General features: G+C 63.4%; 75 protein-coding genes and 1 pseudogene. 43 read left to right on the top strand and 33 right to left on the bottom strand.

The annotated features are described in order from the left end of the window. From ABMA59_RS29975 to gltX, 3 genes are all read right to left on the bottom strand, one after another. Positions 1-377, bottom strand: a 377-nt coding sequence (locus ABMA59_RS29975; protein ID WP_349009045.1) for an IS110 family transposase, incomplete at its 3' end; no start/stop codon positions are given. A 316-nt stretch (positions 378-693) separates the two neighbouring features. Then, entirely contained in the window at positions 694-1,983 is a 1,290-nt protein-coding gene (gltA, locus tag ABMA59_RS29965) for a citrate synthase (RefSeq protein WP_349009044.1), read from the bottom strand. A gap of 180 nt (positions 1,984-2,163) precedes the next feature. Continuing rightward, positions 2,164-3,588, bottom strand: coding sequence for a glutamate--tRNA ligase (gene gltX / locus ABMA59_RS29960; protein ID WP_349009043.1), 1,425 nt, complete (start codon positions 3,586-3,588; stop codon positions 2,164-2,166). A 158-nt stretch (positions 3,589-3,746) separates the two neighbouring features. Here gltX and ABMA59_RS29955 point away from each other — a divergent pair, with 158 nt between their 5' ends. Further along, the gene (locus ABMA59_RS29955) at positions 3,747-6,308 is read left to right on the top strand and encodes a ComEC/Rec2 family competence protein (protein WP_349009042.1); all 2,562 of its coding nucleotides are present in this window, start codon (positions 3,747-3,749) and stop codon (positions 6,306-6,308) included. Here ABMA59_RS29955 and lexA read toward each other — a convergent pair. The 18 genes from lexA to ABMA59_RS29865 form a co-directional block, all read right to left on the bottom strand. After that, on the bottom strand, positions 6,302-7,018 hold the full coding sequence (gene lexA, locus ABMA59_RS29950) for a transcriptional repressor LexA (RefSeq protein ID WP_349009041.1): 717 nt from the start codon (positions 7,016-7,018) through the stop codon (positions 6,302-6,304). The two genes, ABMA59_RS29955 and lexA, sit on opposite strands and share 7 nt — an antisense overlap. 177 nt (positions 7,019-7,195) lie before the next feature. Continuing rightward, on the bottom strand, positions 7,196-7,984 hold the full coding sequence (locus tag ABMA59_RS29945) for an ABC transporter ATP-binding protein (RefSeq protein ID WP_425476001.1): 789 nt from the start codon (positions 7,982-7,984) through the stop codon (positions 7,196-7,198). Continuing rightward, complete coding sequence (locus ABMA59_RS29940) at positions 7,981-8,817, bottom strand: ABC transporter ATP-binding protein (RefSeq protein WP_349009040.1); 837 nt, start codon at positions 8,815-8,817, stop codon at positions 7,981-7,983. Before ABMA59_RS29940 ends, ABMA59_RS29945 begins: the two co-directional genes overlap by 4 nt. After that, the gene (gene nikC / locus ABMA59_RS29935) at positions 8,814-9,707 is read right to left on the bottom strand and encodes a nickel transporter permease (RefSeq protein ID WP_349009039.1); all 894 of its coding nucleotides are present in this window, start codon (positions 9,705-9,707) and stop codon (positions 8,814-8,816) included. The genes ABMA59_RS29940 and nikC overlap by 4 nt, the downstream gene beginning before the upstream one ends. Continuing rightward, the gene (locus ABMA59_RS29930; RefSeq protein WP_349009038.1) at positions 9,704-10,774 is read right to left on the bottom strand and encodes an ABC transporter permease; all 1,071 of its coding nucleotides are present in this window, start codon (positions 10,772-10,774) and stop codon (positions 9,704-9,706) included. The genes nikC and ABMA59_RS29930 overlap by 4 nt, the downstream gene beginning before the upstream one ends. A gap of 18 nt (positions 10,775-10,792) precedes the next feature. Then, positions 10,793-12,373 (bottom strand): ABC transporter substrate-binding protein, encoded by a 1,581-nt coding sequence (locus ABMA59_RS29925; RefSeq protein ID WP_349009037.1) that lies wholly within the window; start codon positions 12,371-12,373, stop codon positions 10,793-10,795. 33 nt (positions 12,374-12,406) lie between these two features. Then, entirely contained in the window at positions 12,407-13,912 is a 1,506-nt protein-coding gene (locus tag ABMA59_RS29920) for a M81 family metallopeptidase (RefSeq protein ID WP_349009036.1), read from the bottom strand. Positions 13,913-14,067: 155 nt separating this feature from the next. Beyond that, entirely contained in the window at positions 14,068-14,535 is a 468-nt protein-coding gene (locus ABMA59_RS29915; protein ID WP_349009035.1) for a GNAT family N-acetyltransferase, read from the bottom strand. A gap of 49 nt (positions 14,536-14,584) precedes the next feature. Beyond that, positions 14,585-14,992, bottom strand: a complete 408-nt coding sequence (locus ABMA59_RS29910; RefSeq protein WP_349009034.1) for a MaoC/PaaZ C-terminal domain-containing protein — start codon at positions 14,990-14,992, stop codon at positions 14,585-14,587. Then, positions 14,989-15,399, bottom strand: a complete 411-nt coding sequence (locus ABMA59_RS29905; RefSeq protein ID WP_349009033.1) for an FAS1-like dehydratase domain-containing protein — start codon at positions 15,397-15,399, stop codon at positions 14,989-14,991. The genes ABMA59_RS29910 and ABMA59_RS29905 overlap by 4 nt, the downstream gene beginning before the upstream one ends. After that, complete coding sequence (locus ABMA59_RS29900; protein WP_349009032.1) at positions 15,396-16,202, bottom strand: ABC transporter permease; 807 nt, start codon at positions 16,200-16,202, stop codon at positions 15,396-15,398. The genes ABMA59_RS29905 and ABMA59_RS29900 overlap by 4 nt, the downstream gene beginning before the upstream one ends. Beyond that, positions 16,199-17,092 carry an ABC transporter permease gene (locus ABMA59_RS29895; RefSeq protein WP_349009031.1) on the bottom strand — a complete coding sequence of 298 codons (894 nt, stop codon included), beginning with the start codon at positions 17,090-17,092 and terminating at the stop codon, positions 16,199-16,201. Before ABMA59_RS29895 ends, ABMA59_RS29900 begins: the two co-directional genes overlap by 4 nt. A gap of 32 nt (positions 17,093-17,124) precedes the next feature. Next, a complete protein-coding gene (locus ABMA59_RS29890) occupies positions 17,125-18,147 on the bottom strand; it encodes an extracellular solute-binding protein (RefSeq protein ID WP_349009030.1) in 1,023 nt (340 codons plus the stop codon). Positions 18,148-18,218: 71 nt separating this feature from the next. Further along, complete coding sequence (locus ABMA59_RS29885) at positions 18,219-19,280, bottom strand: ABC transporter ATP-binding protein (protein ID WP_349009029.1); 1,062 nt, start codon at positions 19,278-19,280, stop codon at positions 18,219-18,221. A gap of 41 nt (positions 19,281-19,321) precedes the next feature. Further along, positions 19,322-20,752: an amidohydrolase family protein gene (locus tag ABMA59_RS29880; protein ID WP_349009028.1), complete on the bottom strand. Its 1,431-nt coding sequence runs from the start codon at positions 20,750-20,752 to the stop codon at positions 19,322-19,324. Between the two features lie 2 nt (positions 20,753-20,754). Further along, entirely contained in the window at positions 20,755-22,431 is a 1,677-nt protein-coding gene (locus ABMA59_RS29875; RefSeq protein WP_349009027.1) for an AMP-binding protein, read from the bottom strand. After that, positions 22,428-23,273 carry a MaoC/PaaZ C-terminal domain-containing protein gene (locus tag ABMA59_RS29870; RefSeq protein WP_349009026.1) on the bottom strand — a complete coding sequence of 282 codons (846 nt, stop codon included), beginning with the start codon at positions 23,271-23,273 and terminating at the stop codon, positions 22,428-22,430. Before ABMA59_RS29870 ends, ABMA59_RS29875 begins: the two co-directional genes overlap by 4 nt. Beyond that, positions 23,273-24,172 (bottom strand): SDR family NAD(P)-dependent oxidoreductase, encoded by a 900-nt coding sequence (locus ABMA59_RS29865; RefSeq protein WP_349009025.1) that lies wholly within the window; start codon positions 24,170-24,172, stop codon positions 23,273-23,275. The genes ABMA59_RS29870 and ABMA59_RS29865 overlap by 1 nt, the downstream gene beginning before the upstream one ends. Positions 24,173-24,484: 312 nt before the next feature. On the opposite strand from ABMA59_RS29865, the gene ABMA59_RS29860 reads away from it, so the two are divergent. After that, on the top strand, positions 24,485-25,663 hold the full coding sequence (locus ABMA59_RS29860; protein ID WP_349009024.1) for an aminotransferase-like domain-containing protein: 1,179 nt from the start codon (positions 24,485-24,487) through the stop codon (positions 25,661-25,663). A gap of 18 nt (positions 25,664-25,681) precedes the next feature. On the opposite strand, the gene ABMA59_RS29855 is transcribed toward ABMA59_RS29860, so the two are convergent. After that, the gene (locus ABMA59_RS29855) at positions 25,682-26,395 is read right to left on the bottom strand and encodes a TetR/AcrR family transcriptional regulator (RefSeq protein ID WP_349009023.1); all 714 of its coding nucleotides are present in this window, start codon (positions 26,393-26,395) and stop codon (positions 25,682-25,684) included. 297 nt (positions 26,396-26,692) lie between these two features. On the opposite strand from ABMA59_RS29855, the gene ABMA59_RS29850 reads away from it, so the two are divergent. The 6 genes from ABMA59_RS29850 (at position 26,693) to ABMA59_RS29825 (ending at position 32,855) form a co-directional block, all read left to right on the top strand. After that, the gene (locus tag ABMA59_RS29850; RefSeq protein ID WP_349009022.1) at positions 26,693-27,853 is read left to right on the top strand and encodes an acetyl-CoA acetyltransferase; all 1,161 of its coding nucleotides are present in this window, start codon (positions 26,693-26,695) and stop codon (positions 27,851-27,853) included. Further along, positions 27,846-28,247, top strand: coding sequence for a Zn-ribbon domain-containing OB-fold protein (locus tag ABMA59_RS29845; RefSeq protein WP_349009021.1), 402 nt, complete (start codon positions 27,846-27,848; stop codon positions 28,245-28,247). The genes ABMA59_RS29850 and ABMA59_RS29845 overlap by 8 nt, the downstream gene beginning before the upstream one ends. Before the next feature lie 11 nt (positions 28,248-28,258). Beyond that, positions 28,259-29,449 carry an acetylornithine deacetylase gene (gene argE, locus ABMA59_RS29840; protein WP_349009020.1) on the top strand — a complete coding sequence of 397 codons (1,191 nt, stop codon included), beginning with the start codon at positions 28,259-28,261 and terminating at the stop codon, positions 29,447-29,449. Next, positions 29,440-30,639, top strand: coding sequence for an NAD(P)/FAD-dependent oxidoreductase (locus ABMA59_RS29835; RefSeq protein ID WP_349009019.1), 1,200 nt, complete (start codon positions 29,440-29,442; stop codon positions 30,637-30,639). The genes argE and ABMA59_RS29835 overlap by 10 nt, the downstream gene beginning before the upstream one ends. A 38-nt stretch (positions 30,640-30,677) precedes the next feature. Continuing rightward, complete coding sequence (locus ABMA59_RS29830; RefSeq protein ID WP_349009018.1) at positions 30,678-31,343, top strand: RraA family protein; 666 nt, start codon at positions 30,678-30,680, stop codon at positions 31,341-31,343. Positions 31,344-31,709: 366 nt separating this feature from the next. Further along, positions 31,710-32,855, top strand: coding sequence for a porin (locus ABMA59_RS29825; RefSeq protein ID WP_349009017.1), 1,146 nt, complete (start codon positions 31,710-31,712; stop codon positions 32,853-32,855). 153 nt (positions 32,856-33,008) lie between these two features. Here ABMA59_RS29825 and ABMA59_RS29820 read toward each other — a convergent pair whose 3' ends face one another. The 5 genes from ABMA59_RS29820 to ABMA59_RS29800 are packed head-to-tail and all read right to left on the bottom strand — an operon-like array spanning position 33,009 to position 38,441. Next, the gene (locus tag ABMA59_RS29820) at positions 33,009-34,214 is read right to left on the bottom strand and encodes a molybdopterin molybdotransferase MoeA (RefSeq protein ID WP_349009016.1); all 1,206 of its coding nucleotides are present in this window, start codon (positions 34,212-34,214) and stop codon (positions 33,009-33,011) included. A gap of 1 nt (position 34,215) precedes the next feature. Continuing rightward, positions 34,216-34,710: a cyclic pyranopterin monophosphate synthase MoaC gene (gene moaC, locus ABMA59_RS29815; protein WP_349009015.1), complete on the bottom strand. Its 495-nt coding sequence runs from the start codon at positions 34,708-34,710 to the stop codon at positions 34,216-34,218. After that, entirely contained in the window at positions 34,711-35,529 is an 819-nt protein-coding gene (gene trpC, locus ABMA59_RS29810; RefSeq protein ID WP_349009014.1) for an indole-3-glycerol phosphate synthase TrpC, read from the bottom strand. It lies immediately after the preceding gene. Positions 35,530-35,533: 4 nt separating this feature from the next. Next, entirely contained in the window at positions 35,534-36,544 is a 1,011-nt protein-coding gene (trpD, locus tag ABMA59_RS29805) for an anthranilate phosphoribosyltransferase (protein WP_349009013.1), read from the bottom strand. A 7-nt stretch (positions 36,545-36,551) separates the two neighbouring features. Then, positions 36,552-38,441: a peptidylprolyl isomerase gene (locus ABMA59_RS29800; RefSeq protein ID WP_349009012.1), complete on the bottom strand. Its 1,890-nt coding sequence runs from the start codon at positions 38,439-38,441 to the stop codon at positions 36,552-36,554. Between the two features lie 141 nt (positions 38,442-38,582). Here ABMA59_RS29800 and tpiA point away from each other — a divergent pair, with 141 nt between their 5' ends. From tpiA to eno, 13 genes are all read left to right on the top strand, one after another. Continuing rightward, positions 38,583-39,347 carry a triose-phosphate isomerase gene (gene tpiA / locus ABMA59_RS29795; RefSeq protein ID WP_349009011.1) on the top strand — a complete coding sequence of 255 codons (765 nt, stop codon included), beginning with the start codon at positions 38,583-38,585 and terminating at the stop codon, positions 39,345-39,347. Between the two features lie 168 nt (positions 39,348-39,515). Next, positions 39,516-40,073, top strand: a complete 558-nt coding sequence (gene secG / locus ABMA59_RS29790; RefSeq protein WP_349009010.1) for a preprotein translocase subunit SecG — start codon at positions 39,516-39,518, stop codon at positions 40,071-40,073. Positions 40,074-40,277: 204 nt separating this feature from the next. After that, positions 40,278-41,480, top strand: coding sequence for a L,D-transpeptidase family protein (locus tag ABMA59_RS29785; protein ID WP_349009009.1), 1,203 nt, complete (start codon positions 40,278-40,280; stop codon positions 41,478-41,480). Positions 41,481-41,626: 146 nt separating this feature from the next. Next, positions 41,627-43,255, top strand: coding sequence for a CTP synthase (gene pyrG, locus ABMA59_RS29780; protein ID WP_349009008.1), 1,629 nt, complete (start codon positions 41,627-41,629; stop codon positions 43,253-43,255). A 145-nt stretch (positions 43,256-43,400) separates the two neighbouring features. Then, on the top strand, positions 43,401-43,796 hold the full coding sequence (locus ABMA59_RS29775; protein WP_349009007.1) for a hypothetical protein: 396 nt from the start codon (positions 43,401-43,403) through the stop codon (positions 43,794-43,796). 341 nt (positions 43,797-44,137) lie between these two features. Then, entirely contained in the window at positions 44,138-45,043 is a 906-nt protein-coding gene (locus ABMA59_RS29770; RefSeq protein ID WP_349009006.1) for a hypothetical protein, read from the top strand. A gap of 364 nt (positions 45,044-45,407) precedes the next feature. After that, complete coding sequence (locus tag ABMA59_RS29765) at positions 45,408-46,067, top strand: peroxiredoxin (protein WP_349009005.1); 660 nt, start codon at positions 45,408-45,410, stop codon at positions 46,065-46,067. Between the two features lie 60 nt (positions 46,068-46,127). Further along, positions 46,128-47,159, top strand: coding sequence for an MBL fold metallo-hydrolase (locus ABMA59_RS29760; protein WP_349009004.1), 1,032 nt, complete (start codon positions 46,128-46,130; stop codon positions 47,157-47,159). 82 nt (positions 47,160-47,241) lie between these two features. Then, positions 47,242-48,129: a VOC family protein gene (locus ABMA59_RS29755; RefSeq protein WP_349009003.1), complete on the top strand. Its 888-nt coding sequence runs from the start codon at positions 47,242-47,244 to the stop codon at positions 48,127-48,129. Next, complete coding sequence (kdsA, locus tag ABMA59_RS29750; RefSeq protein WP_349009002.1) at positions 48,126-48,959, top strand: 3-deoxy-8-phosphooctulonate synthase; 834 nt, start codon at positions 48,126-48,128, stop codon at positions 48,957-48,959. Before ABMA59_RS29755 ends, kdsA begins: the two co-directional genes overlap by 4 nt. 100 nt (positions 48,960-49,059) lie before the next feature. After that, positions 49,060-49,425, top strand: a complete 366-nt coding sequence (locus ABMA59_RS29745) for a PRC-barrel domain-containing protein (RefSeq protein ID WP_349009001.1) — start codon at positions 49,060-49,062, stop codon at positions 49,423-49,425. A gap of 134 nt (positions 49,426-49,559) precedes the next feature. Next, on the top strand, positions 49,560-50,540 hold the full coding sequence (locus ABMA59_RS29740) for an isopenicillin N synthase family dioxygenase (RefSeq protein WP_349009000.1): 981 nt from the start codon (positions 49,560-49,562) through the stop codon (positions 50,538-50,540). Positions 50,541-50,704: 164 nt separating this feature from the next. Next, positions 50,705-51,979 carry a phosphopyruvate hydratase gene (gene eno, locus ABMA59_RS29735; protein WP_349008999.1) on the top strand — a complete coding sequence of 425 codons (1,275 nt, stop codon included), beginning with the start codon at positions 50,705-50,707 and terminating at the stop codon, positions 51,977-51,979. 57 nt (positions 51,980-52,036) lie between these two features. On the opposite strand, the gene ABMA59_RS29730 is transcribed toward eno, so the two are convergent. Further along, the gene (locus ABMA59_RS29730) at positions 52,037-53,839 is read right to left on the bottom strand and encodes an ABC transporter ATP-binding protein (RefSeq protein ID WP_349008998.1); all 1,803 of its coding nucleotides are present in this window, start codon (positions 53,837-53,839) and stop codon (positions 52,037-52,039) included. 454 nt (positions 53,840-54,293) lie between these two features. On the opposite strand from ABMA59_RS29730, the gene ABMA59_RS29725 reads away from it, so the two are divergent. The 12 genes and pseudogenes from ABMA59_RS29725 to ABMA59_RS29670 all read left to right on the top strand — a co-directional run bounded on the left by ABMA59_RS29725 (position 54,294) and on the right by ABMA59_RS29670 (position 64,363). Continuing rightward, positions 54,294-54,623 carry an FtsB family cell division protein gene (locus tag ABMA59_RS29725; protein ID WP_349008997.1) on the top strand — a complete coding sequence of 110 codons (330 nt, stop codon included), beginning with the start codon at positions 54,294-54,296 and terminating at the stop codon, positions 54,621-54,623. 170 nt (positions 54,624-54,793) lie between these two features. Further along, the gene (gene pdhA / locus ABMA59_RS29720) at positions 54,794-55,837 is read left to right on the top strand and encodes a pyruvate dehydrogenase (acetyl-transferring) E1 component subunit alpha (RefSeq protein WP_349008996.1); all 1,044 of its coding nucleotides are present in this window, start codon (positions 54,794-54,796) and stop codon (positions 55,835-55,837) included. A 13-nt stretch (positions 55,838-55,850) separates the two neighbouring features. Further along, on the top strand, positions 55,851-57,245 hold the full coding sequence (locus ABMA59_RS29715; protein ID WP_349008995.1) for a pyruvate dehydrogenase complex E1 component subunit beta: 1,395 nt from the start codon (positions 55,851-55,853) through the stop codon (positions 57,243-57,245). Positions 57,246-57,325: 80 nt separating this feature from the next. Further along, the gene (locus tag ABMA59_RS29710; protein ID WP_349008994.1) at positions 57,326-57,940 is read left to right on the top strand and encodes a Uma2 family endonuclease; all 615 of its coding nucleotides are present in this window, start codon (positions 57,326-57,328) and stop codon (positions 57,938-57,940) included. 2 nt (positions 57,941-57,942) lie between these two features. Continuing rightward, entirely contained in the window at positions 57,943-59,349 is a 1,407-nt protein-coding gene (locus tag ABMA59_RS29705; protein ID WP_349008993.1) for a pyruvate dehydrogenase complex dihydrolipoamide acetyltransferase, read from the top strand. A 28-nt stretch (positions 59,350-59,377) separates the two neighbouring features. Continuing rightward, positions 59,378-59,920 carry an HdeD family acid-resistance protein gene (locus ABMA59_RS29700; RefSeq protein WP_349008992.1) on the top strand — a complete coding sequence of 181 codons (543 nt, stop codon included), beginning with the start codon at positions 59,378-59,380 and terminating at the stop codon, positions 59,918-59,920. Between the two features lie 12 nt (positions 59,921-59,932). Next, positions 59,933-60,361 carry a hypothetical protein gene (locus tag ABMA59_RS29695; RefSeq protein ID WP_349008991.1) on the top strand — a complete coding sequence of 143 codons (429 nt, stop codon included), beginning with the start codon at positions 59,933-59,935 and terminating at the stop codon, positions 60,359-60,361. Further along, the gene (locus ABMA59_RS29690) at positions 60,358-60,996 is read left to right on the top strand and encodes an SGNH/GDSL hydrolase family protein (RefSeq protein ID WP_349008990.1); all 639 of its coding nucleotides are present in this window, start codon (positions 60,358-60,360) and stop codon (positions 60,994-60,996) included. The genes ABMA59_RS29695 and ABMA59_RS29690 overlap by 4 nt, the downstream gene beginning before the upstream one ends. A gap of 13 nt (positions 60,997-61,009) precedes the next feature. Continuing rightward, positions 61,010-62,452, top strand: a complete 1,443-nt coding sequence (lpdA, locus tag ABMA59_RS29685) for a dihydrolipoyl dehydrogenase (RefSeq protein WP_349008989.1) — start codon at positions 61,010-61,012, stop codon at positions 62,450-62,452. 75 nt (positions 62,453-62,527) lie between these two features. Further along, a pseudogene (locus tag ABMA59_RS29680) lies at positions 62,528-62,783 on the top strand (GlsB/YeaQ/YmgE family stress response membrane protein). A gap of 128 nt (positions 62,784-62,911) precedes the next feature. Next, a complete protein-coding gene (gene lipA, locus ABMA59_RS29675; RefSeq protein ID WP_349008988.1) occupies positions 62,912-63,874 on the top strand; it encodes a lipoyl synthase in 963 nt (320 codons plus the stop codon). A 12-nt stretch (positions 63,875-63,886) separates the two neighbouring features. After that, positions 63,887-64,363 (top strand): type II toxin-antitoxin system RatA family toxin, encoded by a 477-nt coding sequence (locus tag ABMA59_RS29670; RefSeq protein ID WP_349008987.1) that lies wholly within the window; start codon positions 63,887-63,889, stop codon positions 64,361-64,363. Between the two features lie 85 nt (positions 64,364-64,448). On the opposite strand, the gene ABMA59_RS29665 is transcribed toward ABMA59_RS29670, so the two are convergent. The 3 genes from ABMA59_RS29665 to ABMA59_RS29655 all read right to left on the bottom strand — a co-directional run bounded on the left by ABMA59_RS29665 (position 64,449) and on the right by ABMA59_RS29655 (position 68,605). Then, positions 64,449-64,937: a CinA family protein gene (locus ABMA59_RS29665; protein ID WP_349008986.1), complete on the bottom strand. Its 489-nt coding sequence runs from the start codon at positions 64,935-64,937 to the stop codon at positions 64,449-64,451. Beyond that, complete coding sequence (locus ABMA59_RS29660) at positions 64,934-66,142, bottom strand: bifunctional 2-C-methyl-D-erythritol 4-phosphate cytidylyltransferase/2-C-methyl-D-erythritol 2,4-cyclodiphosphate synthase (RefSeq protein WP_349008985.1); 1,209 nt, start codon at positions 66,140-66,142, stop codon at positions 64,934-64,936. The genes ABMA59_RS29665 and ABMA59_RS29660 overlap by 4 nt, the downstream gene beginning before the upstream one ends. Positions 66,143-66,280: 138 nt before the next feature. Further along, a complete protein-coding gene (locus tag ABMA59_RS29655; RefSeq protein ID WP_349008984.1) occupies positions 66,281-68,605 on the bottom strand; it encodes a calcium-binding protein in 2,325 nt (774 codons plus the stop codon). A 324-nt stretch (positions 68,606-68,929) separates the two neighbouring features. On the opposite strand from ABMA59_RS29655, the gene dusB reads away from it, so the two are divergent. From dusB to hflX, 9 genes are all read left to right on the top strand, one after another. Beyond that, positions 68,930-69,955 carry a tRNA dihydrouridine synthase DusB gene (gene dusB, locus ABMA59_RS29650; RefSeq protein ID WP_349008983.1) on the top strand — a complete coding sequence of 342 codons (1,026 nt, stop codon included), beginning with the start codon at positions 68,930-68,932 and terminating at the stop codon, positions 69,953-69,955. Beyond that, a complete protein-coding gene (locus ABMA59_RS29645) occupies positions 69,952-71,070 on the top strand; it encodes a two-component system sensor histidine kinase NtrB (RefSeq protein WP_349008982.1) in 1,119 nt (372 codons plus the stop codon). The genes dusB and ABMA59_RS29645 overlap by 4 nt, the downstream gene beginning before the upstream one ends. An 8-nt stretch (positions 71,071-71,078) precedes the next feature. Then, positions 71,079-72,533, top strand: coding sequence for a nitrogen regulation protein NR(I) (ntrC, locus tag ABMA59_RS29640; RefSeq protein WP_349009047.1), 1,455 nt, complete (start codon positions 71,079-71,081; stop codon positions 72,531-72,533). A gap of 158 nt (positions 72,534-72,691) precedes the next feature. Continuing rightward, positions 72,692-74,986, top strand: a complete 2,295-nt coding sequence (locus ABMA59_RS29635) for a sensor histidine kinase NtrY-like (protein ID WP_349008981.1) — start codon at positions 72,692-72,694, stop codon at positions 74,984-74,986. Further along, positions 74,976-76,337, top strand: coding sequence for a nitrogen assimilation response regulator NtrX (gene ntrX, locus ABMA59_RS29630; RefSeq protein ID WP_349008980.1), 1,362 nt, complete (start codon positions 74,976-74,978; stop codon positions 76,335-76,337). The genes ABMA59_RS29635 and ntrX overlap by 11 nt, the downstream gene beginning before the upstream one ends. A 34-nt stretch (positions 76,338-76,371) precedes the next feature. Next, on the top strand, positions 76,372-77,748 hold the full coding sequence (trkA, locus tag ABMA59_RS29625; protein ID WP_349008979.1) for a Trk system potassium transporter TrkA: 1,377 nt from the start codon (positions 76,372-76,374) through the stop codon (positions 77,746-77,748). A 176-nt stretch (positions 77,749-77,924) separates the two neighbouring features. Beyond that, entirely contained in the window at positions 77,925-78,785 is an 861-nt protein-coding gene (locus ABMA59_RS29620) for a D-amino-acid transaminase (RefSeq protein WP_349008978.1), read from the top strand. Between the two features lie 142 nt (positions 78,786-78,927). Further along, the gene (gene hfq, locus ABMA59_RS29615) at positions 78,928-79,176 is read left to right on the top strand and encodes an RNA chaperone Hfq (RefSeq protein WP_349008977.1); all 249 of its coding nucleotides are present in this window, start codon (positions 78,928-78,930) and stop codon (positions 79,174-79,176) included. A 57-nt stretch (positions 79,177-79,233) separates the two neighbouring features. Then, complete coding sequence (gene hflX, locus ABMA59_RS29610) at positions 79,234-80,562, top strand: GTPase HflX (protein ID WP_349009046.1); 1,329 nt, start codon at positions 79,234-79,236, stop codon at positions 80,560-80,562. Positions 80,563-80,607: 45 nt separating this feature from the next. Here hflX and mazG read toward each other — a convergent pair whose 3' ends face one another. Together mazG and ABMA59_RS29600 are read right to left on the bottom strand one after the other, a co-directional pair. Beyond that, positions 80,608-81,432: a nucleoside triphosphate pyrophosphohydrolase gene (mazG, locus tag ABMA59_RS29605; RefSeq protein ID WP_349008976.1), complete on the bottom strand. Its 825-nt coding sequence runs from the start codon at positions 81,430-81,432 to the stop codon at positions 80,608-80,610. Between the two features lie 571 nt (positions 81,433-82,003). Beyond that, positions 82,004-82,261 carry a DUF1127 domain-containing protein gene (locus ABMA59_RS29600; RefSeq protein WP_349008975.1) on the bottom strand — a complete coding sequence of 86 codons (258 nt, stop codon included), beginning with the start codon at positions 82,259-82,261 and terminating at the stop codon, positions 82,004-82,006. 133 nt (positions 82,262-82,394) lie between these two features. Between ABMA59_RS29600 and ABMA59_RS29595 the strand changes: the two genes are divergently transcribed. Next, complete coding sequence (locus ABMA59_RS29595; protein ID WP_349008974.1) at positions 82,395-83,912, top strand: winged helix-turn-helix domain-containing tetratricopeptide repeat protein; 1,518 nt, start codon at positions 82,395-82,397, stop codon at positions 83,910-83,912. Positions 83,913-84,178: the final 266 nt, after the last annotated feature.

The following is an 84,178-nucleotide window of genomic DNA, read 5'->3' as shown; positions in this document are numbered from 1 at the left end:
CGTGTGCGGTGAAGAACCAGTACCGATGAGCAGGCCTCGCTCTTGATAGCGACAAACCGCATGGAGGGACGTGTCACGGCCTCGCAGATTGCGGCCGCGTCCGCAGCATCCGTCTTCCCGCGCTTCACGTATGGCTTCACATAGGATGGCGGCATCAGGCGGACGTCATGGCCCATCTCCTGAAGCCTGCGCCCCCAGTCGTGAGAACCGGCGCAAGCCTCCATACCGATCAGGCATCGCGGACGCTTATCGAAAAACGCAAGCAACTGGCTGCGGCGAAGCTGCCGGCGCACGAGAACACGACCGTTCTCATCGACACCATGGATCTGGAAGACACTCTTTGCCAGGTCGATGCCAACTGTGGCAAGCTCGGACATGGATGGCTCCTTTGCTGGGGACGACGACATCCCAACTATGGCGCAATGCGACGCCGGGAGCAGGAGCCATCCATACCATCAATCGAGATGGCATTTGCCAAGCTCAAACACTGGCTGCGCAAGGCCGCCGCCCGAACCTACGACGATCTCTGGCGTGCCATCGGCAACGTATGCGACCTCTTCAGCCCCCATGAATGCTGGAACTACCTAAAGAAAACAGGTTACGTTGCATATTAATCGCCCGATGCTCTAGGCACCCCAGCGAGAACGTCGCGGAAGGGAGAGTGGCAACTTCTCTCCCCTGTTCCCGACTCCCCTACCGCTTCGCAATCGGCACGAAATCGCGAACCGTCGGACCGGTGTAGAGCTGGCGCGGACGGCCGATCTTCTGGTGCGGATCCTCGATCATCTCCTTCCATTGCGAAATCCAGCCGACGGTACGCGCGACGGCGAACAGCACGGTGAACATGGTGGTGGGGAAGCCGAGGGCCTTGAGCGTGATGCCCGAATAGAAATCGACGTTCGGGTAGAGCTTCTTCTCGATGAAATACTCATCGGTCAGCGCGATCCGCTCGAGCTCGATCGCGATATCGAGCAGCGGATCGTCCTTGATGCCGAGTTCGCCGAGCACCTCATGCGCGGTCTTCTGCATGATCTTGGCGCGCGGATCGTAGTTCTTGTAGACGCGGTGACCAAAACCCATCAGCCGGAACGGATCGTTCTTGTCCTTTGAGCGGGCGATGTATTCCGGAATGCGGTCGACGGTGCCGATCTCGCCCAGCATGTTCAGCGCCGCCTCGTTGGCGCCGCCATGCGCCGGCCCCCAAAGGCAGGCGATGCCGGCGGCGATGCAGGCGAACGGATTGGCGCCCGACGAGCCGGCGAGACGAACGGTCGAGGTCGAGGCGTTCTGCTCGTGGTCAGCGTGCAGGATGAAGATGCGCTCCATGGCGCGCGCCAGCACGGGGTTCACTTTGTACTCCTCGCACGGCACGGCGAAGCACATGTGCAGGAAGTTGGCGGCGAAGTTCAGCTCGTTCTTCGGATAGATGAAGGGTTGGCCGATATGGTATTTGTAGGCCATCGCCGCGATCGTCGGCATCTTGGCGATCAGCCGGATCGACGCGACCATGCGCTGGTGCGGGTCCGAGATGTCGGTCGAATCGTGATAGAAGGCCGACAGTGCCCCGACCACGCCGCACATCACCGCCATCGGATGCGCGTCGCGGCGAAAGCCGGTGAAGAAGCGCGACATCTGCTCATGCACCATCGTGTGGCGGGTCACCCGATAGTCGAAATCATCCTTCTGCGACTTGGTCGGCAGTTCGCCGTAGAGCAGCAGGTAGCAGACTTCGAGGAAATCGCTGTGCTCGGCCAACTGGTCGATCGGGTAACCGCGATGCAGCAGCACGCCTTCGTCGCCGTCGATGAAGGTAATCTCGGATTCGCAGCTCGCCGTCGAGGTGAAGCCAGGATCGTAAGTGAAGGCGCCCGTATCCTTGTAGAGTGCCGCAATGTCGATCACGTCCGGCCCGACAGTACCCGATCGAACCTGCAGCTCATGCGTTTTGCCGTTGAATTCCAGTCTCGCTGTGGATTCGCTCATACGGATACCCCTTTGCTGTGAACCCGGGACAGCGGCGAAGGAACGCCGCCAAGCGGAAGCGACGCCGGAAGAAGCATGGTCGTGCAGCTCCCGGTTCGGTTCCGCGAAAAGTCTGACGAGGCCGCAATGTTGCACCGCAACAGGACGGTTTCAATGGTTCTTGATGAGACCAGCGACATGCTAATCGATTTGATCTCCAATGCGTGCGAGGCTTTCCTCGCGTCCCAGCACAGCCAGCACATCGAAAACGCCTGGCGAGGTGCTGCGGCCGGTCAGCGCGGCGCGCAAAGGCTGCGCGACGGCGCCGAGTTTGTGGCCATTGGCGGCCGCGAAGTCGCGGATCGCCGCTTCCGTCGTCTGGGCCGTCCAGTCGCCGGCGACGTTCTTGAGCGCCGCCCAAGCACCCGCGAGCACAGTGCGCGGACGCTCGCCGAGCAGCGCCGCGGCCTTTTCGTCGATCGCCAGCGGCCGGGTTGCGAAGAGATAGGCTGCACTGTCGGCCAGTTCGACGAGCGTCTTGGCCCGCTCCTTCAGGCCCGGCATCGCTGCGGCGAGCGTGGCCTTCTGAGCGTCGTCCAGTCCGGCTGCCAGCGGCCCCGACGTCGACAGATGCGGCAGTGTAGCGACAAGGGCATCGGTGAGCTCGCCGTCGTCCATGCGGCGCATGTAGAGGCCGTTCAGCGCCTCCAGTTTCTGGAAGTCGAAGCGTGCTGCGCCGCGGTTGACGTCCTCGATCTCGAACCAGCGGACCATGTCCTCGATCGACATGACCTCATCGTCGCCATGGCTCCATCCCAGCCGAGCAAGATAGTTCAGCAGCGCGGCGGGCAGATACCCCATGGAGCGATAGGCCTCGACGCCAAGGGCGCCATGGCGCTTCGACAGCTTTGCCCCATCGGCGCCGTGAATCAGCGGGATATGAGACATCACAGGCACTTCCCAGCCCATCGCGTTGTAGATGACCTGCTGGCGCGCGGCATTGGTCAGATGGTCGTCGCCGCGGATGATGTGGGTGACGCCCATGTCGTGATCGTCGACGACGACCGCATGCATGTAGGTCGGATTGCCGTCCGAGCGCAGGATGATGAAATCGTCGAGATCCTTGTTGGGGAAGCGTACGTCGCCCTGAACACGATCGCCTACGACTGTCTCGCCTTCATGCGGCGCCTTGATGCGGATGGCGCCCTTGACGCCGGGGGGCGCCTCGGACTGGTCGCGGTCGCGCCAGCTGCCGTCGTAACGCGGCGGGCGGCCCTCTGCGCGTGCCTTCTCGCGCATGGCGTCGAGTTCCGCGGGGGTCTCATACGCATAATAGGCTTTGCCCAGGCGAACGAGTTCCTCGGCGACGTCGCGGTGGCGCGGCGCGCGCTCGAACTGCGAAATCGGCTCGCCGTCCCATTTCAGCCCCAGCCAGGTCAGTCCGTCGAGGATCGCCGCCGTCGCCGCATCGGTGGAACGCTCGCGATCCGTATCCTCGATGCGCAGCAGCATCCGGCCGCCGGTATGTTTGGCGTAGAGCCAGTTGAACAGCGCCGTGCGGGCGCCGCCGATATGGAGGTAGCCGGTGGGCGAGGGGGCAAAACGGGTGACGACCGGGCGGGACATAGAGATTTCCAAAGGAAGAAGACCGCCCCGCGCAATGGCGCTGACGGTGCATGGAAAAAGGTTGGCGTTCATGTAGCATAGAAGGTCGGGGGTGCAAGCACGCAGTCGTGGCCTTGCACGATGCGCCATAAAACTTTGGCGCCAGTCGAGTGAAGGCCATGTCGGAGCTTTCCGCAGGCGGGCTGAACGAACGGTTCCTGTTCCAGAAGATGGACATGGAGACCGCGCCTCGCTCTGTCGCTGTGAGTTCCCGTGAGCTTGTCGTCGTTCCCCAGCGCTGGACATGGCAGGAACAATGGTCGCGGGCGATCAAGCCGTTGCCACCCGTGCCCATGATAGCGGAGCGGGCGGCGGTCGCCTTGCAAAACGCGGCCGCGCTGGAAAGCGAGCGTGGCACGCTGTTCCTGTTTGTGCCAGTCTTTCTCGCGGCCGGCGCCTTCCTGTATTTCGGTCTGCCTTTCGAACCCGGTTTCCCTTTGATTTCGACAGGCCTGATGGTCACCATGGCCGCGGCGGCATTTCTGCCGCGCGGACGCATGGCGCAACTGGCGGCCCTGGCTGCCATGCTGGCTTTCTGTGGCATCCTGCTGGCCAAGGGCGAAACGTGGCGCATGAGCACCAAGATGCTCGGCGGTGACATCTCGACGCGCGTCACCGGGCGCGTCATCAGTATAGAGCCGTTGTCGAACGGTCGCGCGCGGCTGACCTTGGACGTGATTGACACGGAACGGCCGAAACTTCGCTACGCACCCGATCGCGTCCGCGCGACGGCGCGCACGGCGCCGTTGGATGTCGAGGCGGGCTCCATCGTCGAGGGGCTCGTCCGGCTGCGGCCGCCTTCCGGGCCGGTGCGTCCCGACAGCTATGATTTTTCCTTCGAAAGCTATTTCGACGGCATCGGCGCGAGCGGCTATTTCATGAAGGGACCGGAAGTGATCGGGCAATCCGATCCCGGACTCACCGGTCGGATTGGCGCAATCGTCGAAAATATCCGCAACGACATCGCCGAACGCATCCGGCACCGCGTCGGCGGCGCCGAGGGCGAGATCGCCGCGGCGCTCGTCGTGGGAGTGCGTGCAGGCATCCCGAACGACGTCAGCGAGGCTCTGCGCCGTACCGGCCTCTATCACATCATCTCGATCTCCGGCCTGCATATGGCACTGGTCGCCGGCGTGGTGATCGGCGCGCTGCGGGCGGGATTCGCGCTTTTTCCCGGAATCTCGTCCCGCCGTCCGGTCAGGAAATATGCCGCGCTCGCCGGCCTTCTCGCCATTGCCGCCTACCTCGCAATCTCCGGCGGTGAGGTGGCGGCGCAGCGCAGTTTCCTGATGCTTGCCGTCATGCTGATAGCACTGGTTTTCGACCGCGCCGCGCTGACCATGCGCAACCTCGCCATTTCAGCCATCATCGTACTGGCGGTCACCCCGCACGAAGTTATCGGGCCGAGCTTCCAGATGTCCTTCGCGGCAACGGCAGCGCTTGTCGGAGCCTATGCGTTCTGGACGGGACGGCGCGGCGGCACCGGATCGTTTCAGCCCCGGCGCGGCCTGGTTTCGCTTGCCGTGCGGCATGGCGGCGCTGTTGTCGTAGGGCTCCTGCTGACTTCCCTGGTCGCCGGCCTGGCGACGGCAGCCTTCGGCGCCTATCACTTCCAGCGCATCGCACCGCTCAGCCTAGTGGCGAACCTCGCGGCCATGCCGATCGTATCCCTGGTTGTCGTGCCCTTTGCCGTGCTCGCGGCGGTCGCTATGCCGTTTGGCCTCGACGGGCCGTTCCTCGACGTGATGGGCAAGGGGATCACGGCGATGATCGAAGTCGCGAGATGGTTTTCCGCTCGCTCACCGGTCGATGCGGTGGGGCTGATATCGGGAAAATCCGTGGTTCTTCTGACCATCGCCCTGATCGTGGCGACCGTGACGACGACGTGGCTGAGGCTTTTCGCACTGCCTTTCGCGCTCGCCGGATTGTTGATGTTGGGCGCGACGCGCACCCCCGACGTGTTGGTATCCGAGGACGGCCGGCTGGTCGGATTTCTGACCGGCGAGGGCCTGATGGCGGTGAATCGGCCTCGGCCGAATGTCTTCACGGCCGAGAACTGGAAACGAACGCTCCAGGCGGACGGAATTCATAAGCCGGCGAATGATTTCGGCCTGAATCCGCCGATGGCGTCCGCTGAAAGCATCGTCGCAGGTGTCGGAAGCAAAGAAGGCACCAACCATGGACTCAACCGCACCCGCGGCGCATCCGATGGACTTCCTTCTGTACAGAAGGTGGCCTCTACTGAAGTCCACAATGAGGGTGAGTTCATGAATTCTTCACCCGGCCAGCAACCGACGGATGATTCATCCAGCGCCTTCCTCTGCGATGACATAACCTGCGTCGGCTGGCATCCATCCGGCGCCGCGATCATCCATACAACCGATCCCGAGGAGGCACGGATCGCCTGTTCCTTTGCCGGCGTCATAATTCTCGACGATGCGACCATTCCGCTCAAATGCGCCAACCCAGCCGTCGCGGTGGTCACGAAGCGCGCGCTTGCTCGGAATGGCAGCGCCGCGGTGTATCTGCCTTCGGGCAGCGATGGCACCGCCGAGGTGCATTTCGCCATCGCAACGCCGGATCGTCCTTGGCATGGCAACCGCGCATTCTCGCGCGAGTCTCGGGGACTGCCGCCCTACCAGCGCAAGCCGGCGGTCCCGGCGCCCCCGGAAAATCAGTAGCGACGGATCAAGCCGACAAGCTTGCCTTGCACACGGACCCGGTCCGGACCGTAAATGCGCGTCTCGTAGGCGGGATTGGCGGCTTCGAGCGCGATGGAGGCGCCTTTTCGGCGAAAACGCTTCAGCGTCGCCTCCTGGTCGTCAACCAGCGCGACGACGATCTCTCCGGGTGTGGCCGTGTTGGCATTGCGGATGATCACCGTGTCGCCGTCAAGAATGCCGGCCTCGATCATCGAGTCGCCCCTGACCTCCAGCGCGTAATGATCGCCTGCGGACAACATTTCGGGCGGCACCGATATGGAATGCGTCCGGTGCTGGATAGCATCGATCGGCACGCCCGCCGCGATCCGGCCCATGACCGGTATCGCAATTCCCGAACCTGCCTCGTCATTGCTCGCGACTGGCGCACGCGAAGGTTCGGCCGGACGCTTGCCGAGACTGCCTTCGATGACGCTCGGCGAAAATTTCTTTGCCGAGTTGAGGCCGGGAGCAATCGAATCGGGCAGGCGAAGCACTTCCAGCGCCCGCGCCCGGTTCGGCAGCCGGCGAATGAAACCGCGTTCCTCCAGCGCCGTAATCAGCCGGTGGATGCCGGATTTCGACGCCAGATCAAGGGCTTCCTTCATCTCGTCGAAGGACGGCGGAATGCCGGACTCCTTCAGTCTCTCATGAATGAATAGCAGGAGTTCGTGTTGCTTGCGTGTCAGCATCTCGGCCCCGTCAAGAATCGCACCAAAACAAAACCAGAACAAAACACTATCTGTTCCAGTTGTGTTCCGCAACCGTTAAATATCGGGTTAAGAGGCGGGCAACCAAGATATCAAAATCGAGCGCCAGCGCTGACTCTCTCGAGACTTGGCCGGTTGCCTCCGAGAAGACCGTGGATTTCAGGCCTCTTCCCAGAGATCTTGCAGCAGCTCCCGGTCGTAGCCGGAACTGGCCCGGAACAGTTGCCGCGTATAGGCATGGTCGAACCGTCCGGCGGCAAGGTCGGCGCTGGCCAGCGTCTCCAGAATGCGGCCGCGATTCATCACCGCCAGACGACCGCACATGTAGGAAACCACCGCCAGATTGTGGCTGACCATGATGGTGGTGAAGCCGCGCTCGCGCCGCAGGCGACGGAGCAGGTTGAGCACTTCCGCCTGCACCGAGACGTCCAGCGCGGAGGTCGGCTCGTCGAGGAGAAGAACGCGGGGCTCCAGGACAATGGCGCGGGCGATCGCCACGCGCTGGCGCTGGCCGCCGGAGAGCTGGTGCGGGAAGCGGAAGCGATGTTCGGGTTTCAACCCGACATCGGCCAGCGCGCGCTCGACACGTTTCTCCACGTTGGTCAGCCCGTGGATGCGGGCCGGCTCCGACAGTATCTTATCGACGGTATGGCGCGGGTGGAGCGAGCCGTAGGGGTCCTGGAAAACCATCTGGATCAGCCGTCGCTGCGCATGGCTGCGCGAAAGCGAGACAACGGCTCCACCAATGCGGATCGTTCCGGAATAGTCGCCGATAAGGCCGGCGACTGCGTTCAACACGGTCGACTTGCCTGATCCGGACTCGCCAACCAGCCCGAACGCCTCGCCTTCGGCGATGGATAGCGACACATCGCGGACTGCGTTGAGCCGCCGCGCGCCCTTGCCGAAGCTGATGCCTAGTCCGTCGATCTCGATCATCGGCGCGGTCATCTTGCCCAGCTCGCATCGCGTTGCAGGACGGGCAGTTCCGGCCGGTCGTCGCCGAGGCGCGGCGAGGAAGCGAGCAGGCCCTTTGCGTAGGGATGCTGGACCTGATGCAGTTCGCTCGCCTTGACGGTTTCGACCACCTTGCCGGCATACATGATCATCACACGGTCGCAGAAGGCCGAGACCATGCCGAGGTCGTGGCTGATCAGGATCAGGCTCATGCCGCGCTCGCGAACCAGGTCGTCCAGAATTGCCAGAACCTGGAGCTGCACGGTCACGTCAAGCGCCGAGGTCGGCTCGTCGGCGATCAGCAGTTGCGGCTCTGGAATGAGCATCATCGCGATCATCACGCGCTGGCCCATGCCGCCGGAAAGCTGGTGCGGATAAAGGTGATAGACGGCCTCCGGGTCGCGGATTTTGACCGCTTTCAGCGCCTCGATACTTTTCGCGCGGGCAAGCGCGCGATCCCTGGCGACATGCAGCCGAAACGCCTCCTCGATCTGCTGGCCGACCGTCATCACCGGATTGAGCGAAAATTTGGGATCCTGAAGCACCATGGAGATGCGCTTGCCGCGGATCTTCGGCATCTCTTTTTCGGGCACCTTGAGCAGGTCCATGCCCACGAAGGAAAGCCGGTCGGCGCTGACCCGGCCGGGCGACGGCACCAGCCGCATGATCGAGCGGCCGGTCAGCGATTTGCCGGAACCCGATTCGCCGACGATGCCCAGCCGTTCGCGGCCCAGCGAAAAACTGACGCCACGCACCACGTCCACAAAACCCTGATAGGTCGGGAAGGTGACTCGCAAATTCTCGACGTCGAGGATCGGCGCGCTCATGAGCGTTTCGGGTCCAGCACGTCGCGCAGGCCGTCGCCGAGCAGGTTGAAGCCGAGGCTGACGACGAATATGGCGATGCCGGGGATCGTCGCCACCCACCACTGGTCGAGCAGGTAGTCGCGGCCGGTGGAGATCATGGCGCCCCATTCCGGCGTCGGCGGCTGCGCGCCGAGGCCGAGGAAGCCGAGACCGGCGGCGGTCAGGATGATGCCCGCCATGTCGAGCGTCATGCGCACGATCACCGAGGCAGTGCAGAGCGGCACGACATAGTGCCAGATGATGCGGAAGGGGGAAGCGCCTTGCAGGCGCGCTGCCTTGACGAAATCGGCGTTGCGCACGGTGATCGTCTCGGCGCGGGCAATGCGGGCGTAGGGTGGCCAGGACGTCAGCGCGATGGCGATGATGGCGCTTTCCAGCCCCGGCTTGATCGCCGCGACGAAGGCCAGCGCCAGGATCAGCCGCGGGAATGCGAGAAAGATGTCGGTGACGCGCATCAGCACCACATCGACCGCGCCGCCGATGTAGCCGGAGATGGTGCCGATCAAGAGGCCGATGGGCACGACGATTACCACGACCATGATGACGATGGTGAGCGTGATGCGAGCGCCCCAGGCGACGCGCGAGAGGATGTCGCGGCCGAGTTCGTCCGTGCCGAACCAGTGCCCGGCGCCAGGCGGCTGAAGCCGTGTCGACAGCGACTGCAAGGTCGGCGATTGCAGCGGCAGCACCGGCGCAAGCACTGCGATAAGGATCAGCGCAAGCACGATCGCGAAACCCACCATGGCCAGCGGATTGCCGCGGAACGCCAGCCAGTTGCGGTACCAGTGGCCGAACGAGGCCTGGCGGCGCGAACCGGGCGTATCGGTGAGTAGCCAGTCGCGCGCCGTCATGCCCGCGCCCTCGGATCGAGCAGTCGGTAGAGCATGTCGCAGAAGACGTTGAGGCAAACGAAGATCGCACCGATCAGCATGGTGCCGCCGAGTACGGCATTCATGTCGGCGTTGAACAGCGAGCGGGTGATGTAGAGGCCGAGGCCCGGCCAGGCGAACACCGTCTCCGTCAGCACGGCTCCTTCCAGCAGGGAAGCATAACTCAGCGCCACGACGGCGATCAGCGGAACGACAATGTTGCCGAGCGCATGGCGCCAGACGACGCGGCGTTCCGTCATGCCCTTGGCGCGTGCGGTCAGGATGTACTCCTGGTTCAACTGTGCGAGCATGAAGCTGCGGGTCATGCGCGAGACATAGGCGAGCGTGAGATAGCCGAGCAGGCTTGCGGGCAGGATGAGATGGGACAGCGCGTTGAAGAACACGTCCCAATCGCCGGAGATGGCGCTGTCGACGGTGATAAGCCCGGTTATCGGCTCGACCAGCCCGTCATAGGCGATGTCCAAGCGTCCGGGACCGGCGACCAGGTCGAGCCACGAATAGAGGACCAGGAGCCCCACAAGGCCCATCCAGAAGATCGGGATTGAATAGCCGACGAGGCCGATGACGCGGGTCACGTGGTCGATCCAGCGGCCCTGGTTGGTGGCGGCGACGACGCCGAGCGGAATGCCGATGACAACGCCGATCAGCGTCGCGGCGGTGGCGAGTTCGAGTGTGGCAGGAAAAAACTGTCCGAGGTCGTATAGGACCGGCTGCGAGGTCATCGCCGACGTGCCGAAATCGCCGCGTATCACCTTCATCAGGTAGATCCAGAACTGCTGGTAGACCGGCAGGTCGACGCCGAGTTCCTGCCGTACCCGCTCATAGGCCTCGGGCGGGGCGCGGTCACCGAGGACGGCGAGGACCGGATCGATCGGCACCACCCGTCCGATCAGGAAGGTGATGAAGATGAGGCCGATGAGCGTGAGGATCAGGATGCCGAGGAAGCGGAAGACCTCATAGGCGATCTCGGCGCCGCGCGGCTGCCAGGCGGCAGCCGCGCGTCCCGTCGCTGTCGTTTCACCGGCCATCAGGGGTGCGGTCTTCCGCTACTTGGTCACGTCGTAGAGGAATATCAGATCGGCATTCGGCCCCGAAAAAAATCCTTTCACGTTCTTGCGCAGAACCGTCTGCTCGCTCTCCTGGAACATGTTGATGAAGGGGCCGGATTTCTGAAGCTTGGTCTGGAGGTCCAGATACATCTGCTTGCGCTTCTCGACGTCGGCTTCCTGAAGTGCCGCCTTCGTTTCGGCGCTGATCTCCGGGATGTCCCAACTGTTGCGCCAGGCCAGCGGTTTGGACGCCGAATTGTCGCTGTTGTCCGGATTGTTGGCAAAACTGTCGGCGTTGGAGTTCGGATCGAGATAGTCCGGCCCCCAGTACATATAGATCATGTCGTGCTGGCGGGCGCGGTACTTTGTCAGCACCTGCTTCACCTCGGCGGCGTTGATCGTCACCTTCACGCCGCCCTCCGCGAAGGTAGACTGGATCGACTGGGCGATGCCGGTGAAAGGCTGTGTGTTGCCGGTGTCGAGCTGGATTTCGAAGCCGTTGGGGTAACCCGCCTCGGCAAGCAGCGCCTTGGCCTTGGCGGGATCGAACTTGTAGGGATTGTCCTCAAGCGAGGCATAGAAGCCTGCCGGCCAGAATGCCTGGTGCACGATGAACTGGCCCTTCAGGAAGGAGTCGGCCATGCCCTGGTAGTCGATTAGCCAGCGAAGGGCTTCCTGCACCTTGAGGTTCTTCAGCGGCTCGATCTTCTGGCTGAGGCCGAGATAATAGACCGTCGCCTTTGGAAACTGCTCGACGACGAGGTCCGGATTGCCTCCGATGCCCTTGATCTGGTCGGGCGTGAGGTTGCGGGCGATGTCGATGTCGCCCTTCTCGATCAGCAGGCGTTGGGTGGAGCCTTCCGGCACATGCCGGACGATCACACGTTCCAGCTTCGGGGGACCAAGGCGGAAATCCGGGTTGGCTTCCAGGATGACGGACTCGTTGGCTTTCCAGGAGCGCATCTTGTAGGCGCCGGAGCCGGCCGAATTGGTCTTCAGCCAGTCGTGCCCGAGATCACCGTCCTTCTCATGCGCCATCGCTTCCTTCTTGTCGACGACCGAGGAGGTCACGGTGCTCATCAGGTTGAGGATGTAGGTCGGCGCATACTTCTCGGAGACTGTGAACTGCACCGTATGCTCGTCGACCGCCTTGACCATGTCCTTGACGTTTTCGGCGTTCCAGCCGAGCGCCTGGAAAAGGTAGGCGGGGGTCAGGTTGAGCAGGATGACGCGCTGCAGCGAGAAGGCGACGTCCTCGGCCGTCACCGGGTTGCCGGAGTGGAATTTCAGGTTAGGCTTGAGCTTGAAGGTGAAAACCTTGCCGTCGTCGCTGACCGAATAGCTCTCGGCCATTTTCGGCACGAGGTTCTTCATGTCGCCGATCTCGAGGCCCATCAGGCGGTCATAGACATTGACCGCAATCTCGGAATTCGAGAGTTCGTAGATCTCGGCCGGATCCATGGTCACGATGTCGTCGATGGCCTTCGCCATCACCAGCGTGTTGGCCGGCGTGTCGGCGAAAGCCGGCATCGTGAGCATCGATGTGGCTAGAAGCAGTCCAAGAAGCATGCGTTTCATTGTGCCGTCTCCCATTTTGTCATGCAGCTTCGCTTAGTTGGCCGGGCCTCCGGGGCCGAGCCGCACACCGGGGCGAAGGTTCTTGTATGTGACCTTTTCACCCCGGCAGAAATTGGCGCCGGGCGCCTCGACCACGATCGTCTCCTTGGCGATCGGGTCGAAATCGGCCCGGAAATGCACAGTGCTTTTCAGCGCGATGACCGCATGGTCCTTCGGCTCGATGCCGACCTCGCGCAGCAATTGCTGGTCGAGACACTGGTAGCGGACGCTGCAAACGGCGACCTGCACGTCGGATTTTTCGTCGAGGATGCGCAGGCGCGCCATCTTGCCGAGCGACACGGTTACGCCGCCGAGAATGGCGCCGTGGCATGTGAAGGTGCCGGCGGAAAGCGCCTCGACCCGGACCCTGGCCGGGAAGGGTTCAGAGTCGTAGCCGTAGCGGCCGCCGAGCACGAGGTCGATTTCCGCGCCAACGCCGGCTTCATGCGCTTTGTCCGCCGTTGGCGGATCCCAGAGCAGGCCGAGTGCTGCGTCGCGCAAACCTGAGTCCACCATGGCGCGCAGCAGCCCCGTCGTGTCCGACGTGCCGCCCGCGCCGGGATTGTCCTGGGAGTCGGCAATCACGATCGGATCGCCGGGTCGCCCGTGCGCCTTTCCGTAGTTGGCGGCGTCGATTGGACTGAACAGGGGGCCGCTAAATGCCATTTCCGCATCGATCATGCGGCCAAGCATGGTGTCGGCGGCCGCGTCGACGGCGACGGCATCCGTTCCATAGGCGACGATCGCCGGTCCGCACTCGGCGATGTCGGCCGGCGGAAAGCCGATGCCGATATCGACATTCGCCACGCCGTGTCCAGCAAGCGCCGGCAGTCCGCCATAGAGGCTCTTGCATGGCTCGAAATCCGTGCATTGCGTGTAGAGCGGAATGAGGAAGGGCGCCTTGCGCAGCGCCTTGTGAAACGGCCTTCCATGCGCGATGCGCTCCTCGAGCAGTTCGTAGGCGCGCTGTCCGGTCTCGATCATGTCGATATGCGGATAGGTGCGGTAGATCGCCAGCGCGTCGGAGTGCTCGACCATAGAAGCGGTGATGTTCGTGTGCATGTCGAGGCTGACGATGATCGGAAGATCCGGTCCGGTAACCGCGCGGACGCGCCGCAGCAGCTCGCCTTCGCCGTCCTCGTGCGATTCCACCACCATGGCGCCGTGCAGGTCGAGATAGACGGCGTCGAGCGGGCCGGCTTTGGCAATGCCGTCGCAAATGACAGCCGATATGCGGTAGAAGGCATCGTCGGTGACGTAGCTGCATGGCTCGGCCGCCGCCCAGACCAGCGGCACGAAATCGTACTTCTCACGTGCCGCATTGATGAAGCCGCCGATCGGGATGGCGAGGGGAGGGAAGACCTTCAGTATGTCTTCTCCCGTGGTCATTTCAGGCCAGCCGTCGGCACGGACGAAGTCGTCATAGGAGGCGCCGAATGGAGTGAACGTATTGGTTTCATGCTGTAAACCGGCGATGGCAACGCGCGGGCGTGCGGTCATGGGTGACAGACACCTATTGAGGGAGACGGAGGATTGGCCAGCGCCAGAACCGGATTGGACCGCAACATGAATATGAAGTCAATATCATTTTTTTGCCCGATTACGTTTGTATGAACCTCGTTCGACAGGAACCTGCGGACGAAGACTCTGGCCTGTCAGGGCTCGGATACGTTCAGGTCGTAGCGCAGATAGTCCATGCGCTGGGCGACCTTGTCGTAGAGGCGCTGCGCGGTCAAATTATCGGGCTGGGTCATCCAGAATATCTTGAACCAGCCCGCCTCTCGGCCAAGTTTTTCAAGGTGTGAGATCATTGCCCGCGCCGCACCATTGCCCCGGTTCTCGGCGCGCACGTAGATGTCCTGCAAATAGCAGGCGTCGCCCTTGCTCCAGGTAAAGGGGAAGGTGAGAAAAAGCGTAAATCCCTGCGGCACGTCGTCGGCATCGACCGCGACGATGCACTTCAGGCTGCTTGCGGCATCCGCTATCCTGTCCCAGTTGCGCTCGCCCATCTGGTGATTTCCAGGCTCGCCCGGCACCAGCGCGACGAACTCCCGCCACATCTCCAGAAACGCCGCTCGGTCCTTTGGAAGGGCAGGGCGGATGCTCACGGTTGGCATCGTCATCGAAGGCCTTTCATCTTTTCTTTGGATCGTCTTACTCGTCTGCTGCGGATCAAACACCGGAGGGACTGGCGATCATCACCCGCGCGGTTCCCGCAATGACGACGTCGCCATTGCCGCGCACCAGTTCGAGTACGAGGTCGGCTATCGGCCTGCCGCCGTCGGATAGTGTCTCGGCGCCGCGGCAATGCGCGGTCAGCACATCGCCCGGCCATACGGGGCTGCGGAAGCGGATCGAATAGCGGCGCACGCTGCCGGCCCCGAACCATTTGGTCAGGGCGGAGGCGAGCAGTCCCGCCGACAGCATGCCGTGAGCCATCACGTCCGGCAGCCCGGCATTGCTGGCGAATTCGTGATCATGGTGGAGCGGGTTGAAGTCGCCCGAGGCGCCGGCATAACGAACCAGGTCGGTGCGCGTCAGCGGGCCGTAGACCACAGGCTCGGGAAGAGCGAATCTCATGCCGCGCTCTTTTCGATCGATGCCATGGTCTCGCGGCAGACGAGCATTCCATCGGCCATCGAAACGAATTCGACTTCCGTCATCACGATGCGCATCGCGCCGCCGCGCTTTCCCGTCTTCGTCTCGTCGCCGATCAGTTTCGCCCGGCAGCGCAGCATTTCGCCGGCGACGATCGGCCGGAAATATTCATAGGTCTGCTCGCCATGCACGGTGCGCGACCGGTCGAGATCAAGGATCGTCGTTACCAGGCGCTCGACGAAGTCGGCCGAAATCACCACCGGAAATGTCGGCGGCGCGATGGGGCTCCCGTTCGCATGCTCATCCTGCACGGCGCGCGCGAACTCGCGCAGCTTGCCGGCCTCGACCTGAAACTCCCATTCTTCGAGGACGTCGCCGACCCGGATCATGCCATGCCCGCGCCGAACAGTTTCTTGCGGCCGGTCAGCAGCAGAAGCACGCCAAGCGCCAGGAGGTTGAATGCGATCAGCAGCGTCGCCACCGCTGTCACCGTCGGGTTCACCTGCAGCATCAACTCGTTGAACATGCGTTTCGGGATGGTCATGTAGGTTCCGGACACGAACAGGGTGACGACCACTTCGTCGAAACTCATGACGAAGGAGAAGATCCAGGCTGCTGCGGCACTTGGCGCCAGATTGGGCAGCACGATCTTGGTGAGGATCTGCCATTGCGAGGCGCCGAGGGTCGCCGCCACCTGCTCGATGCGGACATCGAAGCCGCGGATCGCCGCCTGCATGATCAGCACGACATAGGGCACCGCCAGGATCGTATGGCCTAGAACCAGCCCGAAGAAAGTGCCGAGCAGGCCGGTTTGGGCGAAGAAGATGTAGAGCGCTACGGCCGTGATGATCGACGGCACGATCATCGGCGCCATGAAATTGGCCTCCAGCGCACGGCGACCGAAGAAGGTGCCGCGCACCAGCACGTAGGACGCGAGTGTGCCAGCGATAAGCGCCGCCGTGCTGGATAGCGTGGCGAGCAGCAGCGAGTTCTTGCCCGCCTCCACCCAGATCGGGTTGCCGAGCAGGTTTTCATACCAGCGCAGTGAAAAGCCGGGCGGCGGGAACTCCAGCGATTTTGCGTCGGAGAACGACATGGGCGCCACGATCAGCACCGGCAGGCACAGGAAGATCAGCACCAGAATGGCGAAAACGCCCAGCCAAAGATCGGAGATCCTGCCGCGGGCGCTCATTGGTATCGCTCTCGCAGCCATTGGTAGACGGCGTAGAGCGATAGCGTGATCGCCATCAGCACCACCGAGACCACGGCGGCGATCTCCCAGCGTGCGAAGCGGTTGATGAGCAGATCCATCATGTTGGCGATCAGCGGCACACGCCCGCCGCCCAGCACCGCCGGCGTGATGTAGAAGCCGAGGCTGAGGATGAACACCAGGATCGCGGAAGCGGCCAGTGTCGGTATCGTCAGGGGAAAAAAGACCTGCCAGAAGATGCGCATGCGGCCGGCACCGAGTGTCTCGGCCACCTGCAGGAGGCGCTGGTCGACCCTGATCATCGCCGCATAGAGCGGCAGCACCAGGAACGGCAGCAGGACGTTGGTCATGCCGATGACGATTCCCAGTTCGTTGTAGAGGAACTCGACCGGCTTGGCTGTGACGCCGAGCCACATCAGCCCGCGGTTGACGAGGCCGGCATTGCCGAGAATGACGATCCAGGCATAGGTCCTGACCAGGATCGAGACCCAGAATGTTATGACGACCAGACCCAGCACGATCATACGCAATCGCGGCCTGAGTTTTGTTGTCCAGTAGGCGAGGGGATAACCGACCACGATGGTCGCGATCGTCACCTCCAGCGCGATCGCCAGCGTGCGCCAGATGATGCGCATGTAGGCGTTGGAATCGTAGAATTCCTGGAAATATTTCGGCGTCAGCGCGCCGGTGTCGGCATCGCTGACGCTCCAATAGGCGGTGGTGAGCAGCGGGATGTCGAAGACGATGAGCGTCAACACCATCAGCGGCGCCAACAGGACAAGCAGGTCCCAGCGCAGCCTCAGGCGAAAACGCTGGGAATTTGGCGCGGCGGTTGGCGCCGCGCCATCGATGGTCATGGAGGCGTCGGACACGGACGGCTTGCCTCCGGTTTTCCCGGCCTCCGTCACTGCAGGAGCTTGAACTCGTTCCAGCGCTTCTCGACTTCCTTGGCGTTGTCATACCACCACTGGCCGTTCATCAGCCATTGCACCTTCTTGTTCTCAGCGGAAGTCGGGAAGGTTTTCAGCACTTCCGGCGTGACCAGCTTTTCCAGTTCCGGGCTCGGGCCGGGATAGGGCAGGAAGTCGAGCAGGCATTTTTGAGCTTCGGCGTTGGTCTGCACTTTCAGCCATTTGTACAGCATGTCGCGCTGCTCGTCGGAGATGCCCTTGGCAACAACCCACCAAGAGATGTCGAGCATGCCCTGGTCGTAGGTCGCCGAGACGCCTTCCTGACCGAGCACGCGTCCCGACCAGGCGATGGCGTATTGCACCTCGTTGTCCTTCAGCAACTGCGCCGGCTGTGCGCCGGACTGCCACCAGATCGTATCCTTCTTGATCTTCTCCAGCGTCTTGAAGGCGAGATCGAGGTCGACGCCCTTTGCGGCGTCCTCCACAGACATGCCGCCACCCATCGCTGCGAAGGGCAGGACGAATTCAGGATAGTCGGGCAGCGCGCGTTTGCCGGGGAATTTCTCGGTATCGAAGAATTCCGCGAAGTTCGCAGGCGCCTTGGCGTCGGCGCGCCAGGCCATGATGGTCGAATAATAGCTCGCGCCAAAACCGTTCGGGTTCTTCGCCTCGTCGAACATCGGCTCCGGGTTCAGCCTTGCCCAGTCGATAGGTTCAGTCAGGCCGTCGGCGACCTGGCGATACATGTCGCCAGTCGGTGCGTCGGTCACGGTGTTGGTGATGACCCCCGACTTGGCCTGCGCCGCCATCTTGGCGTAGCCGCCGGGCGTCTCGGTAATGACCTTGATGTTGTCGCTTTTCAGCAGCGGTCCGTTCACGCATTTGTCCAGCGCGTCTCCATATTCGCCGCCGGAGTTCATGATGTGGAGTTCCTTGACTTCCTGCGCCGACAAAGGCGTCGACAGGGCCAAGGCGACAACGCATGCAAGCGATATGTTCCCCAATTGCTTTTTCATTTGCATCATCCTTGTTGAGTTTTAATCGGCAGAGTTGAATGCCATGCCCGGCCGCCCTGCCTTGGCGGCCTCTAGTGAAGTGACGAACCTCCTGTCTCGTCCGGCAGCAGCCAGACGCGGTCGGGGTCCCATGAAAGCCAGATTGTTGAACCCTCCGGGAAGCGTGTGCGTGCGCCGCCGACATTGGCGATGAGGGTGCGGCCGCTTGCGGATTCGATCGTGTAGCGCGCGATTTCGCCGAGGAAGACGACGTCGCGGACGATGCCGCTGACGAAGCCGCTGTCCTTGTCGGTTCGCATGTCCTCCGGCCTGATCAGGCCGCAGACGCGCGTGCCCGCCGCACGCTCGCCATCGACGCAGGGGTAGCGGCCGTCGTCGCCGCGAATGGCGCCGTCGCGGTCGAGTGTGCCTTCGACGAAATTGGCAAGCCCGAGGAAACCCGCGGCGAACCGCGTCTTCGGCCGATGATAGATCTCGTCCGGTGTGCCGATCTGCTCGACCCTGCCGCCCGAAAGCAGGACGATGCGGTCGGACAACGACAGCGCTTCCTCCTGGTCGTGGGTGACCATGATCGTCGTGATGCCAAGGCTGCGCTGCAAAGCCCGGATCTCGGAGCGCACCTCCTCGCGCAGCTTGCGGTCGAGCGCGGCCAGCGGCTCGTCGAGGAGAAGGATATCGGGCTTGAACACGATGGCACGCGCCAGCGCTACGCGCTGCTGCTGGCCGCCGGAAAGCTGGTGCGGGCGGCGCTTTTCGAACCCGCTGAGGCGAACGAGGCGCAGCGCTTCGGCGACGCGCTCGGAGACCTCAGCCGGCGACAGCTTCCGGACCCTCAGCGGAAAGGCGATGTTGTCGAAGATCGACATATGCGGGAACAGCGCATAGCTCTGGAAGACCAGGCCGATGTTGCGCTGCGCCGCGGGAACGTAGGTGATCTCCTTGTCGCCGAGTTCGATGCTGCCCGACGTCGGCGCCGTGATGCCGGCAATCAGCGACAGCATGGTAGTCTTTCCCGACCCGCTCGGCCCGAGGATCGTCGTGAATTCCCCGGAGTTGACCGCGAGCGACAGATCGCCGATGGCCAGCACCGGTCCGTATGACTTCGAGACATTTGAGAATCGAACGTTGGTCATCAATCCACGTTTCTTCTCGCTGCCACCGTATCCGGTGGCGTTCAGGTCACAAGCGGCCAGGTCGATTTTAGCTTGATGCCGGCGCGTTCGGCAGTTCGTACCGCCGATTGTCGCGCCAGCCGGTAGATTTCCGCTTCGTCGAGTTTCACCAGCCGGCCATGACGCACGACGATCTCGCCGTTGCACAGCACCGTGTCGACCGCCTTGGTACGGCTCACCAGCATGAGCTGTTTCACGACGTTGACGTTGGGCTGGGCGTCCGGCAACTCGTTGGAACGGATGACAATGTCGGCGCGCTTGCCTACTTCGATGCTGCCCACCTGGCTTTCGAAGCCGAGTGCGCGCGCGCCGCCCAGCGTAAACATCTCCAGGATAGACTCCGACGGCAGATAGTCGCCCCATTCGCGGCTTACCAGATAGGCGATAATGCCGAGATCGCCGAACGCCCAGGCCTTGGCGATGTCGGTTCCGAGCCCGATCGAGGTGCCGCGCTTGTGCAAACCGGGGAATGCGCTGCGCCCGGTCTGGGAGATCGCGTAATACATGAAATTGCCCGGGTGCCAGACCAGCGCCATGCCGCTGGCCGACACTGCTTCGACCTCCTCGGGCGACAGGATGTTCATGTGCGTGAACACGCTGTTCGGCCCGATCAGCCCTTGCTCGGCGAAATGGACGAGCGCCGGCTTGCCGAAGCGTTTGGCGTCGTAGCCCGCGTCTGATGTCATCAGGCTTTGGTGCTGGTGGACCACCACGCCCTCGCGGTCGGCGAGCGACTTCGCCGCCCGCATCAACTCGTCGCTCGCACTGCCGCAGCCGTAAATCGCGACATGGCCGCGCGCCAGCGCGTCCTCGTCCTTGTTGCGCTTCAACTGGCCGCCCATCTCCTTCAGCGACCGGTCGAGGCTGCACGGTGCGCGGGGAATGTCCGCCGCCATCGGCTCGCCTTCGCCGAGATGGTCCCACAGCATGCAGTCGGTCACTGAACAGCGTATGCCGACCGCTCCGGCCGCTTCGGCGACCAGGTCTGGTGAAAAGCTGGTCGCTGCATCGACGAATCCGGTGAAACCGTTGCGCACGAGTTCCGCCGACGCCATCAGCGCGCTAGCGTACTCGTCCTCGTCCTCGACGGCGTTGATCCAGCGCGTGAACACGCCCGGTCCGGCGCCGCCCTCGTCCTTGGGTGGATTGGGATTGTCGGTGATCGAGCCGCGGCTGAGATGCAGGCCAGCATGGTAGTGGCCGTCGATGAACCCCGGATGCACTACGCCGCCCTGGGCGTCGATCTTTCGGCTCGCGCGCCAGGCCTGCTCGATCTTGGCGCGCGGCCCGACTGCCACGATCCTCTTGCCCGAAATCGCGATCGCGCCATCCGGATAGACCGTGCGATTCCCGTCCATCGTCAGCACATGGCCGTTGACGATCAGAAGGTCGCAGGTTTCGGGCACACCGATAGTTGGGGACTGCGTTGCCACCGCTATTCTCCGATCTTGCCGGTCTCGCGGTCCCAGGCGCCCTGGCGAAGATCGCTCTTCTCCTTGAGCAGGCTCTGCTTCTGGACGCGCATGGACGGCGTGCGTTCGAAATCGGTGTCGCGGAACTCGATGAAACGCGGGATCTTGAAGGCCGCGAGGTTCTGCCTGCAGAAGGCGATGACCTCCTCCGGCGGGAAAACGTCGCCGGGCCGCAGTTGCAGATAGGCTTTCACTTCCTCGCCGCGCAGCGTGTCGGGGACCGGCACCACCGCCGCTTCGACCACCTTGGGATGCGAACGCAGCACACCCTCGACCTCGGCCGCGGAAATATTCTCGCCCATGCGGCGAATGATCTCCTTCTTGCGGCCGACGAAATAGAGCAGGCCGCGCTCGTCGCGCCGCGCCACGTCGCCGGAATGGTACCAGCCGCCGCGGTTGGCCTCCGCCGTCACTTCCGGTCGGTTGAGGTAGCCGGCGTAGAGGTCCGGACCGCCGATCAGGCATTCGCCGGCATCTCCGGGCGCGACGTCGTTGTCGTTGTCGTCGACCAGCCGGATCGTCACGCCGGGCGGCTCGACGCCCATCGTGCCTGTGCCGATCAGCTCGTCCGCGAGATGGTTGGGCACGCGGCTCATCACGCCGCCTTCCGTGCTTCCGTACTGATTGTGCCAGTGGAAACCGTAGCGCTCCACCATCTCGGCATGCAACTCCTTCGGCAGGCCGGCATGGATGGCGAGACGGATGCGGTGATCCTTTTCCGCCGGTCCCGGCTCGCCCTTCATCAGCAGCGCCGGGATCGAGGCAATCGACAGGATTTCGGTGGCGTCATACGTGGTGACCACGTCCCAGAAGCGCGACACCGAGAAGCGGCGCATCGCCACCATCGTGCCGCGCGAGGCAAGCGAGGTGAGCAACTGGATCGCGGGATCGGCGTAGTAGAACGGCAGACAGCAGAGCTGCCGGTCCTGCCAGCCGCGCCTAAACAGCCTGAGGTCGATGTCGATGACCCGCAGCCACCAGCCGTGGTGCAGCATGCAGCCCTTCGGGGCGCCGGTGGTGCCCGACGTGTAATAGACGGTGATGACGTCCTCGCGCTGGCACTCCGTCTTGCTGAAATCCATCGGCTCGGACGCCTGCTCGTATTTGGCGAGCCCGTCAGGTTCGTCGCCCTCCACCAGCACGATGTGGGCAAGCGCCGGCGAGTTGCCGCGAACCGCCTCCATGATCGGGAGTTGCGGCGCTCCGACGATCGCGACTGTCGGCGCCGCATCGGTGACGATATGGCCGGCATCGTATTGCATGGCGGTCGGAGCGATCGAAACCATCGTAGCGCGGTTGGCGATGATGCCGAACAGCGCGATCATGAATTCCAGCCGGTTGTCGAGCATGACGACGACACGGTCGCCGGGTTTCACCTTGTCCTTCAGATAGCCGGCAAAACGTTGGCAGCGATCGAGGAATTCGCGGCGCGTCATCACCGTGCCGCCCTCTATGATGATTGCCGGCCGCTCCGGGTCTTCCAGGCAACCCTTGCTGACGATCTCGATCACCGATTGCTGGGGCAGAGCGGTCCAGTCGGGCGCGACGTTTTCATGCCGGATCCAACTGTCCGGCCGCTCCGGGACGTTGGTAAGCCCGAGTTCCATGCGCGGGCTGGTCAGAAGCGGGGCGGCGCTCATTTCGACACCTCGGCATAGCCGTTCTTGATGACGATGTTTCCGTCCTTGTCGGACGCTTCGAAACCGATCGGGCCGCCTGGACCGTTCCAATGCTCGACCTTGAGAGTCTGGCCGGGCGTCAGCAGCAGCGGATGGGCGAAACGGCACCCCAACCGCTTCAGCCTCGGCGTCTCGCCGCCGCAATGGTCGTCGACGATGGCCCGCGCGGCAAGCGAAAGCGTCAGCATGCCGTGCACCAGCGGCGCGGCGTAGCCGACCTTGGCGGCGGCGACCGGGTCGATCGTGTAAGCGGAATAGTCGCGGGCCGCGTCGGCATAACGGCGCGTCTGGTCCGGCGTCAGCGCATAGCGCGAAATCACCGCGGCCGCGCCCCTCGCGGATGTCGGCCGTTCCGGCACGGCCTCGCCATACGACTGGGCGGGTGCGCCGCCGCGCACCAGGCAGGTGCTGTATTGCGTCACGACAGGCTTACCGTCATGCGTGCTGGTGTCGGAACGCACGATGAAGGTCGTACCGGGCTTTGTCGCGCCGACGCCGACCAGCGTGGAGACGGTGAACAGCCGCTGCGCCGGCGCGATCGGCGTGTGGAAGATAAAATCATGCTCCCCGTGCAGGGCAAAGCCGCCGGTCACCTGCTCAAGGATCTCGACCATGCTCTGCATGACCGGCACATGCGAGAAGACCGGCGGAGCGAATTCTCCCGCCAGATGATGCGGGTTCTCGTCATCGAACGACTTTGCGAACTGGGCGATGCGGTGGCTGCTTGTCCGGAACTCCTCGGAATCGACCGCAAGTCCGATCGGAAACGTGTCTCCCCGCGCAACAGGGGCGTTCGCATTCATCACGGCAATCCCTCGACAAAATCACCTAGTTGCGGAAGTTTCGGCAGCCGGTGGCTCAATTCCTTATCGATATCTTCGATCCGCCAGCGCCCGTGGGTCGTCAGGTCGACCTCGATCGTGCTGGGTGCGATGACTTCGATGCGGTTGCCATACGCCTGGAAAACCTGGCCCGTGGCGGGGCAATCCGCAAGCGCCAGCCAGCAGATCAGCGGCGAGACGTTGTCGGGCGAAAACACGTCGAACACGCCCTCGGGCGGCGGCTTCAGCGAAGTCTCGATGCGTGTGCGGGCCGAAGGCGAAACGGCGTTGGAGCGCACCCCATACTTCTTGCCCTCCAGGGCCAGCGTCCGCGACAGCCCGACCACGGCGAGCTTCGCCGAGGCATAGTTGGCCTGCCCGAAACTGCCGACCAGGCCGGCCAGCGAACTCGTGTGGACGATGGAGGCCGAAACTTCTTTGCCGGCTTTCGATTCGCCACGCCAATATTCCATGGCATGCCGCGACGGCCCGGCGTGCCCCTTGAGATGGACGCGGATCACCGCGTCCCACTCTTCCTCCGACATGTTGGCGAACAGCTTGTCGCGCAGGATGCCGGCATTGTTGACCAGGATATGCAGGCCGCCAAAGGTCTCGACAGCCATCGCGATCATTTCCCGGGCGTCGTTCCAGTCGGCGACGTCGTGACCGCTGACGAGGGCCTTGCCACCATTGGCGATGATTTCAGTCACGACCGATTGCGCGGGGGAGGGGTCGCGGCCCGCTCCATAGAGGTCGCCGCCAAGATCATTGACCACGACCGCCGCTCCAAGCTCGGCAAGCGCCAGCGCATAGGATCGCCCGAGTCCGCGGCCGGCTCCGGTTACGATGGCGACACGCCCGTCGAGTCGATGCTCAGGCATCAGCACGCGACCTCCGCGCCAGTCTCAGGCCACAATCCGGCCGGGCAATCGGAATGGTTCGGCACGCCCACCTCGCTCTCGATGCACTGAAATGCGGGCGCGCTGAACCCCCAACTGCGCCCTTTCGGCTTCGCGTTTCCGGCCCACCGACATTGACAGCAGACGGCAAAATGAATATGAAGTCAATATCAATTTTATGGGCGAAAACCTCGTTTCATCCCGCTTGCGAAGGGACGAGGCGCCGTGGCAAGGGTCATCGCTATGGCGCTCCGCACTTCCCCATCCGCTGTCCGTCCCGCCTTTTCGCGATGGATGGATCAGACGAACAACATCACCCAGCAGTTCATGGCGATGGGGATCGATCCCGATTTCATCAGCATGGCGGGCGGCTTGCCGGCAGCCGAGTTCTATCCGACGGCGGCGATCGCGGAAGCGAGCGAAAAGGCCTTGGCGCGCTGGGGCGCTGGAGCGCTCGAATACGGTCCGATCGAAGGTTTCGCGCCGCTCCGCCGACACATCGCTGAGCGCATCGGCCGCGAGTCGGGTCGGACCTTCACCATCGACAACGTATTGTTGACGGTCGGCGCCATGCAGGGGCTCGACCTCATCGGAAAAGTGCTGATCGATTCGGGCGACCGCATTGTCGCGCAATTCCCGACCTATGTCGGCGCGCTCGATGCCTGGCGTCCTCGGCTTCCGGCCTACGAGGCGCTGGACTGGTCGCCGGAAGGCAGCACTTCGGTCGAAGCCCTGAAGGCGACAAAATTCATCTACACCGTGCCGAACTATTCCAATCCCACCGGTGCGCTCGTGCCGACCACGGCCCGCCAGGCACTGCTGGAAAAGGCGCTCGAAGCTGGGACCTGGCTTGTCGAGGACGATCCCTATCTGCCGCTGCAATATGACGGGCCGGCCGGTCCAAGCATTCTGGCGCTGCAAGGCCGCATGGAGCCGGAAGGGCCATATCAGGGCCCCGTCATCTATCTCGGGACCTTGTCGAAGAGCATTGTGCCCGGACTGCGCGTGGGCTGGGTTATTGCTGCGCCCGAGATGATCCAGGCGCTGACGCTGGCAAAACAGTCCTCAGACATTGCCAGTTCGATGTTGACCCATGCCGTGGCCCTCGAACTCCTGGAAGCCGGCCGCGAGGAGGCGCATGTGCCGTCGATCGTCGGCCACTATCGGCAACGGCGCGATGCCTTATGCCGCGCCGCCGAGGCCGAGCTCGGCGAATGGTTCGAGTGGGAAACGCCGCCCGGCGGCATGTTCGTCTGGATGCGCAAGCGCCACCCGGCCATCGACACCGACGCGCTCTACCGTTTCGCGCTGGAGGAGAAGATCGCCTTCGTCCCCGGCAGCGTCTTCGACCCCGCCGCGCAACTGCGCTCGGCGATGCGCGTCAATTTCACTCGCAATGCGCCGGCGGTGCTGGAGGAAGGGGCGGCGCGGCTGGCCAAGGCGACCAAGCGATATCTGAAGTCGAACTACTGAGCCCGAAGATCGCCGGGTTCAGCGACCCGGCGGATCCTTGCAATAAACCGCGCGATACCAGAGCGTCGACAGCATCTGCGCGAGGTCGTCGGCATGCGCCGGATCCTCGCCGTCCACCAGCGGGTTGCGGCTGACGATCACGGCATAGAGATAGTGGAAGACCATGACCTCCAGGGCATGCGCCACGGCCTGCGGCGACCCTGGCATACCTTCCTTGTAGTTGCCCCGCCGCGAAATCGAGCGGGCGAGGCTCTCGATCCATTTCCGGTGCCGTGGCCGCCATACCTCTCGGAACTCCGGCAATTGGCTCTGCAATTGCGCGTGGCACTGCATGAGGCCTGGATTGGCGGTGTAGGCTGCGATGAAGAAACGGTTGGTGTTCAGGATCGCTTCATATTCCCCGGTGCCCCGGCCGACCTGCCTCGCGCGCTCGTAAAGGTACTCGACGAACTCCAGCACCACTTCGATGGCGATCTCGTTCTTGTCGCGGTAGTAGACATAGAAAGTGCCGAGCGCGACATCGGCGAAGCCGCAAATGTCCGACACCTTCACGTCGAGGTAGCCGATCTCCTCCAGCGCGCGGGCGGCGGCAATCTTCAGGCGGTATTTGGTCCGGTCGCCCTTGGAGGCGAACGACATGGATCCTAAACCGGCCGCCAGATAGTCGGCGTATTTGCCCTTGTGGCTGTGGTCTTCGGCCGCTGTCGGCTTCAGTTCGGCTTCCGCTGCCATCGGATCATCCTTTTGCTGGCGCATATCGCACCGGCATTGTCGTTAATCAACATCCGACGCCGCTTCGCCGACAATCGTCAGGGCGGAATCGAAAAATTGATATTGACTTCATATTCATGTTGCCGTCTGATTTCAATGTCGCTCGCAAGCTTTGGAAGGCAAGGCGGCTCTCTTTCGGGGGCGTGTCGAGCGAGCTACCAAGAATACGTGCAGGCGGGAGCGCTTCGTGATCGTCGAACCCCAACAGACCTCGCCCGCACGACGCCAATACCTTCCTTTGCTGTACCGGATCATTTCATGCCGCATCCTTTGACAGAGCAGCCCGTCTATATCGTCGGGGCCGCGGAGACGCCGCTCGGCAAGGTGCCTGATCAGAGCGAGTTCTCGATGGTCGGGCTCGCGGCGCAGGAAGCGCTGGCCGAGGCAGGGCTGGGCTTCAGGGATGTCGATGCCCTCTTCACTAACTATATGGGTGAGGAGGGATCGGTGCAGCTCGGCGAATATCTCGGCGTTCGGCCGCGCTACGCCGAATCCTCCGACATGGGCGGCGCCTCCTTCGAGTTCTTCGTGCACCACGCCATGGCTGCCGTCGCCACCGGCCGCTGCGAGGTGGCGCTGATCGGCTATGCGTCGCGGCAGCGCAGCCGCAAGAACCGCAAGAAGGCCGCCGCTGCGCTCGACGGATCGCTTGCCGCGCAGTTCGAGACGCCGTTCGGCATCCACTTTCCGATCGGCCACTATGCGTTGAGCGCCGCGCGCTACATGCACCAATATGGCGCGACCCTAGAACATATGGCCGAAATCGCCGTCGCGGCACGTCAATGGGCAGCCCTCAATCCAAAGGCTTGGGTCCGTGACCCGTTGTCGATCGACGACGTAATGACTTCGCCGATGCTATGTGACCCGCTGCGCAAGCTGGATTGCTGCCTGGTGACCGACGGCGGCGGCGCGATCGTCGTGGCGCGCAAGGACCGGGCGCGCGATGCCGCCAAGAAACCGGTGCGCGTGCTAGGCGCCGGCGAAAGCCATGTGCAATGGCATGTCGCGCAGTGTCCCGACCTGACGGTGACGCCGGGCGCCGCATCGGGGCGCGCGGCTTTCGGCATGGCCGGCGTGACTCCCGCAGACGTCGACGTCTTCGAGCCCTATGACAATTTCACCCACGCCGTGCTGCTCTATCTGGAGGATCTCGGCTTCTGCAAAAAAGGTGAGGCCGGCGCTTTCGTCTCGGAGGGACGGCTGAGGCCGGGCGGCAGTCTGCCCAGCATGACATCCGGTGGCGGCTTGTCCTATTGTCATCCAGGCGCGCTCGGCATCCTGCTGCTCATCGAGGCCGTGCGCCAGCTGCGTGGCGAGGCCGGCGACCGGCAGGTTCCGGGCGCGGAAATCGCGGTCGCCCACGGCACCGGCGGCCTCGCCTTTTCGACCGCTTCCACCGTGGTGCTCGCCCGTGACTGAAAAAATCTGCTATTCCGATTTCGGCGCGGCCGATCCGACAACCGAGCCGTTCTGGCAGGCCTGCGCCGAAGGGCGGCTGACGGTGCAGCACTGCAAGAACTGCGGCACGCATCAATTCTATCCACGGCCGTTCTGCCTGTCCTGCGAATCGACGTCGCTCAAATGGGTCGATGTGACGGGTGCCGGCACGATCTACTCGATAGCCACCATGCGCATGCCGGTTGCGCCCGAACTACCGCCGCCCTATCTGCTGGCCATCGTCGAACTCGACGAAGGTCCGCGCCTGTTGACAAATATCGTCGCCGAATCCGCTTCGATAGGAGAGCGGGTCGGCGTCACGTGGCGCCAGCGCGAAGGCGGCCTGCCGCCATTGCCGGTCTTCAAGCCTGTCTGATGGACAAGGCAATGAGGAGCGCGGCGACCAGGGAAGACTGTATCGCGGCGATCGGTGACCTTATCGGTTTTCCGACGGTCTCGCGTGATCCAAACCGCGAACTCCTTTTCCACGTCGAGGCGTTTCTTGGGCGGCATGGAATCGGCTGCGACATTATCTGGAACCACGACAGGACCAAAGGCAATTTGTGGGCGACGATCGGGCCCGTCGACGTGCCAGGGGTCATCCTGTCCGGTCATAGCGACGTGGTGCCCGTCGATGGGCAGCATTGGACGAGCGACCCGTTCCGGTTGCGCGAGGCCGACGGTCGCGTGTACGGGCGTGGCTCCTGCGACATGAAGGGCTTTATCGGCATCGTGCTTGCCGCAGTGCCGCATCTTGTCCGCCGCGAGCTGAAAGTGCCGATCCACATCGCCATCTCCTACGACGAGGAGGTCGGCTGCACCGGCGTCACCAGCCTGATCGACCGGATCGCGGTCATGCCCGTACGGCCGGCGCTCTGCATCGTCGGTGAGCCGACCAGCATGCAGGTGGTGGTCGGTCACAAGGGCGGCGGCATGTTCCGCGCCGTCGTCTCGGGCAGGAGCACGCATTCCAGCTTGGCACCGAGCGCGGTAAATGCCATCGAATACGCCGCCGAACTGATCGCCTACATCAAGTCTCTGTCGAAGGGGCACGCGCATTCCGGCCCGCATGACCATCTCTACGACGTGTCTCACTCGACTTTGTCGGTGACCACGATTTCCGGAGGCACGGCGCTCAACATCATCCCGAACCATTGCGAAATCGGCTTCGATATAAGATCGCTTCCTGAGGTCGATGCACGCGCCCTGATCGCCGACATTCGTCGCCACGCGCGAACTGAGATCCTGCCGCGCATGCGAGCCGTTGCGCCGGAGGCATCGATCTCCGTCGAGCCTATCGTCGAATTCGTCGGCCTCTCCACCGACATCGAACATCCCGCCGTCACCTTTGTAAAGCAACTCGCCGGCCGCAACGATCACGCCAAGGTCGCTTACGGCACCGAGGCCGGACTGTTCAGCAACCGGGCAGGGGTGGTTTCGGTTGTTTGCGGCCCTGGCTCGATCGAGCAGGCCCACAAGCCCGACGAATATCTCGCGCTCTCCGAGATCGACCGGTGCCGGACATTCATCGGCCGCCTCGCGCGGCAGTTGGAGGGCGCCGGTCTGCCATGGGCGTGAACCGCACCTTCGATGCCGTCGTCGTGGGGGCGGGCATCGCCGGCACGGCCAGCGCCTGGTATTTGCGCAAGGAAGGGTTTTCGGTCGCGCTGCTCGACACGCATCATCCCGGCTGGGGAGCGTCGGGCCGCAATCCCGGCTTCCTGTGGCTGCAAACCAAGGCGCCCGGACTTTCTATGCATTTTTCGCTGACCTGCCGGCGTTTCGCCGAATCGCTGGCGAGCGAACTGCCGGACTTCGGCTTTCGCTCCAGCGGCGGCTTGATCATCTTTCGCGACGAGGCGTATGAGCCGGTGGCGCGGGCTTTCGTCGCGGATCGCGTCGCAGCCGGCTTGCCCGTTGAATTGCTCGACCGCCCCGCTCTGCTGGATAAATGTCCCGATATCGGCCCGGAAGTCTCCGGCGCCGTCTGGAACCCACTGGACGCACATCAGGATACAAGGCTACTGCTGCGCCATCTTGCCGAAGGTTTCGCCCGGTCGGGAGGAACGATTCTTGCACCGGTGCGCGCCGACATGATTCTGGTCGAGAAAGACGCCTGCGGAGGCGTCCGGCTTTCCGACGGAACCGAGATCGAAAGCCGCATCGTTGTCGTCGCTGGCGGACCGTGGTCGAACGAATTGCTGGCGCCGTTCGGACTGGCTATTCCCTATAGACCCACACGCTTCGAGGCTGCGGAAACCGCGCCGGCGCCGTTCCGGATAAAGCCGGTCGTTTCCGGCCAGTCGTTGTTCCGCTTCTTCACCCCGCCCGGCGTCGATGCCTCGCTTCTGCCATGCGAGCCGTCGGAAAAAATTCGGCCCGAACTCGGCTTCACAGAGCAGATCGCCAGCTATCCCGACGGATCGCTGCAATTCGGCTGCGCCTACGAGGTCGGAAGCGACCTCGACCGCGCGACGGTGGCCGGACAGGCTATGGCCTGCTCGATCACCTGCCGCAACTTTCCTGCCGTCGCCGGGCTGCCCGTGATTCGCCAATGGGCAGGCATCGTCGCCCAGACCACAGACGGACTGCCGGTCATCGACGCTTCGGCGGGGCCAGATGGACTTGTCATCAATACTGGTCATTTCTTCGGCAATCTTGCCGGCGCCTTTTCCGGCAGGATGGTCGCCGACATGGCGGCGGGACGCCTGCCAGTCTACCCTGCAGCAGGATTTTCCCGCAGCCGCTTCAGGCCGGCTGCCGCCTGAGCCGCGATACGGCTTTCGAACGTCCGGAGGAGAAGACCATGCCGACAAGAATCTACAATCAGACGTCACGCCGTCTTACGCCGGCTGAACTCGCGGCGTGGCGCGGCATACCGGTGACCGTGCTCTCCGACGTGACCAGCGGCCGTGTCGTGGTCGATCCGCGCATCCGGCCGCTTCGGTCCTTCCCGCTTGGCAAGCGGCTGGCCGGGCAGGCGGTGACGGCGTGGTGCGAACGCTCCGATTTCGGGCCGATGCTGCATGCGATCGACATTGCCGGCGAAGGCGAGGTGGTGACCGTCGATGCCGGAGGCTGCCTTCAGACCGCCTATGTCGGAGAAATCCTATGCGGGCTGGCGCGGCGCAAGAAGATTGCCGGCCTTATCGTCAACGGCGCGGTCCGCGACATCGACACGATCGCGAGCTGGGACGATTTCCCGGTCTACGCACTCGCCAACACGGCACGCGGACCGCTTTCCAAGGAGCGAGGAACGGTCAACGGGCCGATTGTCTTCGGCGGCATAGCCGCGAAGCCGGGAGACATCGTGCTCGGCGACAATGACGGCCTCGCCATCGTCCCGCTGGATGAAGCCGATGCCCTGCTCGCCGTCGCGCAGGAACGAGTTGGGATGGAAGAGCAGTGGATTGCAGAGCTCGCCACCGGCCGGACGCTGGTCGACGTCTTCAGCGTTCCTGAAGCAATCTAGCTGGTCGCGACTCGATTCTCCTCATTCCCCTTGCTGGCCGCTTCCTCCTCTCAGCCGCGAATCCGAACGGCTGCGGGCCGATCAACGTCCGCAGTTGTCTTCCCGGTGGCCCACCGGAGCCCGGTTCGCGTTGCAAGCGTTAACCAAAGCTTTCCAAGGGGTGGCAAATCGTGTCGTTTATGCCACAGGGTCCGAGATAGCGTTCACCCGATGCAGGGCTAAGGCGTATTCGAGGTTGAATGCGCGAATATGACGGGTACAGTCATCACCAAGGGGCAATCGATAGGTTTCTTAAATTGCCGTTGAGGGGGCGGGTGCCTCCAGCATGAAAAGCGCCGATCGCAACTGAACACTGGAGATTACCAAATGAACATCAAGAGCCTTCTTCTTGGCTCCGCTGCGGCCCTGGTCGCAGTTAGCGGCGCGCGCGCGGCCGATGCGGTCGTGGTTGCCGAGCCGGAACCCGTCGAATACGTTCGGGTCTGCGACGTCTATGGTTCGGGCTTCTTCTACCTGCCCGGCACCGAGACCTGCCTGAAGATCGGCGGTTATGTCCGCGTCGACATTCGCGGCGGCGATTATTATGGCTCCGACTACCTCGACGATCCGCACGATGGCGTCCGCAGCGCCGCGGGCGACGAGACCTACAACAACCGCGTCCGCTTCCAGCTGCGCGCCGACGCCCGCAGCGAGACCGAATACGGCACGCTGCGTTCCTATGCCGCCATCAACTTCAACTACCAGGTGTCCGGCAACGACACGAACGACTATGACATGAGCGATGGCATGAGCATCGAGCATGCTTATATCGAGCTCGGCGGCTTCCGCATCGGTAAGACGGACTCCTACTTCTCGACCTTCACCGACTATTCGTCGGGCGTCATGAACGACGGTATCGTCCCCTACGGTCCGTTCGGCACGCTGCAGATCGCCTACACCTACACCGGCGCGAACGGCTTCTCGGCTGGTGTCGCGATCGAGCAGGGCGACCAGAGCGATATCGCCTATCGCTCGGACATCCGGGCTGATGGCCAGGCGCTTGGCGGCATCACCCAGGACTATGCTCCGTTCGTGGTCGGCGGTCTGTCGTTCACGCAGGGCTGGGGCAAGATCGGCCTCGTCGCCGGTTATGACAGCTGGCAGAACGAAGTCGCGGTCAAGGGCCGCTTGGACGTCAACATCACCGACACCGCTTCGGTGTTCGTGATGGGCGCCTGGGACTCGGCCGGGTTCGACAACGAGAACTACTACGCGCAGTGGGCTGGCGACTGGGCCGTCTGGGGCGGCACGGCGATCAAGTTCAACGAGAAGGCGACGTTCAACGCCGAAGTTGGCTATGACGACGGCGAGAACTTCTCGGTTGCCGCCAACGTGGCCTACGATCTGGTTCCGGGCTTCACCATCACGCCGGAAGTCGTCTATTACAGCCCCGACAAGAACAGCAAGGGCGAGACCGAGGAAGACACCGACGATAGCTGGGGCTTCAACCTGCGCTTCCAGCGTACGTTCTGATCGACCCTCAACGGTCAATGCGAAAACCCGGCGGGCAACCGCCGGGTTTTTTTCGTTGCGGAAATGCCGCTTTTCGTTTCGGAAAAAACCACAAGGAAGAAGATGACGGAAGGACGCCGTCAATGCCGGCGCAACGTCGCAACGACCCGCCCGTTATCGCAGCATCAGCACTGCGCAGGGAGCGTCTTTCTCCGCGGCCGGCGCGAATGGTTCCCGGATGATAAGGCCGCCCGAGTCGGCGAGAATACGCAGCATCGAGGAATCCTGGATGCCGAACGGTGTCGCGATCAATCGCCCATTTGAGATGTCGATCCGTGCGCGAACGTAATCTCGCCTCAGATCATTTGCCGGCATCGCCGCTCCCAGTACCGCCGGGCGAATGTCGTTCTCCAGCTTGCGTCCGCCGAGTTGTGCGACAAGCGGCTTCAGAAAGAGGTGGGAACATACAAGGCTGGCCACCGGATTGCCGGGCATGCCGATGAATCGTGTCTGGCTTCGCCGCCCGAACATCAGCGGCTTGCCCGGTCGCATGGCGATCTTCCAGAAATCGAGCTCGACGCCTTGCGCGCCGAGCACCTCGTGGACAAGATCGTGATCGCCGACCGATGCGCCGCCGAGCGTCACCACGATGTCCGCCCCGGCCTTCGTTGCTTCGGCGAGCCGGGCCGCGATGGCAATGCGGTCGTCGCCGACAATGCCGAGGTCGAGCACCCGCGCGCCGGCGGCCGCGGCAATCGCCGCGACGCCATAGGCGTTCGATGCAATGATCTGGTCCGATCCGAGTTCGCTGCCTGGCGGCAGCAACTCGTCGCCCGTCGCGATGATGGCGACCACCGGGCGCCCCACCACATCGAGCATGGAGTGGTTGGCGGATGCGGCCAGGGAAAGCGCCGCCGCATCCAGCACGCGCCCTTCCTCCAGCAGCTTTTCGCCTTCCGAAAAATCCAGCCCGCGCCGCCTGATATGGCGGCCGGCCGCCACCGTTTCGAAAACCTCGATGGCATTCGAACCCGATGGCCGCGTGTTCTCCTGGATCACGATTGTGTCGGCGCCTTCCGGCATCGGCGCACCGGTCAGGATGCGAACGGCCTGTCCTTGCTCGACACGTCCGCGATACCCACGCCCGGCCGCGGACACGCCGACGACATCGAGCCGCACCGGCACATCGGCGACATCGGCGGCACGCACCGCATAGCCATCCATGGCCGAAGCGTCGAAAGGCGGTTGCGTCCTCAGTGCCTTCAGCGGGCCAGCCAGAACCCGGCAGGCAGCCTCATGCAGCGTCACCCGTTCGGATGCCAGCGGCGTTGCACCGTCGAGCAGCAATCGCAGCGCGTCGTCGACCGGCAGAAGCGCCATCTCAGTTTCCCGCCCGGTAGTCGCCCGACTTGCCGCCCGTCTTCTCCACCAGTCGGAGACCGGAGACAACCATGCCGCGATCCACCGCCTTCGCCATGTCGTAGATGGTGAGGCAGGCTACCGACGCAGCCGTCAACGCCTCCATCTCGACGCCGGTCTTGCCGGTAACCCGGGCAAGCGCGGTGACACGCAGGCCGGGCAAGCCGGCATCCTCAACGATGTCGACCGCGATCTTGGTCAACAGCAGCGGATGGCAGAGCGGTATCAATTCGTGGGTGCGTTTTGCGGCAAGTATGCCAGCGATTCGTGCCGCGCCGATGACGTCGCCTTTCCTGGCGTTGCCGGCGACAATCATCGCCAGCGTCTCCGGCTGCATGATGACGCAACCTTCGGCGACAGCCGTCCGCACCGTCTCGTCCTTCTCGCCGACATCGACCATATTCGCCTGGCCGTCGGGGCCGATATGGGTCAGCGCGACTGGCTTCGGCGACGCCATTCAGCCAAGTCCCGCGGAAACGACCGCCTCGCCGTAGAGCAGCGCGCGGGTCGCCTGCGTCACATCCTGCCGGCGCATCAGGCTTTCGCCTACCAGGAATGTCTCGATGCCGGCATGCGCCAGCCTGCGGCAGTCGTCATGCGAGAAAATGCCGCTTTCGCCGACCAGCAGACGGTCGCCGGGCACGAGATTGGCAAGCCGCTCCGAAACAGCGAGGTCGACGTCGAAACTGTGCAGGTCGCGGTTATTGATGCCGATCAGCGGCGAAGCCATCGCCAATGCCCGCTCCATCTCCGCCTCATTGTGCACCTCGATCAGTACATCCATGTCGAGATCGAGCGAAGTGTCCTCGATCGCCCGCGCTTCCTCGTCATCGACAGCGGCGAGCACGATGAGAATTGCATCTGCGCCCCAGGCGCGCGCTTCATGGACCTGATAGGCATCGTACATGAAATCCTTGCGCAGGACGGGCAGGGCGGTCGCCTCGCGTGCCTGCGCCAGATATTCGGGCGCGCCCTGAAATGAGGGCGTGTCTGTCAGCACCGACAGACATGCCGCGCCGCCGGCCTCATAGGCGCGCGCCAGGGCAGGTGGGTCGAAATCGGCGCGGATGAGTCCACGCGACGGGCTCGCCTTCTTGATCTCGGCGATGAGCCCGTAGCTGCCACGTCTGCGTTTGGCGCGCAAAGCCTCGACGAACCCACGCACGGGTGCGGCATCCCGAGCCCTGGCCTTTACTTCGGCGAGCGGAGCCTTGACCTTGGCAGCCGCTATTTCTTCGCGCTTGTATTTTTCGATCTTCTTCAGAATGTCGACCACAGGTCTATCCGTTCGATGCCGCAACCAGGCGCTCAAGGACGACCGCCGCCCGGCCGCCGTCAATGGATTTCGCCGCGAGCCCAATGCCGTCGGCCAGATCAGCTGCCTTGCCGGCCAGTACCAACCCTGCGCCGGCATTCATCAAAACGGTGTCGCGGTAGGCACCAGGCCTGCCCTCCAGCGTCGCCCGCAGAGCGGAAGCGTTGAATGCCGCATCGCCGCCGCGTAGTTCTTCGCGCTTGCGGCGGGCGAGCCCGAAATCCTCCGGCTTGAGCACGAAGCTTCGAACCACGCCATCGACGAGTTCGGATACACTCGTCTCGCCGGTCGTTGTGATCTCGTCCAGCCCGTCGCCATGTGCCACCCAGGCGCGCTCGGCGCCGAGCAGTTTCAGCGTTTCCGCGACAGGTTCGATCCATTCCGGCGAGAACACGCCGACCATCTGGCGGCGCACACCCGCCGGATTGGAGAGCGGACCCAGCAGGTTGAAGATCGTGCGCGTGCCGAGTTCGGCGCGCACCGGTCCGACGTGACGCATCGCCGGATGGTGTGAAGGCGCGAACATGAAGCCGACACCGGCCTCGCGGATGCAGGTTGCGATGGCTTCCGGCCCGAGATCGATCTTCACGCCGAGAGCGGTCAGCACATCAGCCGCGCCGGTCTGAGAGGAAAGCCCACGGTTGCCATGCTTGGCGACGGGCACACCGCCGCCGGCGATCACGAAGGCCGAAGCCGTCGATATGTTGACGCTGTGCGAGTTGTCGCCCCCGGTGCCGACAATATCGATTGCGTCTTCCGGCGCCTCGACGGGCAGCATCTTAGCGCGCATCGTCGCGACAGCGCCGGAAATTTCCGAAACCTGTTCGCCGCGCACGCGCAGCGCCATCAGGAAAGCGCCGATCTGCCCCGGCGTCGCCTCGCCGGACATGATGATGTCGAAAGCGTCCTTCGCTTCCTCGAAGGAGAGGACGGAGCCGCCAGCGACTTTGGCGATGTGTGGTTTGAGTGTGCTCATCGCCGCGTCAGAAGGCCAGCGCCTGGGCGATCGCCGCCTGATCGATGCGCACCCCGTATTCGCCCTGCAGCCGTGCGACCAACTGGTCGAGCAGGTCGTCCGAAAGGCCGGATGCAAAGGTGTTGCGGGCGTTTTCGGCAACGGCATCGGCACCGGAGGCGGCCGGCTCGAACACTTCGGTGACTTTGAACAGGATGCGGGCGTCCCCCCCCGGAGCTGCGAAGCCTCCCGATCCACCTTCGGCGACCGCGAAAACCGCGCCGACGCCATCGCGGCCGAAATCGGCATCGTCCGCCCCGCGCTTGAGGCCGCGCTTCGTCTGCTTTTCCAGCTTCAATTCTCCGGCGATCGCATCGAGGGAAGCCCCGTCCTTCAGCCGCTTTTCAAGTTCCGCGACTTTGTCGGCGAGACGCTTTTCAGTCTCCGCCGCGATCCAGTCGGCCGTGACTTTCGCCTTGACCTCGTCGAGCGGGCGGTCGCGCGCCGGCGTGATGCCCTGAACCTCGAAAAACACATAGCCGTCCGAGCCGATATTGACCGCCGGATTTTCCACACCGACCTCGGTGTCGAAAGTGGCGCGCAGCAAATCGGCCGATGCCGGCAGGTCGGCGATGATGGTCTCGTCGGTTTTTCTGCCCGACTGGTCGACTGCCTCCACCGTCGTCACCTTGAGTTTCAGCTTGTCGGCGGCTTCGGCCAGCGTATCGCCTCCGGCACGCGCATCCTCATAGGAATCATGAACGTCCAGCAGGACACGATGCGCTTCGCCCAACGCGAGGTCCTTTCGGATTTCCGGGGCAACTTCCTTGAAGGATTTCACCACTTCGGGATTGATCGCGGTGACACGCACCAGCACCGGGCCGAAAGTGCCGTCGACCACACCGCTGACTTCATTGTTTGCGAGCGCGAAGGCGGCGTCGGCAACAGCCTTGTCGGGCATCCTGTCCTTGACGAGCGTGCCGATCTGGACGTCGGCAAGCGTCTTGCCTTGCCCTTCGACGATCTTGTCGAAGGTCGTGCCGCTCTGCAGCGAGGCAAGCGCCGCATTCGCGGCATCCTTCGACGGGAAGACCAGTTGCTCGATGGTGCGCGTTTCAGCCGTCGTGTAGCGGGCCTTGTTCTTGTCGTAGTCGGCGCGGACCTGCTCGTCGGTGATGGCGCTTTCGTCGGCAATGTCGGCCGGTTCCAGCTTGACATAGGCGATCTTGCGGTATTCCGGCGCCGAATACTGTTTCTTGCGCTCGTCGAACCAGGCCGAGAGGACATCATCCGTCGGCGCCTGCACCGGGTCGACCAACGAGCGGGGCAGAACGAGATACTCCGCCGTGCGATCCTCGCCATTGTAAAGCGAGACCGCGCGCAAAAATGTATCGGGCGCCTTGATGCCGTCGGCGACCGCTTCGACGATCTGCTGGCGGATCGCCATCTGGGCGCGGTTGGCGAAATAATCCTCGGGCCGCATGCCGATCTGGCTGAGCACGTAATCGAACTGCTGGCGGTTGAACTTGCCGTCCTGCCCATGGAACGCCGGATCGTCGGCGGTGAGCGAGGCGATCCGATCCTTGGACAAGCCAAGGCCCAGCTTGCGGGCCTGCTCGTCCAGCACGGCGCCCGATACCAGTTGCGCCAGCACCATGTTGTCGACTCCGAACGCGGTCGCCTGCTCGCGGGTCAGCCTCTGGCCGAAGCGCTGCGACAGCACGTTGATCTGGCGATCGTAGGCAAGGCGGTACTCGGTGGCGGACACCGAGGTTCCGCCGGCGGTGATCAGCGGATGCGTGCCCAGGCCGTTATGCAACTGCCCGGAGATTCCCCAGATCGCGAAGCTTACGACCAGCAGCAATAGCAGCAGCTTGGAAACCCATGTACCGGCCGCGGTCCGCAATGTGTCGAGCATGGAACAGTCCGTTGAAGGCCCATCGGGATGGGCGAAGTCCGTGAAGGAACGGCAATAACGCCCTTGCGGGCAAGTGTCGATTGCTTTGTGACCCGATTTTGCTACGGAGGTTCGCGTCGCGTGGTTATTAAGGATACAGGAATGACGTCGCCAATTCATCCGCTGGTCGCCGGCAACTGGAAAATGAACGGCGTCGGCGACTCGCTCGCCGAATTGCGGTCGATCGGCCGGGAATTCCTGTCCGGGATCGACGCCGAGACCGAAGCACTGATCTGCGTGCCGGCGACGCTTTTGACCCGCGCGGCCGAGGTTCTCCACAGCACACCGGTCAAGGTTGGCGGGCAGGACTGCCACGCCCTGGCAAGCGGCGCGCATACCGGCGACATTTCCGCCGAGATGCTGAAGGACGCCGGCGCATCCCATGTCATCGTCGGCCACTCCGAGCGCCGCACCGACCATGGCGAGACCGACGCGATCGTCCACGCCAAGGCCGAAGCCGCGTGGCGTGCCGGGCTTATCGCCATCGTCTGCATCGGCGAAACGCGGGCCGAGCGCGAATCGGGCGCGACCATGGCAGTCCTGTCCCGCCAGATCGCCGGCTCGGTGTCGTCGGCCGCGACCCATGCCAACACGATCGTCGCCTACGAACCCGTCTGGGCGATCGGCACCGGCCTGACGCCGACGGCGGCCGACGTCGCGGAGGCCCATGCCCATATCCGCGCCGAGCTTGCCGCCCGGATCGGCGAGGAGGCGAAGCGCACGCGCATCCTCTATGGCGGCTCTGTGAAGCCGTCCAATGCCAAGGAATTGCTGTCGATCGACAATGTCAACGGCGCACTGGTGGGCGGCGCCAGCCTGAAGGCGCGCGACTTCCTCGGCATCGCCGAAGCCTACCTGCAGTTCTGAGGGCTTCCCGGCCGGTCGAATGCGGCTTGCGTGCTGTCGGCGGGTTGTATCGGCCGGCGGGCTCCCCATATTCCCGGCGGGCTTGGAAATGCCACGAAAGCCATGTATTGAGCCGCCACGTTTCGGCAGGGCATCCCTGTCTGCGTTCTGAACTCTGCCGGGGAAGTTATGGAAACTGTCGTCATCGTCATCCATCTGATGATCGTGCTCGCGCTTGTCGGCGTCGTGCTGCTGCAACGGTCGGAAGGCGGCGGACTGGGCATCGGCGGCGGCTCCGGCTTCATGACGGCGAGAGGCGCGGCCAATGCTCTGACCCGCGCCACCGCGATCCTCGCCGCGGCTTTCTTCGCAACCTCCCTGGGGCTGTCGCTCATCGCGCGCTACGGCGACCGTCCGATCGACATTCTCGACCGCATGCCGGTCACCCAGGGCGAGGGCGGCGGCGCGGGCGTGCTCGATCAGCTCGGCGGCGGTTCCGACGTCCCGTCCGCTCCGGCCCCCGCCGCTCCGGCCCCCGCCGCTCCGGCCGATGCGACGCCGCCGGCAGCCAACCCGCCGGCATCGGGCGCAGCCCCCGCCGACGGCGCCGCCGCCACCCCGCCCGCGACCGACGGAACCACGGCCACGCCGCCCGCCGCCGATGGCGCAACCGCGACACCGCCCGCCGCCGCGCCGGCCCCGGCAGCGCCCGCCAACCCGGCCGAGCCGCAGGTTCCGAACCAGTAGCCTCGGTTCTGTGCCCGATTGATCACACTCCGGCTAAATGCTGCTGTGATCACGATGATTCGATCTCGCCGGCACCTCGGGACGCCTTGAGCGTTTGTTCATTATGAGCCTATAGATTGCCCGACGGCCGGCGAGCGGGGCGCAATGCGGATACATTCGTTCCGCTGCATGGCCGGCTCTTTATCGTCTCGGGATCAACAACACATGCTACCTCGAAGCCTCATATTGCTCGGCCTGTGCGCCGTGCTGGGCTTGGCCACGCCTGCCGTCGCGGACGTGGCGAAGCCGCAGAAGCCGACGGCCACGTCGGCAAAGAAGACCACCGCCGATGCCCAGACCTCCAAGGGCAAGAAGAAAGTCGCGGCAAAACCCGACAAGAAGGGCGGCAAAATTGCCGCCAAGGACGCCGACAAGAAGCTGACCGACGCCGAAAAGGCCAAGGCCAAGGCGGAAGCCAAGGCCGCCGCGGCCGAAAAGGCGCGGCAGGCCAAGCTGACCGCCATGCGGGCCAAGGCGAAGGCCGACGCCGAGGCGCGCAGCGCCGCCTTCCGCGCGCCGAGAGAGGTCGTGGCAGAGGAAGAGGCGCCTAAAAAGAACGCCAAGCCCGTCGAGGTCGCCAGTGACGATCCGCCGCGGAGAAACCCTTTCGAGATCTCGTTCGGCAATGCCGAGCCGGTCGTGCGCGAGGCCAAGCCGGTCACCGGCCTCACCGCCGAGCGCATCGCCGCGCAGCAGGCGGCGGCCGTCGGCGCCGACGAGGTCCTGCGCAGCGGCAACAATGGCGAACTGCGCAGCGCGGGCGGCGTCACCACGCGGCCGAGCGGCGGCTTCTTCAACGTCCTGTTCGGGGACGAGCCCGAGACGTCATCGACCTCGCTGGGCATGCTGCCGGAGACCCGTGCCCTCGACTCGGTGCTGGACGGCAAGAAGAAGTTCAGGGTGAAGCCGGAGTACGAGCCGCAATCGGTGGCCTTCTCCGGCTATCCGACCGGCACCATCGTCATCGATACCAACAATCACTTTCTCTACCTCGTAGAGGGTTTGGGAACCGCGCGCCGCTACGGCATCGCCGTCGGCCGCGAGGGCCTGCAGTTCAAGGGCATGGTGGCGGTCGGCGACAAGCAGGAATGGCCGCGCTGGATCCCGACGCTCGACATGCAGAAACGCGAGCCGAAGAAATACGGCCAGTACAAGGACGGCATGCCTGGCGGTGGCCAGAACCCGCTCGGCGCCCGCGCCATCTATCTCTACCAGGGCAAGCAGGACACGCATCTGCGCATCCACGGCACGATTGCCCCGCAGACCATCGGCACCAACTCGTCGAACGGCTGCTTCCGCATGGTCAACGAGCATGTGATGGACCTCTACCGCCGCGTCGGCATCGGCACCAAGGTCGTCATCCTCTGATCGACGGCGCATTGTTCGAAGGGGCCGGCACGCGCCGGCCCTTTTGTTTTGGCCGAACAGTCACCACATAGCCCGCCGGGGATAACCGGACCGGGCCGGATTTTTTTCTGGCGGAATCAAGCCGCCCAAGCTAAGCGATAATTCCCATGGCGCGATATGTATTCATCACCGGCGGCGTGGTCTCCTCGCTTGGAAAAGGCATAGCGGCAGCGGCTCTCGGAGCCTTGCTGCAAGCACGCGGCTACCGCGCGCGCATAAAAAAGCTCGATCCCTATCTCAACGTCGATCCCGGAACCATGTCGCCGTATCAGCACGGCGAGGTGTTCGTGACCGACGACGGCGCCGAGACCGACCTCGATCTCGGCCACTACGAGCGCTTCACCGGCCGCTCCGCCAACCAGAGCGACAACATCACCACCGGCCGCATCTACAAGAACATCATCGAGCGCGAGCGCCGCGGCGACTATCTCGGTGCCACCGTGCAGGTCATCCCGCACGTCACCGACGAGATCAAGAATTTCGTGCTGTCGGGCAACGAGGATTACGACTTCGTGCTCTGCGAGATCGGCGGCACCGTCGGCGACATCGAGGCGATGCCCTTCCTCGAAGCCATCCGCCAGCTCGGCAACGACCTGCCGCGCAACAACGCCGTCTACGTCCATCTGACGCTGATGCCCTACATCCCGACGGCGGGCGAGTTGAAGACCAAGCCGACCCAGCACTCGGTCAAGGAACTGCGCGGCATCGGCATCGCCCCCGACATCCTGCTGGTGCGCGCCGACCGTCCGATCCCCAAGGAGGAGCGCCGGAAACTCTCGCTGTTCTGCAACGTGCGCGAGAGCGCCGTGATCCAGGCGCTCGATGTCGGCCACATCTACGACGTGCCGATGGCCTATCACAAGGAAGGGCTGGATTCGGAAGTGCTCGCCGCTTTCGGCATCGACCCGGCGCCGAAGCCGCGCATGGAGGCCTGGCAGAACGTCTCGAAGCTGATCCACAATCCGGAAGGCGAGGTGACGATCGCCGTCGTCGGCAAATACACCGGCCTCAAGGACGCCTACAAATCGCTGATCGAGGCGCTGTCGCATGGCGGCCTCGCCAATCATGTGAAAGTAAAACTCGACTGGATCGAGTCGGAAATTTTCGAGAAGGAAGACCCGGCGCCGTTCCTCGAAAAGGTGCACGGCATCCTCGTCCCCGGCGGTTTCGGCGAGCGCGGTTCCGAGGGAAAAATTCTCGCGGCGAAATTCGCCCGCGAGCGAAAAGTGCCGTATTTCGGCATCTGCTTCGGCATGCAGATGGCCTGCATCGAGGCCGCCCGTTCGCTGGCCGGCATCGAAGGCGCTTCCTCCACCGAATTCGGCCCGGCAAAGGAGCCGGTGGTCGGCCTGATGACCGAATGGCTGCGCGGCAACATGCTGGAAAAACGCCGCGAAGCGGGCGACCTCGGCGGCACCATGCGGCTCGGCGCCTACGAGGCGCGGCTCGCGCAGAATTCGAAGATCGCCGAGATCTACGGCGACACCCAGATTTCCGAGCGCCACCGCCACCGCTACGAAGTCAACATCGACTACAAGCAGCGGCTGGAGGACTGCGGCCTGGTCTTCGCCGGCATGTCGCCCGACGGCGTGTTGCCCGAGACGGTCGAATATCCTGACCATCCCTGGTTCATCGGCGTGCAATACCATCCCGAGCTGAAAAGCCGCCCGCTCGACCCGCACCCGCTGTTCGCGAGTTTTATCGGAGCTGCCGTGGAGCAGAGCCGGCTGGTTTGATTCTTGGAGGAGATGGCGCCGCCCTGGATAGAGTGCCCACACATCGAGCGATACAGCATCGGCTGGCGCATGGGGTACGGCGAGTGGTATATCGGCCTGTTTTGTGCATGGTTCGGAAGTTGCGCGACGGCATTCCGGGACGGCTATGCAGTTCGCTTTCCGCCCTCCGGCAGGTTGGGAGAATGTTCTGTCGTCGATCTCAAATCGGGGTGACGGTCTGATGCCGCTGCCTTGGGTTTACATGCCCGGCATCGGTCCGCACGATTACATCGACGGATCGTTTCGTAGCCGCGAGCTAGCCAAGATTTTCGACAATGTAGACGGTGATTTTTCCCAGCTTCCACGCAATGCTCCTGTGTTCGGCATGAACAAAGTCTGGGAGGAATTTGTATTCGCCTTCGCAGTCCTCCCGCGCGACGAGCAGGCCGCTTTTGCCCGTGCAAATCCGGAGCCGCCGGAGTGGGAAGGAATCTACAACCTCATTGCGCGCGCCGGGACTTTTCGAGACCTGCCCTTGCCGGGAAACAACGTTGTCAGTTGATTCCGCCGGTCAACGGTTCGTCATCCTAGAGCGCAGCAGGCCGAAGTCCGTCGCGGAGACTCTAGGATCCATGCCGTAACGGTGACGAAACACTCCGGCGCTCGACAAAGACATGCTGAAAACGGGGGATGGATAACGCGCCGCCGACGCAGATTTTCGTGGCCTAGAGTCTGCAAGCCATTGTTCTTGCTCATCCTGCTTTCTCTCGCACTGCGGATCGAGCGCCGCCGGACATGATTTTCATCCCCCTGGGCAAAACCCGCCTCATTCTTGGGGCCGTTTTGTCCCGCCGAAACGCCGATCAAGCGGGGTGTCCGAGGCGGCAAAAGGAGGAGGGCGGAATGGACGGGACAGCGGCAATCCAGCGAAACCTTGAGGCGCTGAAACGCATCCTCGTCATGCTCGTCGCCATGGCCGAGATGGGCGTGGCGAGACCGGGCACTGAGGGCCTTAGCGATGGGGGCGTTGGCGCTGGGAGTACGGGCGCTGGGGGCGTCGGCGCTGGGGGACAGTTTACTTTCTTTCCGCGGAAAGGCGCGGCCGCTTCAAGACTGGCTCGGGTGGAAAAAAGTAAACTGTCCCCGGCACTTACCCTTCCCCGCGCTCTCTACCTCGCCATCCTGCGGCTGCTGCGTCCGGCCGAAACAGCGGCGCGGCGGTTGATCATCGCGGCGGCGCGCGGGATCGTGGTAACCCTGCCGCCGGCGCGCCCGCGCAAGCCAAAGCCCGCGACCTTGCGAGGTCCCCGCGCCTTTCTGCCAAAGGGACCGAAGAAACGTCCCAAGCCAACCCCGCGCACCCTCTCGCTGTCGCTGCTCGATCCGCCGCGGCGACCGTTCCGCGTCCCGCGCCGCGCTGTGCCCGCCCACGCCGCCCCGCGCATCCTGGGCCTCGACTTCAACGCGACGTACCGACCCCTGCCTCCCCCTCCGTCGCCGGACGATCCGATCGACGCCGCCCGTCTCAGCCAGCGCCTTGCCGCCCTCGGCGCCGCGCTCGACGACCTGCCGGGACAGGCAAAGCGCTTCGCCCGCTGGCGCGCCCGGCGCGACGCCGCAATCGCGCGGGACGGCGCCATCTCCCGCCGGCGCCTCTCGCCGCTGCGGCGCGGACGCCCGCCCGGCGGCCGGCTGTCGCACTACGAGCCGGGCGCGACCCATCCGCGAAAAATCCGCGAGGTCGACGAGATTCTTGCCCATGCCCATGCGTTGGCCGTCTACGCCCTGGACAACCACGACACGTCATGACCGGGCCGACCCGGACGCCGATCGCAGGTATCGACGGCCAGCGCGAAAAGTTTCGCGGCCTGGCGTCGATCGGTGCTGTCAGGACCTTGCCCTTCCGTCCGCGAGACCGGCCCGCTCGGCGACGGAGCGACAAAATGCCGGATGCCATGTCTACCCGGCCTGCCAACACCGTGGCGGTGGTGCGTCACTGCGGACGTCGTCACCCGTTGCCTGCGCCCTGGCGGCGGAGTACCGTGCCGGTCTCGGACTGCCGCCGGATGGCGACCGCACCGACGGGATCTTATTCGTACAAGGCACGACGGGCAGGTGGCCTGTACACCCGGTCAAAACCACCCCGCGTGGTATCGAACAAGGAGGGCCAAACATGACTTTGACGATTAACAGCACCGCGCCGGATTTCGAGGCGAACACGACCGAAGGGCGCATCCGTTTCCACGACTGGCTGGGCGATAGCTGGGCGGTGCTTTTCTCGCACCCCAAGGACTTTACCCCGGTCTGCACCACCGAACTCGGCCGCATGGCGGCGCTCAAGCCGGAATTCGACAAGCGCGGCGTGAAACTCATCGGCCTCAGCGTCGACCCGGTGGAAAACCATACGCGCTGGTCGGCCGACATCGCCGAGACGCAGGGCACCGCGCCGAACTATCCGATGATCGGTGACACCGAGCTTAAAATCTCAAAGCTCTACGGCATGCTGCCGGACAGCGCCGGCGAAACCTCCGAGGGCCGCACCGCTGCCGACAACGCCACGGTGCGCACGGTCTTCGTCATCGGGCCGGACAAGAAGATCAAGCTGGTCCTGGTCTATCCGATGAGCACCGGCCGCAACTTCCACGAGATCCTGCGCGTCATCGATTCGATGCAGCTCACCGCGAAGCATAAAGTGGCAACGCCGGTCGACTGGAAGCAGGGCGAGGACGTCATCATCCTCGGCTCGGTCTCCGACGACGATGCCAAGAAGCAATATCCGGAAGGCTGGAAGGCGCCGAAACCCTACATCCGCATCGTGCCGCAGCCGAAATAGCGACTGCACGGCTCAACGCCGGCGCGTTCGTGCCGGCGTTGAACTTCCGGAGATATCATCATGATTTTCCGCCAGCTTTTCGACAGCACGTCGAGCACCTACAGCTACCTCATCGCCAGCCGGCGCGGGGCCGAAGCGCTGATCATCGATCCCGTGCTGGAAAAAGTCGACCGCTACATCCAGCTTCTCAATGAACTCGACCTGCGCCTGGTCAAGGCGGTCGACACGCATCTTCACGCGGACCATGTGACGGGGCTCGCCGCGCTGCGCGACCGCACCCATTGCGTCACCGCCATGGGCGAGCAGACCAAGGCCGACGTGGTGTCGATCCGCCTCGCGGACGGCGATCGGCTCGGCATCGAGGGCATCGGCATGGACGTGATCTACACGCCCGGCCACACCGACGATTCCTATTCCTTCGTCATGGACGACCGGGTCTTCACCGGCGACACGCTTCTCATCCGCGGCACCGGCCGCACCGATTTCCAGAATGGCGACCCGCGCGCCCAGTACGAATCGATCTTCGGACGCCTGCTGAAGCTGCCGGACGAGACGCTGGTGTTTCCCGCCCACGACTACAAGGGCGACACGGTGAGCACCATCGGCGAGGAACGCCGCAGCAATCCGCGCCTCCAGGTTCCCTCGGTCGACGCCTACATAAACCTTATGAACAACCTCAACCTGCCCAATCCGAAGATGATGGATGTCGCCGTGCCGGCCAACATGCATATCGGCATGTCTCAGGCAGCGATCGCCGCGCACGGATGGGCGATCCCGGCGCGTGATGCGCTGCCGCTGCTCGGGCGGCCCGATGTCGCGCTGGTGGACCTGCGCGAGCGCGGCGAACGCGAACGCCACGGCGCCATCCCCGGCGCGCTGCACGTGCCCTACGGGACGCTTGAGGAAAATGTGCGCGCCGGCGGCGTCCTGCATGAACTGGGTTCCGTCAAGCAACTCGTCTTCTTCTGTGCCTTCGGCGAGCGCTCCGCCATGGCCGTCAATGCGGCCCAGGAGGCCGGCATCGGCTCGGCCCGTCATATCGAAGGCGGCATCGACGCCTGGAAAAAGATTCTGGGACCGCTGGAGCACTGATCTCCAGGTCGGCCTGTTCGTTGAACCCGGGATTCTCTGCCGCCCTTGCGGCAGAACCCGGAATGAGGCACATGCCGGCCCCATGACCGCCTCACCGCGCCCGCTCGACCATCTGGTGCTGCCGACCGCTTCGCTGGACACGGCGCGGGCGCGCCTGTTCGCGCTCGGCTTCACCGTCGCGCCGGTCGGCATCCATCCCTTCGGAACAGCGAACGCCTGCGTCTTCTTCGCCGACGGAACCTATCTCGAGCCGCTTGCCGTGGCGGACGAACGGCGGGCAGGCGACGCGGCGCGTTCCGGCAACGTCTTCGTTGCCCGCGACGCCGCCTATCGCCAGCGCCTTGGCGATGAAGGGTTTTCGGCGCTGGTCTTCGGCACCGACGACGCCAGCGCGGATCACGAAGCGTTTGTCGGCAAGGGCGTCTCGGCCGGCGATATCCTCGATTTCTCGCGCGGCTTTACCGATGCGGACGGCAACTCCGGCACAGCCTCATTCCGGCTGGCCTTCGCCGCCGACAGCCATGCGCCCGATGTGTTCTTCTTCACCTGTCAGCGCGTGAACGTCCCCACCATCGATCGCAGTGCCTTGCAAGCGCATACCAATGGCGTGACCGGCATAACCGGCGTCGTGTTTTCCGCGCGCGATCCCGCCAAACTGTCCGCCATCATTCGCACGGCCTCCGGCGCTGTCACCGGCGAACCCGGAAACGACAGGCACGTCCGCATATCGGCCGGCAACACGCTCTTCGACATTTTAGACGATGACGAATTCGTCGCCCGCACCGGGCTCGAGCCGACCAGCGATGCCGCATTGCGCGCCCGCGCCATCCGTTTTTCCGCGAGGGACATCGCCGCGGTCGGATCGTTGCTCCGCGCAGCCGATATCGCCCACGAGACAAGAGAGGGCCGGCTTGTCGTCCCGCCCGCGCCGGGGCAGGGCGCCGCCTTTATCTTCGAGGAGAAATCATGACCGCTCCCAACCCGATCGTCGCCGCCGGCAATGTGACCTTCGACAACGCATCGCCGCTCGCGCTCATCGCCGGGCCGTGCCAGTTGGAGAGCAGGCAGCACGCTTTCGACATGGCGGGCGCGCTTAAGGAGATTTGCGCCGGGCTCGGCATCGGCCTCGTCTACAAGACCAGCTACGACAAGGCCAACCGCACCTCGCTGTCGGGCACGCGCGGCGCCGGGCTGGAAACTGCGATGCCGGTCTTCGACGATTTGCGCAAGGAGTTCGGCCTGCCCATCCTCACGGACGTCCACACTGAAGAGCAGTGCGCCGTGGTTGCGCCGCATGTGGACATCCTGCAGATACCGGCCTTCCTGTCGCGGCAGACCGACCTGCTGATCGCCGCCGCCAACACCGGCAAGGTGGTCAACGTGAAGAAGGGTCAGTTCCTCGCCCCCTGGGACATGAAGAACGTCGTCGCCAAGGTCACCGGTTCGGGCAACGCAAACGTGCTGGTCACGGAGCGCGGCGCCTCCTTCGGTTACAACACGCTGGTCTCCGACATGCGCGCCCTGCCGATCATGGCCGAGATCGGCGCGCCGGTGATCTTCGACGCCACCCATTCGGTGCAGCAGCCGGGCGGGCAGGGCGGTTCCTCAGGCGGCGACCGGCGTTTCGTCGAGACACTTGCCCGCGCCGCCGTTGCGGTAGGCGTCGCCGGCGTGTTCATCGAGACCCACCAGGATCCGGATAACGCCCCGTCGGACGGGCCGAACATGGTGCCGCTGAAAGCCCTTCCGGGATTGATCGAGCGGCTGATCGCTTTCGACCGGGTGGCCAAGGGCCTTTGATCGACATCCCTCAAATTGTCCCTGCGGCGCTGCAAGGCCGGAACCTTCGCCGCCGCCAGCCATTTTCCTCGCAGCAATTCCAGCCACGAGGAGATTTTTCATGACCACCTACACCGGCCATACCGACGCCATTCCCGCTTCGCGCGTCATCGGCACTTCCGTCTACAACACGGCGGGCGAAAGCATCGGCACGATCGAGGACGTGATGCTCGACAAGACGTCGAACGGCATCATGTTCGCCGTCATCGGCTTCGGCGGGTTCCTGGGCATGGGCGAGAAGTATCACGCGGTTCCATGGTCGGTTCTGGACTATGAGCCCAGCCGCGGCGGTTATGTCGTGCCGTTCACCAAGGATCAGTTGAAGGCCGCGCCGGCCGATTCCATCAACGCCCTGACCGGCGCCGACGGAGAGAAGGCGCGCGATGCCGCCTTCGAATATTACAAGGTCGATCCTTACTGGCATTGACCGATCCGGAGGGAGATGCGGCGGACGGCCTCGCGCAAGCGGGGCCGTTTTCTTTCGACCGTCCGACAAATTTCGGCTGGCCTATCCCCGCTGACGCGGCATCAAGTATCCTCGTCTGCAAACCGAGGTAAGACATGTCCGCTCCATTTCCCATTTTCGATCTCTCCCGTTTCGAGGCCGCCGGCCTGGCCGACCGCAAGGCATTGGGCGCGGAGGTCGACGCCATCTGCCGCACCACCGGTTTCCTGGCGATCAGCGGCCACGGCGTATCTCACCCAACCATCGATACCGTCTGGTCGAAGGCGCACGACTTCTTCGACCTTTCCATTGCGGACAAGGAGCAGGTGAGGGCGCCTTTCCCCGGCTACCCCTACGGCTATCTCGGGCCAGGCGCCGAGGCGTTGGCAAAATCGAAGGGCGAGGACACACCGCCCGATCTCAAGGAAAGTTTCAACGGCGGCCCGCTCGCCGTGCCGGAAGGCCTCACCGACCCGCAGGCGCTTGCCTTCTGCTACGCCGACACCATCTGGCCGCGAAAGCCTGACGGCTTCGTCGAAGCTTGGAAAGCCTACTACCGTGCCATGGAGGATCTCGCCGCCCGCATCATGCGCGTCTTCGCGGTGGCTCTCGACCTTCCTGAATCTTTCTTCGACAAGACCATAGACCGTCCGATCAGCGCGTTGCGTGCGTTGAACTATCCCGAGACGACCACGCCGCCAATACCTGGGCAACTGCGCGCCGGCGCCCATACGGATTACGGCAGCCTGACCATCCTTCTGCCTCAGCCCGGTTCGTCGGGCCTGCAGATATTCACCCCGGAAGGGCTATGGCGCGAGGTGCCTCCCGTCGACGGAGCCTTCGTCATCAACATCGGCGACCTCATGGCCCGCTGGACCAACGACCGCTGGGTTTCGACCCTGCATCGCGTCGTCAACGCCGACGGAAGCGCTGCGCGGCGGCAATCGCTCGCCTTCTTCCATCAACCCAACTGGCACCAGGAAATCGCCTGTATCCCGTCCTGCTTGGCTTCGGGTGAAAGGCCGCGCTACGAGCCCGTGCTTTCGGGGCCATATCTCATGTCGAAATTCCAGGCGACGGTGAAGCCGGCGGCGTGAGATGCAGGGGACAGTTTACCTTTTTTCGGCCCGCACACATTCTGAACTGCCGCAGCTTTTCTGCCGAAAGAAAGTAAACTGTCCCCGGTCGTTCCACATTGCCTTTTGCCGTGCTTTGGCTAAGACGGGCTCGAAAATTCGATCGATCCAATCCGGAGCGTTTCATGACCGCCATCGTCGACATCATCGGCCGCGAGATTCTCGACAGCCGCGGCAACCCGACAGTCGAGGTCGACGTCGTGCTGGAAGACGGATCGATGGGCCGCGCCGCCGTGCCATCCGGCGCCTCCACCGGCGCGCATGAGGCGGTCGAACTGCGCGACGGCGGTTCGCGCTATCTCGGCAAGGGCGTCGAGCGCGCCGTCGAGGCCGTCAATGGCGAGATTTTCGAGGCGGTGGGCGGCCTCGATGCCGAGAACCAGATTGCCATCGACAAGATCATGATCGAACTTGATGGTACGCCGAATAAGTCGCGCCTCGGCGCCAACGCGATCCTCGGCGTGTCGCTGGCCGTCGCCAAGGCCGCGGCCGAAAGCTCCGGTCTGCCGGTCTACCGCTACGTCGGCGGACCCAATGCTCATGTGCTGCCCGTTCCGATGATGAACATCATCAACGGCGGCGCGCATGCCGACAATCCGATCGATTTTCAGGAATTCATGATCATGCCGATCGGCGCGCCGACGCTCCGCGACGCCGTGCGCTGGGGCTCGGAAATCTTCCACACGCTGAAGAAGGGCCTGAAGGAAGCCGGCCACAACACCAATGTCGGCGACGAGGGCGGCTTCGCCCCGAATTTGAAGAGTGCGCAGGCCGCGCTCGATTTCGTCATGGGTTCGATCGAGAAGGCCGGCTTCAAGCCGGGCGAGGATGTGGCGCTGGCGCTGGATTGCGCCGCCACCGAATTCTTCAAGGACGGCAACTACGTTTATGAAGGCGAGCGCAAGACGCGCGATCCGAAGACCCAGGCGAAATATCTGGCAAAGCTCGCTGCCGACTATCCGATCATCTCGATCGAGGACGGCCTGGCGGAGGACGACTGGGAAGGCTGGAAGATCCTGACCGACCTGATCGGCAAGAAGACGCAGCTCGTCGGCGACGACCTGTTCGTCACTAACACGGCGCGGCTGCGCGACGGCATCAAGATGGGCGTAGCCAATTCGATCCTGGTCAAGGTCAACCAGATCGGCTCGCTGTCGGAGACGCTCGACGCCGTCGAGACCGCGCACAAGGCGGGCTACACCGCCGTCATGTCGCACCGCTCGGGCGAGACCGAGGATTCGACCATCGCCGACCTCGCGGTCGCGACCAATTGCGGGCAGATCAAGACCGGCTCGCTGGCGCGTTCCGACCGTACGGCGAAATACAACCAGCTCATCCGTATCGAGGAGGAGCTCGGCCAGCAGGCACAGTATGCGGGCAGGTCGATCCTGAAGGTATAGCCCTCAAACGAGCGATAGAACCAAGGGGCCGTGCGCACGCACGGCCCCTTTCGTTTGTCAGATCAAGCCTTTGGTCAATTCCAGCGCCTGCCGTTCGAACAGCCGGCGATAGATGCCGCTGTCGCGGCGGATCAGCGCGTCGTGGCTGCCTTCCTCGGCGATGCGGCCGCTGTCGAAGACAAGCAACCGGTCGAGCGCGCGCACCGTTGACAGGCGGTGGGCGATGACCAGCGTCGTACGCCCGACCATCAGCCGTTCCATCGCCTGCTGGATCAGCACCTCCGATTCCGAATCGAGGCTGGACGTCGCCTCGTCGAGGATCAGGATCGGGGCGTCCGCCAGGAACGCCCGAGCGATGGCGACACGCTGACGCTCGCCGCCCGACAGCTTTACGCCTCGCTCGCCGACCAGCGTCCCGTATCCCTTCGGCAGCCGCATGATGAAGTCGTGCGCACTGGCAAGTTTTGCCGCTTCCTCGATCTCGGCCTGACTGGCACTCGGGCGCGCATAGGCGATGTTCTCCGCCAGCGAGCGGTGGAACAGGATCGGCTCCTGCTGGACGATCGCAATCTGCTGGCGCAGCGACGCCTGCGTCACCGCAGCAATGTCCTGCCCGTCGATCAGGATCGCACCCTGGTTCAGGTCATAGAGCCGCTGGATCAGCTTGACGAAGGTCGTCTTGCCCGACCCAGAATGCCCGACCAGCCCAACGCGCTCGCCGGCAGCGATCTCCACGGAAAAATTTTTGTAGAGCGGGAGCCGGTGGTTGCCGTAATGGAAGGTGACGTTCTCGAATTCGATACGGCCGTTGGTGATGCGGATCGGTTTTGCGCCGGCATGGTCGGCGATGCCGAGCGGCTGGGCCTGGATGTCGACCAGTTCCTCCATGTCGTTGACCGAGCGCTGCACGTTGCGGACATGCATGCCGACGTCGCGCAGATAGCCCTGCAGCACGAAGAACGAGGTGAGCACGAAGGCGATATCGCCGGCGCTCGCTTGCCCGGCCGACCACAGATAGAGCGCGAAGCCGATCACCGCTGCGCGCAGGATGAGCAGCGTCGCGCCCTGCGCCGTGCCGTTCAAGGTTCCGCGCACCCAGGTGCGGCGCGTGCGGTGCCGCCATTTGCCGACGATGTGCGCGAGCCGATGGTCTTCGCGGTCCTCGGCGCCGAAACCCTTGACTACGGCGTTGCAACTCACCGCGTCCGCAAGCGCGCCGCCGAGTTTCGTGTCCCATTTATTGGCGAGGCTGGCTGCCGGGGCAACGTAGCCCAGCGACAAGGCGACTGTCAGCATGATGTAGATGATCGAGCCGACGGCGATGATGGCGCCCATCACCGGCCAGTACCAGCCGAGCAGCAAGGTCGAGCCGACGAGCATCACCAGCGAGGGGAACAGCGCCACCAGGATCGTGTCGTTCAACAGGTCGAGCGCCCACATGCCGCGCGTCACTTTCCGCACCGTCGAGCCGGCGAAGCTATTGGCATGCCAGTCGGTCGAGAAGCGTTGCACGCGGTGGAAAGCGTCGGCGGCGATGTCGCCCATCATCTTCAGCGTCAGGTCGATGATGCCCATGAACGCGACGTAGCGGAACACGATGGCGCCGAGCGCCAGCACCAGCAGCATCGCGAACGCGGCGACGGCCGCGTTCCACGCGACTTCGTTCGCCGCCGCGCCGCTTGCCACGGCATCGACAAGCCGGCCGGTGTAGAGCGGCGTCAACACGTCGGCCAGCGTGGCGAGCAGCACGGCGACCAGGATCGTCGCCAAGCGGAGGGGCTGCCGGAACCAGTGGCCGCCGGTGAAACGGAAGACGCCGCGGAAAGCACCGCCGCGCAGATCGATGCGGTAACGAGTCATGATTTACCCGGACGCAAGTCGCGCCCGATCCCAAAAAAGCTGAAACGGAATGCCACGCGGGACAGACGTCCCTTGAAGCGGTCGAAGTGAATTTGAAGCTGGCCGGAGCCAAGTGGCGGTCGGGCCGCATCCGGTCCGTTTTTCGAGCACCGTTTTCTCCGGAAAGACCGATAGCCTTCCGGGCCGGTGCCGAGGACCTAGGCCTTGCGGCCTCGCATCGCGATGTCAAATTCTGTCATTCGTACCCTCCCAAACGGGATTCGCAGCGGACTGCCTATAGAAGAGGCGCGTCGTTTCGCCAACCCCTTCAGGGCGAAAAAGCGCAGTTGGCCTATGACGGCGTCGCGCGCATTGCGCCAGCCGTCCCCATCCAGTTTCCGGCGTCGGTCGACCCGCGGGCGTAACCGCCCGTTAAGCAAGTTCGGGCGAGATGGAGCGGTCAGGGAATCATACCATGTGGACACGCCAGCATCGCCCACGCAGGACCGGCCGACTGATCGTGCCGGCGCTGTCGGTCGCCGTGCTTTCCTATTTCGGCTATCATGTCTATCACGGCGAATTCGGCATCAATTCCAAGGACCAGTTGCGTGCCCGCGCCACCGTTCTCCAAGCGGCGCTTGATGACGTTCGCGGCCAGCGCATTGCCCTGGAAAGAAAGGTCCGCATGCTGCACGACGGCACAATCGACAAGGACATGCTGGACGAGCAGGCGCGCCGGGCACTGAATCTTTCGCACGCCGACGAAGTAACGATCATGGTCTCGCCCGTCGACAGGATTAACTGAATTCTGATTAACCCTACTTATCCGCAATGATTTTAACCGCTTAGCTGCATGTCAGCCATGCATTTTTTCGCATGGCCGAATGCCGTTCCGCATGCTAGCCTCTCAAACAACGTAGGAGCTGCAAGGGCTCCCGCATGTCCGACAAGAGACAGTATCTAGGGAGCGATTGCATGGCCCAGGCCGCCAGGAAATCGTCCGCCAAATCGAAGGCGGACGGGAAGTCCCAGCCAACTCCGACAACGCCGAAGCCGGCGGATTTCAGCAAAGAGCAGGAGCTCGCGGCCTACCGCGGCATGCTGCTGATCCGGCGTTTTGAGGAAAAGGCCGGGCAGCTTTACGGGATGGGTTTCATCGGCGGCTTCTGCCATCTCTATATCGGCCAGGAGGCCGTCGTCACCGGCCTCAAGCTGGCGATGATCGACGGCGACCAGATGATCACCGCCTATCGCGACCATGGCCATATGCTCGCCATGGAGCTTTCGCCGCGCGGCGTCATGGCCGAACTGACCGGACGGCGGGGCGGCCTGTCCAAGGGCAAGGGCGGCTCCATGCACATGTTCTCCAAAGACAAGAACTTTTATGGCGGCCACGGCATCGTCGGCGCCCAGGTGTCGCTCGGCACCGGGCTTGCCTTCGCCAACCGTTATCGCGGCAACAAGAATGTGTCGCTGACCTTCTTCGGCGACGGCGCCGCCAATCAGGGCCAGGTCTACGAGAGCTTCAACATGGCGTCGCTGTGGAAGCTGCCTGTCATCTATGTCATCGAGAACAACCGCTACGCGATGGGCACCTCGGTGGCGCGTTCTTCCGCCGAGACGGATTTCTCGCAGCGCGGCGCTTCCTTCCGCATTCCCGGCATCCAGGTCGACGGCATGGACGTGCGCGCGGTGAAATCCGCCGGCGAGATGGCGCTGGAGCACTGCCGCTCCGGCAACGGCCCGATCATCCTGGAAATGCTGACCTACCGCTATCGCGGCCACTCCATGTCCGACCCGGCGAAATACCGGACCAAGGAGGAGGTGCAGAAGATGCGCTCCGAGCACGACCCGATCGAGCAGGTCAAGGCGCGCGTCATCGACAAGAAGTGGGCGACGGAGGACGAGCTCAAGGCGGTCGACAAGGAGGTGCGCGACATCGTCGCCGACGCGGCGGATTTTGCCCAGACCGATCCCGAGCCGGATGCGTCCGAGCTCTGGACCGACATCGTACACTGAGGGAGGGTGGATAATGCCGATCGAAATTTTGATGCCCGCCCTGTCGCCGACGATGGAAGAGGGCAACCTGTCCAAATGGTTGAAAAACGAGGGCGACAAGATCGTCGCGGGCGACGTGATCGCCGAGATCGAGACCGACAAGGCGACCATGGAGGTCGAGGCTGTCGATGAGGGTGTTCTTGGAAAAATCCTGATCCCCGCCGGCACCGAGGGTGTAAAGGTCAACACGCCGATCGCCGTGTTGGCTGTCGACGGTGAGGATGTCAGCAAGGCTGGCGAGGCCAAGCCCGAACTCAAGGCGGCGCCGGCAAAGGCTGAAGAAGCACTAGCGAAGAGCGAGCCTGCAAGGACCGAGGCCGCCGCGCCTGTCGCCGCTGCGCCAAAGACCGAAGTCGCCGCCGATCCCGACATTCCGGCCGGCACCGAGATGGTCTCGACTACCGTGCGCGAGGCGCTGCGGGACGCCATGGCGGAAGAGATGCGCCGCGACGAGGACGTCTTCGTCATGGGCGAGGAGGTCGCCGAATACCAGGGCGCCTACAAGATCACGCAGGGGCTGCTGCAGGAGTTCGGTCCGCGCCGCGTGGTCGACACGCCGATCACCGAGCACGGTTTCGCCGGCGTCGGCGTAGGTGCTGCGATGGCCGGGCTGAAGCCGATCGTCGAATTCATGACCTTCAACTTCGCCATGCAGGCGATCGACCAGATCATCAACTCAGCCGCCAAGACGCTCTATATGTCCGGCGGCCAGATGGGCGCGCCGATCGTCTTCCGTGGCCCCAACGGTGCGGCTGCCCGCGTCGCCGCCCAGCACAGCCAGGACTATGCCGCCTGGTACAGTCACGTCCCCGGCCTCAAGGTCGTGATGCCGTATTCGGCGGCCGACGCCAAGGGTCTGCTCAAGGCCGCGATACGCGACCCGAACCCGGTGATCTTCCTCGAAAACGAGATCCTCTACGGCCACTCCTTCGACGTGCCGAAGCTGGACGATTTCGTGCTGCCGATCGGCAAGGCGCGCATCCATAAACAGGGCAAGGACGTCTCCATCGTCTCCTTCGGCATCGGCATGGCCCTTGTGGTCAAGGCCGAGGCGGAGTTGGGCAAGCTCGGCATCGATGCCGAAATCATCGACCTCAGGACCATCCGGCCGATGGACCTCGATACGGTGATCGCTTCGGTCAAGAAGACCAACCGGCTGGTCGTGGTCGAGGAAGGTTTTCCGCAGTCCTCGGTGGGTGACTTCATCGCCAACCAGGTGTCGCAGCGCGCCTTCGACTTCCTCGACGCGCCAGTGATTACGATTGCCGGCAAGGACGTGCCGATGCCATATGCGGCCAATCTTGAGAAGCTCGCCTTGCCCAATGTCGGCGAGGTGGTCGCGGCGGTGAAGGCGGTGACGTATAGGTAGGACGGAGTTGGTGGATGCCTCGTCCGCCGCTACGATCGTTGAAAGGGAATTTGTCTCGCCAACGGAACCATCCGACCGCCATGGCCGAATCCGCGAAGAAGCCCGCGACATATGCTGATCTGGAAGCGGTCCCGCCCCATCTGGTTGCGGAGATCATCGACGGGGTGCTGCGGACGCATCCCCGCCCTTCCATCAGACACGGTTTGACCGCAACGAGCCTCGGCGATGAGTTGGCTGGACCATTCCAGAAGGGCAGGGGCGGTCCGGGCGGGTGGATTTTCGTCATCGAGCCGGAACTCCACCTCCATGACCATGTGCTGGTCCCCGATATCGCCGGTTGGCGGCGCGAACGACTTCCGGTCGTTCCGAATACCGCTTTCACGGATGTTTCGCCTGATTGGGTTTGCGAGATTCTCTCGGGATCGACCGAAACGCGCGACCGCACCGTCAAGATGCGTATCTATGCAGAGGCGCATGTCCCCTATTTCTGGCTGATCGACCCGCGCCTGCAAATCCTTGAAGCATTCGAACTTGATCACGGACGCTGGGCGAAAATCGGAGCCTGGAACTCCGATGACAAAGTGCGGGTCGCGCCCTTCAATGCCATTTCTTTCTCTCTCGCCGACCTTTGGCCGCTCGACCCACCGCTTGGCCTGAATGAAGACCCCACGTCTTATTACGCCGGAGACCGCTGACCATGCCCATCAACATCACCATGCCGGCCCTGTCGCCCACGATGGAGGAGGGCAATCTTTCAAAATGGCTGGTCAAGGAGGGCGACAAGGTTTCGCCCGGTGACGTCATTGCCGAGATCGAGACCGACAAGGCGACGATGGAGGTGGAAGCAGTAGACGAGGGCACGGTCGCGAAGCTGGTCGTGGCGGCGGGCACAGAGGGCGTCAAGGTCAACGCGCTGATCGCCGTGCTGGCGGGCGAGGGCGAGGATACGGCCACGGCTGCGAAGGGTAGCGAGGCGCCGGCAAAGGCTGACCCGCCCAAGGCGGAACCGGCGCCTGCCGCCGAGCCAGCGAAAGCGGCGGCTCCCGCGAAGGCTGAGGAAGCCAAACCGCCTGTGAAGGCGGAAGGTCCGGCAACGGCTGCGCCAGCCACGAACGGCCATGCGAGCGGCGACCGCACCTTTGCCTCACCCCTGGCGCGCCGCATCGCCAAGGACGCCGGTATCGACGTGACATCAGTCCAGGGCTCGGGGCCGCATGGCCGTGTCGTCAAGGCGGATGTGGACGCCGCAATTGCCGGTGGCGCGAAGGCGCCTGCGACGAAGCCGGCAGCAGTGGCCGAAACTGCCGCGCCGGCGGCGAAAGCCGCACCCGCCGCGGCTCCCGCTGCGAAACCGATGTCAGACGAGGCGGTGCTAAAGCTGTTCGAGCAGGGCTCGTATGAACTCGTGCCGCACGACAACATGCGAAAGACCATCGCGCGCCGTCTGGTCGAGGCAAAGAGCACCATCCCGCATTTTTATCTCACGCTGGACTGCGAACTTGACGCGCTGCTGAAGCTACGCGGCGAACTCAATGCCGCGGCACCCGTGAAGAAGACCGACAAGGGCGAGGCGCCGGCCTACAAGCTTTCCGTCAACGACATGGTGATCAAAGCGATGGCGCTGGCGCTGATGGATGTGCCGGACGCCAATGCGTCTTGGACCGATACGGCGATGGTGAAGCACAAGCACGCCGATGTCGGCGTCGCCGTGTCCATCCCCGGCGGCCTGATCACGCCGATTATCCGCAAGGCCGACCAGAAGACACTGTCGGTCATCGCCAACGAGATGAAGGACCTTGCCGCGCGCGCCCGGTCGCGAAAACTAAAGCCGGAGGAGTATCAGGGCGGCACCACGGCTGTTTCCAATCTCGGCATGTTCGGGATCAAGGATTTTTCGGCCGTCATCAACCCGCCTCATGCCACCATCCTGGCCGTCGGAGCCGGCGAACAGCGCCCGGTTGTGAAGAACGGCGAAGTCAAGATCGCGACCGTCATGTCCGTGACCTTGTCGACCGACCACCGCGCCGTCGACGGCGCGCTCGGTGCCGAACTCCTCGGCGCGTTCAAACGCTATATCGAGAATCCGATCGGAATGCTGGTTTAGAATTTGTCGCCAATCGAGGGAGGCTTTCATGGCTACTGGCGAGGACGTTCAAAAACTGAGATCTTCCTGGATTTGGCTGGCGCTGCTTGGCATCATATCGCTGATCGGCGGCATATTGGCGCTCGCCAATCCGTTTGCCGCCACAATGGCCGCCGTTTTTCTTGCCGGCTGGACTTTTCTGCTCTTCGGCGTGCTTCAGATCGTCCACGCCTTCAGCACGAAGGGTTGGACAGGTTTTCTGTGGTCGCTGCTGCTCGGCATCATCACCGCGGCGGTCGGCGTGTCCCTGCTCACCAATCCGACCGCTGGGGCGATATCGCTGACCATGCTGGTGGCGATCCTGTTCCTGGTGCTCGGCGTGGTGAAGCTTATGTACGCTTTTTCGCTGCGGCCGGTTTCCGGATGGATTTTCGCCGCCCTGTCCGGCGTTATCTCGATCGTCCTGGGCCTCATGATCCTGTCCAACTTTCCATATTCGGCGGCTGCCGTGCTCGGAATCCTGCTTGCGATCGAGCTTTTGTCCAACGGTGTCTTCCTGCTGGTCGTGGCGCTCGGGCTGCGCAACGCGTGACCGGCGGGTGCCGTGCGGGCTGTCCTGATCTTGCTGACGGCGTTTTTCCTGTCGCTGCTCGCCGGCGGGATCATTGCCCAATGGCTGGCAGTCGCAACCGGCGCGGGGGAGGAATATATCCTGGTACTCGTCGCCGTGCCGTTGCTGGCAATCATCTTCGCGGTGGTTTTCCTGTCGGCTCAACTGGTCGGCGACAGCATATCGAGCATCGACCGCGCGGGAAGATGGCTGCTGGCGATGCTTGCGGTGCTGACCGCGGCCTTGCTTGCATTCGAGGTTTGGGCGGTGGCTGGCGAGGTGGCGAAACTGAGGGCCGACTTGCCGATCATTGCCGGCCTCGTACTTCCGGGTCTTGCGATGGTGCTGGTCGACTGGTTGTTTCTGCGTTGGCGCGTCGGCACGCGACGTAGTGGATTTGGACGGAACGGAAGGGTTTTATGAAAAACATCCTCTGCTACGGCGATTCGCTGACGTGGGGCTACAATGCCGAGGGGCCGTCGCGGCACCCGGTAGCCGACCGCTGGCCGTCCGTACTTCAGGCCGAACTCGGCCCGTCGGTGCATGTCATCGCCGACGGTCTCAACGGCCGCACGACGGCCTTCGACGATCATCTCGCCGGCGAGGACCGCAACGGCGCGCGCACGCTGCCCGGCGTGCTTGGCACGCATTCGCCACTCGACCTCGTCATCATCATGCTCGGCGCCAACGACATGAAGCCGTGGATCCACGGCAACGCATTCGTTTCCAAGAACGGGATGGCGCGGCTGGCGCAGATCGTGCGCACGCATCCCTACCAATTGGCGGCGCCGCCGCCGAAACTGATCATCGTCTCGCCGCCGCAGGTCAGCCGCACCGACAATGTCGAGTTCACCTCGGCCTTCGCAGGCGGCAACGAGGCGTCGAGACATCTCGCGACCTATTACGAGGCGCTGGCAAAGGAGATCGATTGCGGTTTCTTCGACGCCGGCACGGTCGCGAAAACCACGCCGCTCGACGGTGTCCATCTCGACGCGGAGAACACTCGCGCGATAGGCAAGGCACTGGCGCCGCTCTCAAAAATGACCTTGGGCATCTAGGAAGGATTTTCCCGTGGCTCAATCCTACGACGTAATCATCATCGGCTCCGGACCCGGAGGCTATGTCGCCGCCATCCGCGCGGCGCAACTCGGGCTCAAGACGGCGATCGTCGAGCGTGAGCATCTCGCGGGCATCTGCTCCAATTGGGGCTGTATTCCGACCAAGGCGCTGCTGCGCACGGCCGAGATTTTTCACTATGCCGAACATGCGAAGAGTTACGGCCTGAAACTGGAAGGCAACGTGTCGCCCGATCTGAAGGCGATCGTCGACCGGTCGCGCGGCATCGCTCAGCGCATGAACAACGGCGTCGGTTTCCTGATGAAGAAGAACAAGGTCGACGTGATCTGGGGCGAAGCGAAGCTGACGAAACCCGGCGAGATCGTCGTTTCGAAGACCAGCAAGAAGCCGATGGAGCCGGTCGGCCCGATCCCGAAAAACACGCTGGGCGAGGGGACGTATCAGGCAAAACACATCATCATCGCCACCGGTGCGCGGCCGCGCGCGCTGCCCGGCATCGAGCCGGACGGAAAGCTGATCTGGACCTATTTCGAGGCGATGGTTCCGCCTTCGATGCCGAAATCGCTACTGGTCATGGGTTCCGGCGCCATCGGCATCGAATTCGCGTCCTTCTACCGCACCATGGGCGTCGATGTGACTGTGGTTGAGTTGCTGCCGCAGGTCATGCCGGTCGAGGACGCAGAGATATCGGCGCTTGCGAAAAAACAATTCGACAAGCAGGGCATGAAGATCCTGCTCGACGCCAAGGTGACGAAGGTCGAGAAATCGGCGGATTCGGTGACCGCTCATGTCGAGACCAAGGACGGCAAATCCCAAAAAATCACCGCTGACCGGTTGATCTCGGCGGTCGGCGTTCAGGCGAACATCGAAAACATCGGCCTAGAGGCGCTCGGCGTGAAGACCGAACGCGGCGTCATCGTCATCGACGGTTATGGGCGCACCAACGTTCCCGGCATTTATGCCATCGGCGACGTGGCCGGCCCGCCGATGCTGGCCCACAAGGCCGAGCACGAGGGCGTAGTCTGTGTCGAGAAGATCGCCGGCCTGAACGTCCATCCGATGGACAAGCTAAAAATCCCCGGCTGCACATACTGCAACCCGCAGGTGGCTTCGGTGGGCCTGACGGAAGCCAAGGCCAAGGAGGCCGGATATGACGTGCGCGTCGGGCGCTTTCCATTCGTCGCCAACGGCAAGGCTGTGGCGTTGGGTGAGGATCAGGGCCTGGTCAAGACCGTTTTCGACAAGAAGACCGGCCAGTTGCTCGGCGCCCATATGGTCGGCGCGGAAGTCACGGAACTCATTCAGGGTTTTGTCGTCGCCATGAACCTCGAAACCACCGAGGAGGAGTTGATGCACACGATCTTCCCACATCCGACGCTGTCGGAGATGATGAAGGAGAGCGTGCTCGATGCGTATGGTCGGGCGCTGAACGCGTAACGTTTGCGCAGCCGGAACCGAATGATGCACTGACCGTTATGTCGTCGCTGATTTTCCACGCGAAGGAGGGCAATCATGGATGTCAATGGTGTCGGCTGGATCGCGGCCATCATTATCGGTGGCTTGGCCGGGTGGCTGGCGGAAATGTTCATGAAGAGCAACATGGGCATCTTCATGAACATCATTCTGGGCATCGTCGGCGATCGTGCTCAATGCGATCCTCACGGCTTTAAACATCGGTGTCTTCGGGGTGGGCTGGATTGCCTACCTGATCACCGGTTTTATTGGCGCCTGCCTGCTGATCTTCGTCGGGCGTCTCGTGCGCCGCTGAACCTGTCGAACAGCTATGCTGGGAAGGCCGGTATGGTTTGCGCCGCCCGGCCTTTTTCTTTTGCATGGAAGGGCTTAAATGAAGCGCAGACCCGCCCGTCCAGGCAAGCCGAAGGCTGACGAATCCCGATGGTGACACTTGTCGATACGATAGCCAACCCGCGGCCGCGGCATCCCGAGAAGGCGCATCGGCCCGATCAGGAAGTGGCGCGCAAGCCCGACTGGATCCGGGTAAAGGCTCCGAATTCGAAGGGTTACGCCGAGACCCGCGAAATCGTGCGCTCGCATAATCTGGTTACCGTGTGCGAAGAGGCCGGCTGTCCGAACATCGGCGAGTGCTGGGACAAGAAGCACGCGACCTTCATGATCATGGGCGAGATTTGCACGCGCGCCTGCGCCTTCTGCAACGTCGCGACCGGAAAGCCAGGCCCGCTCGACCCGACCGAACCGGGCAGCGTGGCGCGCGCAGTGCGCAAGATGGGATTGCAGCATGTGGTCATCACTTCCGTCGACCGCGACGACCTGGACGATGGCGGAGCCCGGCATTTCGCCGCGGTGATCCGCAACATTCGCGCGCTGAACCCGGGAACCACCATAGAAATCCTGACGCCTGATTTCCTGCGCAAGGAAGGCGCGCTGGAGATCGTCGTCGCCGCGAGGCCGGACGTCTTCAACCACAACCTGGAAACCGTGCCGTCGAACTATCTGACGGTCAGGCCGGGCGCGCGGTATTTCCATTCGATCCGGCTGCTGCAAAGGGTCAAGGAACTCGATCCGTCGATCTTCACCAAGTCGGGCATCATGGTCGGATTGGGTGAAGAGCGGAATGAAGTTCTGGCGCTAATGGACGACCTGCGTTCTGCCGACGTCGATTTCATGACCATCGGCCAGTATCTGCAGCCTTCGAAGAAGCACCATCCAGTGAAGAAATTCGTCACGCCGGAGGAGTTCAAGTCCTTTGAAACCATCGGGCTTTCCAAGGGTTTCCTTGTGATGGCGTCGAGCCCGCTGACCCGCTCGTCGCACCATGCCGGCGAGGATTTCGCCAGGCTGCGCGCGGCACGCGAAGACGTGTTGAAGAAAGCCGTCTAGAGCCAGGATTTCATGCCGAAATTCGAAACGACAAGGCATGTCCGGCACGCGCCGGAAGCGATGTTCGCGCTAGTGGCCGATGTCGAAAGATACCCGGAATTCCTGCCGCTTTGCGAGGCGCTTTCTGTTCGCTCGCGCAAAGACCGCGACGGCCAGACCATACTGGTCGCAGACATGACCGTCGGCTACAAAGCGATCCGCGAGACCTTCACCAGCCAGGTGCACCTGAAGCCGGCGGAGAACCGGATCGATGTCCAATATATAGACGGGCCGTTCAAATATCTGAGCAATGTCTGGCGCTTCGAGTCGGCCGGGCTAGGTGCGTGTGACATCCATTTTTCCATCGACTACGAATTCAAGAGCCGGTTGCTCGCCATGGTGATGGGCTCGATGTTCGACCGTGCCTTCCGCATGTTCGCCGAAGCTTTCGAGAAGCGTGCCGACATTATCCACGGCTCTCCCGCGGGAGCAGCGCTCCGGCCTGCCTGACGCTTCGGGTTTGCTCTTATTCGCCAAGGCGACCGACGACCTCATAGGGCGATGTGCGCCTTCGCCCTATTGGCTGAATGCTTCCTCACCCCTCCAGCGCGGCGATCCCCATCTCCAGAGCGACCTTTACCGTCTGCCGGCGGATGAAGTCGCGGCCGTTGTTTTCGAAGATGCGCTTTTCGGCGATCGGTTCGTGCCCGGTCATGGCGAGCCCGAACCAAACGAGGCCGACCGGTTTTTCAGCCGACCCGCCGTCCGGGCCGGCGATGCCGGTGACGGCGAGCGCTATGCCGGCGCGGGAATTTTTCAGTGCGCCGGCGGCCATTTCCAGAACTGTCTGGCGCGATACCGCACCGTGCGCGTCGAGCGTCGCTTTCGAGACGCCGAGCATCTCCATCTTGGCTTCGTTGGAATAGGTGATGAAGCCGCGGTCGACCATCGAGGACGAACCGGGGATGTCGGTCAGCGTCGCGATGATAAGGCCGCCGGTGCAGGATTCGGCGGTGGCGGAGAGGACTTTCCTTGCCGCGCAGGCTTGCAGGAAGCGATTGGCAAGGTCTGCGATCTCGGTCATGCGGACACTTCTCCAGGATAGATGACGGTCGCGGTGGCGATGGCCGCAATGCCTTCCTCGCGGCCGATGAAGCCCAGGCGTTCGTTTGTAGTGGCCTTGACCGAGACGCGGCCCGGCCCAATGCTGAGCATTTCTGAGATTGCAGCGGTCATCGCCTCGCGGTGCGGACCGATGCGCGGCGCCTCGCAGATCAAGGTGATATCGGCATTGGCGATGCGCCCGCCGGCTGCGCGCACCAGAGAGGCCGCATGTTCGGCGAAGATGCGGGAGCGCGCGCCCTTCCATTGCGGATCGGAGGGCGGAAAATGCGTACCGATGTCGCCGGCGCCGCACGTGGCGAGCAGGGCATCGGTCAGGGCATGCAGGCCGACATCGGCGTCGGAGTGGCCGGACAGCTTTTTCCCGTGCGGGATTTTGACGCCGCACAGCCAGACATGGTCGCCTGCCTCGAACGAATGCACATCGTAGCCGTTGCCGGTACGCACATCCGGGAAGTGTGCGCCCGACAATCGCTGATCCGCCATCTCGATATCCCGCGCCCAGGTGAGTTTGATGTTGTCCGGCGAGCCCTCGACGAGTCTGACCGGTATTCCGGTCCATTCGGCGATCGCGGCGTCGTCGGTGAAATCGGTTTTTCCGGCATGATGCGCCTTCATGTGCGCTGCGTATATCGGCCAGAAAGGAAATCCTTGCGGCGTCTGCGCGGCGTAGAGGCCGTTGCGCGAGATCGTCTCCGAAACCGTTCCGTCGTTGCCGCCGCGCTTCAGCGTATCGGAGACCGCGAGCGCCGGAAGTGCGGCCTGGCGCTCGCCGATGGCAGCGACGGTGCGGTCGACAAGTGCCGATTCGACGAAGGGACGGGCGGCGTCATGGATAAGCACCTTCGCGGGAGCGGCCTCACGGAGCGCCTGAAGGCCGAGCCGGACCGAATCCTGCCGCGTCGCGCCACCCTCGACGACCCTCACCCTGCCGGCAAGCGTGCCTGCCGCCTGGGCGTAGAGCGCGTGATCATCCGAGTGGATAACCGCGACGATCGGGCCGATGGCCGGATGAGCGGCAAAAGCCTCGATCGAACGGCGGATAACCGTTTTGCCCCCGACTATGCGATATTGCTTCGGGCCGTCGCCCAGCCCCGCGCGTTCTCCACGCCCTGCTGCGACGATGACGACGCCGACCTTGCTGTCCGGTTTTGCTGCGACATCCATGCGAGACGCATAGAGCAAGTCGTGGCCGGATTGAACAGGCCTGTTCGTCAGTTGCCTGCTGGCTTCGCATTGGCACTATGGATGCCCGTTGTTTCCCTGGTCGCGCAAGTCATTTTGCCTTCCGCATCCGTGATGCGATCAGATCACCACAAAATCCGCGGCGGTCAGTTCCGGCCCGCCGGTCAGGACCGCGAATTTGACGTTGCCATAGGCGGAACCGGAACCGTCGGCATCGTAATAAAGAATGCCGGTCGCCGAATTGTAGATGATGCGGTCGTTGGCGTCCTTCGGTCCGTCGGCGATGTCCTTGAACGCGTCCACGGAGACCGCGCCGATGGACAACGCAGTGAACACGGCACGGCCGAGCTGGATCGTGTCATCGCTCGGGGAGAAGTCGGCTAACCTGTCGACGTTGCTCACGCCCAACGCGGTCGAGAAGACGAAGAAGTCGCGTCCCGCGCCGCCGGTGAGCACATCGTTTCCGCCTTTGCCGTCCAGCACATTCGTGCCGGCGCTGCCTTGGATCTCCTGGCCGAATTCGTTGCCGGTAAGATCAATGGCGACGCGATTTCCGACATAGACGTTGGTGATCAGTTCCACCGCCGCTCCGGCATTGAGCGCGTAGTTTGACAATACGATGACTGTGTCGAAGCCGCCGCCTTTGGTCTCGATAATGGTGTCCGAAGAATCGGCGGCGAAATAGACATCGTCGCCCAGCCCGCCGGTCAACGTGTCGGCGCCTCCGCCGCCGATAAGCCGATTGGCGCCGCTGTTGCCGGTGAGCACATTGTGGAGGTCATTGCCCGTGGCGTCGATTGCCGCCGCCCCCGTCAGCGTCAGCTTCTCGACATTGGCGGTGAGGCTGTAGCTGATGCTCGAGAAGACCGTGTCGGTTCCTTCTCCCGGTTTCTCCACCACGACATCGCCGGCATTGTCCACGAAATAGGTGTCGTTGCCTGCTAGCCCAGCCATTCTGTCGGCGTCACCGAGGCCATCCAGCAGATTGTTGCCGGCTGTGCCGGTGAGCGTGTTGGCGAGTGCGTTGCCGATGCCCTTGGCCGCCGAGCCTGCCAGGACAAGCTTTTCGACATTGTCGGAGAGCGTGTAGGAAACCGTGGAACGCACGGTGTCGACGCCCCCTCCGGACTTCTCGGTGACGATGTCCTTGACGTTGTCGACGTAATAGTAGTCGTTGCCGGCACCGCCGATCATCGTGTCGGCGCCTTGCCCGCCAAAGATCCAGTCGTTGCCGGCGCCAGCCGTCACCCAGTCATTGCCGCTGCCAAGATTGAAGCGGTCATCGAAACCTGTTCCGACGAACTGGTCCGCCGCGTCTGTCCCGATGAGGTCGATGGCGGCTTCACGCGGATCGAAAACGCTCGCAAAGATGCCTCCCGACGTTCCGGCCTTGTCGTAACTGACGACGACGCGACCGTCCGCCAGTGTCTCGATGTCGGGCCGGGAAAGCGGATCGGCGCCGGAGGCGACGACGAACACGCCGCCATCCGCTGTTCCGTCGGCTTTCATGACGCTGCCGCGGATTTCGCCGCCTTGCGCCCAGACGATCATCACCCGCCCGTCATCCAGCGCGGTCATGGCGAGATCGGCGGTGCCCACGCCCACGATCGTGTTCGACAATTGCACGGGCGCACCGGCATGGCTGCCGTCCACATCGAAGACCTTCAGAACGATGTGGCCGCCCGAACCGATCGCCATGGCGAGGTTGCCCCCGGCGAGTTCTGTAACGGCGGTCATGCCGACGCCGCTGAAGAGATAGATGTCGCTCGACATCAGGTTGCCCTGGCCGTCGAGAACACGCAGGCGTGCGCTTCCGTAACCGTCGCGCCATGTGACCGCGAAGTTGCCGCCCGAGAGCGCAGTCAGGCCGAGATCGGGTCCGCCTGAGATGGTGTTCCAAGTGCTTACCGTGACGCTTTCGCCGGTGAAGGCGTCGAGCGCCGGGTCAAAGACGCGCGCCTTCACGGAATGCGCGATGTCGTCGTAGTAGACGACCGCGAGATTGCCGTTCGTCAGCGCCGCCACCTGTGGGTGAATGGCATCGCCGCCGGAGTCGACGACGACGGACTTGCCGGCGAAATAGGGCGCGTTGAGCGCTGCCTCGTCATAGAAGCTGAGCCGGATCGAGCCTGGTGTGCCGGGGCTTCCCCGATCGGTGAAGGCTACGACCTGAAAGGCGCCGAGCGTCGCCATGGAGGCGTCGGCCTCCGCCCTGTCATAAGGGCCGCCGGCGCCGCTTCTCGCCAGAATTGCCCCGTTCAGGTCGGCGTTCAGCCGTTCGATGCGTACGTCCGTATCCCAGAAATTGTCCGCCGTTCGGTCCTGCGTCCAGGCGATATCGAACTGTCCATTGGCGAGCGCCAGGATGTGGCTGTCCGTTTCCGGGAATCGGCTGCCTGCGGCGGTGACACGAAAATCGGCGATGGTCTTTTGTGGGGCGGGCATATGAACTCCGGCTGTCCTGAAACGAGACAACACACGCCGTTGCCATGCGACGACGCCGGTTGTCAGCCTCCTCTCGCAAAGCCCGTGCCCCGGAGGATCTATGGGGTAAATTTCAGATGAGAGGCGTGGGCCTCGGGCTCTTTTCGGGGTGCGCTCCGCTCGTCCCGTCGGAAAAATCGCCGCCGTTTGCGTGCCGCATGGTTGCCTCAGTTGCAAAGCAAGGCGTCATGGGCGCCGCGACAATTTCGACCCTGGCGATGGTTGCAGTCCAAGAGGTTTCTGTCTAGGAATTGAGCATGCGAGAAAATTGCTTCGTTTTTGTGCATGACTGACGTCTCAAGATTAATCCAGCCGCTGGCGGTCGGCAATGTGACGATCCGCAACCGGGTCTTCCTGGCGCCGATGTCGGGCATTACCGACCAGGCGTTCCGGTCGCGTGCGCATGCACATGGCGCGGGCCTGGTCGTGTCCGAAATGGTGGCCAGTGAAGAACTGGCGAAAGGCCGTGCCGGTTCGCACCTGCGCATCCGCCATTCGGGGCTCGATGTCCACATGGTGCAGTTGGCGGGCCGGGAGGCCGCCCACATGGCCGAAGGCGCGCGCATCGCGGCCGGCGAGGGCGCCGACATCGTCGACATCAACATGGGCTGTCCGGCCAAGAAGGTGACCGGCGGCTACGCAGGCTCGGCACTTATGCGCGATCTCGACCATGCATTGACCCTGATCGACGCGGTGGTAGGCGCGGTCAGCGTACCGGTGACGGTGAAGATGCGGCTCGGCTGGGACGAGAGCGCGCTGAACGCACCGGTGCTGGCGCGTCGGGCGGAGAACGCGGGCGTGCGCATGGTGACCATCCATGGGCGCACCCGCTGCCAGTTCTACGAGGGCAGGGCTGATTGGCGTGCGATTCGGCGCGTCAAGGAGGCGGTGTCGGTCCCGGTGGTTGCGAATGGCGATATCGGCACGGTTGCAGATGCCGAAGTTGTGCTTGAGCAGTCGCGCGCAGACGCAGTCATGGTTGGTCGGGCGAACTACGGTGCGCCGTGGACCGCCGGCTCCATTGCAGCCGGAGCAGGGGTTTCGGATGGCATTCAGCCGCCGCGGCACGAGGCGCTCGCCGACTATGTAGTGGCTCACTACGAGGACATGCTGTCGCTCTACGGCATCGAAAGCGGCCTGCGCCAGGCAAGAAAACACCTGGGCTGGTATCTCGACCGCCACGCGCCGCACACGGACGCCGATTTGAGGGCGCAGGTGCTGAGGTCAGTTGATCCTGCGAGGGTGATCGAAAGCCTGCGCCGCGTCTTTGCCGCCGTCGAAGAACCATCTGCGATTAGGAGCGCGGCATGAACATTGCCTCACCGCCGCCAGACGCGGCCGCCCAGATCGTTCTCAACACGATCCGCCGCCCAGTGATCATGATCGGTCCGAGCGGTCTGATCGTCTACGCCAATGCGGATGCCGAGGACTTTTTCCGCTCCAGCGCCGCGATGCTGGCGCGCGCCACGTTGGCGAAGTTCGTACCGTTCGGCAGCCCGATCCTGACGCTGGTCGATCAGGTGCGCGAGCGCGCCGCGCCGGTCAACGAATATCGCGTCGACATCTCCTCGCCGCGACTTGGGATCGAGCGGGTGGTCGACCTCTATGTCGCGCCGGTTCCCGAACTGCCGGGCTCGGTGGTCGTCATGTTCCAGGAACGCTCGATGGCGGACAAGATCGACCGGCAGATGACGCATCGCGGCGCCGCGCGTTCGGTGACTGGTCTCGCTGCCATGCTGGCACACGAGATCAAGAACCCGCTGTCAGGTATTCGCGGCGCTGCACAATTGTTGGAGACCGTGGTTTCGGACGACGACCGGGCCCTGACCCGGCTGATCACGGACGAGACGGACCGGATCGTCTCGCTCGTCGACCGTATGGAGGTGTTTTCCGACGAACGGCCGATCGACCGCCATCCGGTCAACATCCACGTGGTGCTCGACCATGTGAAGGCCATCGCCAGGAACGGATTTGGCAGCAAGATCAAGATCTTCGAAGATTATGATCCATCGCTTCCTTCGGTCTATGCAAACCGCGACCAGCTCGTGCAGGTGTTTTTGAACCTGATCAAGAATGCCGCCGAGGCGACCGGCAATACACCGGCTGCCGAGATCACCCTGTCCACGGCGTTTCGCCCTGGCATCCGGGTCACCGTTCCGGGCTCGCAGGATCGGGTGTCGCTGCCGCTGGAATTCTGCGTGCATGACAACGGCCCGGGCGTGCCGGACGATCTGCTGCCGATCCTGTTCGACCCCTTTATCACCACGAAACCCAACGGCTCCGGGCTGGGTCTCGCCCTGGTCGCAAAGATCGTCGGCGAGCATGGCGGCATCATCGAATGCGATTCGACAGTCCGGGGAACGACGTTCCGCATCCTGATGCCCGCCTGGAAGGAAGCGCCTTCCGGAGATGGGAGCGCCCAATGAGAGGTGACATGAAGCCGCGCGGCAACATCCTCGTGGCGGATGACGACGCCGCCATCCGCACCGTTCTCAACCAGGCCCTGTCGCGCGTCGGCCATGAGGTGCGCGTCACCTCCAACGCGGCGACGCTTTGGCGCTGGGTGGCTGCCGGCGAGGGCGACATCGTCATCACCGACGTGGTGATGCCGGACGAAAATGCCTTCGACATGCTGCCGAGAATCAAGAAGGCGCGGCCGGAACTGCCGGTCATCGTGATGAGCGCGCAAAACACGTTCATGACGGCGATCCGCGCCTCCGAGACCGGGGCCTACGAATATCTGCCGAAACCGTTCGACCTCAACGAGCTGCTCAACATCGTCAACCGCGCGCTGTCGGAGCCGAGGAGACCGAAGGGCGAGCCGGCGCATGACGAAACACCCGACTCGATGCCGCTGGTCGGCCGCTCGCCGGCCATGCAGGACATCTACCGGATGCTGGCGCGCATGATGCAGACCGATCTGACGGTGATGATCACCGGCGAGTCGGGCACCGGCAAGGAACTGGTGGCGCGCGCACTGCATGAATATGGGCGCCGCCGCAACGGGCCGTTCGTGGCGATCAACATGGCGGCGATCCCACGCGACCTGATCGAATCGGAACTGTTCGGCCACGAGAAGGGCGCCTTCACCGGCGCGCAGAACCGATCGACCGGACGGTTCGAGCAGGCCGAGGGTGGTACGCTCTTTCTCGACGAGATCGGCGACATGCCGATGGAAGCACAGACGCGATTGCTGCGTGTTCTCCAGCAAGGCGAATACACGACAGTCGGCGGTCGAACCCCGATCAAGACCGATGTGCGTATCGTCGCGGCGACCAACAAGGATCTTCGCACACTCATCAACCAAGGACTTTTCCGCGAGGATTTATTCTATCGAATCAATGTCGTACCGCTTCGCCTTCCGCCACTACGCGAGCGCGCGGAAGATATTCCGGACCTCGTCCGCCACTTCTTCAAGCAGGGCGAGCAGGAGGGTTTGCAGACCAAGCGCATTTCCTCGGGCGGCATCGAACTGATGAAACGCTACCCGTGGCCCGGCAATGTGCGGGAGCTTGAGAACCTTATCCGGCGGCTGGCGGCGCTCTACGCGCAGGACGAGATTTCGGCTGAAATCATCGAGTCGGAGCTGAAGACCGGCGAACAACCGTCGATGCCGGGTGGCCGGTTGCTGCCGGACGATCTGTCGATCGGGCAGGCGGTCGAGCACTATCTGCAACGTTATTTCGCGGCTTTCGGCGGCGACCTCCCGCCGTCGGGACTTTATCAGCGCATTCTGGCGGAGGTCGAGTTCCCATTGGTGCTGGCCTCGATGACGGCGACGCGCGGCAACCAGATCAAGGCGGCGGACTTGCTCGGCCTGAATCGCAATACGCTGCGCAAGAAGATCCGGGAACTCGGCGTCAACGTGTATCGGGCAGCGAAGACCTGACATTGCCGGAGTTGGCCTGGGATCTCACCCGGCCCGCGCTTCCCACCGCTCCGCCTTCCCTGAATATTGGGGAAGGTATTTCCTCCGACCAGGGTTTTGTTGCATAATCGCCACAATGCGTTGCATACATCCGGGAGGTTCCGGATCACGCAGGCAGTATGGCTATCGACGCACCGACCGCACCAGCACCCATTTTCCCGAATGCCAGAGCGTTCGAGGGACGGCGGCTGCTCGCGCTGACCGGCATAGTGGCCGTGGTCGGCGCGTTAATCGCGGCCGCGCTATCCTTTGCAGTGCTGGTCGGTGCAACGCCGTTCGCGCCGGACAGCACGACCACGCTCGCGACCGTCATCGGCGTGAACGCCGTCATGATCATCTTCCTTATCGGTCTGATCGGCCGGGAGGTGCATCGCATCGTCGCGGCACGCAGGAACGAAAAGGCGGCGGCACGCCTGCATGTGCGCATCGTCGCCATGTTTTCCATCGTCGCGGCGATCCCCGCGATCATCGTCGCCATTTTCGCCTCGATCACGCTGGATGTCGGCCTCGACCGCTGGTTCGAGATACGCACCAAGACCATCGTCAATTCGTCGCTGTCGATCGCCGAAGCCTACGTGCGCGAAAACGCCCGCAACCTTCAGGGCACGACCCTGTCGATGGCCTACGACCTTGCCAACGCCAGGACACTGTACAATCTCGACCGAACCGGCTTTCGCGACTTCCTGAGCCAGCAGGCGGTCGGCCGGGCGCTGGCGCACGCCGCGCTGATCCGCCCGGACGGATCGTTCATCATGCAGGCAAAGACTGCGGCCGATTTCACGATGCCGGAGCCGCCCGCCGGTACGCTCGGGGATGCGGCCGGCGGGCAGCCCGTGCTGATCGATCCGGGCACCAAGAACATCGTTGGGGCCGTGGTAAAACTGCGCGAGTTCGACGACACCTATCTATACACCATCCGGCTGGTCGATCCCGACGTTATCAAGGCTCGGCAGATCGTCACCGTCAACACGGCCGACTATCGCGGACTCGAGTCTAACCGCAGGACGACGCAAGTCGCGTTCGCGCTGCTCTATCTCGGCGTTACGCTGGTTATCGTGCTTGCGGCGATCTGGACCGGCATAGCGGTCGCCGACCGACTGGTGCGGCCGATCCGCCAGTTGATCGGCGCGGCCGACGAGGTGGCGACCGGCAATCTGGACGTATCCGTGCCGGTGCGCCAGTCCGATGGCGACCTGGCGTCGCTGAGCGACACGTTCAACAAAATGCTGCTCCAGCTTAAATCGCAGCGCAACGAGATCCTGACCGCCAAGGATCTCGTCGACGAGCGCCGACGATTCTCCGAGGCAGTGCTGGCGGGTGTGACGGCCGGCGTCATCGGTGTCGACTCGACCGGCACGATAACCATCGTCAACCGCTCGGCTGAGACAATGCTGGCGATCTCGGCATCGGCCAGCGTCGGCCAGAACCTGTCGAAGGTGCTGCCGCATGTGGGAAAGGTTTTCGAGATCGGCCGCAGCTCCGGCCGGCCGGTCTATCGCGAGCAGGTGACCTTCTTCCGCGCCGGCACGGAGCGGACGTTCAACGTCCAGGTCACGCTGGAGCGCGGCGACCGCGACGCGGGCGAACAGTCCTTCGTGGTAACGGTCGACGACATCACCGATCTTGTCACCGCGCAACGGACGTCGGCCTGGGCGGACGTGGCCCGGCGCATCGCTCATGAGATCAAGAACCCGCTGACGCCGATCCAATTGTCGGCCGAGCGCATCCGCAGGCGCTTCGGGAAGGTGATTACCGAGGACCGCGAAATCTTTGACCAGTGCACCGACACGATCATACGGCAGGTGGGCGATATCGGCCGCATGGTCGATGAGTTCTCGTCCTTCGCCCGTATGCCCAAGCCGGAGATCCGCGACGTCGACCTGCGCGAACCGTTGCGCGAGGCGTCTTTCCTCATCGAGGTCAGCCGGTCCGACATCGCTTTCGAGCGGGCTTATGGCGGCGAGATGCTGAAGGGCAAATACGACAGCCGCCTGCTGGCGCAGGCATTCGGAAACGTGATCAAAAACGCGACGGAAGCCATCGACGCGGTTGACAGGCAGGACAGCGAGCCTGGCGTCGTCCGGATCGTAGCAAAACAGCAGAGTGGCGTCATCCGCGTCGACGTGATGGACAATGGCAAGGGATTGCCGCGCGAGAACCGGCAGCGGCTGCTCGAGCCCTACATGACGACGCGCGAGAAAGGCACCGGGCTCGGCCTCGCCATCGTCAAGAAGATCATCGAGGACCATGGCGGCAGGCTGGAACTGCATGACGCCCCGGTGGATTTCCACGGCGGCAAGGGAGCGATGGTGAGCATCTTCCTGCCGGCTTCCGCCGAACAAGCGGAGGCGAAGGAGGAGGGGACTCCTTCGCAAACACAAAGAGAAACTGAAAAGGTCGCAAATGGCGTCTGATATCCTTGTCGTCGACGACGAAGAAGACATTCGCGAATTGGTTGCCGGTATTCTGAGCGACGAAGGCCATGAGACCCGCACGGCGCATAACGCCGACAGCGCGCTGGCCTCCATCGCCGACCGCGTGCCGCGCCTGGTGTTCCTCGATATCTGGCTGCAAGGGTCGCGGCTGGATGGGCTGGCCCTGCTTGATGAGATCAAGACACTGCATCCCAACCTGCCGGTAGTGATGATCTCCGGCCACGGCAACATCGAGACCGCTGTTTCGGCGATCCGGCGTGGCGCCTACGATTTCATTGAGAAACCGTTCAAGTCCGACCGCCTCATTCTGGTCGCCGAGCGCGCTTTGGAGACCTCGAAACTCAAGCGCGAGGTGTCGGAACTCAAGAACCGCAGTGGCGACACACACGACCTGATCGGCATGTCGTCAGCCATGACGCAATTGCGCCAGACGATCGAGCGCGTCGCACCGACCAACAGCCGTATCATGATCATGGGACCCTCCGGCGCCGGCAAGGAGCAGGTGGCGCGTGCAATCCACGCAGCTTCGGCGCGCAGGACCGGGCCGTTCGTGTCGTTGAACGCGGCGACGATCACGCCCGAACGCATGGAGATCGAACTGTTCGGCACGGAATCCAACGGTACTGAACGCAAGGTCGGCGCGCTTGAGGAGGCGCATCGCGGCATCCTTTATCTCGACGAGGTTGCCGACATGCCGCGCGAGACGCAGGCCAAGATTCTGCGCGTGCTGGTCGACCAGCAGTTCGAGCGGGTAGGGGGCACCAAGCGGGTCAGGGTGGACGTGCGTATTATATCGTCGACAGCACAGAATCTCGAAGGTCTGATCGCCGAGGGCCGTTTCCGCGAGGATCTTTACCATCGGCTGGCCGTGGTGCCGGTTCTGGTTCCAGGTCTGGCGGAGCGGCGCGAGGACATCCCGTATCTGGTCGATAATTTCATGAAGCAGGTAGCGCGCACCGCCGGCATCAAGCCGCGGCGCATCGCCGACGACGCGATGGCGGTGCTGCAGGCGCACAACTGGCCGGGCAATGTCCGGCAGCTCCGCAACAATATCGAACGGCTGATGATCTTGGTGCGCGGCGACGACGTGGACGCGCCAATCACCTCCGACCTGCTGCCCTCGGAGATCGGCGACGTCATGCCGCGCGCGCCGAGCCAGAACGATCACCACATCATGGCGCTGCCGTTGCGCGAGGCGCGCGAGATGTTCGAGAAGGAATATCTGATCGCCCAGATAAACCGCTTCGGCGGCAATATCTCGCGCACGGCCGAATTCATCGGCATGGAGCGTTCGGCGCTGCACCGCAAGCTGAAGTCGCTAGGAGTCTGAGTTGCGCGCATCCTCCTGTTTTCCCGGCGTCTGAATGCGCGTCATCATATGCGGGGCCGGGCAGGTCGGCTACGGCATCGCCGAGCGGCTGGCGGCCGAAAAGAACGACGTGTCGATCATCGACACCTCCCCGGACCTGATCCAGACGGTGCGCGACGCGCTGGATGTGCGCGGCTTCGTCGGCCATGGCGCGCATCCCGATGTGCTGGAAAAGGCCGGCGCGCAGCAGGCCGACATGATCATCGCGGTCACCCTCTACGACGAGGTCAACATCGTCGCCTGCGAGGTGGCGCATGCGCTGTTCAACGTGCCGATGAAAATCGCCCGCATCCGCGCGCAAGCCTATCTGCAGCCGCACTATCAGGACCTGTTCTCGCGCGAGCATCTGCCGATCGATGTCATCATCTCGCCCGAGATCGAAGTCGGCGAAATGGTGATGCGGCGCATCGCACTGCCCGGCGCGACCGACGTGGTGCGTTTCGCCGACGACAAGATCGCCATGGTCGCGATCGAATGCCTGGAGGACTGCCCGGTCATCAACACGCCGCTGTCACAGCTTTCCCAGTTGTTTCCCGACCTGCCGGCGACGGTGGTGGGCGTCAACCGCGCCGGAAGGCTGTTCATTCCGCGCTCGGCCGACCAGCTTCTGGTCGGCGACCTCACCTATGTCGTGGCGAACCGTGACCAGATCCGCCGCACGCTCGGCCTGTTCGGGCATGAGGAGCAGGAGGCGACCCGGATCGTGATTGCCGGCGGCGGCAATATCGGCCTCTATGTCGCCCGCCAGATCGAGCAGCGGCAGGGCCGCACCAAGATCAAGATCATCGAGAGCAGTCGCGACAGGGCGGTCGCGGCGGCCGATTCTCTGCGCCGCACCGTGGTGCTGCACGGCAGCGCGCTGGACCAGCGCCTGCTGCATGAGGCCGACATCCAGGAAGCCGAACTCATGGTCGCGCTGACCAACAACGACCAGGTCAATATCCTCTCCAGCGTGATGGCCAAGCGGCTGGGCTGCAAGTCGAACCTGGCGCTGATCAACAATCCGAGTTTTCTCGACATCACCAAGACGGTCGGCATCGACGCCACGTTGAACCCGGGCTCGGTGACCATATCGCGCGTGCTCCAGCATGTTCGGCGCGGCCGCATCCGCGGCGTCCACAGCCTCCATCACGGTGCGGCGGAAGTCATCGAGGCGGAAGCCCTGGAAACCTCGCCGCTGGTCGGCGTGGTGATGCGTGACCTCGACCTGCCGGACGGCATGCGCATAGGCGCGGTCTATCGCGACGGGGTGGTGCTGAAACCCAGCGGCTCGCTGCGTATCAAGGCAAAAGACCGGGTGGTGATCTTCGCGCTTGAGAAGGCAGTGAAGCAGGTGGAACAAATGTTTCGGGTGAGTTTGGAGTTCTTCTGAGTCAGCTCGTGATGTGCAGGACGGGAAGGGCACATCCCCCTTTGTAGGATCGCCACCAAATTCTTCGGAAGCTGAACCTCTAACCCATTGTCCCCAGCACAAACTCCGCCTTTTGCCGGCTCGGCTGAATCGGATAAGGGGAGCAGTCGATCGACGTGCCGGAAGGACAGAAAAGCATGCCGCGCATAGCCTATGTGAACGGGCGCTACGTCGCCCATGCCGACGCCAGCGTGCATGTCGAGGATCGCGGCTATCAGTTCGCCGATGGCGTCTACGAAGTGTGCGAAGTGGCGCGCGGTCATATCATGGACATGGCCGGGCATCTCAACCGCCTGGAGCGTTCGCTGCGCGAACTGTCGATCGGCTGGCCCGTGCGCCGCGCGGCGCTGGAGATCATCATAGGCGAGGTGATCCGCCGCAACCGGGTAACCAACGGCCTGGTCTATGTGCAGGTGACGCGCGGCGTCGCCAACCGCGACTTCGTCTTCCCGGCGGACACCAGACCCTCGCTCGTGGTCATCGCCAGGAAGGCGGATCCGGCCATCAACGCCAAGCGCGCCGAGACCGGCATCAAGGTCATCACCGTTCCGGAAAACCGTTGGGAGCGCGTCGACATCAAGACCGTCGGCTTGCTGCCCAACGTTCTTGCCAAGCAGCGCGCCAAGGAGGCCGGCGCGCAAGAGGCGTGGTTCGTGGATACCTCCGGCAACGTCAAGGAGGGCGGGTCGTCGAACGCCTGGATCGTGACGGCCGACGGCAAGCTGGTGACGCGCCCGGCCGACGAGGGCATCCTGCGCGGCATTACCCGCACCACCCTTTTCGACGTCGCCAAGGTGCTGGGCCTGACGGTCGAGGAACGCTATTTCAGCGTCGCAGAAGCCAAGGCGGCACGCGAGGCCTTCATCACTTCCGCGACCACCGTGGTCATGCCGGTCGTCGCGATCGACGGCCAGCCGATTGCGAACGGACATCCGGGATCGATGGCAATTTCGCTGCGCGAGGCTTTTTTTGACGTTGCGGAAAAACGCCCGGCCTGATACCGGGCACATTGATGTATGAATCAAACCTAATTGCACTTGTCTGGTAACAGGGCGAGGGCGGGATTTGTGCGCTTGACACGTGCTCATTAATTTGGCGCACTGGCCTGCAATTCCAGGGGACCGGCGAAAGAACAAAACGATGGCGGAACGATCGCAGAATCTTCAGGACCTCTTCCTGAATTCGGTTCGCAAGAGCAAAAATCCCCTGACGATCTTCCTGATCAATGGCGTGAAATTGACGGGGGTCGTTACTTCCTTCGACAACTTCTGTGTTCTGCTGCGGCGGGATGGTCATTCGCAGCTTGTTTATAAACATGCGATTTCCACCATCATGCCCAGCCAGCCGGTGCAGATGTTCGATGCCGAAGACGGCAACCAAGGCTCCTGATTGACACGTGACATATCCGCGGGCGCCGGGACGCCCGAAAAAGGGAAGCGGGGAGGCATCCCCCAAGAGGCACCAACCGAACGCGCTGTCGTGGTCGTGCCCGTCCTGCCTGCCGCCCGCGACGACGACGACCGCAGTCGGCCGCGCCTGAGCCGCTCGGCCGAAGCCCGCCTCGAAGAGGCCGTAGGGCTGGCTGCGGCTGTCGACCTCGAAATCACCCATTCGGCTACCGTCAACGTCAACGAGCCGCGCCCGGCGACGCTGTTCGGCAGCGGCAAGGTCGAGGAACTGGCGGCGATCGTCAAGGACACGCATGCCGGCCTGCTGATTGTCGACCATCCGCTGACGCCCGTGCAACAGCGGAACCTGGAGAAGGAAACGCAGGCGAAGGTGCTCGACCGCACCGGGCTGATCCTCGAAATCTTCGGCCGCCGTGCCCGCACCAAGGAGGGCACTCTGCAGGTCGATCTGGCGCATCTGACCTATCAGAAAGGGCGGCTGGTCCGTAGCTGGACCCACCTCGAACGGCAGCGCGGCGGCGCGGGTTTCCTGGGAGGCCCCGGCGAAACGCAGATCGAGGCAGACCGGCGCGCGCTGCAGGACAAGATCATCAAGCTGAAAAGGGAACTGGAGCAGGTGCGCCGAACCCGCGACCTGCACCGCGCGAAGCGCCGCAAGGTGCCCTTCCCGGTCGTCGCCATCGTCGGCTACACCAATGCGGGAAAATCGACGCTGTTCAACCGGCTGACTGGCGCTGAGGTGCTGGCCGAGGATATGCTGTTCGCCACGCTGGACCCGACGCTCAGGCGCGTGCGCCTGCCGCACGGTACGCCGGTTATCCTGTCGGACACCGTGGGTTTCATTTCGGACCTGCCGACGCATCTGGTGGCCGCCTTCCGTGCGACGCTGGAAGAGGTGATCGAGGCTGATCTGGTGCTGCATCTGCGCGACATATCCGATCCCGATACGGCGGCGCAGGCCGAGGATGTCGAGCGCATCCTCGCCGACCTCGGCGTCGACACCGGTGAGACGCATGTGATCGAAGTCTGGAACAAGATCGACCTGCTCGACCAAGCGACGCGCCAGCGTTTGCTGGAAGATGCCCACCTGCACGAGGACAGCCCGCCGGTGCCGATTTCTGCGGTCACGGGCGAGGGGATCGAGGCGCTGTCGACATTGATCGAGCAGAGACTTTCCGGCGTGCTGGCGCAGGTGGACATCACGCTTGCTCCGGCGCAACTTGGGCTGGTCGACTGGGTTTATCGCAACGGAGACGTCGTCTCGCGCAAGGACAACGAAGACGGCAGTGTCGCCTTCAAACTGATGGCGACCGAGGCGGCGCGCGACGAAATTGAAAGCCGGCTGAAGGCGAAGGGCAAAGCCTGATAAAGCCAGTTCCCCCTCTGCATCGCTGAGAGGAAGGAGCGCTCCTCACCGAACCGCTTTGGCCCGCTGCCACTCTTCCTCCATCTCCTCCAGCGTCGCATCCTGCAGCGAGCGGCCTTGGGCGCGCAAAGCGGCTTCAACGAGATGGAAGCGGGTGCGGAACTTGTCGTTGGTGCCGCTGAGCGCCGCCTCGGGATCGATTTTCAGATGCCGGGCGAAATTGACCAGCGCGAATAGCACGTCGCCGAACTCATCCTCGGTGGCTGCCTGATCCCTGGCCGAGATTGCCACGCGCAGTTCGGCGATCTCTTCCTCGATCTTGTCTAGGATTGGGGTGGCATCGCCCCAGTCGAAGCCGACGCGCGCCGCCTTTTCCTGAAGCTTCAGCGCGCGGGTAAGTGCTGGAAAGGCGAGGGGGACGCCATCGAGATATCCCTTTCCGTTGTCCTCGGGATCGAGCCCGCGTGCCAGCCGTGCCGCCCGCTTCTCGGCCTTCTCCTCGGCCTTGATCTTCTCCCACATGCCCTTGGCCATCCCGGCGCTGCGGGCCTCGGTGTCGCCGAACACATGCGGATGGCGGCGGATCATTTTCTTTGTGATGCCTTCGACAACGTCGCCGAAGGAGAATTCGCCAGCTTCCTCCGCCATGCGTGCGTGGTAGACGACCTGCAGAAGCAGATCGCCGAGCTCCTCGCGCAGATCATCGAGATCGGAACGCGCGATGGCGTCGGCCACCTCATAGGCTTCCTCGATCGTGTAGGGCGCGATGGATTTGAAGTCCTGCTCGACGTCCCACGGGCAGCCGCCGACGGGCGCGCGCAACGCGGCCATGATTTCGATCAGGCGGGAAATATCGCGGGAAGGGAGCATGGAACGATGTTAGCCCGCTTGCCCGGTTCGCGCCTCCGGCAGCGGTAGCGGCTTCGCCGGTTATCCACAGGCAGACTTCCCCCTGGGCGCGAACCCGGCCGGGACGTCGCCGTTGACATGTATGTGATCCGACGACGGCCTACAACGCGTGCCTACACACTTGCACGGGACAACCAGAGGCTTAGATGTGATTTAGCGGGCATTCGCGAGGCCTTCCCATGACAAGAATGATGTTGGCGGTGATGTCGTTGCTGTTGGCGATGTCACCGGCTAGCGCCGTGTCGCGCTACGACACGCAGCGGATGTCCTGCGCAAACATCCAGGCGGCGCTCAAGAGAGACAGTCCGGCAATCCTGCGTTTCCAGTCGAAGCAAACGCCTAGCGTTCCGATCTACAACCTCTACGTTGGCAGCGGCGAGGATTGCAAAGGCGTGACGATAGCACGAGCGAGCAGCGTTCCGGCGTCCGACGGCTCATGCCAAGTCCTCCGATGCGTCGCGCCGCCGCATTCGTCACGTTAGCACTGGCGGAGCAGCACGCGGCCGTATGATCGGCGCCGCGCATATTGGCCTTATGCTTGCCAGAAGGGCTTTTTGATCTCCGCCTCGACCTGCTGTCTTGTCAGACCGATATCGTCGATCAAATGAGGATCGTCCTTCGACATTCGCGCAAGGTGCCAGCGAAAGCGCTTCCGCTCTTCCCAGGCCGCTATTTTGCTGTGGAGAGCCGCCAAACTGCACCATCCGCCCGAGGCGTTCGCCGGAATGGTCGATGCTGTGGATCGAAGCACCTGATTTGGTGCCGAAGCAGGGGCGAGAGTCTGGTTCATGGCAGTCTCCATGTTCGTTCGCCGTCAAGGAAACCTTGACCTGAAGAGCACGGATTCTGCGGTATACGGGCGGCGTGGTCCTTAAGCCTTCCCAAAAAGTTCCAAAAACCTCCAAACGGTCTATAGATGCGCCATGCAGGGATTGCGCTTTGCCTTTGGTCCGTTCGTGCTCGATCCCGAAGCGGGCACGCTGCTCCGTGGCGATGTTCCGGTTTCCGTGGGCTATCGCGGGCTCAGGCTGCTTGAGACGCTGGTCAGACGGCCCGGCGAAATTTTGGGCAAGGCCGAATTGATGGACGCGGCGTGGCCGGACACGGCTGTCGAGGAAGGCAACCTCACCGTCCAGATCGCGCAGCTCAGGAAATTACTCGGCGTGACCGGCGATGGCGGAGAGGGGGGTGACGGATGGATCGCCACGGTGCCCCGCGTTGGCTATCGCTTCACGGGGAGCGTTCAAGAGCTGAGCGGCGTCAAGCACAGATCCTTGGCGCTGCCCGAACGGCCGTCGATAGCGGTGCTACCATTCGACAGTGTCGGCAACGATCCCGAGCAGGAATCCTTCGCGGACGGGTTGACCGAAGACCTGATCACGGATTTGTCGCGAAACGCCGGTCTGTTCGTCATCGCGCGCAACTCGGCCTTTGCCTACAAGGGCAAGGTCGCTGACGGACGGACAATTGCCGGGGAACTCGGCGTGCGTACCTTGCTGACCGGCAGCGCGAGACGCGCCGCCGGGCGGGTGCGCATCAATGCCCAGCTCATCGACGCGGCAAGCGGCGAGCATCTCTGGGCGGACCGTTTTGATCGCGGCCTGGGCGACATTTTTGCGGTTCAGGACGAGGTGACGGCCAGGATCGTGCATGCTCTGCTCGGCCGGCTCGGCGCATCGCCGCGCAAGCGGCCGAACAACCTCGAGGCCTACGACTTCTGTGTGCGGGCGCGCAGGCTGATGGATGATACGCCGCAGGCCGCACGCGAAGCGCATCTGATGCTGACTCGCGCGGTCTCGCTCGATCCGAACTACGCCGAGGCCTATCGCTGGCTAGCGATGAACCACTGGATGGGTTGGGTGCATTCCGGCGGACCAACGGACTCTTCGCGCGGCATTGCCCTGGAACTGGCGCGAAGAGGCGTGGATCTCGATCCCGACGATGCCGGTTGCCGCTGGGTGCTGGCATACCTGCTTGCCTATGAGCGGAGCTTCGCCGAGGCGGACGCGGAATTCGCCAAGGCGATCGAAATCGATCCCAACGAGGCCGACGCCTGGGCGGCGTTGTCAGACGTCACGGTCCTGGCCGGGCGCGTAGACGAGGGTCTTGAGCATATCCGCAAGGCGTTTCGGCTGAACCCGTTTCCGGCGAACTGGTACCATCTGGTGCTCGGTCAGGCGCAATACGCAGCCGCCGAATATGAGGCCGCTGTCGAGACACTGACCAGGGACGAAACCTACAGAACGAGTTCGCGCCGTTTCCTTGCGGCGAGCCTTGCGCAATTAGGCCGGCTCGACGAGGCGCGCGCCGAGGGCGAACTGTTCCTCGTCGGCAACCCGGATTTCACCATCAATCATTGGGCTGCGACGGAGCCGTTCCGCCACGCCGCTACGCTCGAGCATTTCGTCGATGGCTTTCGCAAGGCCGGTCTGCCGGAGTGATGCTCAGGGGAAGCCGCTGATATCGCTGCAAAGTCGCAGTTCAAGGTAGAATCCGCTCGGCAATAACAAATGTTCTGGCAAGTTACTGAAGCGACAGGCTTAGCAAGTTAGAAATGCGACATTGGTCGGGCAGGGCGGTCCAATCTCTGCAAAGTAGAAATGTCGCATCGACGGCGAACCCACCTTCCTGGCGCTAACGTGAGCGCCCGATCGGGCGCCGCTGGTCGGGGTTGCTCAGCCCGATCGGGGGCGATCCAGTCGAACTT

Source organism: Mesorhizobium yinganensis, assembly GCF_040081985.1.
Classification (GTDB): domain Bacteria; phylum Pseudomonadota; class Alphaproteobacteria; order Rhizobiales; family Rhizobiaceae; genus Kumtagia; species Kumtagia yinganensis.
Note: the sequence above shows the minus strand (reverse complement) of the source record. Positions and strands in the feature narration are given on the sequence as shown.

Coding starts and splice junctions, on each gene's coding strand:
- gltA (WP_349009044.1), bottom strand. CDS start 1,983: ATGAGCGAATCCACAGCGAGACTGGAATTCAACGGCAAAACGCATGAG.
- gltX (WP_349009043.1), bottom strand. CDS start 3,588: ATGTCCCGCCCGGTCGTCACCCGTTTTGCCCCCTCGCCCACCGGCTAC.
- ABMA59_RS29955 (WP_349009042.1), top strand. CDS start 3,747: ATGTCGGAGCTTTCCGCAGGCGGGCTGAACGAACGGTTCCTGTTCCAG.
- lexA (WP_349009041.1), bottom strand. CDS start 7,018: ATGCTGACACGCAAGCAACACGAACTCCTGCTATTCATTCATGAGAGA.
- ABMA59_RS29945 (WP_425476001.1), bottom strand. CDS start 7,984: ATGACCGCGCCGATGATCGAGATCGACGGACTAGGCATCAGCTTCGGC.
- ABMA59_RS29940 (WP_349009040.1), bottom strand. CDS start 8,817: ATGAGCGCGCCGATCCTCGACGTCGAGAATTTGCGAGTCACCTTCCCG.
- nikC (WP_349009039.1), bottom strand. CDS start 9,707: ATGACGGCGCGCGACTGGCTACTCACCGATACGCCCGGTTCGCGCCGC.
- ABMA59_RS29930 (WP_349009038.1), bottom strand. CDS start 10,774: ATGGCCGGTGAAACGACAGCGACGGGACGCGCGGCTGCCGCCTGGCAG.
- ABMA59_RS29925 (WP_349009037.1), bottom strand. CDS start 12,373: ATGAAACGCATGCTTCTTGGACTGCTTCTAGCCACATCGATGCTCACG.
- ABMA59_RS29920 (WP_349009036.1), bottom strand. CDS start 13,912: ATGACCGCACGCCCGCGCGTTGCCATCGCCGGTTTACAGCATGAAACC.
- ABMA59_RS29915 (WP_349009035.1), bottom strand. CDS start 14,535: ATGACGATGCCAACCGTGAGCATCCGCCCTGCCCTTCCAAAGGACCGA.
- ABMA59_RS29910 (WP_349009034.1), bottom strand. CDS start 14,992: ATGAGATTCGCTCTTCCCGAGCCTGTGGTCTACGGCCCGCTGACGCGC.
- ABMA59_RS29905 (WP_349009033.1), bottom strand. CDS start 15,399: ATGATCCGGGTCGGCGACGTCCTCGAAGAATGGGAGTTTCAGGTCGAG.
- ABMA59_RS29900 (WP_349009032.1), bottom strand. CDS start 16,202: ATGAGCGCCCGCGGCAGGATCTCCGATCTTTGGCTGGGCGTTTTCGCC.
- ABMA59_RS29890 (WP_349009030.1), bottom strand. CDS start 18,147: ATGAAAAAGCAATTGGGGAACATATCGCTTGCATGCGTTGTCGCCTTG.
- ABMA59_RS29885 (WP_349009029.1), bottom strand. CDS start 19,280: ATGACCAACGTTCGATTCTCAAATGTCTCGAAGTCATACGGACCGGTG.
- ABMA59_RS29875 (WP_349009027.1), bottom strand. CDS start 22,431: ATGAGCGCCGCCCCGCTTCTGACCAGCCCGCGCATGGAACTCGGGCTT.
- ABMA59_RS29870 (WP_349009026.1), bottom strand. CDS start 23,273: ATGAATGCGAACGCCCCTGTTGCGCGGGGAGACACGTTTCCGATCGGA.
- ABMA59_RS29865 (WP_349009025.1), bottom strand. CDS start 24,172: ATGCCTGAGCATCGACTCGACGGGCGTGTCGCCATCGTAACCGGAGCC.
- ABMA59_RS29860 (WP_349009024.1), top strand. CDS start 24,485: ATGGATCAGACGAACAACATCACCCAGCAGTTCATGGCGATGGGGATC.
- ABMA59_RS29855 (WP_349009023.1), bottom strand. CDS start 26,395: ATGGCAGCGGAAGCCGAACTGAAGCCGACAGCGGCCGAAGACCACAGC.
- ABMA59_RS29850 (WP_349009022.1), top strand. CDS start 26,693: ATGCCGCATCCTTTGACAGAGCAGCCCGTCTATATCGTCGGGGCCGCG.
- argE (WP_349009020.1), top strand. CDS start 28,259: ATGAGGAGCGCGGCGACCAGGGAAGACTGTATCGCGGCGATCGGTGAC.
- ABMA59_RS29835 (WP_349009019.1), top strand. CDS start 29,440: ATGGGCGTGAACCGCACCTTCGATGCCGTCGTCGTGGGGGCGGGCATC.
- ABMA59_RS29830 (WP_349009018.1), top strand. CDS start 30,678: ATGCCGACAAGAATCTACAATCAGACGTCACGCCGTCTTACGCCGGCT.
- ABMA59_RS29825 (WP_349009017.1), top strand. CDS start 31,710: ATGAACATCAAGAGCCTTCTTCTTGGCTCCGCTGCGGCCCTGGTCGCA.
- ABMA59_RS29820 (WP_349009016.1), bottom strand. CDS start 34,214: ATGGCGCTTCTGCCGGTCGACGACGCGCTGCGATTGCTGCTCGACGGT.
- moaC (WP_349009015.1), bottom strand. CDS start 34,710: ATGGCGTCGCCGAAGCCAGTCGCGCTGACCCATATCGGCCCCGACGGC.
- trpD (WP_349009013.1), bottom strand. CDS start 36,544: ATGAGCACACTCAAACCACACATCGCCAAAGTCGCTGGCGGCTCCGTC.
- ABMA59_RS29800 (WP_349009012.1), bottom strand. CDS start 38,441: ATGCTCGACACATTGCGGACCGCGGCCGGTACATGGGTTTCCAAGCTG.
- tpiA (WP_349009011.1), top strand. CDS start 38,583: ATGACGTCGCCAATTCATCCGCTGGTCGCCGGCAACTGGAAAATGAAC.
- secG (WP_349009010.1), top strand. CDS start 39,516: ATGGAAACTGTCGTCATCGTCATCCATCTGATGATCGTGCTCGCGCTT.
- ABMA59_RS29785 (WP_349009009.1), top strand. CDS start 40,278: ATGCTACCTCGAAGCCTCATATTGCTCGGCCTGTGCGCCGTGCTGGGC.
- pyrG (WP_349009008.1), top strand. CDS start 41,627: ATGGCGCGATATGTATTCATCACCGGCGGCGTGGTCTCCTCGCTTGGA.
- ABMA59_RS29775 (WP_349009007.1), top strand. CDS start 43,401: ATGCAGTTCGCTTTCCGCCCTCCGGCAGGTTGGGAGAATGTTCTGTCG.
- ABMA59_RS29770 (WP_349009006.1), top strand. CDS start 44,138: ATGGACGGGACAGCGGCAATCCAGCGAAACCTTGAGGCGCTGAAACGC.
- ABMA59_RS29765 (WP_349009005.1), top strand. CDS start 45,408: ATGACTTTGACGATTAACAGCACCGCGCCGGATTTCGAGGCGAACACG.
- ABMA59_RS29760 (WP_349009004.1), top strand. CDS start 46,128: ATGATTTTCCGCCAGCTTTTCGACAGCACGTCGAGCACCTACAGCTAC.
- ABMA59_RS29755 (WP_349009003.1), top strand. CDS start 47,242: ATGACCGCCTCACCGCGCCCGCTCGACCATCTGGTGCTGCCGACCGCT.
- kdsA (WP_349009002.1), top strand. CDS start 48,126: ATGACCGCTCCCAACCCGATCGTCGCCGCCGGCAATGTGACCTTCGAC.
- ABMA59_RS29745 (WP_349009001.1), top strand. CDS start 49,060: ATGACCACCTACACCGGCCATACCGACGCCATTCCCGCTTCGCGCGTC.
- ABMA59_RS29740 (WP_349009000.1), top strand. CDS start 49,560: ATGTCCGCTCCATTTCCCATTTTCGATCTCTCCCGTTTCGAGGCCGCC.
- eno (WP_349008999.1), top strand. CDS start 50,705: ATGACCGCCATCGTCGACATCATCGGCCGCGAGATTCTCGACAGCCGC.
- ABMA59_RS29730 (WP_349008998.1), bottom strand. CDS start 53,839: ATGACTCGTTACCGCATCGATCTGCGCGGCGGTGCTTTCCGCGGCGTC.
- ABMA59_RS29725 (WP_349008997.1), top strand. CDS start 54,294: ATGTGGACACGCCAGCATCGCCCACGCAGGACCGGCCGACTGATCGTG.
- pdhA (WP_349008996.1), top strand. CDS start 54,794: ATGGCCCAGGCCGCCAGGAAATCGTCCGCCAAATCGAAGGCGGACGGG.
- ABMA59_RS29715 (WP_349008995.1), top strand. CDS start 55,851: ATGCCGATCGAAATTTTGATGCCCGCCCTGTCGCCGACGATGGAAGAG.
- ABMA59_RS29710 (WP_349008994.1), top strand. CDS start 57,326: ATGGCCGAATCCGCGAAGAAGCCCGCGACATATGCTGATCTGGAAGCG.
- ABMA59_RS29705 (WP_349008993.1), top strand. CDS start 57,943: ATGCCCATCAACATCACCATGCCGGCCCTGTCGCCCACGATGGAGGAG.
- ABMA59_RS29700 (WP_349008992.1), top strand. CDS start 59,378: ATGGCTACTGGCGAGGACGTTCAAAAACTGAGATCTTCCTGGATTTGG.
- ABMA59_RS29690 (WP_349008990.1), top strand. CDS start 60,358: ATGAAAAACATCCTCTGCTACGGCGATTCGCTGACGTGGGGCTACAAT.
- lipA (WP_349008988.1), top strand. CDS start 62,912: ATGGTGACACTTGTCGATACGATAGCCAACCCGCGGCCGCGGCATCCC.
- ABMA59_RS29670 (WP_349008987.1), top strand. CDS start 63,887: ATGCCGAAATTCGAAACGACAAGGCATGTCCGGCACGCGCCGGAAGCG.
- ABMA59_RS29665 (WP_349008986.1), bottom strand. CDS start 64,937: ATGACCGAGATCGCAGACCTTGCCAATCGCTTCCTGCAAGCCTGCGCG.
- ABMA59_RS29660 (WP_349008985.1), bottom strand. CDS start 66,142: ATGGATGTCGCAGCAAAACCGGACAGCAAGGTCGGCGTCGTCATCGTC.
- ABMA59_RS29655 (WP_349008984.1), bottom strand. CDS start 68,605: ATGCCCGCCCCACAAAAGACCATCGCCGATTTTCGTGTCACCGCCGCA.
- dusB (WP_349008983.1), top strand. CDS start 68,930: ATGACTGACGTCTCAAGATTAATCCAGCCGCTGGCGGTCGGCAATGTG.
- ABMA59_RS29645 (WP_349008982.1), top strand. CDS start 69,952: ATGAACATTGCCTCACCGCCGCCAGACGCGGCCGCCCAGATCGTTCTC.
- ntrC (WP_349009047.1), top strand. CDS start 71,079: ATGAAGCCGCGCGGCAACATCCTCGTGGCGGATGACGACGCCGCCATC.
- ABMA59_RS29635 (WP_349008981.1), top strand. CDS start 72,692: ATGGCTATCGACGCACCGACCGCACCAGCACCCATTTTCCCGAATGCC.
- ntrX (WP_349008980.1), top strand. CDS start 74,976: ATGGCGTCTGATATCCTTGTCGTCGACGACGAAGAAGACATTCGCGAA.
- trkA (WP_349008979.1), top strand. CDS start 76,372: ATGCGCGTCATCATATGCGGGGCCGGGCAGGTCGGCTACGGCATCGCC.
- ABMA59_RS29620 (WP_349008978.1), top strand. CDS start 77,925: ATGCCGCGCATAGCCTATGTGAACGGGCGCTACGTCGCCCATGCCGAC.
- hfq (WP_349008977.1), top strand. CDS start 78,928: ATGGCGGAACGATCGCAGAATCTTCAGGACCTCTTCCTGAATTCGGTT.
- mazG (WP_349008976.1), bottom strand. CDS start 81,432: ATGCTCCCTTCCCGCGATATTTCCCGCCTGATCGAAATCATGGCCGCG.
- ABMA59_RS29600 (WP_349008975.1), bottom strand. CDS start 82,261: ATGAACCAGACTCTCGCCCCTGCTTCGGCACCAAATCAGGTGCTTCGA.
- ABMA59_RS29595 (WP_349008974.1), top strand. CDS start 82,395: ATGCAGGGATTGCGCTTTGCCTTTGGTCCGTTCGTGCTCGATCCCGAA.